Origin of the sequence: Sanguibacter suaedae (genome assembly GCF_016342785.1) — a bacterium.
Classification (GTDB): Bacteria; Actinomycetota; Actinomycetes; order Actinomycetales; family Cellulomonadaceae; genus Sanguibacter; species Sanguibacter suaedae.
Genome location: NZ_JAEINH010000008.1, coordinates 1 through 113,483, shown reverse-complemented (window position 1 = coordinate 113,483; position 113,483 = coordinate 1). Strand labels below are relative to the sequence as shown.

Here is a 113,483-nt window from a genome sequence, read left to right as displayed (position 1 = left end):
TGGGGCCGGACGAGCGCGAGGGTGCGCACGTCGGGCAGCTGGAGATTGGTGTCGTTGAGGAAGAGGGTGGTCCCGGCGGACGCGGTGCGGACGGCGACGAGCCCCTCGAGGGACCCGCAGAACGCGGTCTCGGTGGCACCGGTCTCCTGGACGGTGCGCAGGGCGGCCATGCTCGTCGTCGCGTGCTTCTGGTCGAGGACGAGGGGGACGCCACGCTCGACCGAGAGGTCGAGCGCCTCGGCGAGCCTCGGGACCCGCACCTCACCCTCGCCGAGGGTGCGGACCTGGTCCCAGGTGGTGGCCGCGACGGGACGGGGGTCGCCCCACAGGCGCTCGAACGTGTCGTCGTGGACGAGCACGGGGACGCCGTCCGCGGTGAGCTGCACGTCCACCTCGATGGCGTCCGCACCGGCGGTCATCGCGGCGTCGAGAGCGAGGAGGGTGTTCTCCCTGTGGGTGGGGTGGTCTCCACGGTGCGAGACGGCGAGAGGCCTCGCAGGGCGGACGTGACTGTCGGTCACGGCACTCTCCAGGGATGGTCGAAGGTTTGTCCGGGGGTTCACGGCTGAGATCGTGGCACGCGTGTCCGCAGGTCACGCAGGGTTTCGCCGTGATGCCCGGGAGTGTTCACCGAGCGTTCGCCGTCACGTCGGACGTTCGTCGCGCTGCCGACGGGTGACACACCTGTTCGTCACCGCGCGGTAGTTTGGGCCCATGGTGCCTTCTCCCGCACAGACGCCCCCGTTCGGAACGCTCCTCACGGCGATGGTCACGCCGTTCGCCGAGGACGGCTCCGTCGACCTCGGCGCCGCCGTCGCCCTCGCGGAGCATCTCGTCGACTCCGGCCACGACGGGATCGTCCTCAACGGCACGACGGGGGAGTCGCCGACCACCCACGCTCCGGAGAAGGCGGACCTCGTGCGTGCGGTCGTCGACGCGGTGGGGGACAGGGCCGTGGTCGTCGCCGGCGCCGGGTCCAACGACACGGACCACTCGATCCGCATGGCGCAGCAGGCGGCGGAGGCCGGCGCGCACGGGCTCCTCGTGGTCAACCCGTACTACTCGCGACCGTCGCAGGAGGGCATCGTCCGGCACACGACGGCCGTGGCGGACTCGACCGACCTCCCGGTGATGCTCTACGACATCCCCGGCCGCTCCGGGGTGCGGCTCGAGCCGTCGACGTACGTCCGCCTGTCCGCCCACGAGAGGATCGTCGCCGTCAAGGACGCGACGGGGGACGTGTACTCGGCCGTCCGCAGCATGCGGCGGACCGACCTCGCCTGGTACTCGGGGGACGACGCCCTCTACCTCGCGTTCCTCGCCCACGGTGCGGTGGGCCTCGTGAGCGTCGTCGGGCACGTCGTGGGCCGCGAGCTCGCCGCTGTCGCGGCCGCCTTCCGCACCGGTGACCACGCACGCGCGGCAGCCCTGTTCTCCGACCTGGTTCCCGTGATCGACGCGGTCATGGGCAACGGGTTCGGTGTGGTCATGGTCAAGGCTGCCCTCGTGGAGCTCGGGCTGATCCCCTCAGGGCGTCTGCGACTGCCCCAGGTCCCGGCCACGGCGGACGAGGTGGCGGCTCTCCGGGCGACGCTCGTCGCTGCAGGCCTCCTCGACGGGTCACGTCGTCCGGCGTGACCCGTGAGGGGCACCGTACGGGGCCCCGGGTGAAGAACGCCGCGCATTATCCATGGTGATGGGTACCTCTGCCCATCCGGAACCGTGGTGAGAGCGTGTGCATGCTGTGGACGTCCGTGTAGCCTGAGCGCGGATCGGCTGGGAGACGCCGAGAAGATACCCAGGAAGCACCAGGATCCCGACGACGCTGGGGGCTCGCGCGTCGGTCTGGCCGAGGAGAAGGAACCGTCATGGCTGCACGTTTCAACCCACCGCCCGGATGGCCGCCCGCGCCCGAGGGGTGGACGCCTCCGCCGGGATGGAACCCTGACCCGTCGTGGCCCGCGCCCCCGGCCGGGTGGCAGCTGTGGATCGACGACTCCGTGCCGCCCGGTGACGCCGGCGCTGCGACGCCGCCTGCTCCGGCAGGGCCCGACGTGGCGCGCTTCGCGGGTCCGGGAGGAGACGCCCCGATCCAGGTGATCTCCGGGCAGGGCGGGGTCGCCCCGGGCGACCCCTCCAAGACCGCGGTCTTCCCCGCGCCGGCGGGCGTGCCAGGTGGGCCGACGGCCCCGGTGCCCGGACAGGCCCCCGCCTTCGGTCAGGGCCCCGGCGGACCGGGCTTCGCCCCGCAGCAGCAGTGGCAGCAGCCGGGTGCGCCCGGCGGCTCGAGCAGCAAGAGCTGGCTGGTGCCCGTCATCATCGGCGTCGTCGCCCTCCTCGCGATCTTCGGCATCCTCTTCGCCACGGGTGTCATCGGCGGCGGGGACGAGCCCGAGGACAAGGAGACCAGCACCACCGAGCCCACGGAGGAGCCCACCGAGGAGCCCACCGAGGACGACCCGACGGACGAGCCCACGGAGGAGCCGACCGAGGAGGACCCCACCGAGGAGCCCACGGGGTCCGCGTCGGGCAACGGGACGCGCAACGCACCGCTCGCCCCCGGCGAGACCGCGTCGTACGAGAACTGGACCGTCTCGATGAGCGCCTCCAACCTCGACGCCTGGGGCGAGATCTCCAAGGCTCTCGAGGACTGGGACCGTGACTACTACACCCCGGAGGACGGGACCGCGTACGTCATGGCACCCACCACGGTCACGTACACGGGGAGCGGCAGCGAGTCGCTCTTCATGCTCGACTGGGTCTACGTCGGTGGAGACGGCAAGACCTACTCGGACTCGTGCATGTTCAGCAGCCTGCCCGACGGCCTCGACACCTACGGCGAGCTCTACACCGACGCCGAGGACACGGGCAACGTGTGCGTCAAGGTGCCCAGCGAGCAGACTGCCGGTGGCGTGTGGCGCGTGCAGGAGCTCTCCGGCGACGAGGGCTACTTCGCGACCGAGTGACACCGGTGAGTCAGTGGCGGGACACCCCGAGGGTGCCCCGCCACTGCTGACCGGACGACGAGGACACGCGACCAGCGTCCGGGGGGACGTCTGCCCGACCGGCTAGATTGGCCTCATGGCTACGCGTGCGTCCTCCACCACCCGTTCCCGCACCGCGGGCCGTGGCGCGCAGGCCTCCCGCACGACGAAGAAGGCGCCCCCGGCACCGCGGTCGCCATGGATCGTCCGCCTGCTGCGCGGACTGTGGATGGGAGGGGCGCACCTCGTGGGAGGCACGGCCCGGCGGATCGGGCACGACGCTCGGGAGCTCGACCCGGCGCACCGTCGGGACGGCGTGGCCTTCTTGCTCCTCGGGCTCGCGTTCGTCGTCGCGGCACGCGAGTGGTGGGGCGTCGAGGGCTCGGCGGGCGAGGCGATCCACGTGGTCGCGGCAGGCACCTTCGGCGTGATGGCGCTCGCGCTCCCGCTCGTCCTCCTCTGGCTCGCCGTGCGCCTCATGCGCCACCCGGAGCGGACCCAGGCGAACTCCCGGGTCACGATCGGGCTCGGGGCGATCACGGTCGCTGTCTGCGGCATCGCCCATATCGCCGATGGACGGCCGAGTCCCTCGGAGGGCTACGAGGGACTGCGTGATGCCGGAGGGATCGTCGGGTACCTCGTCGGCAACCCGTTGGCCCTCGGCCTGAGCGTGTGGGTGGCGGTGCCGCTCCTCGTCCTGCTCGGGTTCTTCGGGGTTCTCGTGGTCACGCGGACCCCGGTCAATGCGATCCCGGAGCGGCTCGGCGCCGTGTACTCGCGGCTGACCGGCCACGAACCGACCGTCCGCGACGCCCAGGAGCCGACCGACGAGGACCTCGACCTCGCCGAGGGGGTGCTGCGCCACGACGGCACGGACGCCCCGCCGAGCAAGCGTCGCGTGAAGAACGGCCGCAAGACGCGCGCCGAGCGTGCCGAGGAAGCCGCTCGGCTCGAGGGGTACGCGGGGGACGAGGCGTTCGAGCGTGCTGCGGAGCTCGAGCGCGAGCTCCACGAGGCCGGGCGAGATCGAGTGCCGGGACCGGTGGACGACCCGGTACCCCCGGACGCGCCCACCGAGGTGCTCCCCGAGGCGGCCGCGACAGATGCCGTCCTTCTTCCGGACGTCCCGGACGCCCCGCCGCCGCCCGCACCGCCCAAGACCCGTACGCTCGACGCCCCACCGACGTCCCCCATCCCGCGCGGTGAGCAGCCGATGCTCGACGGTGACACCGTCTACCTCCTCCCGGACGAGGACGTGCTCGTCAAGGGAGCCCCCCACAAGGTGCGGTCCGCCGCCAACGACCGGGTGGTCGAGGCGCTCACGGGCGTCTTCGACCAGTTCGGCATCGCCGCCAAGGTCACGGGCTTCACCCGGGGACCGACCGTCACCCGGTACGAGGTCGAGGTGGGCCCCGGCCTCAAGGTCGAGCGCGTCACAGCGCTGAGCAAGAACATCTCCTACGCGGTCGCGAGCGCGGACGTGCGTATCCTGTCGCCCATCCCCGGGAAGTCCGCCATCGGGATCGAGATCCCCAACACGGACCGCGAGACCGTCGTCCTCGGTGACGTCCTGCGCTCGGCCGTCGCGCGGCGCAGCGAGCACCCCATGGTCATGGGGGTCGGTAAGGACGTCGAGGGCGGGTACGTCGTCGCGAACCTCGCGAAGATGCCGCACATCCTCGTCGCGGGCGCGACCGGCGCGGGGAAGTCGAGCTTCGTGAACTCGATGATCACCTCGATCCTCATGCGTGCCACCCCCGACGAGGTGCGCATGGTGCTCGTCGACCCCAAGCGGGTCGAGCTCACCATCTACGAGGGCATCCCGCACCTCATCACCCCGATCATCACCAACCCCAAGAAGGCCGCGGAGGCCCTCGAGTGGGTGGTCCGCGAGATGGACGCGCGGTACGACGACCTCGCGATGTTCGGCTTCAAGCACATCGACGACTTCAATGCTGCGGTCCGTTCCGGCAAGGTCAAGCCGCTCCCCGGCTCCGAGCGCAAGATCGCGCCCTACCCGTACCTGCTCGTGGTCGTCGACGAGCTCGCGGACCTCATGATGGTGGCCCCGCGAGACGTCGAGGCCTCGATCCAACGCATCACGCAGCTCGCGCGTGCCGCGGGCATCCACCTGGTGCTCGCCACCCAGCGCCCCAGCGTGGACGTCGTCACCGGACTCATCAAGGCCAACGTCCCGTCCCGCCTGGCGTTCGCGACCTCGTCGCTCGCCGACTCCCGCGTGGTCCTCGACCAGCCGGGTGCGGAGAAGCTCGTCGGGCAGGGTGACGCCCTGTTCCTGCCGATGGGGGCGTCCAAGCCGATCCGTGTCCAGGGAGCGTGGGTCAACGAGAGCGAGGTCCACGCCGTCGTCGAGCACGTCAAGGCTCAGCTCAAGCCCGTGTACCGGCCCGACGTGGTCCCGACCGCCGCGAAGAAGCAGGTCGACGAGGACATCGGCGACGACCTCGACCTCCTGCTCCAGGCGGCCGAGCTCGTCGTGACCACGCAGTTCGGCTCGACGTCCATGCTCCAGCGCAAGCTCCGTGTGGGGTTCGCCAAGGCCGGCCGCCTCATGGACCTCCTGGAGTCGAGGGAGATCGTCGGGCCCTCCGAGGGGTCCAAGGCGCGTGACGTCATGGTGCAGCCGGACGACCTTCCGGCGACGCTGGCCATGCTGCGCGGCGAGAGCGCGCCGGGGCACGGCGGCGGCACGGACGACGGAGGTCCCACGGCTTCGGGCCCGCAGGAACCGTACGAGGACCTCACGGCGAACATGCCGCCCGAGGCCGTCGACTATCACGACTCGGCGGACACCGTCGACGACGGCTTCTCGGGCCCGGTCCGCTAGGACGTCCTCGCCGACGGGCCCCAGCGCATACCCTTGAGGTGTGACTTCTTCGCAGGGTTCTGTCTGGAACGCCCCGAACATCATCACGATGGCCCGGATCGCGATCGTGCCCGTGTTCGCCTGGGCGCTCCTCGCCGAGGACGGTGAGAGCGTCACCTGGCGGCTCGCGGCGCTCGCCGTGTTCGGCGTCGCGGCGGCGTCCGACCGGTTGGACGGGTACCTCGCCCGCAAGAACGACCTCGTCACCGACCTGGGGAAGATCCTCGACCCGATCGCCGACAAGGTCCTCATCGGGACGGCGCTCGTGCTCCTGTCGGTGCTGGGTGACCTCTGGTGGTGGGTGACCGTCACGATCCTCTTCCGAGAGCTGGCGATCACGGCCATGCGCTTCCTCGTCCTGCGCTACGCGGTGATGCCCGCCTCCCGGGGCGGCAAGCTCAAGACGGTCCTGCAGTCCGTCGGGATCGCCGTCATGCTCCTTCCGCTCGACCACCTGCCGGACGTCGTCACCTGGCTCGCTGCCGCGATCATGGGTGCCGCCCTCGTGGTCACCGTCGTGACCGGTGTGGACTACGCCGCGCAGGGCTGGCGGGTCCGGGTGGCGGGACGTGCGTCGACGGTGCCTACCGAGCGGTGACCGCCGCACGGGTGATCGAGACGTTCCGCGCCCGAGGTGCGACGCTCGCCGTCGCCGAGTCCCTCACCGGTGGGTTGCTCGCAGCACGCCTGGTGGACGTCAGCGGTGCGTCGGCGGTCCTCCGCGGCGGTGTCGTCGCCTACGCGACGGACCTCAAGGTCGGGCTGCTCGGTGTGGACGCTGACCTCCTCGACCGCCGCGGACCCGTCGACCCCGAGGTCGCGACGTCCATGGCGGCGGGGGTGCGGGTGCGTCTCGCCGCGGACGTCGGCGCTGCCACCACCGGCGTCGCAGGCCCGGGAGCGCAGGGCGGGTGCCCGGCCGGCACCTTCTTCGTCGCCGTGTCGCTGGCCGGGGGCGACGAGGTCGAGGAGCATCACGTCGACGGTGATCGTCCGGAGGTCCGGGCGGCGGCGGTCGAGGCGGCGCTCGCCCTTCTCCTGCGGGTGACGGGCTGAGGTGCCGGGAACAAGCCCACCCGGGCGTGCGTTGCACACTTCGTGACAGCACATCGCGCGTCCGAACGGTTCGACAAGGTGAAGAACCGGTCCAGATCGGCGCAAGCGATGGTTCCGGAGGGCAAGTGGTAGGTCAAGCAGGGTACGGTAGGACGCACCCCGTCCAGTCGGGTCGCGGGTCGGACCAGCGGTCGGTGAGACCACCGGACCGACGCGCAGGTGAACGACGGACGAGCACGACACAGACGGATCACGGGACACAGGACACGAGAGGGGGTCGCCACATGGTTGTACTTCGCCGAGAGATCGGAGACGTCCTTCGGGACGCTCGACAGCGGCAGGGGCGCACGCTCCGCGAGGTGTCGTCCGCGGCGCGGGTCTCGCTCGGGTACCTGAGCGAGGTCGAGCGCGGACAGAAGGAGGCGTCGTCGGAGCTCTTGGGCTCCATCTGCGAGGCGCTGGACCTGCCGTTGTCGCTCATCCTCCGAGAGGTGAGCGACCGGGTGGCCGTCGCCGAGGGGCTCCTCATCCCGGACACCGTGCCGGTGGACCTCGCGGCGCTCGGACGGGCGCGGCCGGAGCGTGGCATGCGCCGCGCGGAGAAGGACCTCCAGCCGGTCGGCTGACCGCAGCCAGAGCTTCGTCGCGAACCCCGCACCGTGTCACGGTGCGGGGTTCGTCGCGTCCTGACGTTCCGCACCGGAGGACGGCACCTGGCAGCGGGGGCAGTAGAACATCGGCCGGTCGCGCGGTGGTATGCCCGACGTGCCCCGTTCCAGTGGCGTCCCGCATCGGACGCACGGCCTGCCCCGTCGTGCGTGGACGTGCACCCGGCGTCCGTCCACGGGCCGGACGACCCCGCGGACCAGGTTGCGCCGGATCGCGGTGAGGAGGGACGCCAGGTCGCAGCTGTCGACCGGGTCCCACGGCCACACCTGGAGCTCGAACAACCCCTCCGCCGCGAAGAGCGTCCCGATTCCGGCGACCACCTGCTGGTCGAGCAGGACGTCGCCGATCGGCCGACCGGGGTCGGACGACGCACGTCGGACGGCCTCGGCGAGCCCCGCACCGGCATCCTCGGCGCCGGGGTCGGGAAGGAACGAGTCGGCGAGGATGTCCGGGCCGAGGTGGCCCAGGAGCGTGTGGAGATCGCGTGTCCGGACGAGGTCGAGCATCCCGAGCTGGTCCCCGACGCAGGTCCACGTCGTGTTGGCGAGGACCGCGCGGACGCGCGATCCTGCTGCCCGCGCCCCGGCGGTGCCGGTCCGGGCCACCCGCCAGCTGCCGTCCATGCGCAGGTGGGTGCGGAGGGTCCGGCCGTCCGCCAGCTCGGTGAGGATGTGCTTCCCGTACGCCCACGTCCGCAGGACCTGGGTCCCGGTGAGGTCGTCCACGGGGACCCGCGGCCATCGGAGCTCGGCCCGCTCGAGGGCCCTCCCGGACAGCGCGGCGTCGAGGCGTCGTGCGGTGAGCAGGACGGTGTCGCCCTCAGGCATGTCGGCTCCCGGTGGTGGCCCGGGGCGGGTGCGGTCCGTCCGGGCGGGCACCGGCCGTCTGGCCGGGTCGCACCCCGGAGGGCGTCACGGAGAAGCCCGCTGCGCGCAGCGCGGCGAGCGGCGCCGGGGTGGCGTCGCCCGCTGCTCCGTCGAGGGCAGGGCGCCCGTCGATCTTCTGCACCGTGGTCCTGCCGACGCGCCCGTCACGGACGGCGTCACCGAGGGTCGTCGCGGCTCTCACGAGGGCTTCCGGGTCGTCCGTGAAGGTCAACAGGCTGCGCCCGCCACGTTCCAGGTAGAGGGTGAGAGCGCCGTCGACGAGCACGACGTGCGCGCCGGCCTTCCGGCCCGGGCGATGGGTTGCTCGGGGCGTCGCGTCGGGCTCGCTCGCTGCGGCCTCGCGCGGCGTGTCGCCCACCGTCCTGACCGTGGGGGTCGTCCCGGGCCAGCCGACGGACGCGCCGTACGGGTTCGCCGGGTCCGTCGCGGCGAGGCACAGGCTCGTCGGGCTCGCTCCGCGCCGGCGTTCGGAGTCGACGGTCCGCAGCTCGTCGACCGCGCCGGGCAGCGCGAACTGGGCCCCGCCGAGGTGCTCGACGAAGTAGCCTCGCCGGACGTGCCCGGCTGTCTCGAGAGCGGCGAGCACCCGGTAGACGTCGCCGAACCCGCCCGCGAGGTTCTCCGCGGGGCCCAGCGCCCGGGTGACGACGCCGTGCCTGTCGAGGAGACCCGCGGCGAGCGCGTGCGCGCGACGCGTCGGATCGAGGTCTCGGCCGGGCAGCGCGGACCACCGTCCTCCACCGTGGTCGACCGATGCTCCGGGAACGCCGCCCAGCCCGAGGCCTGGGCGCGGGGGGCGCATGGAACGGACGGAGCGTGCGCGTCCGCCGGTGCGCCCGCGGGGGGTGGAGCGTCCCCCGAGGAGGACCCTGAGCGGCCCGAGACCGTCGTTGGTGACGAGGCCCGCCCAGACGAGGCCCCAGAGTCCCTCGAGCGCGACGGCGGGCGTCACGCCCGCTGCAGCGGCGATCTGGTGGAGGAAGTAGCCCCCGGAGCCCTCGAGCGTCTCGAGGAGCGTCGCCTGCAGGGCGTCGTCGGGCACGGCGCCCGACGGGGGCAGCGTCATGGCTGCGCTCTCGGAGAGGTGGAGGCTCACGACCCCGTCCTTGGCGCCGCGCGAGCCCGGCAGCACGTGGTGCCCGCACCACAGCACCTCGCCCGACGTCGTGAGCTCGTCGAGCATGGCGGGCGAGTAGTCGACCACGCGTGCGGGGAGGATGCTCGACTCGAGGGCGGACAGGGGCACCTGAGCCCCTGCGAGCTGTTCGACCGCCCGGTAGAGGCCGCCGGTGCCACGGAGCGTGCCCACGCCCTGCCAGCGGGGGAGGAAGGCTCCGAGCGCGACCTGCTCCACGGGCTCGACCTCGGCACGCAGCGCGGCGAGCGACCTGCGGCGGAGGGTCCGCAGGACGTCGATGTCGCAGAAGTCGACGCCGGTCCCCCCGAGGCTCTCGGGGCGGAGGCGCCCGGTGACGAGGGTGCCCGCGGCCGTGAGCCGGCGCAGGACCTCCGACACCACCGCGGTGCCGAGTCCGTAGCGCTCCGCGACCGCGTTCGCGGTGAACGGTCCGTGGGTCCTCGCGTACCGTCGCACGAGGTCGCCGAGCGGGTCGGGAACGGGCTCGGTGTAGGTCTCGGGGACGCCTGTCGGGAGCGCGACCCCCAGCGCGTCGCGCAGCCGTCCCGCGTCCTCGATCGCTGCCCACCTGTGGCCGTCGGGGACACCGGCGAGCCGTACCTGGACGACACGGCGCTCCCGCTCCAGGTCGGTGAGCCATGCGAGCACGTCCGCTCCCGGGCGGGAGCGCTCGCGGATCTCGTCGGACGTCAGGGGGCCGGTGCGTCGGAGCGCCTCCCACACGTCCTCCCCGTGCCGGGCCGCGCGTTCCTCCGTCAGCCCGGCGAGCTCGCGCTCGGTGCGCAGGACCGCGTCGGGGTCGAGGAGGTCCGCGATCTGCGACGCCCCCTCCTGGCCGAGCAGCTCGGCGAGGAGCTCCGGGTCGAGAGTGAGCGCGGCAGCGCGCCGCTCGGCGAGCGGCGCGTCGCCGTCGTAGATGAACTGGGCCGTGTAGCCGAGGAGGAGGGACTGCGCGAAGGGCGACGGCGTCCCCGTGACGACCTCGACGATCCTTGTGCGCCCGGCGTCGAGGTCCTCCATGAGGGTGGTCAGCGAGTCGACGTCGAAGTCGTCCTGCAGGCACTCCCGGACGGCCTCGAGGACGATGGGGAAGTCCGGGTACCCGGAGGCGACCGACAGCAGCTGCGCGGACCTCTGGCGCTGCTGCCACAGCGGCTGGCGGCGATCGGGCCTGCGGCGTGGCAGGAGGAGGGCGCGGGAGGCGGCCTCCCGGAACCGGGCCCCGAAGAGCGCCGACCCCCCGAGCTCGTCCTGGACGGCAGCACGCACCGACTGCGGGTCGACGAGGAGGTCGCCGAGGTCCAGCCCGTCGGCGCCGTCCGTCGTCGTGCCCGGCGCGTCGCCGAGGTCGGGGAGACGCAGCACGATGCCGTCGTCGGAGTGCATGGTCGCTGCGTCGATGCCGAACCGCTCCCGGACGCGGGCGGCGAGGACGAGCGCCCACGGGGCGTGGACCTTCGCGCCGTAGGGGGAGTGGATCACCACCCGCCAGTCCCCGAGCTCGTCCCTGAAGCGTTCGACGACGAGGGTGCGGTCGTCGGGGACGACGCCCGTCGAGTCGAGCTGCTCGGCGAGGTACGCGCGGAGGTTGTCGGCGGCCCACGGGTCGAGACCGTCCCAGAGTGCGGCCCCCTTCCCCGTCGGCGCGGGCCCGGGGGTGGTCGACGACGGCCGCGCGCGCCGCCGGGTCTCCTCGACGTCCTGGGCCGCGGCGCGCAGCCACGCGCCGACCGCACGGCCGAGCTCTGCTGGGCGACCTGGGGAATCCCCCTTCCAGAAGGGCAGACGCCCTGGGACGCCAGGGGCGGGGGACACGAGAACCCGGTCGTGGGTGATGTCCTCGATGCGCCAGGTGCTCGACCCGAGCGTGAACGTGTCACCGATCCGTGACTCGTAGACCATCTCCTCGTCGAGCTCACCCACGCGGCGCCCGCCACGCTGCGCGGGCGCGTCCGTCTCCGCGGCGGAGGAGAGGAACACCCCGTAGAGGCCGCGGTCGGGGATGGTCCCACCGCTCGTGACCGCCAGGCGCAGCGCGCCCGGGCGCGCCGAGAGGCGATCGGTGACACGGTCCCACACGATGCGGGCCCGCAGCTCTCCGAAGTCCTCGCTGGGGTAGCGGCCGGCGAGCATGTCGAGGACGGCGCGCAGCGTCCCGTCGCCCAGCGTCGTGAAGGGCTGGGAGCGACGGAGCACGGTGGCGAGCTCCGTGAGGTCCCAGTCGTCCACGGCCACCATCGCGACGATCTGCTGGGCGAGGACGTCGAGGGGGTTGCGCAGCGGGCGCAGCGCCTCGATCTCGCCGGTACGCATGCGGGCGGCGATCACCGTCGAGGGGGCGAGGTCACCCCGGTGCAGAGGGAAGACGACGCCGTGCGAGACCGCGCCCACCTGGTGGCCGGCGCGACCGATGCGCTGCAGCCCGCTCGCCACCGACGGTGGGGCGCCGATCTGGACGACGAGGTCGATGGCACCCATGTCGATCCCGAGCTCGAGCGACGACGTGGACACGACCGCCGGCAGACGTCCTTCCTTGAGCTCGGTCTCGGTGCGGGTGCGCTCGGCCCTGCTCATCGACCCGTGGTGGGCGCGGGCGAGGACCGCCGGGACCCCGGCGCTCGCGCCCGACTGGGCCTGGATCTCCGCGGCACGACGATCCCCGGGGTCGCTCACCTCGTCCCCCTGCCGCTCCGCCCAGACCTCGTTGACCCGTGACGTGAGGCGTTCCGCACCACGGCGGGAGTTCGTGAAGACGAGCGTGGACCGGTGGCTCGAGACGAGGTCGACCACGCGCTCCTCGACGTGCGGCCAGACCGACGGCCGCGCCTGGCGCCCCCCGCCCTGACCGGTGAGGTCGACGTCCGTGGCGTCCGCCGCCGACGAGCTCTCGCCGTGGGCGTTCCGCAGGTCACCGAGGTCGGGTACGGGCACGACGACGTCCACGTCGATCCGCTTGGCGGAGGGTGGCTGGACCACCGTCACCTCACGGCCGCCGTCCTGGGGCGCTCGGGCGCCCGCGAGGAACTCCGCGACCGCGTCGACCGGGGTCACGGTCGCCGAGAGCCCGATCCGCTGGACGGGGCGCTCCACGAGCGCATCGAGGCGCTCGAGCGAGACGGCCAGGTGCGCGCCCCGCTTGGTGCCCGCGACCGCGTGGATCTCGTCGACGATGACGGTCTCCACGCCGGTGAGGCCGGCGCGGGCGGCGGACGTCAGGACGAGGAACAGCGACTCCGGGGTGGTGATGAGGATGTCGGGCGGGGCGGTGGCGAACCGGCGCCGCTCGGACGTCGGGGTGTCGCCGGTCCGCGTGCCGACCGTGACGTCGCGGAGCGGGAGGCCGAGGCGGCCGGCCGCCTGGCGGATCCCGACGAGGGGGGACCGGAGGTTGCGCTCGACGTCCGCCGCGAGGGCCTTGAGCGGTGAGACGTAGACCACGCGGCAGCGACGGCCGTCGGTGGTGCCGGGCGTGTCCGGGAGGAGCAGACGGTCGAGGGCCCAGAGGAAGGCCGCGAGGGTCTTCCCGGAGCCGGTCGGCGCGACGACGAGCGCGTGCCGCCCGGCGCCCACGGCCTCCCACGCGCCCGACTGCGCCGGCGTGGGTGCGTCGAAGGCTCCGGTGAACCACGCGCGGGTGGCGTCACCGAGCCGGTCGAGGGGGGCGGCGGCGTCGCCGGGGTCGCTGGGCTGGGGCACGCTGCCATTCTCACCGGAGCGGCCGACATCCGCGTGGCGTGGCACCCTGGACGGGTGCGATACAGGGAGTTCTGGCAGCTCGTCGACGAGGTCTTCGGCCGTGCCTACGGGAGGACCCTCGCGTCGGACCAGGTCCTCGACGCGCTCGGGAGCCGCACGGCCGCGCAGGCCGTCGAGGACGGGGTCGAGCCGCGGGTCGTGTGGCACGCGCTGTGCGACGCGATGGACGTGCCGGAGCCTGAGCGCTGGGGCACGGACGCGCACCGGCAGGCGCCGCCCGCACGCTGACGGCGGCACGGAGCATCGCGTGCGCCACGCCGTGGCGGTGCCGGTCGATCGAACAGATGTTCGGGTACTGTCGTCCACAGGGCGCGCTTCCCGCAGCCGTTCCACAGGAGTGCGAGGCGGCGCGTGGGATGTCGGTGGGTCGACGTAGCGTCGGCGTACCGACCAGAGACATGCAGCAGGACCGCAGGACCGAGCGGACGTCCGCTCCCGACACCAGAGGTGACAGACATGGCCGCACCGGCAGACCGCGAGAAGGCCCTCGAGGCGGCGCTCGCACAGATCGACCGCAACTTCGGCAAGGGCTCGGTCATGCGCCTGGGCGAGGAGACGAGGGCTCCCGTCGAGGTCATCCCCACCGGCTCGATCGCGCTGGACGTCGCGCTCGGCATCGGGGGGTTCCCCCGGGGGAGGGTCGTCGAGATCTACGGCCCGGAGTCGAGCGGTAAGACGACCGTCGCCCTGCACGCGGTGGCGAACGCCCAGCGGGCCGGGGGGATCGCGGCGTTCATCGACGCCGAGCACGCCCTCGACCCCGAGTACGCCAAGAAGCTCGGCGTCGACACCGACGCGCTCCTCGTGTCCCAGCCGGACACCGGTGAGCAGGCCCTCGAGATCATGGACATGCTCATCCGGTCCGGGGCCATCGACGTGGTCGTCATCGACTCCGTGGCGGCGCTCGTGCCCAAGGCCGAGATCGAGGGGGAGATGGGGGACAGCCACGTCGGTCTCCAGGCGCGGCTCATGTCGCAGGCCCTGCGGAAGATCACGGGAGCGCTGAGCTCGTCCGGCACCACGGCCATCTTCATCAACCAGCTCCGCGAGAAGATCGGCGTCTTCTTCGGGTCGCCCGAGACGACGACTGGTGGCAAGGCGCTGAAGTTCTACGCGTCCGTCCGGCTCGACATCCGGCGCATCGAGACCCTCAAGGAGGGCACCGAGCCCGTCGGGAACCGCACCCGCGTGAAGGTCGTGAAGAACAAGGTGGCACCGCCCTTCAAGCAGGCGGAGTTCGACATCCTCTACGGCGTCGGCATCTCCCGGGAGGGTGGGCTCATCGACATGGGCGTCGAGCACGGTTTCGTCCGGAAGTCGGGCTCGTGGTTCACCTACGACGGCGACCAGCTGGGGCAGGGCAAGGAGAACGCCCGCAGCTTCCTGCGCGACAACCCCGACCTCGCGAACGAGCTCGAGAAGCGCATCAAGGAGAAGCTCGGTGTCGGTGCCCGTCTCGACGCCCCGGCCGAGGACGCGGCCGCGACCGCTGCGGTCGCACCCGTCGCGGCAGCTGCTCCCGCAGGCAAGGCGGGTGCTGCCGCCAAGGGCAAGAAGGTCGACTTCTGACCGTGGCACCGCACGAGCCGCGCCCGACCGCACGTCCTGGGGAAGAGGACGGGCGGTCGGGCGCTCCGTCGCCCCGCGAGCCGACCGAGCTCGAGCAGGAGGAGGCCGCACGGGCAGTCGCGCTCCGTGCGCTCGCCGCCGCACCGCGATCACGCGCACAGCTCGAGGAGACGCTCCTGCGGCGGGGGACGGACGCGGACCTCGCGGCACGGCTCCTCGACAGGTTCGAGGAGGTCGGGCTCGTCGACGACGCGGAGCTCGCCGCCATGATCGTGCGGACGCGATTCGCCGAGAAGAAGCAGGCGCGGCGGGCCATCGCCCACGAGCTCGCCCGCAAGGGCATCGCGCCCCACCTCGCCCAGGACGCCCTCGAGCAGCTCGACGGCGACGACGAGGAGGAGGCTGCGGTCGAGCTCGCAGCATCCCGGCTCCGGCGGACGTCCGGCCTGCCCGAGGAGGTCCGCGTCCGGAGGGCCCTCGGTGCGCTCGGTCGCAAGGGGTACTCCGGCGACGTCGCGATGCGGGCCGTCCGGGCGGCGCTCGACGCAGAGTCATCAGCGGTCGGAGTGTTGCCAGAGCCCTGAGCGCGGCACAGGGGATGATGGGCGAGGTACCCCGGGCCGTGGGTTCCGTCAGCCCCGACCTGAGCAGGTGACGAGTGACAGCAGGCGAGTTCCTCATCCTGCTCGGGCTGCTCGGAGCGTCTCTCGTCGCTCTGCTCCTCGTCCAGGTGGCTCGACGCGAGGCCGACGCCGTCCGCGCGCAGGCAGCCCAGGACGTCGCCGAGCAGCGAGCCGACCTCCGGCGGCGCACCGACGAGCTGAGGGACGCGGAACGCGCGGTCGCGGACGAGCGGCGGCGCGCCGAGGCCCTCATGGTCAGGGCCGAGTCGGCTGCTGCCGAGCTCGCCACGACCACCGAGGCCCAGCGCGCGGAGACGTCCGCACTCCGTGACGAGGCCCTCGCCGAGCTCGAGCGTGTCGCAGGACTCACCACGGACGAGGCCGCCACCCGGCTGACCGAACGGTTGCGCACGGAGGCGGAGAAGGCGGCCGCGTCGTCCGTGCGTCGCGCGGAGGCGGCGGCCCGGGCCAAGGCCGACGCGCGTGCCCGTGACATCGTCACCACCGCCGTCCAGAGGCTCGCCGTCCCCACGAGCTCCGCGGTCGCCGTCGACGTGCTGCCGCTGCCGTCCGAGGACATGCGGGGCCGGATCATCGGCAAGGAAGGTCGGAACATCCGTACCTTCGAGGCCGTCACCGGGGTGAACGTCCTCCTCGAGGACGACTCCACCAGCGTGCAGCTGTCGAGCTTCGACCCGGAACGCAGGGAGGTCGCCGCCGTCACCCTCAAGGCCCTCATGGACGACGGGCGCATCCACCCCCAGCGCATCGAGAGCGCCTATGCCGAGGCCGTCGCGGGTGCGCAGGAGCGAGCGGTCGACGCCGGGCGGTCGGCGGCCCACGAGGCCGGGGTCGGCGACCTCGCCGACGACCTCGTCGCCGCGATGGGAGCGCTGCGGTTGCGTGCGTCCTTCTCGCAGGACGTCCTCCGGCACAGCATCGAGGCTGCCCTCGTCGCAGCCGCCATGGCTGCCGAGGTCGGCGCCGACGTCGAGACGGCGCGGCGCGCCGCGTTCCTCCACGACATCGGCAAGGGGCTCAGCGGGTCACGAGCCGGGACGCACGCCGCGATCGGTGCAGCGCTGGTCCGCCGGGCAGGGGAGCCTCCGGTCGTCGTCAACGCCGTCGCGGCCCACCACGGGGAGGTGCCCGCGGAGTCCGTGGAGGCGGTCCTCGTCCAGGCGGCCGACGCCTGCTCCGCCGCGCGACCGGGAGCGCGGAGGGACGACGCAGACCGCTTCGCGGAACGCATGCTCCAGCTCGAGCAGCTCGTCGCGAGCCACCCCGGCGTCCGTAGAGCGCTCGCGATGTCCGCCGGTCACGAGGTCCGGGTCGTCGTCGAGCCCGGCGAGGTCTCGGACGCAGAGCTCCCCGGGCTCGCCACCGCGATCGCCGCGCACGTCGAGACCGACCTCAGCTACCCGGGGGAGATCTCGATCACCGTCGTGCGTGAGCTCCGCGCCACGGCCACGGCCGGTTGACCTGCGCGGTCCGCGCAGCAGCGTCCGGGGAGACGCACACCGGGAGCTCGATGACCGCCCGGGCGGCACGGCTCACGGGCGCGGGGCGGTCGCCTTCGGGTCGGCAGCGAGCTCGTCGGCGTGCACGGTCTTCTGCCCGCGCGTCGACAGGCGACGTTCCACGAGGACGGCCACGCGTGACAGGGTGATGTTCACGACGAGGTAGACGAGGACGACGGCGAGGAACAGGGGCAGGCGCGAGTCGCTGCCGAAGAAGCTGTAGTTGGTCTTCATGACGTTGAGCAGCTCGTTGTAGCCGACGATGAACCCCAGCGAGCTGTCCTTGAGCAGCACCACGAACTGGCTGATGAGGCTCGGGAGCATGAGCCGGACCACCTGCGGGAGCTGGACGAGCCGCAGGGTCTGCCACCGGGTCAGACCGATGGCGATCCCCGCCTCAGCCTGGCCCTTCGGGAGGGCGGCGAGGCCCGCACGGAGGATCTCGGCGACGATCGCCGCGTTGTAGAGGGCCAGACCGAAGACGACGGCCTGGAACGCCGAGAGCCCGAACCCGAGCAGCGCGAAGAACATCATGAGGAGGACCGGGATGCCGCGGAGCAGCTCGATCACCGCTGTGGTGGTCACCCGCACGACCGTGACCTTCGAGGTGCGCAGGACGGCGAGGACGAACGCGAGGACGAGAGCGAGCGGGGCGGCGACGACCGCTGCGCGCAGAGTCGCACCCAGCCCTGTGACGAGGAGCGACGTCCACACGTCCTCGGCGCTCTGACCCTTGGGCGGGTCGGTGAGCACCGCCCACCGGTCGTCGAACACTCCGCGCCCGGCGAGGCTGCTCACCAACCATGCGCCGAGCGCGAGGATCACGACACCGAAGATCACTGAACCGATGCGTTCCAGCCGTCGCGTGCGCGGCCCCGGTGCGTCGTAGAGGACGTTGCCGCTCATCGGCTGAACACCACCTTTCGCTCGATGCGGCCTGCGAGGAGACCGGCAGGGATCGTGATGAGCAGGTAGCACACTGCGACACCTGCGAGGAGGGCCAGCACGTCGGCCGGGTTGTCGCGTGCCAGGCCTCGGCTCGTCGACGTGAGCTCGACGACCGTGAACCCTGCTGCGACCGACGTGTTCTTGGTCAGCGCGATGAGGACGTTGATGAGGGGCGGAACGACCGTGCGCAATGCCTGGGGGAGGACCACGAGCCGGAGCGTGGCGACCGTCCCGAGCCCGATGGCGCGCGCCGCCTCGGCCTGGCCGACGCCGACGGAGTTGATCCCTGAGCGGACCGCCTCGCAGACGAACGCGGAGGTGTACGCGGTGAGGGCGATGATCGCCGGTGTGGTCCCGAGCGGCAGGATCAGACCGAGGGTGGGGAGGACGAAGACGACGAAGACGAAGACGAGCGTCAGGGGCGTGTTGCGGGCGACCTCGACGTACGCCGCGGCGAAGACGCGCAGCGACTTCAGGGGGGCGACGCGCAGCGCGGCGAGCACCGTGCCGAGGACGAGCGACAGGGCGCCCGAGACGACCGCGAGGAACAGGGTGAGCTGGAAGCCCTCCCAGAGCCTCGGCAGCTCTTCGATCAGTGCGGACACGTCACCCTCCTCGGGTCGTGGTCAGGCGCCACGGGCGTGCCCGCTCCGAGGAGCAGGCACGCCCGTGGGCGGTGCGGTCAGTAGCGGTCGACGGCCGGGGGCTCGGGCGTGTCGAGGACCTCACCGGCGGTGGACTCCCACGCGTCGGTCCAGCGGCCGTCCTCGTAGGCCTCCTCGAGGACGTCGTTCACCCAGGTACGGAACTCCTCGTCGTCCTTCTTCAGGCCGATGCCGTAGGGCTCCTCGGTGAACTGGTCACCGGCGATGACGAAGTCGTCGGGGCTCTCGGCGACATACCCGGCGAGGATGACGTTGTCCGTCGTCACCGCGTCGACGCGCCCGTCGCGCAGCGGGTCGAGGCAGTCCGTGTACTGCCCGAACTGCACGAGCTCGGCCTCGGGGTAGTTCTCCTCGATGTTCCCGGCGGGGGTGGACCCCTCAGCCGAGCAGACCGTCTTGCCCGCGAGGTCGTCCGGTCCGCTGATCGAGTCGTCGTCCGCGCGGACCATGAGCGACTGACCGGCGAGGTAGTAGGGGCCGGCGAAGTCGACGACCTCCTTGCGGGTGTCGTTGATCGTGTAGGTCGCGACGACGATGTCGACGCGCTCCTCCTCGATGAAGGACTCGCGGTTGGCGGACACGGTCTCGGTCCACTCGATGTCGTCGGGCTCGATCCCGAGCTCGCCGGCGATGATCTTCGCGATCTCGATGTCGAAGCCGACCGGGGTGCCGTCGGGCCCCTGGAGACCGAAGAGCGGCTGGTCGAACTTGGTGCCGACGGTCATGGTCTCGGCTTCGGCGAGCCGCTCCATGGTGCTGCCCGCGGGGAACTCCGAGGCGTCCACGTCCTCGACGGGCGGCTCGTCGGACTCGTCGCTGCCGCAGGCCGAGAGGAACAGGGCGGAGGCCGCCGTGAGGGCGACGAACGCTGTGGTCCGGTTGCGCATGTGCATCTCCTTCGTGACGAGGCGCGGTGTGCGCCGAGGTCGTGCAGGTCGTGACGGTGCGGGTGCGTCAGTGGGTGAGGATCTTGGACAGGAAGTCCTGGGCGCGCTCCGAGCGCGGGTTCGTGAAGAAGGTCTCGGGGTCCGCCTCCTCGACGATCTGGCCGTCGGCCATGAACACGACGCGGTCGGCCGCACGACGGGCGAAGCCCATCTCGTGGGTGACGACGATCATGGTCATGCCGTCCTTGGCGAGCGCCACCATGACGTCGAGGACCTCATTGATCATCTCCGGGTCGAGGGCCGACGTGGGTTCGTCGAAGAGCATGACCTTGGGCTTCATGGCCAGGGCGCGGGCGATCGCGACGCGCTGCTGCTGGCCGCCCGAGAGCTGGGCGGGCATCTTGCCGGCCTGGGAGTCGACCCCGACACGCTCGAGGAGCGACATCGCGAGCTCCTTGGCCTCCGCGGCCCTGGTGCCCTTGACCCTCACCGGCCCGAGGGTGACGTTCTCCAGGACGGTCTTGTGCGCGAAGAGGTTGAACGACTGGAAGACCATGCCGACGTCCGCGCGGAGCGTCGCCAGCGCCTTTCCCTCCTCGGGAAGGCGTCGGCCGTCGAGCTCGATGGTCCCGGAGTCGATGGTCTCGAGCCGGTTGATCGCGCGGCAGAGCGTGGACTTCCCGGACCCTGACGGGCCGATGACGACGACGACCTCGCCGCGGGCCACCTCGAGGTCGATGTCCTTGAGCACGTGGAGGGCGCCGAAGTGCTTGTTCACCTTCGTGAGCCTGACCAGGGCAGATGCGTCCGCTCCGGCGTCGGAGCGCGACAGGGGGGTGTCGTCCATCCCCTGAAGGTAGGGGACATTTGTTTCGTACGCCATCGAAGTTCGTAACGGTCCGGCAACGAGTCCGTCATGCGCCCGTAGCCGTCGGGCCCCGCGGCGGGCTCGACGTCGGGCCGCCGTATCCTTGAGCACGATGTCTGCGAACCCGTCCCTGAACCCCCCTGTCGTCCCCGCGTCGGCCGCTCTCCTCGACGATCCCGGCCCTGCCCGCCCGACCTACGTCGTGCGGACCCTGGGGTGCCAGATGAACGTCCACGACTCCGAGCACATGGCCGGCATGCTCGAAGGAGCCGGCTACGTGCGGGCGAGCGCCGAGGCCGAGGCGCGCGACGACGCCGACGTCGTCGTCATCAACACGTGCGCGGTGCGCGAGAACGCGGCGACGCGCCTCTACGGGAACCTCGGGCAGCTCGCCTCGGTGAAGGCCCGGCGCGACGGCATGCAGATCGCGGTGGGCGGGTGCCTGGCCCAGAAGGACCGCGAGGTCATCGTCGAGAAGGCGCCGTGGGTGGACGTCGTCTTCGGCACCCACAACCTCGACGCCCTCCCCGTGCTCCTCGAGCGGGCGCGGCACAACGAGCGGGCCCAGGTCGAGATCGCCGAGTCGTTGCAGGTCTTCCCGTCCACGCTCCCGACGCGGCGCGAGTCCGTCTACGCCGGGTGGGTGTCCATCAGCGTCGGGTGCAACAACACGTGCACGTTCTGCATCGTGCCGCACCTGCGGGGCAAGGAGCGCGACCGGCGCCCCGGGCAGGTCCTCGCCGAGGTCGAGGCTCTCGTCGCGCAGGGCGCGGTCGAGGTCACGCTCCTGGGCCAGAACGTCAACAGCTACGGCGTCGAGTTCGGTGACCGCGGCGCGTTCGCGAAGCTCCTGCGCGCGTGCGGGTCCGTCGCCGGGCTCGAGCGCGTCCGCTTCACGTCACCGCACCCGGCCGCCTTCACGGACGACGTCATCGACGCCATGGCGCAGACGCCGAACGTCATGCCGCAGCTCCACATGCCCCTGCAGTCGGGGTCGGACCGCGTCCTCCGTGCGATGCGGCGCTCCTACCGGTCCGACCGGTTCCTCGGGATCCTCGACCGGGTGCGCGCGGCCATGCCCGACGCGGCGATCACCACCGACCTCATCGTCGGCTTCCCCGGTGAGACCGAGGAGGACTTCGCGGAGACGCTCCGCGTCGTCGAGGCGTCGCGCTTCGCGTCGGCCTTCACGTTCCAGTACTCACCCCGCCCAGGGACGCCCGCGGCGACCCTGCCCGACCAGCTCCCCAAGGACGTCGTCCAGGAGCGCTACGAGCGCCTCACCGCCCTGCAGGACCGGATCTCCGCCGAGGAGAGCGCCGCCCAGGTGGGCAGGACCGTCGAGGTCCTCGTCACGGACGGGACCGGACGCAAGGACGAGGTCTCGAGGCGCGTCACGGGGCGCGCCGCCGACAACCGCCTGGTCCACCTCGCGCTGCCCGCGACGTCCCCGTCGCTCGCCGACCCGGCGACGGACCCTCGCCTCGCGGACGTCGTCCACCCGGACGTCCCCCGCCCGGGGGACCTCGTGACGGTCACGGTCACGCGCTCGGCGCCGTACCACCTGGTGGCGGACTCGGCGCTCGACGCAGGGGGGACCTACGCCGTCCGCCGCACCCCTGCGGGCGACGCGTGGGTCGCCCGGGAACGCGCCCGGCTCGGGCTCGGTGGTGACGAGCACTCCCACGGGGCGCCGGCCGTCGCGGGGGCACCCGTGAGCCTCGGGATGCCCGTGCTGCGAGGCCGCTGAGTCGGACATCGCGCGGACGTCAGGCCCGTGGGTCCTCGTCGTCCGGGACGTCGTCCGTGTCCGGCACGGGCGGCAGCATCGCCGTCACCGACGCGAAGAGCTGGACCGAGGTCCCCAGGCCGCACGCCACCATCTGGTGGAGCTGCTCGTCGGTGGCGCCGTGCGCGAAGTCCACGGACACCTCCGTGTAGAGGGACAGCCCGGCCGCCTCCTCGCGCACGTACGCCTTGGGCCAGATCCGCTCCCGGTTCCAGTCGTTCATGGCCTGCAGGGTCGCCACGCGGGCCGACGGAGGCAGGGGACGGTGCCACCGACCGCGGACCTGGACGATCTCCTCCCGGTCCCCCAGGAGCAGGAACCAGAAGCGGTTCCCGTCCCACGTGCCCGTGATGTCGCCGTCGTCGTCCAACCGGTACGTGTAGCCGCGACGGTTGAGGTACTCCCCGACGCGCTCGCGGCTCACGGGCGTCGGGAGGTCCTCCCGGTCCGCGTCCACGGGGGGAGGTGCGGCTGCGGTGCGTGCGGCGAGGACCCGTCGGACCCAGGACGGGCGGGGACCGGTCACGGTGCCACCTTCGCCGGGTCGGGGTAGAGCTCGTCGAGCGCGTCGAAGAGCATCGCTCCCGTGCTCAGGCCGCAGGAGAGGACCTGGTCGAGCTGGTCGTCGTCGGCGCCGTTCTCGAAGTCGACCGCGACCTCGCCGTACACCTGGATCATCCCGTCGTCCCGCACCCGGAAGTACGCCTTGGGCCAGATCCTCTCCGTGTTCCAGTCGTTGCAGAACTCGAGGACCTCCTCGACCCGGTCGATGGTGATCTCCCTGTTCCACTGGCCGCGGACCTGGAGGATCTCTCGGTCGCTCCCGAAGAGCAGGAAGTAGAACGGGCGCGAGTGCCACAGGCCCCCGACGTCCCCGTCGGAGTCGATGAAGTAGGAGAAGCCGTAGTCGGTGATCCACCGGACGAGGCGCGCCGTCGACAGCGGCGAGGGGGCCTGCGGCGTGGCGCTGTCCGTGAGGACCGACGCGCCGAGCTCCCTCGCGAGGATCCTCTCGACGTCGCTCCGCAGCTCGTCGTCGGTGCCGCCGTCGGTGCCCGGCGCCCGCCCGGTCCGGTCCGGTGCCCCGCTCGGCCCGTCGGGCCGATGACGCCGTCGATCCCTGAAGAACCCCATGGGTCAACCCTACCTGCCGCGTCCCTCCCGGTCGGGGGGCGTCGGCTACCGTGGGCCGGTGACCGATCGTGCGGCAGCCGTGGTGGTGAGCCCGTCCCTCGTGCCCGGCGCCACGGGGCGGGCGGACCTCCGTGCCGGCCGGCGGACGGCCGTCTGCGCGGTCCTCGCGTCCGCCGTCGCGGGCGGCCTCGGCACGGCGAGGCCGCCGGAGCAGGTGGTCGTCGTCGCCCCGACGCGCAGGTGGCGGGGCCGAACCACCGACGCCGGACCGGACGTCGGCGCCCTCGGCCTCCCCGTGCCCGGCGCGGACCTGGACCCCTCGCCGGACAGGGAGCCGCTGCTCGACGTCACCGCGTCCGTGGCGTCCGTCCTGCTGCGCGAGTCGGGGTGGCACGGGCCGGTGACCACCGTCGAGGTGTCCTCCCACGAGGGACCGGCCGTCCAGGACGTCCTCGACACGCTCACCGGCCACCTCGGTGCAGGGCACGTCGTCGTCGTGGCGAGCGCGTCGCCGGACGGACGGCTCGGCGAGGGGGCGCCGACCGCCCTGCGCGAGGCCGAGCAGATCGTCCACGACATCGCCCGGGCGCTCATCCCTCCGGGATGCCCAACCGGGCCGCGAGGGACTCGAAGGCCCGCAGGCTCGTGAACAGCCCGCAGGACAGGAGCTGCCCCAGCTGGTCGTCGCTCACGCCGTGCTCGAGGTCGGTCGACACCTCGCTGTAGATGCCCAGCTCGCCCGTCTCCTCGGCGCGCGCGTAGAGCTTGGGCCAGATGACGTCCCGGTTGAACTCGTTGAGCAGGACCGCGAACTCGACGGCGCGCGACGACGGGAACGAGTGCTTCCACCGCCCCCGCACCTGGAGGACCTCCTCCGCGTCGCCCATGACGAAGAAGTAGAAGAGGTTGTCGTCCCACTGGCCACCGATGTCGCCGTCCGGGTCGATCCCGTACGACCAGTCGTTCGCGGTGAGGAACTCCTCGATACGGTCGCGGGTGAGGGGGGTGAGCGCGACGACGGTCTGCGGCTGTGCGGGCGTCAGGGCGGGGGATCCCATGGGTGCGAGCCTCTCGGTGTCGGGGCCCTCGGGCGAGGGCCGGCGGTCGTGGCGGGCACGTCGAGGGTAGGTCACCCCGCGACGCAGGTCACGCCCACCGATGCCGGGGGGCGCCCGACCAGGAGGTAGCGTCGTGCCGTGCTCATCGTCGCCGTCGTCGGCCCCACCGCCACGGGCAAGTCGGACCTCGCGCTCGATCTCGCCGAGGCCTCCGCGGCATCCGGGGTCCCCGCGGAGATCGTCAACTCCGACGCGTTCCAGCTGTACCGCGGGATGGACGTCGGCACCGCCAAGGTTCCCGTGACGGACAGGCGGGGGATCCCGCACCACCAGGTCGACGTCCTCGACGTCACCGAGGACGCCTCCGTCGCCCGGTACCAGGAGACCGCGCGCCGTGACCTCGACGACATCGCCGGACGCGGGGCGCGTGCCGTGGTCGTCGGCGGATCAGGGCTCTACGTCCGTGCGCTGCTCGACGACATGACGTTCCCCGGGACCGACCCGGCGGTGCGCGCCGCGCTCGAGGACCGCGCCGAACGGCTCGGGACGCGCGCGCTCCACGACGAGCTCGTGGAGCGCGACCCCGCAGCCGCCGAGTCGATCGGGCCCCGCAACACCCGGCGCATCGTGCGGGCGCTCGAGGTCATCGAGATCACCGGTCTTCCGTACACCGCGAACCTGCCCCGGCAGCGCTACGTGCGCCCCGCCGTGCAGATCGGCCTCGACTGCGACCGCGACGTCCTCGACCGTCGCGTCGAGCTGCGCGTGGGCGCCATGTGGGCCGCAGGGCTCGTCGACGAGGTCGACCGCCTGAGATCGGCCGGTCTCGGACGGACGGCGGCCCGCGCGGTCGGGTACGCCGAGGTCCTCGCCCACCTCGACGGCCGCACCACGCAGGACGAGGCACGCGCGGCGGTCGTCGCCAACACGCGGCGCCTCGCCCGCAAGCAGATGGGCTGGTTCGGCCGTGACCCGCGGGTCCGCTGGCTCGACGCAGGCTCGAAGGACCTCCTCGACCAGGCGCAGGCCGTCGTTGCGGCCGCCGAGGTGGGCGACCTCCCGGACCACGACGGGCGCCCCGTCCGCCGTAGTCTGGGCTCATGACGAGCCCCGCCGCCCAGCCGCAGCCCGCCCGCCTCGCCTTCACCAAGGGGCACGGCACGCAGAACGACTTCGTGCTGCTCGACGACCGGCACGACGAGCTCGACCTCACCCCGACGCTCGTGCGCGCGCTCACCGACCGCAGGGCCGGCCTCGGCGGCGACGGCGTCGTGCGCGTGGCGCGCACGGCCACGTTCCCCGAGGGGGCCGCGATCCTCGCCGAGGAGCCGGCGGCCGAGTGGTTCATGGACTACCGCAACGCCGACGGCACCGTCGCCCAGATGTGCGGCAACGGGGTGCGGGTCTTCGCCGCCTACCTCGAGCACCTCGGTCTCGCCGACCTCGCCGACGGCGCGGGTCTCGCCCTGGGGACCCGTGCGGGGGTGCGGCGGGTCCGCAAGGAGGACACGGGCTGGTACGCCGTCGACATGGGCCGCTGGAGCTTCCCCGGGGGCGAGGGGGCCGTCTCCGACGGGTTCGACGCGGAGGTCGTCGTCCACGGGATGGAGGGCGCGGGCCAGGACGTCGCGCGGCCCGCGCTGAGCGTCGACCTCGGGAACCCGCACACCGTCGTCGCCGTCCCGAGCGACACGGACCTCGCGCGCGCCGACCTGACCCGTGCCCCGGACGTCCTCCCCCTGCCGCCGCAGGGGACCAACGTCGAGGTCGTGGTGCCCCTCGGGGAGGAGACGAGCGTCGACGGCACGGTCGTCGGGCGCGTCCGCATGCGCGTCCACGAGCGGGGCGTGGGGGAGACGCGGTCGTGCGGGACGGGTGCGTGCGCCGCCGCGCTCGCGGTCCGTGCGTGGGCCGGTGCAGGTTCCCCGGACGTGTGGATGGTCGAGGTCCCGGGCGGGACCGTGCGGGTCCGGCTCCTCGACGACGGTCACGTGGAGCTCGCCGGCCCCGCGGCCCTCGTGGCGCACGGCGAGGTCGACCTCGACGCCCTCGCCGCGCTCTCCTGACGGCGGCAGGGCTCAGCGGACCCCGGCCCGCACCTCGAGCACACGGAAGCCCTTGGCGCTCGCGGCCTTCGTCACCGTGTCCTCGGGGAACCGCTCCGCGAGCCAACGCAGCAACGAGTCCGCGCCGAGGTTGCGCTGGACGACGAGATAGGCCGCTGCGCCCGGGACCAGGCGCGGCAACCATGCGTCCATCATCTCGTGCAGGACGCCCTTGCCGACCCGGATCGGCGGGTTGGACCAGATCTCGGCGAGGCGCACGTCCTGAGGGACGTCCTCGGGGAGGCACGCGCGGACGTTCGACAGCCCGAGGATCTCGGCGTTGCGGCGCACGAGGTCGAGCGCACGCTCGTTGACGTCGACCGCCCAGACAGTCGCCCCCGGTGTGAGCGTCGCCATCGTCAGCGCGACGGGCCCCCACCCGCACCCGAGGTCGAGCAGGTCGCCGGGTGGAGGTGCGTCGAGCGTCCGGAGCAGGACCTCGGTACCGAGGTCGAGCCGGCCCGGCGAGAAGACCCCGCCGGCCGTCTCGAGATCCCTCTCGACGCCAGCGATCCGCACGCGCAGCGTGCGCCGCTCACCGGCCGAGGCCGGTCGCGCGGTGAAGTAGTGGTCCCCGGTCTCGTCGCTCACAACGGACCATCGTAGGGGAGCAGGACCGCGCCGCCGTTACTCCCTGCGCAAAATCCGTGCGCGTCCGGCGGGTCCTCGTGGGACGCTAGGCCGAGGATCACAGGACGACGAAGAGGACTGCATGACGAACCACGACCCGCACGACGACCGCACCGGGGACGACGCCACGAGCCACGACGCGCAGACGACGGCGAGCCCCGCACCCGCGGTGAGCGCCCGCGACATCGCGAGCGACGTCGTCGCCCGGGTCCTCGCCCGCGCAGGGACCGCTCGGGCCGAGGGCGCCACCCAGCACACGGTGCGCGACGGCGAGCAGCTCGACCTCGAGGAGCGCACCGCGCTGCGCCGCGTCGCCGGGCTGTCCACCGAGCTCGAGGACGTCACCGAGGTCGAGTACCGCCAGCTGCGCCTCGAGCGCGTCGTGCTCGTCGGCGTCTGGTACCGCGACGCGACCGAGGCCGAGGTGTCCCTCCGTGAGCTCGCCGCCCTCGCCGAGACCGCGGGCTCGCTCGTCCTCGACGGGGTCCTCCAACGCCGGCAGACCCCCGACCCCGGCACCTACCTCGGGTCCGGGAAGGCTGCCGAGCTGGCCGCCGTGGTGGCTGCCACCGGGGCGGACACCGTCATCGTCGACGGAGAGCTCGCGCCCTCGCAGCGCCGCGCTCTCGAGGACATCATCAAGGTCAAGGTCGTGGACCGCACCGCCCTCATCCTCGACATCTTCGCGCAGCACGCGAAGTCGCGGGAGGGCAAGGCGCAGGTCGAGCTCGCCCAGCTCGAGTACCTCCTCCCGCGCCTCCGCGGGTGGGGCGAGTCCATGTCCCGCCAGGCCGGTGGCCAGGTCGGCGGGGCCGGGGCAGGCATGGGGTCGCGCGGTCCCGGTGAGACGAAGATCGAGCTCGACCGGCGCCGGATCCGTAACCGGATGGCGAAGCTCAAGCGGGAGATCGCCGCCATGGCACCGTCCCGGGCGACCATGCGTTCGTCGCGTCGGCGCAACGCCGTCCCGGCGGTCGCTATCGCCGGGTACACGAACGCGGGCAAGTCGAGCCTCCTCAACGCGCTCACCGGCGCCGGGGTCCTCGTCGAGAACGCGTTGTTCGCGACCCTCGACCCCACGGTGCGCCGGACCAAGACCCCGGACGGGCGGGTCTACACCCTCGCCGACACCGTTGGGTTCGTCCGGGCGCTGCCGCACCAGCTGGTCGAGGCGTTCCGCTCCACCCTCGAGGAGGTGGGCGACGCCGACCTCCTGCTCCACGTGGTCGACGCGTCGCACCCCGACCCGGAGGGGCAGATAGCGGCCGTGCGCGAGGTCCTCGCCGGCATCCCCGGCGTCGAGGACGTCCCCGAGGTCGTCGTCCTCAACAAGGCCGACCTCGCAGACCCGGCGACCATCACGCGGCTGCGCTCGCGGGAGCGCAACACCATCGTCGTCTCGGCGCACACGGGAGAGGGCATCGACGAGCTCCTCGAGTTCGTCGCGGCCTCCCTGCCGCACCCCGGGGTGCCGATCGACGTCGTGGTCCCCTACGAGCGGGGTGACCTCGTCAACCGGGTGCACCTCGAGGGTGAGATCGACCACCTCGAGCACACGGAGACCGGCACTCTCCTGCGGGGGCGCGTCGAGGACGAGCTCGCCGCGGAGCTCGCTGCCGTCGCGGTGCGGGGTCCGGCGTCCTGACCGCCCGTAGAATCTCGGGGTGACCGACTCGACGCCCTCCCACGACGAGGTCGGACGCCTCCTGGACCTCGCCGTGGGGCACCTCGGCGGGGCACGGCGCGAGGGCCAGCACTCGATGGCGGTCGAGGTCGCGACGGCGATGGACGAAGGGCGTCACCTCCTCGTCCAGGCCGGCACGGGGACGGGGAAGTCGCTGGGCTACCTGGTCCCTGCCGTGCACCACGCCGTCCACAGCGGTGAGCGCGTGATCGTCTCCACGGCCACCCTCGCGCTGCAGCGGCAGATCATGACGCGCGACCTGCCGCTCGTCGCCGAGACGCTCGGCCCGCACCTGCCGCGCGAGCCACGGATCGCCCTCCTCAAGGGGTGGCACAACTACGCGTGCCTCCACAAGCTGGCCGGGGGGTACCCGCCGGACGACGCGGGCACGCTCTTCTCCATGCCCACCTCGGAGGGCCCGACGGAGCCGATCCCGACGGACGGGTCCGCGCCGTCGGGACGCGACTCGGCAGCTGGCCTCGGGGCGCAGGTGGTGCGCCTGCGCGAGTGGTCCGAGGAGACGACGACGGGTGACCGCGACGACCTGGTCCCCGGTGTGTCCGACCGTGCCTGGCGTCAGGTGTCGGTCACGGCGCTCGAGTGCCTCGGGCAGCGGTGCCCCCTCATCGAGGAGTGCTTCCCCGAGCGGGCCCGGGGGCTCGCGCGCGAGTCCGACGTCGTCGTGACGAACCACGCCATGCTCGGGATCGCGGCCACCGGATCGCCGAACGTCCTCCCCGAGCACGCGGTCGTGGTGGCCGACGAGGCCCACGAGCTCGCCGACCGCGTCACCGCCGCCGCCACGGCCGAGCTCTCCGTCGCGTCCGTGGAGCACGCGGCGCGCCAGGCGCGCAGGCACGGCGGGATCGCGACGACCGACCTCGACACGGCGGTCGCGGACCTCGGCACGGTGCTCGCGGGCCTGCCCGCGGAGCGGTTCCCCGACGGTCTGCCGGAGGCCGCCCGTCTCGTCGTCGCCTCGGTCCGCGACGCGGCACGGTCCGTCCTCAGCGCGCTCAAGCCCGAGGGCGGCTCCGGGGCAGGTCCGGGCACCGACGGCGGCGGACAGCCCAGCAGCGGTCTGAAGATGGCGTCGTCGAGCATGCTCTCGGTCTTCGACGTCGCCGAACGGATGGCGGCCGAGCCGACCGGGCACGACGTCCTGTGGTGCTCCCGCGGCGCCGACGGCGCGCTGGGAGCCGGGATGTCGACGCTCCACGCCGCGCCCCTCGGCGTGGCCGGGCTGATGCGCAGCAACCTGTGGGAGGAACGTACGGCGATCCTCACCTCGGCCACCCTCTCCCTGGGGGAGTCCTTCACGCCTGTCGCCAGGTCCGTGGGAATCGAGCAGCGGGCGGTCGACGACGACGGCGAGGCGGGAAAGGGGGACGCGGCAGGGAAGCGGGACGCCGCGACGTGGCGCGGAGTCGACGTCGGGAGCCCCTTCGACTACCCCCGGCAGGGCATCCTCTACATCGCGCGCTCCTTGCCGGCCCCGGGGCCGCAGGGGGCCTCCGACGCGCAGCTGGACGAGATGGCCGGGCTCATCGAGGCCGCAGGTGGCAGGACCCTGGGTCTCTTCTCCTCCCGTCGGGCGGCGGAGCGGGCCGCCGAGGAGCTGCGCGGCCGCCTCGACGTCCCGATCCTCTGCCAGGGGGACGACCAGCTCCCGACCCTCGTCCGTCGGTTCGCGGAGGACGAGGCGACCTGCCTGTTCGGGACGCTCTCGCTCTGGCAGGGGGTCGACGTCCCGGGGCCGTCGTGCTCCCTCGTCCTCATCGACCGGATCCCCTTCCCGCGACCGGACGACCCGGTCCGGTCGGCTCGTGCCCGCTCCATCGAGAGCACCGGTGGCAACGGGTTCATGCAGGTGGCCGCGACGCACGCAGCGCTGCTCCTCGCCCAGGGCGCCGGTCGGCTCGTCCGGTCCACCACGGACCGCGGGGTGGTCGCGGTTCTCGACCCGCGACTCGTCACGGCCCGGTACGGGCAGTTCCTCGTCAAGACGCTCCCGGACTTCTGGCGGACCACCGACCCCGCCGTGGCACGAGCGGCGCTCACCCGTCTCGCGGCCCTAGGCTGAGGTGACGACGCCCCTGACCAGTGGAGGAAGAATGAACGACGTGGAGCAGCTCGATACGGCCCGGCCCGAGATCCGACCGGCCGGAGGTCGACGGACCACCAAGGTCGCGGTGGTCGGCGCCGGCGCCGTCGGCTCCACGATGGCCTACGCGGCGCTCATGCGCGGGTCCGCTCGCACCGTAGCGCTCTACGACATCAACAAGGCGAAGGTCGAGGCCGAGGCGCTCGACCTCGCGCACGGCATCCAGTTCATGCCGATGGCCGAGGTGGTCGGGTCGGACGACGTCGCCGTATGCACCGACGCGGACGTCATCATGATCACCGCCGGGGCCAAGCAGAAGCCGGGGCAGACCCGCATCGACCTGGCCGAGGCGACGATCGGGCTCGTCTCGAAGATCCTCCCGGAGCTCCTCGCGGTCGCGCCCGACGCCACCTACGTCATGGTGACGAACCCCGTCGACATCGTCACCTACGCAGCACTGAAGATCTCCGGTCTCCCTCCGACCCAGCTCTTCGGGTCGGGGACCGTCCTCGACTCCTCACGGCTCCGGTACCTCATCGCCGAGCACTGCGGTGTGGCCGTGCAGAACGTCCACGCCTACATGGCCGGCGAGCACGGCGACAGCGAGATCCCGCTGTGGAGCTCCGCGTCGATCGGCGGGGTGCCGCTCCTCGACTGGACCGGTATCGAGGGCCGTGGGCCGCTCACGTCGGCGGACCGCGACGAGATCGCCCACGAGGTCGTGAACTCCGCCTACCGGATCATCGAGGGCAAGGGCGCCACGAACTACGCGGTCGCACTTGCCGGCTCGAGGATCATCGAGGCGGTCCTCAACGACGAGAACCGGGTGCTGCCCGTCTCGACCCTCCTCGACGACTACTACGGGATCAGCGACATCTGCCTGTCCGTCCCGTCGATCGTCGGGCGTCACGGGTGCACCGACCGCCTCGCGGTCCCGCTCTCCCCGGTCGAGATCAAGGGCCTCCAGCACTCCGCGAACTCGCTGAGGAGCGTCGCCCGCAAGTTCGGCTACTGAGGTCTCGGTCGCGAGACACGGAGGGCCCCGGCGCAGCGCGCCGGGGCCCTCCGTGTCCTGAGGCCTTCGCACGGACCATCCGTCCGACGGGTCGGTTGCGCGGAGCGTGGGTCAGAGGCTCCGGAGCACGCTCACCACACGCCCGAGGATCGTCGAACGATCCCCGTCGATCGGGTCGAACGCGGGGTTGTGGGGGACGAGCCAGACGTGCCCGTCCGTACGCCTGAAGGTCTTCACGGTCGCCTCGCCGTCGATCATCGCTGCCACGATCTCGCCGTTCTCGGCGACGGGCTGGCGCCTGACGACCACCCAGTCCCCGTCACAGATGGCTGCATCGATCATCGACTCGCCGGTGACCTTGAGCATGAAGAGCTCGCCGTCACCCACGAGCTGGCGGGGGAGCGGGAAGACGTCCTCCACGACCTGCTCGGCGAGGACGGGGCCTCCGGCCGCGATCCGTCCGACGACCGGGACGTAGGACGGTGCCGGGTGCAGCCCCTCGTCGCCCTGGCTCCCGTCGGGCGAGGTGTTCGTCCCGTCGCTGGTGGTGTCGTCCCGAGCGGGGTGGACGAGCTCCATCGCGCGCGGGCGGTTGGGGTCGCGCCGGAGGTAGCCCTTCCGCTCGAGAGCGGCGAGCTGGTGCTTGACGCTGGACGGGCTGGTGAGCCCGACCGACTGGCCGATCTCCCGCATGCTCGGCGCGTAGCCCCGCGCCTCGAGCGAGCCCCGGATGGTCTCGAGGACGTCGCGCTGGCGTGAGGTGAGCCCGTCGGACGTGGCGCGTGCAGCAGCGAGGGTGATGGTGCCGTCCCCTGTCTGCGGGTTGTCCTTGGGTGCCACGGTGTCCTCCGCTGGTCGGTCCTGGTCGGTCCTGCTCGTCTCGGCCCTGCTCATCTGGCTCGTCGGGCACGTCTTGCCCGTCGTGCCCGCCGCCGTGGCTCTCCCGGCCCGACACACCGGTGTCGGTGGCTCGTGGTCGAGTGGTCGCGACGCGCTGACCACACACTATGGCGAATCGGGCGCATCTTCAAACATCTGTTCGAGCGCGTCGCGCCGCGGTGCTTGCCATCGAGCACCTCGTTCGTACACTTGTATGACGAACACACGTTCGAGAGGCCTGTCGGAACGGGCCTCCGCCGAGCTCGTGAGGAGTTGTCATGGCAGTCGTCATCGAAGGGCCCTGGGTCGCCGGAGGTCCCACCCGCACGCGGTCGACGTCCCGCACCGTCGCGGGGCGTGCGGTCTCCCCGCAGGTCGGTGCGGTCCAGGACGAGGGGCGTCTCTCCGACCTCCGGCTCACCCGCCGAGGGCGCGTGGTCCTGTGGCTCGCCGCCGTCGTGGTCCTCGGGGCGGTCCTCCTCGCCGGGGGCCGGGCGGTCGCGGGGGCGCCCGTGGCAGGGACCGAGGTGGTCCCGCACACCGTCGCGGCGGGCGAGACGCTGTGGGCTCTCGCCCGGGACGTCGCCGAACCCGGTGAGGACGTCCGTGACGTCGTCGTGATGATCACCTCCCTCAACGGCCGTAGCTCGGCGGACCTCCGCGTGGGTGAGCAGATCCTCCTCCCGGTGCGCTGACGGGCAGGACGAGCCGCTCGGCGGTCGGTGGGAGTGGTGCGGTGCGGGTTGCCCGGCGCGTATTGTTGCCAGGGGTCCGGACCCAGGACTCGTCACGCTCGTCCGTCCTGGAGGCTCTGTGCACTGCCCGTTCTGCCGACACTCCGACTCGCGGGTCGTCGACTCGAGGACGTCCGACGACGGGGCGTCGATCCGCCGCCGTAGGCAGTGCCCCAAGTGCCAGCGACGCTTCACCACCCTCGAGACGGCGAGCCTCTCCGTCGTCAAGCGCTCCGGTGTCACCGAGCCGTTCAGCCGCGAGAAGGTCGTCACGGGCGTCCGCAAGGCCTGCCAGGGGCGGCCTGTGAGCGAGGACGATCTCGCGCTCCTCGCGCAGAGGGTCGAGGAGACCGTCCGGGCGACAGGGTCCGCGGAGCTCGACGCCTACGAGATCGGGCTGACGATCCTCGGTCCCCTTCGCGAGCTGGACGAGGTCGCCTACCTGCGGTTCGCGAGCGTGTACCAGGCGTTCGACTCCCTCGAGGACTTCGAGGCGGCCATCAACCTCCTGCGCGCGGAGCACGAGAGCCGGGCTGCCGCGGGTGAGGGGACCGTGCAGGACACCTGACCGAGCGGCCTCGCGTCAGAGGTCGCTCGACCTCGGGCCCCAGAGGTTGACGCCCGCGTCGACGGCCACGGAGTCGATCGTGGCGATCTCGGCGGCCGAGAGGGGCCGGCTCTCGAGAGCCGCGAGACTGTCGTCCAGCTGCTCGACCGTTCGCGCCCCGACCACCACACCGGTGACGCGAGCGTCCCGCAGGCACCACGTGAGCGCGAGCTGGGGGAGTGTCTGGCCTCGTTCCGCCGCGATCCGCGCGAGCTCGCGGACGCTCGTGAGCGTCCGGTCCGTGAGGAGCTCGCGTGAGAACGAGCCTCCGGCGGCGGCACGGGACGTCGGGGGGACCCCGTCGAGGTACTTCTCGCTCAGCAGCCCCTGGGCGAGGGGCGAGAACGCGAGCACCCCCAGCCCTGCGTCGGCCGTGACATCGAGCAGCGACCCGTCGCCGTCGTCCTGCTCGATCCACCGGTTGACCATGGAGTACGAGGGTTGGTGCACGGCGAGGCGCACCCCGATCCGGTCGGCGACCTCGAGCGCCTCGCGCGTCCGGGCGGCCGAGTAGGACGAGATGCCGGCGTGGAGCGCCCGACCCGACTCGACGGCTGCACCGAGGGCGCCGATGGTCTCCTCGAGGTGCGTGGTCGGGTCGTACCGGTGGGAGTAGAAGATGTCGACGTGGTCGAGGCCCAGCCTCCGCAACGAGGTGTCGAGCGATGGCAGGAGATAGGCCCGCGAGCCTCCCTCGCCGTGTGGGCCTGGGCGCATCCGGTATCCCGCCTTGGTCGCCACGACCAGCTCGTCACGGTGTGCGGCCAGGTCCGAGCGCAGGATGCGACCGACGCTCTCCTCGGCCGATCCTGGAGGGGGGCCGTAGTTGTTGGCGAGGTCGAGGTGGGTCACTCCACGGTCGAAGGCATGGAGGATGATCTCGCGCTGCGCGGCGAAGGGCGTCGCTGTCCCGAAGTTCTGCCACAGGCCCAGGCTCACGGCGGGGACGGACAGTCCCGAACGTCCGGCCCGTCGGTACGGCATGGTGTCGTAACGTCCGGGTGCGGGGGAGTGCATGGCCGACACGCTACCGTGAGCCTGCCGCGGGTGTCGTCCGTCCGTGGTGCCGGCGGACGGGGACCTACCCGGTGGGCGCTCGACGCGCCGCGCGGGGCCACGGACGCACGAATCGACACGAGGAGGTCCGCACATGACGCAGGACGAGGACAAGAGCGCGACGGTGAGCGAGGACACGAAGGAGAAGTTCCGCCAGGCGCTCGAGAAGAAGAGGTCCGCAAGGCAGCGGACCTCGGAGGGCACGGGGAACACCGGCCAGGTCCACGGGTCGGAGACGGCCGGTCCGATGCAGCGGAACTTCCGCCGCAAGTCAGGCTGACGTACACATCGGGCGAGGCCCGCGGGGGATCCCGCGGCCTCACCCGTCAGCGGTGGGTGTGCTCGCTGCCCATCACACGGAGCTTGATCGTCGCCTCCATGGAACGCAGCGCCTCCACGACCGGGCCCTCGAGCGCAGACCCGGCGTCCGTCACGACGTAGCCGATCTCGCCGCGGGTCGCGAGGAGCTGGCCCTCGATGTTCGTGCCGTGCTCGGCGAGGACGTGGTTCACGGCGGCCAGGACTCCCGGCGTGTTGCGGTGGAGGTGGGCCACCCGCGCCACACCCGTGGTGTTCTCGAGCGCGAGGTTGGGGAGGTTCACGCTGAGCGTCGTCGTCCCGGTCGTCACGAAGTCGGTGATCTTCTGGGCGACGAACCGCCCGATGGCCTCCTGGGCCTCGAGCGTCGACCCGCCGATGTGCGGCGTGAGGATGACGTTGGGGAGGCCGCGGAGCTCCGACTCGAACTGGTCCCCGCGCTTCTTCGGTTCGTGGGGGAAGACGTCGATGGCCGCACCGGCGAGGTGTCCCGAGAGGATGTTCTCGCGGAGCGCACCGGTGTCCACGACGAATCCTCGGGACAGGTTGAGGAAGATCGCCCCGGGCTTCATGAGCGCGAACTGCTTCGGGCCGAAGAGGCCGGCGTTGCCGCTCCTGCCGTCGACGTGCAGGGTGACGATGTCCGCGACCTCGAGGAGCTCCTCGAGGGACGTGACGCGCCGCGCGTTCCCGAGGGCGAGCTTCTCCGCGGTGTCGTAGAACACGACGGACATCCCGAGGTTCTCGGCGAGCACGGACAGCTGGGTGCCGATGTTGCCGTAGCCGATGATGCCGAGCGTCCGGCCGCGCACCTCGTGGGACCCCTCGGCCGACTTGTCCCAGACCCCCGCGTGCAGCGCCTTGTCCCGCTCCGTCATCCGCCGGGTGAGGGAGATGATCTCCGCGAGGGCGATCTCCACCACCGAGCGGGTGTTCGAGAAGGGGGCGTTGAACGCCGCGACGCCGTGGTTGGCCGCGGAGCGCAGGTCGATCTGGTTCGTGCCGATGCAGAAGGCTCCGACGGTGAGCAGCTCCGGGGAGGCAGCGATCACGGCGTCGGTCACCTGGGTCTTGGAGCGGATCCCGAGGATGTGGACGCCGTCGAGGGCGTCGACGAGCTCCTTCTCGTCCAGAGCGCCGGACCGGGAGTCTACCTCGATCCCCTGGTCGGCGAGGATCTCGACGGACAACGGGTGGACGTTTTCGAGCAGGAGGGCCTTGAGCACACGGTCATCGTCCTCTGCGGGGCGTGACGGTGCCAAACGGGTCTTGGCACGTGGACGCCCGGTCAGTCGGCGATCCCTCCCGGCAGGGGCTGGGTGTGGACGACGTGGAGGAGCTTCGTCGGGCGGGTCATCGCCACGTAGAGGTCGGACGCACCGCCGGGGCCGTCCACGAGGTCTCCAGGCTCGACGAGCACGACCGCGTCGAACTCGAGCCCCTTGGACTCCCGTGCGCTGAGCACCACCACTGGGTCGTCCGATCCGCTCGACCGGCCGTCGACGTCCGGGAGGCCCACGGCTCGCCGCAGCGCCCCGAGGAGGCGTTCGGGGGCGATGACCGCGACCTGGCCGGCGCCGTCCTGCCGTACCTCGTCGAGGGCGCCCGCGGCGTTCCGCGCGGCGGCCTCGACGAGGTCGTCCTCCGCGGTGGGGTGGACGCGCAGCGCGTCGGGCACCACCCGTGCGGACGTCAGCGGTGACACCGGCAGCCCGGCCTCGAGGGCCATCGAGCGCGCGCTCGACGCGACGGCCTCCGGGGTCCGGTAGTTCACCGTGAGCTCTGCCGAGCGCCACGAGTCGCGCAGGAGCGGGGTGAGCATCGCGGACCACGACCGCGCGCCTGCGGGGGACGAGGTCTGGGCGACGTCCCCGACGATGGTCATCGAGCGCGTGGGGCACCGCCGCAGCAGCATCCGCCAGGCCATGGCAGAGAGCTCCTGCGCCTCGTCGACGACGAGGTGCGCGTACGTCCAGGTACGGTCCTGGGCGGCCCGCTCCGCGGTGGTCTGGTGGGAGCCGCCGCCGGAGAACCGGTCGGCGAGGGTCTCGGCGTCGACGAGCCCGCCGGCCGCGCCGGACGACTCGAGGACCTGTCGTGCGTAGTCGAGCGACTCGGTCCGTTGCTCGGCGTCCCTGCGGGCCTGTGCCCGCGCGGCCTGGTCGTCCTCGCCGAGGAGCTCGGCGGCCTCGTCGAGGAGCGGGATGTCGGCCTCCGTCCAGGGGGATCCCGGCTCGCGGCGCAGGAGGCGGCGGTCGGCGGCGGACGTGCGGGGCGCTGCCTCGGCGAGCCGGTGCGGCTTCGCGTAGAGGTCCTCGACGAGCTTCTGCGGGGTGAGCGGCATCCATGCGAGGTTGAGAGCGACGCGGATCTCCCGGGTGGTGCGGAGCTCCTCGACCACCTCGGCGCGCTCGTCGGACGGGAGCGAGTAGGTGAGCTGCTCGGCGTACTGCTGGGCGAGGCGGTTGAGCATCTCCCGCACGAAGGTCACGCGGGCCAGGTTGTGCGGCTTGTGCAGGCGCCGTGCCCTGGCGATGGCGTCGCGGACGTCCCGTCGCCGCACGACCACGTCGTAGCCGTCGACGCGCACGTGGACGTCCTCCGCGGGGACGCGCTGGCGAGCCCGCACGGCTCGCGCCACGACCTCGGCCATCTCGGGCCGGCCCTTGACCTCCGCGACGGCGGGGTCCTCCTGAGCGCGGCCGGCCACGCCCGGCAGGAGGTCGGAGATGGTGGTGCTCACCACACCGGTCTCGCCGAGCGACGGCAGGACCTGGTCGATGTAGCGCAGGAAGGACCTGCTGGGACCCACGAGGAGCACGCCCGAGCGCTCGAGGAGCCGACGGTGCGCGTAGAGGAGGTAGGCCGCCCGGTGGAGGGCGACGGCGGTCTTGCCCGTCCCCGGCCCTCCCTGGACGACGAGGGCGCCCTGGAGGTCCGACCGGATGATCGCGTCCTGCTCGGCCTGGATCGTCGCGACGATGTCCCCCATCCGACCCGTGCGGGCCGCGGCGAGCGAGGCGAGCAGCGCACCCTCGCCCGAGAGCACCAGGTCACCCTCGCCACCGGGCCCCGTGGTGCGGCCGAGGTCGAGGACGTCGTCCTCGAGGGCGGTCACCGTCCGGCCACGGGTGACGAGGTGCCGCCGGCGGTAGACCCCGTCCCGCTGCGCCGCGGTCGCCCGGTAGAAGGCCTGCGCGGCGGGCGCTCGCCAGTCCGTGAGGATGGACGTGTGGTGCTCGTCGGTGAGCCCGATGCGGCCGATGTACCGGGTCGGGTCCTCGTCGAAGTCGAGACGGCCGAAGCACAGCCGGTCCTCCACCGCCTCCAGCAGCGCGGCACGGTCCTCGTACAGGGTCGCGAAGGCGTCACGCTCGCTCCGGTTCTGGGGCGAGCCGCTCGGTCCGCTGCGCCGCACCTGCGCGAGGCGGGCCCGCGTGGTGCGCCGGAGCTCGTCGAGACGTGCGTACAGAAGGTCCACGGTCAGCTGCTCGAGCCTGACCTCGTCGGACTGAACGGTCACGCTTCTCCTTCCGGGGGGCGACGGCCCGCCCGGGACGTGCTGCCCCGGGCGGTCGCGGCCGTCCATTATGGCCGACGACGGTCCACCGCCGCACCGGCGGACGGGTCGGCATCCCCGAACGTCTAGGATCGACGGACGCCGAGGGAAGGACCAGGGTGAGCCCGATGAGCCAGGACGCAGGTCTCCGCGTCCTCCTCGTGGAGGACGACGACGGGGACGCGCTGCTCGTGGACGAGCTCTTCGAGGACTCCGGGCTCCTCGTCGAGCTGCGGCGCGCGCGGTCCGTCGACGAGGCGCTCACCATGCTCGACGTCGACTGCGTCCTCCTCGACCTCGGTCTGCCGGACTCGGTCGGTCTCTCGGGGGTCGAGCGGGTTCAGGGGACTCCCGGCGCGCCGGCGCTCGTGGTCCTCACCGGGCTGAGCGACGGCGCCGCGGCCCTGCCCGCCGTCGCGGCCGGCGCCCAGGACTACCTCGTCAAGGACGACGTCGACGGGCGGCTCCTCGCTCGCTCGGTGCTCTACGCCGTGGAGCGTCGCCGCTCGGAGGTGCAGGAGCGCGCGCTCTACCGCAACGCGGTCCGTGCGGAGGAGACGGCGCGCCTCGAGCGCGCGCTCCTTCCGTCGCCGGCCGTGGTCGACGACCGGCTCGCGGTCCACGTCGGCTATCTCCCCGGAGGCAACGGACTCCTCGGTGGCGACTTCTACGACGTGGTCGAGCGTCCTGACGGTTCGGTGCTGTGCGTCGTCGGGGACGTCGCAGGGCACGGACCGGACGAGGCCGCCCTGGGTGCGACGCTCAGGACGGCCTGGCGCACCCTGGTGCTCGCGGGGACGGAACCGTCCGACATCCTCGGGCTGGTGGAGCGGGTGCTCGTCCACGAGCGCTCGCGGCAGGAGACCTTCACGACGCTGTGCCAGGTGGTCGTCCACCCGGCACGGGCCACCGCCGACATCTATCTCGCCGGGCACCCCGCCCCGATCCTCCTCGGGACGCCGAGCACGCTCGTCGAGCCCACCGCCCGGGGCAAGGCCCTGGGCATACCGGTGGAGTCCGCCTGGAACCCGCAGCGTGTCGGGCTGGGCGACGAGTGGTGGCTGATGATCTACACGGACGGCCTCGTGGAGGCCACCGTGGACGCACCGACCGAGGTCCCGGCCGTGCGTGGGCGGACCCCGCGCCCGAGGCTCGGGACCGCAGGGCTCCTGGAGGCCTCGGCGTCGGCGTTCCGCGGAGGGACCACCGATCTCGTCGGACGGCTCCTGCGGGAGGTGCGAGGGGCGCACGGCGGTCGTCTCGAGGACGATGCTGCCGTCCTCGTCCTGGGATGGCCGGGTACGGTGCACGACGGTGCGGGCGAACGTTCCGCGACGCTGGCGGACTCGGAGGAGTGGACGTGACGGAGACCAGCGGGACGCCCGCGCCGGAGACGCTGAGGCACAGGCTTGGTGTGATGCTCGGCGTCGCCGGCGGGGTGCTCCTCGTCGTCGTCGGGGGCGCCGCGTACTCGCTCGTCGAGGTCGTGAGGCACCAGTCCGACGTCACCGACGTGTACTTCGACGCCATCGTGCGCGCCGAGAGGCTGTCCACGGACCTCGAGGACGCCGGCACGTCCGTCGAGGCCTTCGTGGCGAGCGGCTACGACGGCGCCCTCACCGGGCTCGAGACGTGGGACCTCCGGCCGGCCGAGGCGTCGCGGACCCGGCTGTCCGAGGCCTTCGGCGAGGACTCCGCCCAGGTGGTGCGGGCGGACGAGGCTCTCGACGCCGTCCGGGCATGGCGCGACGGCTTCGCACTCCCAGCGGTCGAGCACACCGCGGCCACGGGAGAGAGCACGCTCCCCGTGGAGCTCCGCAGGACGGGAGGGGACCTGCGCGCCGAGGCCGACGTCGCGGTCGACGGGCTCGTCGACCGCCTCGCCGCCGACCGAGAGCAGTCCGCCGACGAGCTCGCGACGTGGACCCGGACGCTCTTCCTGGCCGTCGTCGCGCTCGCCGTCGCCTCGCTCGCAGGAGCCGGTCTCGTCTGGTCGACCCTGCGCCGCCGGGTCCTCGGCCCGCTGGCCGCCCTCTCGGAGAAGGCGCAGGCGGTGAGCCGGGGCGCTCTCCACCAGGAGGTCTCCGTGGCAGGGCCCGGGGAGATCGCAGCCCTCTCGGCCGCGGTCGAGTCGATGAGGGTGTCCCTCGTCGAGGAGATGGCGACCGTCTCGGCGTCCCGGGCGGAGATCGCGGAGGCGCACAGGCAGGTGACCGAGCAGGCCGAGGAGCTGCGCAGGTCGAACCGGGACCTCGAGCAGTTCGCCTACGTCGCGTCCCACGACCTCCAGGAGCCGCTCCGCAAGGTCGCGAGCTTCACGCAGCTGCTCCAGAAGCGGTACGGAGGACAGCTCGACGACCGGGCCGACCAGTACATCGAGTTCGCCGTCGACGGCGCCAAGCGCATGCAGCGTCTCATCCAGGACCTGCTCGGTTTTTCCCGCGTCGGTCGGTCGCTGGAGGACCCCGCGCCCGTCGATCTCGACGAGGCGGGCTCGGCGGCGCTGTCCAACCTCGAGTCCACCGTCGAGGCGACCGGGGCGGTGGTCCGGATGGGTGGGCTCCCGACCGTGGTCGGTCACCGGAGCCTCCTGGTGCAGCTGTTCCAGAACCTCGTCGGCAACGCCATCAAGTTCCGCGACCCGGACCGCGACCCGGAGGTCGTGGTCGGTGCGGCGCGCTACGACGGTGGGTGGGAGCTGTGGTGCCGCGACAACGGGATCGGCGTGGACCCGCAGTACGCGGAGCGGGTCTTCGTCATCTTCCAGCGGCTCCATCCGAAGGACGTGTACGAGGGCACGGGGATCGGTCTGGCCCTGTGCAAGAAGATCGTCGAGTTCCACGGCGGGACCATCGGGATCGACCCGCCCGACCCGGACCACCCGGGCACGACGGTGCGCTGGACGATCCCTGACGTCATCGACACGACCAGGGAGGACGCTGAGCCCGCGGGGTGGGACGTCGTCGGCCCCAGCGGCACGGGTGTGGCGCTATCCTCGACGACGGACACAGCACGTGTCGAGGACCGGGAGGCTTCCCGGAGCAGCGGTCCCGCCGCGGACCACAAGGAGCGCCAGTGAACGACCCCACGACGATCATCGAAGTCCTCCTGGTCGAGGACGACCCGGGTGACGTGCTCATGACGCAGGAGGCCTTCGAGCACAACAAGGTCGCGAACCGGCTCTCCGTCGTCAACGACGGCGTGAGCGCCCTCGAGTACCTCCGCAAGGAGGGGCAGTACGCGGACGTCCCCACCCCGGACCTCGTGCTCCTCGACCTCAACCTCCCGCGGATGGACGGCCGCGAGGTCCTCGCGGCCCTCAAGGCCGACGAGGAGCTGCGCAAGATCCCCGTGGTCGTCCTCACGACCTCGGAGGCGGAGGAGGACGTGGTCCGGAGCTACTCCCTGTACGCCAACGCGTTCGTCACCAAGCCGGTCGACTTCGACCGCTTCATCGACGTCGTGCGCCAGATCGACGACTTCTTCGTGTCGGTCGTCCGGCTGCCCTCCCGCTGACCACGGGAAGATAATCGGGGGCCACGACGTTCATCTGACCATCGGCCGACGTGGGCACGGGCACGGTCCCGTCCCACCGACAGGAGGTATCAGGTGCTTGACCCTCGCGACATCTACGAGATCGACCCACAGGTGGAGGCAGAGCTGGTCGCCGCGGCGACCGAGGGTGCCACCGGGCCGGTCCTCATCAACGCGCTGCGGGGGTTCGTCGATGCCGGGAACGTCGGACAGGTCGCCGTCGAGCACGTCCTCGGCACGGCGGAGCCTCGCCGCCTCGTGACCTTCGACGTCGACCAGCTGGTCGACTACCGGTCCAAGCGCCCCACGATGGTCTTCGACGCGAGCACCTGGGCGGAGTACAACGCTCCGGTGCTCGCGGTCGACCTCGCGAGGGACGGCGAGGGTACGGCATTCCTCGTCCTGCACGGCAGCGAGCCCGACGTCCAGTGGGAGCGGTTCGTCCTCGCCGTCGCGTCGCTGGTCGAGAGGTTCCGTGTGTCCCTCACCGTGGGGACCTACGGCATCCCGATGGGCGTCCCGCACACGCGCGGGCTGTCGGTGACGTCCCACGCGACCACCGACTCGCTCCTCGGGGTGACCGCACCGTGGTTCGGCCGGGTCACCGTGCCTGCGAGCGTCGCGAACCTCCTGGAGTTTCGGCTCGGTGAGCGTGGGCACGACGCGCTCGGCTTCGCGGTCCACGTGCCGCACTACCTGGCGCAGTCCTCGTACCCGCCCGCAGCAGTCGTGGCGCTCACGCAGGTCGAGAGCGTCACCGGCCTCGACCTCCGGACCGGGGGCCTCGAGGGAGCCGCGGAGGAGGCGCGCGACGAGGTGGCCCGCCAGGTCCGGGAGTCCGTCGAGGTCGCCGAGGTGGTCCGAGGGCTGGAGGAGCAGTACGACGCGTTCGTCAGGTCCTCGGAGCGGGAGAACCTCCTCGCGGACGCTGTGCCCATCCCGACGGCCGAGGAGCTCGGCGCGGAGTTCGAGCGCTTCCTCTCGCAGCGTGGCGACGGTCAGCCCGGCTGACCGTCGCGCCGGCCGGACGGTGTCGTCCCGACGTCGTGGAGCACCGGTGCCTGCCCGACGAACCGCGCGAGCTCGTCGTCCTGCAGGAGGCTGGCAGGAACTGCGAGGCTCCTGAGGGCCCGCGCGAGAGAGCTCGACGTGAGGTCGGCGCTCCGGGCGCTCCCCGCGTCCGTGGAGGGAGCGACCGCGGCGAGGACGAGGTTGCCGTAGCGGCGACCCTTGAGGAGCGCGGGCTCGGAGATCACCGCGATCTGCCCGGGGTGCGTCGGCGCCCGGTCCGTGACGTGGGTCAGGGCGGTTCGCAGGGTGGCCACCTCCGCCCGAGCAGAGGTGAGCGGTGGGCGGTCGGCGCAGTTCACGAGGTAGAGGCCGCCGGGACGCAGGACACGCAGCACGTCGGCGGTGAACTCCGCGGTCACGAGGTGCCCGGGTGTCGTGTCCCCGGCGAAGACGTCCCGGACGACGACGTCCTGGCTGCCGCTGGGCAGGGTCGCGAGCTGTGTCCGGGCGTCGCCGGCCCGCAGGCGCAGCCGTGGTGAGCGGGGGAGGTCGAACCACCGCCGTACGAGCTCGAGGAGGCTCCCGTCGACGTCCACGCCGATCTGCCGGGAGCCGGGGCGCAGGGCCTCGAGGGCGCGGGCCATGCCGCAGCCGGCCGCCCCGAGGTGGACCACGTCGAGAGGACCGGGAGGCACGGTCGCGATGACGGCGCACATGATCTCCATGTACTCGAACCCGACGTTCGTCGGGTCGCCGAGGTCGACGAACGAGCTGGGGACGCCGTTCACCATGAGGGTGAACGCGTCGGGATCGTCCCGGTCCGGCACGAGCTCGACGCGCCCGGAGTCCGTGGTCAGCTCACCGGTCGGGAGCGTCTGCCGGCCGGCGAGAGAGGGTGTCGGTGGCTCGGAGGAGGATCGTCGTGATCGGCGGGACATGGGCCAAGCCTAGGCGCCGTCGACGAGGAATCGCTTGACAGTGATCGAACACCTGTTCGAGACTTGTGGGGAGGAGGTGGCGAGATGACGACAGCGACGGCCGTGCGAACGGTTCACCTGGTGCTGGGTCCGGACGTGAGGATCCTCCTCGAGCGCGCGGATCGCGAGCTCGATCTCGCCCGTGCCGCGTCCGAGCCGGGGGAGGGGTTCCTCCACGCGCACCTCGCCGCGCTGCGGTTGGCCGGGGCGGTCCTCGCCGCGACGGGTTCGCCTGCGCCTCGGGGGCGTCCCCGGAGCGCCTGGGAGAGGTTGTCGGCAGCGGTTCCCGAGCTTGCGTCGTCCGCCGCGTACTTCGCGTCGGGTGCGTCCACGCGCAGCGCCGTCGAGACCGGCCGCGGCCACGACGTCGACGTCGCGCTCGCCAGAGCGTGGGAGTCGGCCGCGGAGCGCTTCCGGGACGAGGTCGTCGAGCTGCTCGGGACCGGTGCCGGCCGGCTGTCGCCCGGTCGGTCGTGGGTCTCGTGAGCCGTGGACCACGGTCGGGTGCGGCCCGGCGATCCTGGGGCGAGGACGACTCGGGCTGCCCGATCCTGCACGTCGACATGGACGCGTTCTTCGCGTCGGTCGAGGTGGCACGTCGTCCTCACCTCGCAGGGAGACCGGTGGTCGTGGCGGGCTCGGACCGGGCGGTCGTCCTCGCGGCCACCTACGAGGCCCGGGCCTTCGGTGTGCGGTCGGCGATGCCGGTGGCCGTCGCGAGGAGGCTCTGCCCGCAGGCGGTCTACGTGCCTCCGGACCAGGCGACGTACCGCGCCGTCTCCGCCGAGGTCATGGGGATCCTCCGCGAGGTGACGACGCTCGTGGAGCCGATCAGCGTCGACGAGGCCTTCCTGGACGTCGCGGGAGCACGACGTCGCCTCGGGCGCCCGGTGGAGATCGCGGAGAAGATCCGGGACCGCGTCCGGCGCCAGCTCGGCCTCTCGTGCTCCGTCGGCGTAGCGTCCTCGAAGTTCGTCGCCAAGCTCGCGTCCACGCACGCCAAGCCTGACGGGATGATGCTCGTCCCCCGGGACGCGACCGTCCCGTTCCTGCACTCGCTCCCGGTGGGGGCCCTGTGGGGTGTGGGCGAGAAGACCGAGGCGAACCTCGCCCGGTGGGGCATCGAGACCGTCGCGCAGCTGTCGGCCACCGATCCGGCGGTGCTGCGTCAGGCGGTCGGTGCGGCGGCCGGAGCGCACCTCATGGACCTCGCGTGGGGTCGCGACGCGAGGCCCGTGGAGCCCGTTCGGCGGGAGAAGAGCGTGGGCGCCGAGACGACGTTCGCCACGGACGAGCGCGACCCGTCCGTGGTGGAGGGAAAGGTCCTCGAGCTCTCGGACCGTTGTGCCGGTCGCCTGCGCGAGCAGGGGCACCTTGCGCTGACCGTGAGCGTCAAGGTGCGGACGAGCGACTTCCGCACGCTGTCCCGGTCGAGGTCGCTCGTCTCGCCCACCGACAGCGGGCGCGAGATCTTCCTGGTCGCCCGCGAGCTCGTCGCGGGCGCCGACCTGAGGGGCCTGCCCGTGCGTCTCGTCGGTGTCCGGGCCGAGGGGCTGGTCGCGCGGGAGGTCGCTGTCCTGCAGCCCACCCTCGAGGACGCGGTGAGCGGCGGCAGCGAGCAGCAACGTCTGGCGGAGGCGGCCATGGACCAGGTCCGGAGACGTTTCGGGCGGTCTGCCATAGTCTCCGCGCGGACGGTCGTCCCGTCGACTACCGCCGCACGAGATCTAGAACTATCCTGACTAGTGACATGGTCCGACTGACGAGAGTGCGGGGGTAGAGATGCCTCTGTCCGAATACGAACAGCGTGTTCTGGAACAGATGGAGCGAGAGCTCACGTCTGACGACCCGCGCCTCGCCACGACGCTGAAGTCGACGGCTCCGAGGTCCGGTACCCGATACGTCGTCGCCGGCGTCGGTCTGGTCGTCGGTCTGCTCGCGCTCGTCGTGGGAGTGGCACAATCCGTTCCCTGGGTGGGCGTGGTGGGCTTCGTCATCATGTTCTCCGCGGTGACGTACGCCCTGGCGCAGCCGGCTCGACGCCAGGTCGTGACGGGCCCGATCGGGACCGTCTCCGCGGACGGGGCGATCCGTCGTCCGACGGGGCGACGGGGAGGCGGCGGACAGGGCCCGCGCCGGGGAGCGGCCTCGTCCCGGGGGAGCTTCATGGAACGCCTCGAGGAACGCTGGGACAGGCGTCGGCGAGGCGAGTAGCCGAACACAGCGAGACATCACGACGAGAGGGCCGGACGACGACGTCCGGCCCTCTCGTCGTACCCGGTTGTGGTCCCGCGGTCGCGAGCGCGGGACAAGTCATCCTCCACTTCCCTCCACCGATGCTCCGTCGGGCGCCTGAGCGACCTCCGCAGCGGCCCTGAGCACCGCCGGCGCGCACGGTTCGTCCCGTCGCGCGGCCTCTGTGCGCCCCTGTCGGTGGAGCCCGCCCCCCGCGACCCGTGAGCGCGCCTACACGCGTCGGAGAACCCTCCACGACGCTCCACCGGTATGACCTGCGGGTTTGCGGGTCTCTGGGTGAAGTTTCTGTGTTTTGCCAGGCCAGGTGGAGGGAAGTGGAGTAGCGTGGAGCCACCTGGAGCAAGAAGGAGAGGTGCCGACAGTGAGCGAGCTGTTCGGTGGATCTCCGAGCCTGCTGCTGGGTACGTACACCCCCCGCCTCGACGAGAAAGGTCGTCTCATCCTCCCCGCCAAGTTCCGGTCGCAGCTCGCGCCGGGACTCGTCATGACCCGGGGCCAGGAGAGGTGCCTGTTCCTCCTGCCGATGGACGAGTTCCGTCGGATGTACGAGCAGATCCGCCAGGCGCCGGTGACGAGCAAGCAGGCGCGCGACTACCTGCGGGTGTTCCTCTCCGGTGCGAGCGACGAGGTGCCCGACAAGCAGGGGAGAGTCTCCATCCCTGGCCCGCTGCGCGAGTACGCGGGGCTCGACCGTGACGTCGCGGTGATCGGGGCCGGGACCCGCGTGGAGATCTGGGACGCCCAGGCCTGGAGCACCTACCTCGCGGAGCAGGAGTCCGGCTACGCCGACACGGCGGAGGAGGTCCTCCCGAACCTCAGGTTCTGACCGGCGGCCGCACGATGAGGCCTCCTCCCGCCCGTTCTGACGCACTTCCCCGGCGTCAGAGGGTCGCGGAGGGAGACCTGATCTGGTGGCCACCGGTCCCGCTCCCCGAGCTCGAGAGGCCCTGAAGCACCCGCGCAGCACCCGCGACGACCGTCGCACCGAGAACGACGAGAAGGAAGGAGGGACGCGATGGACCACGACCAGCGGACGGAGCAGCAGGCCGCCGACCGTCACGTCCCCGTCCTGCGGGACCGTTGCGTGGACCTGCTCGCCCCGGCGCTCGAGCGTCCCGGTGCCGTCTACCTCGACTGCACGCTCGGTATGGGCGGGCACACCGAGGCGGTCCTCGCACGCTTCCCCGAGGTGCGGGCGATCGGTATCGACCGCGACCCGGAGGCGTTGCGCCTCGCCGGTGAGCGCCTGGCGCCCTTCGGTGCTCGTTTCACGGGGGTCCACGCCGTCTACGACGAGATCCCCGAGGTGCTGGTCGAGCTCGGGCTCGAGGGCGTCGACGGGATCCTCATGGACCTCGGGGTGTCCTCCTTGCAGATCGACGAGCGCGAGCGGGGCTTCTCCTACGCGCACGACGCGCCGCTGGACATGCGGATGGACCCGACCGCGGACCTCACGGCCGCGGTCGTCCTCAACACGTACGACGAGCGCGCCATCTCGCGGATCCTGCGCGAGTACGGCGAGGAGCGCTTCGCGTCGAAGATCGCCCGGTCCGTCGTCGCCCGTCGCGCCGAGCGTCCGTGGACCAGGTCCGCGGAGCTCGTCGACCTGGTCCGCGCCTGCATCCCGGCGGCGACTCGCAAGACCGGTGGCAATCCTGCGAAGCGCACCTTCCAGGCGCTGCGGATCGAGGTCAACGGGGAGCTCGAGGTCCTCGAGCGCGCCCTCCCCGCCGCCGTGGAGGCGTTGTCCGTGGGCGGACGGATCGTCGTGGAGTCGTACCACTCCCTCGAGGACCGCCTCACGAAGCGCGAGCTCGCCCGTGGCGCGACCTCCAGCGCACCGCCCGATCTCCCGGTCGAGCCCGAGACCCATCGTCCCTACCTGCGGCTCCTCACACGAGGGGCCGAGGAGGCCGACGAGCGCGAGCTCGAGCTCAATCCCCGTTCTGCCTCGGTCCGTCTCCGCGCGGCCGAGCGTCTTCGACCCACACCACACCACATGAAGAATCGGATGGAGCGCTGATCATGAGTTCTGCACAGTCCAGTGCTGCACGTGTTCTTCCCGTCCCCGGGGGGACGCTGCCGGCAGGGCGACCCACCACGGCACCGCCGCGCCTCCGGCTCGTCCAGGCACCGGAGCAGGCGCGGAGCCGTGCCCCCTTCGTGCTCCTGTGCATGGCCATCCTCGGGGCGGCCCTCCTCGGGACCCTCGTGCTCAACACCGCCATGGCCGACGGCTCCTACGAGGCGGCGAGCCTGCAGCGTGAGCTCGCCCAGCAGGCCGAGGTGTCCGACAACCTCAAGGCCCAGCTCGACGAGCGGACATCACCTCAGGCGCTCGCCGGCCGCGCCCAGGAGCTCGGGATGGTGCAGTTCGCAAACCCGGGCATCCTCAGCCTGTCCGACCAGACGATCCACGGCGGTGCGGGTGGTGCAGGAGCAGCAGGATGACGGCGCGTCCACCTCGGGACGGGGCGCCGTCCGACGGCGCGTCGGGCCGGGGTCGCTCGCCCCGCTCGGGTCGCTCGCCCCGCCCGGGTCGACCGACCGGCACGGACGGTGGACGCGGGTCGACCGGCCGTACGGCTGACACCGGCCGGGGTGAGCGTCCACGGAGCAGTGGTTCCGCAGCGAAGAGCCCTGCGCCGCGTTCCGGTGCGACGGCACGTGGAGGAGACCCGTCGCGGCGGGCCCCACGCGCGAAGGGTTCGACGAGCGCGGCCGGGAGCACCGGGGCGACCGGGCAGCGGCAGACGCGAGGAGCGGCCCGGCAGACCGCTCCCGAGCCCGCTCGGAACCCGAGGTCCCGTGCCGGAGCGGACCGGCCCCGCACCTCGGCCTCGACGTCGTCGACCAGGCAGGGGTCCGCGCGGTCCCCGCGCCCCGCCACGGACCGGGCAGTCGTGAGACGCGGGGCACCCAGCGCTCCCGCACGAACGCGGCTACGCACCCCGCGAACCGTCGACGGCACGCCCCGTGGGCGTCGTCGTCCGACCCGGCCCCGGCGTACCGCCGCCCTGCCGGACTCGTCCCGCCGCATGCAGGTGCTGTCGGTCATCGCGCTGCTGGTCCTCACCCTCTTTTCCGGGCGCCTCGTGTACGTCCAGGGTTTCGAGGCCGAGGCCCTGGCTGCGGACGCCCGCACCATGCGCACGGACACGGTCGAGATCCCCGCCGTGCGCGGGGAGATCGTCGACGTCAACGGTGAGGTCCTCGCGACCTCGGTGACGCGGCACCACATCATCGCGGACCCGGTGGCCATCGCCACCTGGAAGCACTCGGTCGACGGCACCGTCCTGGGCGGTCCGACGGAGGCCGCGCGCCTCCTCGCGCCGGTCCTCGGGATCCCGGAGGCGGAGCTCGCGGCGATGATGGACGGGGAACGGCGGTACAAGCGTCTCAAGCTCGACGTCCCACCCGAGACCTGGGACGCGGTCCGCGCCCTGAACATTGGCGGGATCAGCGCGGAGACGTTCCTCAAGCGCACCTACCCGGCAGGCACGACGGGGGGCAACCTCGTGGGATTCGTCGGGAACGAGGGGTCCGGTCAGGCCGGGCTCGAAGCCTCTCTCGACGACCTCCTCGCGGGTTCCGCGGGCAGCACGACGTACGAGCGGGGAAAGAAGGGGCACGTGATCCCGTCCGGGGAGCAGTCGACGGTCCCTGCCGTCCCGGGGAGCGACGTGCAGGTCACGACCGACACGGACCTCCAGTGGATGGCGGAGGCGCGGCTCGCGGAACAGCTCGAGGCGACCGGCGGGACGGGCGGTTTCGTCGTGGTGCTGGACACCAGGACCCAGGCCGTCCTCGCTCTGGCGGACTCCGGGTCGATCGATCCCAACAACCCGTCCGGCATGGGCGGCACCAAGTCGATCTCGAACGTCTTCGACCCGGGGTCGACCGCGAAGATCATCACGATGGCAGCCGCCATCGAGACGGGACTCGCGACGCCGACCGACCAGTTCGAGGTCCCCGACCGCTACACGACGGCCAACGGTCAGACGTTCAAGGACTCCCACGACCACGACGTCGAGAACCTCACGCTCACCGGGATCCTCGCCCAGTCCTCGAACACGGGCACGCTCATGGTCGGTCAGCACATCCCGAAGCAGGTGCGCCACGACTACCTGACGAAGTTCGGCTTCGGGCAGCCCACCGGGATCGAGCTCGCCGGTGAGTCCCGTGGGATCCTCGCGGACGCGGACGACTGGGACGGCCGCACGGAGTACGCGGTGATGTTCGGGCAGAGCGTGTCGGTCACGGCGCTGCAGGCGACGAGCGTCTTCGCGACGATGGCCAACGGCGGTGTGCGGACCACGCCGCACCTCGTCGCCGGCACCACAGCACCTGACGGGGAGTTCGTCCCGTCGGAGCTGCCTGCGCCTCAGCAGGTGGTGTCCGAGGCCACCGCCGACCAGGTCCTCAAGATGATGGAGTCCGCCGTCACGGACGGCACCGGAGCCAAGGCGGCGATCTCCGGGTATCGCGTCGCAGGGAAGACAGGGACGGCGCAGACCCCCGACGCGAACGGTGATCTCACCAACCACCTCGCGTCCTTCATCGGCGTGGCCCCGGTCGACGCGCCGCGCGTCGCGGTCGGCGTCTTCATCGAGAACCCGAAGACCTCGATCTACGGGGGAGAGGTCGCAGCCCCCGTCTTCGCCGACGTCACGGCCTTCGCCCTCCAGCAGCTCGGGGTCGAGCCCACCGGGTCCGCTCCCGACCTCTACCCGACGACGTGGTGAGGATCACCACACCGCAGGTCAGGACGCTCGCGGGCGCACGGAGCGTCGCGTTCGCCAGGATAGATTGAGCCCATGACGTCCGAGCAGGGCCGCATGCGCCCGACCGTGAGGAACCCCCGCACACTCGAGTCGATCGCCTCGGCGTTCACGCTGGTGAGCGATCCGTCTGCGGCCGACGTGGAGGTCACCGGGCTCGCCGTCGGCAGCGCCGACGTCCTCCCCGGAGACCTCTTCGTCGCCCTCACCGGCCTCACGTCCCACGGTGCGCGGTACGTCGCCGCAGCGGTCGAGTCCGGCGCCGTCGCGGTCCTCACCGATCCCGCCGGGGCGCGCATCGTCGAGCAGGCCGCCGCGGACGGTGGGCCCGACCTCCCCGTCCTCGTCCTGCCCGACGCCGCCGACGCGCGGCGGACCCTCGGTGCCCTGTCCGCGTGGTTCTACGACGACCCGGCCGAGCGGCTCCTCACCGTCGGGGTGACGGGCACCAACGGCAAGACGACCACGACGTACCTCGTGGACGCCGCGCTGCGCCAGATGCACGGCACCACGGCCGTCGTGGGCACCATCGAGCTGCGGATCGGCGACCGGTCCATCGAGAGCCCGCGGACCACGGTCGAGGCCCCGGTGCTCCACGGCATCCTCGATCTCGCCCTCGAGGAAGGCACGACGGCGCTCACCATGGAGGTCTCGTCGCACGCTCTCGCGCTGCAACGGGTCGCGGGGATGCGGTTCGACGTCGTGGCCTTCACCAACCTGCAGCGCGACCACCTCGACTTCCACGGCGACATGGAGGGGTACTACCGGGACAAGGCTCGGCTCTTCTCGCCCGAGCTCGCCGCCCGGGGGGTCGTCTGCGTCGACGACGAGTGGGGGGCACGCCTCGCCCGCGAGGCGACCATCCGGGTCGACACGCTCTCCACCCGGCCCGGGACCCCGGCGTCGGCCACGGCCGACTGGCGGGTCACCTCGGCGACCGTCGGGCTCGACGGGGTCGGCTCGACCTTCGTCCTCGAGGGCCCCGACGGCCAGAGCGTCACGGGCCGCAGCCCGCTCCCCGGGGAGGTCAACGTGTCGAACGCGGCGCTGGCCCTCGTCGTCGCAGCGCGGGCCGGTGTGCCGCTCGAGGACGCGGCGCAGGGCGTCGCCGTCGCGGCGGCGGTCCCCGGACGCATGGAGCGGGTCGTCGAGCGCGAGGACGGTGGGCCGCTCGTCCTCGTCGACTACGCGCACACGCCCGACGCCCTCGAGCTCGCGCTCTCCGGCGTCCGCGCCATCACGCCCGGCAGGCTCGTGATCGTCTTCGGGTCCGACGGCGACAGGGACACCGGCAAGCGACCGATCATGGGCGAGATCGCGGCGCGCCTCGCGGACGTCCTCGTCGTCACCGACGAGAACCCGCGGTCGGAGGCGCCGGAGAGCATCCGCGCCGCGATCCTCGAGGGGGTGCGCACCGTCCGCCCGGACCTCGACAGGGTGCACGAGGTGGCGCCACGATCCGCCGCGGTGGCGTACGGTGTGTCGCTGGCAGGTGACGGCGACACCGTCATCGTCACGGGGAAGGGGCACGAGCCCACCCAGGAGGTCGCCGGGGTGTTCCACCGGTACAACGACCGCGACGCGGTCCGCGACGCCTGGGCCACCCGTGCCGGTGCGGTCGCGGGGGCGTCCGGTACGCAACGAGAGACGGAGCGCGACGAGTGATCGACCTGACAGCAGCCGAGGTGGCGCACCTCACCGGCGGGCGCCTCACGGCCGACCCCGGGCGGGTGCACGGGCCCGTCGTCATCGACTCGCGCAAGGCGGGCCCCGGCGGGCTCTTCGTGGCCCTCGCAGGGGACCGCTCCGACGGGCACGACCACGCGGTCGGCGCGGTGCGGGCCGGCGCCCAGCTGGTCCTCGCGGGGCGCGAGGTCGACGATGTGCCGTGCGTGGTCGTCGACGACGTCGCGCACGCGCTGGGGCTCCTCGCCGCCGAGCACCTGCGGAGGCTGCGGGCCGCCGGCGACCTGCGCGTGGTCGCGGTCACCGGTTCCGTCGGCAAGACGACCACGAAGGACCTTCTCGGTCAGGTCCTCGCGTCGTCGGGGGAGACCGTCATGCCCGAGGCCTCGTTCAACAACGAGATCGGTCTTCCCCTCACCGTGCTCGAGGCCTCGCCCTCCACCCGTTTCCTCGTCCTCGAGATGGGTGCGGCGGCGATCGGCGAGCTCACGTACCTCACGGGCATCGCACCGCCGGACGTGTCGATCGTCCTCGTCGTCGGCAGCGCGCACCTCGGTGGGTTCGGAGGCATCGAGTCGGTCGCCCGCGCCAAGTCCGAGATCGTCACCGGGCTGGCGCCCGGTGGCGTTGCCGTCCTCAACGCCGACGACCACCGGGTCGTGGCGATGCGTGACGTCGCACCGGGCCGCGTGGTCACCTACGGCACCGTGCGAGACGCGACCGTGCGGGCACGTGACGTCCGGACGGACGACGGCGGCCACGTGTCCTTCTCCATGCTCGTCGACGGGACGGCGACCCCGGTGTCCCTCCGCCTCGTGGGGGAGCACCACCTGACCAACGCGCTCGCGACGGCGTCCGCCGCCCTCGAGCTGGGCGTCCCCGTCGAGGAGGTGGCGCGTCGCCTCGCCTCCGCGGGTGCCGTGAGCCCGCACCGGATGGCGGTCACCGACCGTCCCGACGGTGTGACCGTCATCGACGACTCCTACAACGCCAACCCGGACTCCATGCGCGCGGCGCTCAAGGCGCTCGCCGTCATGGCGGGCCGGGAGCGCCGCTCCGTCGCGGTCCTCGGGGAGATGCTCGAGCTCGGTCCGGACGCCCGCGAGGCGCACGACGAGATCGGCCGCCTCGCGGTGCGGCTCAACGTGAAGCTCCTCGTGGTGGTCGGGGCGGGTGCGTCCGGCATCGCGGACGGGGCCACCCAGGAGGGATCGTGGGGCGACGAGGTCGTCGAGGTGGCCGACGTGGCCGCGGCGTCGGCCTTCCTCGCGGGCGAGCTGCGTGACGGGGACGTCGTCCTCGTGAAGTCGTCCAACGGCTCCGGGCTGTGGCGACTCGCCGACGAGCTCGCCGCCGGGTCGGTCGCCTCGTGATCGCCGTCCTCGTCTCGTCCGGTGTGGCGCTGCTCGTCGCACTGTTCGGGACGCCGCTGTTCATCCGGCTCCTCGTCCGGCGCAACTACGGGCAGTTCATCCGGCAGGACGGCCCCACTGCGCACTTCACCAAGCGCGGCACCCCCACCATGGGTGGGGTCGTCATCATCGGAGCCACCCTCGCAGGGTGGGCGGTGTCGAGCATCGTCAGCGGCAAGATCCCGTCCGCGTCGGCCATCCTCGTGATCTTCCTCATGACGGGGCTGGGGCTCGTCGGGTTCCTCGACGACTACATCAAGATCTCCAGGCAGCGGAGCCTCGGCCTGTCCGCCCGGTGGAAGATCGTCGGGCAGGGCGTCGTCGGGATCTCCTTCGCGGTCCTGGCGCTGCAGTTCCCCAACTCGAACTTCCGCACGCCGGCGTCCACGAAGATCTCGTTCATCCGTGACACGAACCTCGACCTCGCGTTCGCCGGCGTCACCGTGGGACTCATCCTCTTCGTGGTCTGGGCGAACCTCGTCATCACCGCGTGGTCCAACGCCGTGAACCTCACCGACGGGCTCGACGGCCTGGCGACCGGCGTGTCCCTCATCGTGTTCGGTGCCTACGTCATCATGGGCATCTGGCAGTACAACCAGAACTGCCAGTGGCTGAGCTCGGTGGGACCCCGCTGCTACGAGGTGCGCGACCCGCTCGACCTCGCGATCGTCGCCGCGGCCATCGTCGGCGCGTGCTTCGGGTTCCTCTGGTGGAACGCCTCACCTGCGCGCATCTTCATGGGAGACACCGGGTCGCTCGCGCTCGGCGGCGCGCTCGCCGGCCTCTCCATCCTCTCGAGGACGGAGCTGCTCGCGGTGATCGTCGGCGGCATGTTCGTCCTCGTCGTCCTCTCGGACGTCATCCAGATCGGGTTCTTCAAGATGACCGGCAAGCGGGTCTTCAAGATGGCCCCGCTCCACCACCACTTCGAGCTGTCCGGGTGGGGCGAGGTGACCATCGTCATCCGGTTCTGGATCATCGCCGGGCTCTTCGTCGCCCTGGGCATGGGCATCTTCTACGCGGAGTGGGTCGTCGGGTAGTGGACATCGGATCGTCGCGCGTCCTCGTCACCGGGCTCGGGGTCACCGGGCGCGCGGTCGTCGCCGCGCTGCGCGGGCGTACGAAGGCCGTGGTCACCCTCGACGCGTCCGCGGCCGACGCCGACCACCGGGAGGCGTCGACGGTGCCGTTCGACGAGGTGGACCTCGTCGTCACCTCGCCCGGGTGGCGTCCCACGGAGCCCGCCCTCGCCGAGGCCGCCGCTCGCGGGATCCCCGTGTGGAGCGAGGTCGAGCTCGCCTGGCACCTTCGGGTGCCGACCGCGGCGACAGGGGAACCGGCGCCGTGGCTCGCGCTCACGGGCACCAACGGGAAGACCACCACCGTCGAGATGCTCGCCTCGATCCTCACGGCCGACGGTCGCCGGGCGGCAGCGGTGGGGAACGTCGGACGGCCACTCGTGGAGGCCGTGCTCGACCCGGACCTCGAGGTCCTCGCGGTCGAGCTGTCGAGCTTCCAGCTGCACTTCACGCACTCCATGTCCGCGCTCGTCGGCGCGGTCCTCAACGTCGCGCCCGACCACCTCGACTGGCACGGGACGTTCGACGAGTACGCCGCCGCGAAGGGCCGCGTGTTCGCCCGCGCCCAGGTGGCCTGCGTCTACAACACGGTTGACCCCCTCACCGAGGGCCTCGTCCGCGACGCCGACGTCGTCGAGGGTGCCCTCGCCGTCGGCTTCACCCTCGGGGCTCCCGGACGGTCACAGCTCGGGGTCGTCGAGGGCGTGCTCGTCGACCGTGCGTTCCACGCCGCGCCCGACGACCCGTCCCGCTACGGCACGGCCGCCGAGCTGGGGACGCTCGACGACCTCGTTCACCTCGCCGGCCCGGACGGTCGGGTCCCGTCCCACGTGGTCGCCGACGCCCTCGCGGCGGCGGCCCTCGCCCGCGGCTACGGTGTCGGGGCGAGCGCGGTCCGCGACGGGCTGCGGGCGTTCGCTCCGGGCGGCCACCGCATCGAGACCGTCGCGACGGTCGGGGGAGTGACCTTCGTCGACGACTCGAAGGCGACCAACGCCCACGCGGCCGGTGCCTCGTTGGGCGCGTTCGCGGAGGGTTCGGTCGTCTGGATCGCGGGAGGGCTCGTCAAGGGTGCCACCTTCGACGAGCTCGTCGCCGCGCGCGCCGACCGTCTGAGGGCGGCGGTGCTCATCGGCGTCGACCGTGCGGGGCTGCGGGCGGCGCTGGACCGACACGCCCCCGATATCCCGGTCGTCGAGATCGATCCTGGTGACACTGGGACGGTGATGCGCCGTGCCGTCGACCAGGCCACCGTGCTCGCCCGTCCGGGCGACACGGTCCTCCTCGCGCCCGCGTGCGCCTCCATGGACCAGTTCCGGTCCTACGCGGAGCGGGGCGACTCCTTCGCCCAGGAGGCGCGTCGCGTCGCCGAGACCTCGTCGCACGGCGGGTAGGGCACGGTTTCATGACGCAGACGACCTCTCCGCGCCCCGCAGGCCCGCGGGACGACCAGCCGCCCACCGTGCGCGGCATCTGGTCGGTGCAGTGGCGCAGCCCGGTGATGAGCTACTACCTCATGGGCGGCTCGACGATCCTCCTGCTCGTGCTCGGGCTCGCCATGGTCCTGTCCAGCTCGTCGGTCGACGCGCTCCAGAACGGCGACTCCGCCTACTCGGTGTTCCTCAACCAGGCGAAGTTCGCCCTCATGGGCCTGCCCTTCATGATCCTGGCGATGTTCCTGCGCCCGTCGTTCTACAAGCGCATCGCCTGGCCCGCGCTGTTCGTGGCGATCGCCCTGCAGATGCTGATCTTCACGCCGTTGGCCTACGGCGCGAACGGCAACACGAACTGGGTGCGGCTCAGCAGCAGCGTCATGATCCAGCCGTCCGAGCTCGCGAAGGTGGCTCTCGCGCTGTGGCTCGGCGTGGTCCTCGGCCGCAAGCTCTCGCTGCTGACCAGCTGGAAGCACGCCTTCGTCCCGGCGGTCCCCGTGGCGGGGCTCGTCGTCCTCCTCGTGCTCGCGGGCAACGACCTGGGGACGGCGCTCATCCTCCTCCTCCTCGTCGCCGGGGCCATGTTCGTCGCCGGCGTGCCCATGCGGATGTTCGCCGTCGCGGGCCTCGCCGGGATCGCCGGTGTGGTCGCGCTCGTCCTCACCTCGCAGAACCGCGTGATGCGCATCATGGCCACCTACGGCGCCGACTGCGACAAGCAGAACGAGTGCTACCAGGCTGCTCGGGGACTCGAGGCCCTCGGGACGGGCGGGCTCACCGGAGTCGGGCTGGGTGCGGGCTTCGAGAAGTGGTCTTACCTCCCCGAGGCGCACAACGACTACATCTTCGCGGTCCTCGGGGAGGAGCTCGGCCTGCCCGGGACGCTCCTCGTGCTCCTCCTGTTCGGCCTCCTGGGCCTGTCCATGGTCCGCGTCGTCCGCCGTCACCCGGACCCCATGGTGAAGATCACCACGTCGGCCCTCGCGTGCTGGATCGTGGGTCAGGCGCTGGTGAACATCGGCGTGGTCATCGGGCTCTTCCCCGTCATCGGGGTTCCGCTCCCGCTGGTCTCGGCAGGAGGGTCTGCGCTGGTCGCGACCATGCTCGGCCTCGGGATGGCTCTATCCTTCGCACGGGACGAACCGGGCGCGCGCGAGGCGCTCTCGGCGCGACCCAGCGTGGTGCGCCGGTCGATCGCGGTCGTCGGTGGCGCCGCGCGAGGACGACGGGGCCGCGCAGGGCGCGCGGACGAGAAGACAGAACGTGAGGGATCTCGTGGTTGAGTCAGTACTCCTGGCGGGCGGCGGCACGGCCGGGCACGTCAATCCGCTGCTGGCGGTCGCGGACGAGCTGGAGCGCAGGAACCCTGGGGTGAGGATGGTCGTCCTCGGGACCCGAGAAGGGCTCGAGTCCGACCTGGTCCCGGCCCGAGGGCTACGGCTCGCGGTCGTCCCCCGGGTGCCGATGCCCCGCCGACCGACGCTCGACTGGTTCCGGCTGCCCGGACGGCTGCGGGCGGCGGTCCGGGCGGCCGGCGCGGCCATCGACGAGATCGACGCCCAGGTGGTCGTCGGCTTCGGGGGCTACGTGTCGACGCCGGCGTACCTCGCCGCACGCCGTCGGGGCGTTCCCGTCGTCGTGCAGGAGCAGAACGCCCGCCCCGGTCTTGCGAACCGCCTCGGTGCACGGTGGGCGCGCTCCGTGGCCCTGACGTTCCCGGCGGCGGCCTTCCCCGACGCCCAGGTGACGGGTCTGCCGCTGCGGACCGAGATCGCGGGCCTGCTGACGGAGCGTGCCGACGACGCCGACGGGTCGCGGCGCAAGGCGGCCGCGGAGCTCGGGCTCGACCCGGACGCACCCGTCGTGCTCGTCACCGGAGGGTCCCTCGGCGCGAAGCGCATCAATGACACCGTCGCGTCCTGCGCGGAAGAGCTGACCCGTGACGGCGTCCAGGTCCTGCACCTCACGGGCCGCGGCAAGGCGGACGACGTCCGCAGCGCCGTAGCAGGCCTGCCCGCCGACCAGGCGGCCCGTTACCACGTGCTCGAGTACCTCGCGGACATGCATCACGCCTACGCGGTGGCGGACCTGGTCGTGTGCCGCTCCGGCGCCGGGACCGTCTGCGAGCTCGCAGCCCTGGGGCTACCTGCGGTCTTCGTGCCGCTCCCCATCGGCAACGGCGAGCAGCGCCTCAACGCTGCGGCGTTCGTCGAGGCAGGGGGCGGGCTGCTGGTCGCCGACGACGACTTCACCGCCGGCTGGGTACGGTCCGAGGTCGTCCCCCTCCTCGGGGACGCCGAGGCGCTCGCGCGCATGCGGGTGGCCGCAGCGAGCGTGGGGGTCCCGGACGCCGCCGGGAAGGTGGCGCACCTCGTCGAGGAGGCCGCCGCGCACGGGCGGGGCGCCCCGTGACAGCCCGGCCGACGGTCACCGATCTCGGGACGGTCCACCTCGTCGGCATCGGGGGCGCCGGCATGTCGGTCGTCGCGCGGCTCCTCGCGGCCGACGGCGCGGCCGTCCAGGGGTCCGACGCCCGGCGGAGCGTCACCACGGACCAGCTGGTGGCGGAAGGCGTCACGGTCCACGTGGGGCACCGTGCGTCGAACCTCGGCGACGCGACGACGGTGGTCCTGTCGAGCGCGGTCCGGGACGACAACCCCGAGCTCGCCGGCGCACGGGCGCGCGGCCTGCGGATCATGCACCGGTCCGAGGCGCTCGCCGTCCTCATGGCCGGGCGCCGCTCCGTGGCGGTGGCCGGCGCCCACGGGAAGACCACCACCTCTGCCCTCACCGCGGTGACGCTCCGCGGGGCGGGCCTCGACCCGTCGTTCGCGATCGGCGGCACCGTGCTCACCGAGGACGGCCCGCTGCCCGGGGGGCACCGGGGCACGGGTGACGTCCTGGTCGCCGAGGCCGACGAGTCCGACGGGTCGTTCCTCAACTACCGTCCGACGGTCGCCGTCGTGACGAACGTGGAGCCCGACCACCTCGACCACTACGGCACCCGGGCCGCCTTCGAGCAGGCCTTCGACGACTTCGCGGCGAACGTCGTCGAGGGCGGCACCCTCGTGGCGTGCGCGGACGACGCGGGCTCGGCCGCCCTCGCCCGGCGTCGCGCGGACGCGGGTGCGCGGGTCGTGACGTACGGCACCGCGTCGGCCGCGGGCGCGACGGTGAGCGGGTACGTGGTCGACGACCTGAGCGGGGGGTGCTCCTTCGTCCTGACGCTCCACCCGGGGACGTCGCTCGTCGACGAGGACGTCCGGCTCGACGTCCGGCTGCGGGTCTCGGGCGAGCACAACGCGTCCAACGCCGCGGCCGCGGTCGTGGCCGCCGTGGTGCTCGGGGTGACACCCGACGAGGCTGCCCGCGCCGTGGGGGAGTTCCGGGGGACCGGCCGCCGCTTCGAGACGCGAGGAGAGGTCGGTGGGGTGCGTGTGGTCGACGACTACGCCCACCACCCCACCGAGGTCGCCGCGCTCCTCGCCGCAGCACGCGGCGTGGCGCGGGGCGGGCGTGTGCTGGCCCTCTTCCAGCCGCACCTGTACTCCCGGACGCGCATCTTCGCGCAGGAGTTCGCCGACGCCTTCGACGCCGCCGACCTCGTCGTCGTGTGCGACGTCTACGCGGCGCGTGAGGACGTGGACCCGTCGGTCGGACCGCACCTCGTGGTCGACCGGATGCGCTCCGGCCGTGGCCGCGTCGTCCTGGACCGGGTCGAGGCGGCGCTCACCGTCGCCTCCGAGGCGGCTCCGGGGGACGTCGTCCTCACGGTGGGCGCCGGTGACGTGACGGAGCTCGGCTCGACCGTCCTCGACGCCCTCGCGCAGCGTCTCGGCGGAAGCTCTCCGGGGGCGACGTGAAGCAGCCTGCCGCTCCGCGGCCGCGCGGGTCCGGGTCAGGGCAGGGCGCGCGCCGCCCGCCCACGCCCCGGCGCCCGTCGTCCGACCCGCGCCCGGGACGGTCCGAGGGGCGTGCCGCTCCTCGTCGGTCCGGCCACGGCGCGTCAGAGGCGGCATCGTCGGGGGCCGTGGCGCGCCGGGATGACGCCGGGCAGGACGGTGCCGTGGTCCCCGTGGTGCGGTCCTTGACGACTGCGCCCACGAACAGGGTGCCGGTCCTGTCGACCGGGATGGCCGAGCGGCTCGCGGAGCAGCGCGCGATGCGGCGGCACCGGATCGTGCGCAGGATCGGCCTGGGGGCCGTGGCCGCCCTCGTGCTCGGGGGCGCGCTCTGGGTGCTCCTCTACTCCGAGCTGCTGTCCTTCGACACGGACCATCTCGCGGTGAACGGCACCGGCAGCTCGGTGGATCCTGTCGCAATCCGTGAGGTCGTGTCCCAGGAGGCCGGGACCTCGTTGGCGCTGCTCGACACGGTGCGGCTCCGGGACCAGATCCTCGCGGTCCCGAACGTCCGCGACGTCGACATCGCCCGGCAGTGGCCGTCCGGGCTCCGTGTGGACGTGGAGGCGCGCGAGCCCGTGGTCGCGGTCCCTGTCGAGGGCGGTGCGGCGCTGCTGGACCGGGACGCGGTGGAGGTGGCGCGGGTCGACTCGGCCCCGCCCGAGCTCCCGGTGATCGACATCCCCCTGACGGGGGACGACCGTCGGACCGTCGAGGCGGCCCTCGTGGTCCTCAACTCGCTGCCCGAGGGCCTCGCTGCCGAGGTGGCGTCGATCTCGGCCGCGTCGCAGGACGCGGTGACGCTGACGCTGCGCGACGGCGTCGTGGTGGAGTGGGGGAGCTCGCAGGACTCGGCGCTCAAGGTGCGGGTCCTCGAGACGCTGCGCACGGCGGAGGTGAGCCGGGGTGCGGCGGTCTTCGACGTGTCGGCGCCGACCTTCCCGATCACCCGCTGAGCGATCTCGGGGGATGATGGGGGAGAAGTTCCCGACACGCGGCCTCGGTCGTTGATAGGGCGAGGCGTGGCGCATAGCGTCGCGCACAGCACAGCCTGACATAACTATAACCCTCTAGTTGAGGGTGAGGGTTCAGGGTTACCAGGATCGAGAGGCACGGACGTGACAACTCCGCAGAACTACCTAGCAGTGATCAAGGTGGTCGGGATCGGCGGCGGCGGGGTGAACGCCGTCAACCGGATGATCGAGGTCGGCCTCAAGGGCGTCGAGTTCATCGCCATCAACACCGACGCGCAGGCGCTGCTCATGTCCGACGCCGACGTCAAGCTCGACGTGGGCCGCGAGCTCACGCGCGGTCTCGGCGCGGGCGCGGACCCCGAGGTCGGCAAGAAGGCCGCCGAGGACCACGAGGAGGAGATCGAGGACGTCCTGCGGGGCGCCGACATGGTCTTCGTCACCGCGGGAGAGGGAGGTGGCACCGGGACCGGTGGCGCTCCCGTCGTCGCCCGCATCGCCCGGTCGCTCGGTGCGCTCACCGTCGGCGTCGTCACCCGCCCCTTCACCTTCGAGGGGCGTCGCCGTGCCACGCAGGCCGACTCCGGGATCGAGGCGCTGCGCGAGGAGGTCGACACCCTCATCGTCATCCCGAACGACCGGTTGCTGTCGATGTCCGACCGCAACGTCTCGGCCCTCGACGCCTTCCACTCGGCCGACCAGGTCCTCCTCTCCGGTGTCCAGGGCATCACGGACCTCATCACCACACCGGGGCTCATCAACCTCGACTTCGCGGACGTCAAGTCCGTCATGCAGGGTGCGGGCAGCGCTCTCATGGGCATCGGCTCCGCACGGGGCGACGACCGCGCGGTCCAGGCTGCCGAGCTCGCGATCTCTTCCCCGCTGCTCGAGGCGAGCATCGACGGCGCGCACGGCGTGCTCCTGAGCATCCAGGGCGGGTCCGACCTCGGTCTCTTCGAGATCAACGAGGCCGCCCGTCTCGTCCACGAGGCCGCCCACCCCGAGGCCAACATCATCTTCGGTGCGGTCATCGACGACGCGCTCGGTGACGAGGTGCGCGTGACCGTCATCGCTGCAGGCTTCGACGGCGGTGCTCCCCAGACCCGCAAGGACGCCCGCGGCGGTCAGGTCGGTGGCGGTGCCCCGCAGGCGCCCGTGCAGCAGACCCAGGCCGCACCGCCCCCCGTGACGCTCGCTCCTGTGCCCACGACCACGGGCGTCCACGCGCTCGCCCGCCCCGTCGTGCCGCTCGACTCCGGCTTCGACGGCGCGGACGTCGCGCCGCTCAACCCCAGCACGCGCCAGCCCGTCCAGCCCGCACCGGAGCAGCGCGAGGAGCAGCACCACCAGCACCAGCAGCCGGAGCAGGTCCCCGCGTTCCTCTCCACCGACCCGGACGCGGTGACGCGCACGGGGCAGCTCGAGGTGCCGCGGATCTTCGACGAGGAGCCCCCGCGGCGCAGGGTCGAGGAGCTCGACGTCCCCGACTTCCTCAAGTGACGCGATGACGTCGCCCTCGCGGGCCCCGATGCTCGAGGCCGACCTCGGGCCCGGGGTCCGCGGTGCGTTCACCCTGCGGCACGGCGGCGTGTCACCCGCCCCCTGGTCCTCGATGAACCTCGGTCTCGGTGTCACCGACGAGCCCGCCCGCGTCGCGGAGAACAGGCGACGGGTCGACGGGTGGGCCGGCGCGCCCGTGACGTACGCGACACAGGTCCACGGGGCGGGCGTCGCACTCGTGGCTCGCCCCCCGGCGGACTCGGCCTCGGCCGTCGGGGAGCACGACGCGCTGGTCGCGACCTCGGTGGGCGTCCCCGTCGCGGTGCTCGTGGCCGACTGCGTCCCGGTGCTCCTCGCCGACCCGGTCGCGGGAGTCGTCGCAGCCGTGCACGCAGGGAGGGCCGGTGTTCTCGCCGGCGTGGTGCCCGGTGCCGTCGCGACGATGGTCGCCTCGGGCGCGGAACCAGCGCGGGTGCGCGCCGTCGTCGGACCGGCGGTCTGCGGGAGGTGCTACGAGGTGCCTCCCGGCCTCCAGGAGGACGTGTGCCGGGTCGTGCCCGCAGCGAGGTCCACCACGTCGTGGGGGACCACCGCCCTGGACCTGCCCGCCGCGGTGGCCACCCAGCTCGGCGCGGCCGGCGTCGGTGCCGTCGAGCGCGTCGACGCGTGCACCGTCACCGACGAGAGGTTCTTCTCCCACCGCAGGGCAACTGCCCTGGGGTCGACCACGGGTCGCTTCGCGGCCGTCGTCGTGCGAGACGCCTGATCACGGCTCCACCTCAAGTCGAGGTTGAATGTTCTGCGTAGGAGTGGCGTGTCGTGAGGTGGGACCACGGCACCTGGGCTAGCGTGAAGCCACCGTCAGCGGCCGGAGCCATCCGGGCACCGCCGGACGGCCCGAGAAGAACGGAGAGATGGCGATGGCCGGAGCCCTGCGCAAGACCATGCTGTACCTAGGCCTCGCTGATGATCGAGGCGACCTCGAGCACGACACCTACGAGGACTACGACGACTACGACGAGGTAGGAACCGACGTGCCCCAGGAGTACGAGGCGCAGGTGACGCCGATCAACCGCGCCGTCGCGCGGCGCGAGACGGCTGCGCCGACGCCCGCCGCCGAGCTGCGCCGGATCACCACCGTGCACCCCCGGTCGTACAACGACGCCCGGGTGATCGGCGAGGCGTTCCGCGGCGGGACCCCGGTCATCATCAACCTCTCCGACATGGACGACGCCGACGCCAAGCGACTCGTGGACTTCTCGGCCGGGCTGATCTTCGGCCTGCGCGGTGCCATCGAGCGCGTCACCAACAAGGTGTTCCTCCTCTCGCCCGAGCACGTCGAGGTCTCCGGGGAGGAGCGCGTCGCCGAGAAGACGGGCTCGACGCGGGCCGGCTTCTACAACCAGAGCTGACGCGTGATCTGGAACCTGCTCGCCTTCCTGTGCCTGCTCTACATCATCGCCCTCTTCGGGCGGGTGATCTTTGACTGGGTCCAGGTGTTCTCCCGCGACTGGAGGCCCACGGGCTTCCTGCTCGTCCTCGCCGAGGCGTTCTACACGGTCACGGACCCGCCCGTGAAGTTGTTGCGTCGCGTGATCCCGCCCCTGACGATCGGGCAGTTCCGCCTGGACGTGGGATTCCTCATCCTCTTCGTGGGTGTGACGTTCCTCTGGCAGATCTTCGGTGCCCTGGGCAGGGGCTGAGGTTCGTCACGGCGCCGAGGGTGCTGTGACGCCGCGCACCCCCCGACGGGAATGAGCGGCCGACACGGGCCCATGGTGAGCGCGTCAGACTGAACGTCCGCTAGCGTGACCAGTGGCGGTCGGTGGATTGACCGGACTAGACCAGCGCAAGTATTCGAGGTGAAAACGATGGTGGCACTGCTCACAGCAGATGACGTCCTGACCAAGAAGTTCCCGGCGACCAAGTTCCGGGAGGGTTACGACGTCGTAGAGGTGGACGACTTCCTCGACGAGGTCCTGCACACGTTGCGGGAGCTCTACGCGGAGAACGACGACCTCAAGGCGAAGCTCGAGGCGTCCGAGCGTCGGGTCGCCGAGCTCAGCCGGGCCAACGCCCAGCAGCAGGCCGCCGACCAGCCGGTCTCCGTCGAGAAGACGCCCGAGCCTGCTCCGGCGCCGGTGGTCGAGACCCCGCAGCCCGCAGCCGCGCCCGGGATGCCGCCGCGCGAGCCGGAGATGGCGACCGGGATCATCCAGATGGCCCAGAAGCTCCACGACGACCACGTGCGGGCCGGCCAGGAGGAGGGTGACCGTCTGATCGCCGAGGCCAAGGCCGAGGGCGGGCGGATCGTCCGAGAGGCCGAGGAGACGTCGCAGCGCACGCTGTCCCAGCTCGAGCAGGAGCGAGCGCTCCTGGAACGGAAGATCGACGAGCTGCGCATCTTCGAGCGCGACTACCGGACGCGGCTCAAGAGCTACCTGCAGAACCTCCTCGGCGACCTCGACAACCGAGGGAGCGCCCTCCCGGGTTCCCGTCCCGGCGACGGTCAGGGCAAGCAGGGAATCTGAACCCCCTCGTCCCACCAGCAGGCCGAGCGCACCCGAGCCGGTGCACGCGACCCACCCGCGCACGACGCGGCGTGGTGAATTGCGTGCACCGGCTCGGGCGTTTAATGTCGGCTCACTTCGACGAAAGAGGCCGTGATGTCCACCCGTGACGCAATGAGCAGCGCCCCCGCTCGGGAGCAGTTCCCGAACCTCTCCAAGGACGCACCCGGCTTCCCCGTCCGTGAGGGCGAAGAGCCCTGGACGGTCGCCGAGGTCGAGGTCCTCGCAGACGACCTCATCGCGGAGTCGGTCCGCCTGCAGGACGAGCTCGTCGCCGCCGACCAGGAGCTCTCCGAGCTCCTGAGGAACTCCGGTGACGGCGCCGGGGACGACCAGGCCGACTCAGGATCCTCCGCGCTCGAGCGCGAGCAGGAGCTGACCCTCGTGAACAACACGCGCGACATGCTCGCGCAGGACGCGCGCGCCCTCGCGCGCATCGGTGCCGGGACCTACGGGACCTGCGAGTCCTGCGGGGACGCGATCGGCAAGGCGCGCGTGCAGGCGTTCCCTCGGGCGACGCTCTGCGTGACCTGCAAGCAGCGCGAGGAACGTCGCTGAGCATCTCGATCCAGGGCGCGCGGGCGTGGTCGGTCGGCCGTGCGAGACTTCTCCGTGATGTCTGAGCCTGACGAGACCCCAGAGACCGACACTGCCCCCGCCGTGGAGCGAGGTGAGCCCCGTGGTGGTGCCGACGACCGTCGTACCGGGACCCGCGGGCGCACGCTCGCCGTGCTCCTCGGGCTGGCGGCGCTGGTGCTCGTCGCCGACCAGCTGACGAAGATCTGGGCGGAGTCCGCGCTCGTCGCGGGAGGCGCCGCCGAGCCTCTCCTCGGCGAGCTCGTGCAGCTGCGCCTGGTCTACAACCCGGGCGCGGCGCTCTCGATCGCGAGCGGGATGACCTGGGTCCTGACGCTCCTGTCCGCCGTGGTGGTCGTGATCATCCTGGTGACGGCACGCAGGGTCCGGACCATGTCGTGGGCTGTCGCTCTCGGGATGGTGCTCGGTGGTGCGGTCGGCAACCTCCTCGACCGCCTCTTCCGCGACCCGGGGTTCCCCACCGGGCACGTGGTGGACTTCATCGACTACGGGCCGTTCGTGGGGAACGTCGCGGACATCGCGATCGTGGGAGCCGCCGTGCTCATCACCGTGCTCGCGTTCGTCGGTGTGGGCCCCGAGGGCCGCACGGACGAGACGGACGAGGAGGCGGACGCCTGATGGCTGCACCACGGACGCTCCCCGTCCCGGACGGTCTCGTCGGCGAGAGGGTCGACGCCGCGCTGTCCCGCATGCTCGGGCTGTCCCGGACCGTCGCCGCGCAGATCGCCACCGACGGTGGTGTCCTCCTCGACGGGCGCGTGGTGGGCAAGTCCGACCGTCTGCACCCCGACGGATGGTTGGAGGTGACCCTCCCGGAGGTCGAGGAGGCCCGTGGGCTCGAGGTGGTCGCCGAGCCGGTGCCCGGGATGCGGATCGTGCACGACGACGACGACGTCGTGGTCGTCGACAAGCCGGTCGGGGTAGCCGCGCACCCGTCGGTCGGCTGGACGGGCCCGACGGTCGTCGGGGCGCTCGTCGCCGCCGGGTACCGCATCTCCACGTCGGGGGCCGCGGAGAGGCAGGGGATCGTCCACCGGCTCGACGTGGGCACGTCGGGACTCATGGTGGTCGCGAAGAGCGAGCACGCGTACACGGTGCTCAAGCGGGCCTTCAAGGAGCGCACGGTGGACAAGGTCTACCACGCGCTCGTCCAGGGCCATCCGGAGCCCACGACCGGCACGATCGACGCGCCCATCGGCAGGCACCCGGGTTCCGACTACCGGTTCGCCGTCACGGCCGAGGGGAAGCCGTCCGTGACCCACTACGAGGTGCTCGAGATGCTGTCCGCGGCGTCCCTCGTCGAGGTGCACCTCGAGACGGGACGCACCCACCAGATCCGCGTGCACTTCTCCGCGCTGCGCCACCCGTGCGTGGGGGACCTCACCTACGGTGCGGACCCGACCCTCGCGAAGAAGGTCGGCCTGTCCCGGCAGTGGCTCCATGCGATGCGCCTGGGCTTCGAGCACCCCTCCACGGGCGAGCACCTCGAGGTCCGGAGCGAGTACCCGGCGGACCTCGCCGCGGCGCTCGAGGTGGTTCGCGGGGCGTACCGGTGACCTCGTCCGGGCCCGGCCCGCTCGTCGTGGTGCACGTCACCACGCGTGAGCAGCTCGAGGCGGCCTGGGCCGTGCGGCTCGCCGTCTTCGTCGACGAGCAGGGCGTCCCCGTCGAGGAGGAGATCGACGACGCCGACACCGCGGCGACCACCACCCACCTGCTCCTCGTGTCCCCGGGCACAGGGCCGTCGGGCGCGGACGAGGTGATCGCCACCGGGCGCGTGCTCAGCGATCCGACGCACCCCGGGGAGGTCCACGTCGGCCGCGTCGCGGTCCTCGCCGAGCGGCGGTCCGGCGGGGTCGGCGCGCGGCTCATGGCGGAGCTCGAGGCGGTGGCGCTCTCCCGGCACGGTGTCGGCGGGTCGGTGACCGTGCTGCTGAGCGCGCAGGAGAGCGCCACCGGGTTCTACGAACGTCTCGGGTACGTCGTCACCGGTGAGGCGTACCTCGACGCCGGGATCCGCCACCGGGACGCGTCGAAGGTCGTCCGAGCACCGCGCACGGGGTCCTAGACTCGACGCATGCCGTCTGCCGTCGCCCCTGCGTCCGATGACTTCGTCCACCTGCACGTGCACACCGAGTACTCCATGCTCGACGGGGCGGCGCGTCTGGGTGACCTCTTCGAGGAGACCCAGCGGCTGGGACAGCGCGCGATCGCGACCACGGACCACGGGTACCTCTTCGGTGCCTACGACTTCTGGAAGCAGGCCACCTCTGCCGGTGTGAAGCCCATCATCGGCGTCGAGGCGTATGTCACACCCGGCACGAGCCGGTTCGACCAGACCCGCGTGCGGTTCGGGGAGAAGGGGCAGGAGTCCGACGACGTCTCCGCACGGGGCGCGTACACCCACCTGACGATGTGGGCGAAGAACAACGACGGCCTGCACAACCTCTTCCGGATGAGCTCGTACGCGTCCCTCGAGGGTCAGATGGGCAAGTGGCCCCGCATGGACCGCGAGCTCCTCGAGCGGTACAGCCCGGGGATGATCGCGTCGACGGGGTGCCCGTCGAGCGAGGTCCAGACCAGGCTGCGGCTCGGCCAGTACGACGAGGCGGTCCGGGCGGCCGGCGAGCTCCAGGACATCTTCGGCAAGGACAGCCTGTACGTGGAGCTCATGGACCACGGGCTCGACATCGAGCGCCGCGTGTTCAAGGACCTCCTGAGCGTGGCGCAGGACATCGGCGCGCCCCTGGTGGCGACCAACGACCTCCACTACGTCAAGCAGGAGGACAGCCACTCGCAGGAGGCTCTCCTGTGCATCAACTCGGGCTCGACGCTCGCGGACCCGGACCGCTTCAAGTTCGACGGCGACGGCTACTACGTGAAGTCCGCCGCGGAGATGCGGCGCCTGTGGTCGGAGCTGCCGGAGGCGTGCGACAACACGCTGCTCATCGCGGAGCAGTGCGACGTGAGCTTCAACACCGCGGCCAACTACATGCCGAACTTCCCTGCGCCGCCCGGTGAGGACGAGACGTCGTGGTTCATCAAGGAGGTCGAGAGCGGCCTGCGCTACCGGTACCCCGACGGGATCCCCGACGCAGTGCGCAAGCAGGCGGACTACGAGGTCCAGGTGATCACCCAGATGGGGTTCCCCGGGTACTTCCTCGTGGTCGCGGACTTCATCAACTGGTCCAAGGACAACGGGATCCGCGTGGGACCGGGACGTGGGTCGGGTGCGGGGTCGATGGTGGCGTACGCGATGCGCATCACGGACCTCGACCCTCTCCAGCACGGGCTCATCTTCGAGCGGTTCCTCAACCCGGACCGTGTGTCCATGCCCGACTTCGACGTCGACTTCGACGAGCGTCGTCGTGGGGAGGTCATCCGGTACGTCACGGAGAAGTACGGCGAGGACCGTGTCGCCCAGATCGTCACCTACGGGACGATCAAGGCGAAGCAGGCCCTCAAGGACTCCAGCCGCCTCCTCGGCCTGCCGTTCGCGATGGGGGAGAAGCTCACCAAGGCGATGCCGCCCGCCATCATGGGCAAGGACATCAGCCTCACGGGGATCTTCGACCCGGAGGACAAGCGCTACAACGAGGCCGAGGAGTTCCGGCAGGTCCACGCCGCGGACCCCGAGGCCCAGCGCGTGGTGGAGCTCGCCAAGGGCATCGAGGGCCTGAAGCGGCAGTGGGGCGTGCACGCGGCGGGCGTGATCATGTCGAGCGACCCGCTCATCGACATCATCCCGATCATGCGCAGGCCGCAGGACGGCGCCGTCATCACGCAGTTCGACTACCCGAAGTGCGAAGAGCTCGGCCTCATCAAGATGGACTTCCTCGGGCTGAGGAACCTCACGATCCTCGACGACGCTCTCGAGAACATCGTCATGAACGGCAAGGAGCCCGTCGAGCTCGAGACGCTCACGCTCGACGACCCTGCGACGTACGCACTCCTCGGGCGCGGCGAGACGCTCGGCGTGTTCCAGCTCGACGGTGGCGGTATGCGTACGCTCCTCAAGCTCATGCGCCCCGACAACTTCGAGGACATCTCCGCGGTGGGCGCGCTCTACCGCCCGGGCCCGATGGGCGCCAACTCCCACACGAACTACGCGCTCCGCAAGAACGGCATGCAGGAGGTCACCCCGATCCACCCGGAGCTCGAGGAACCGCTCGCGGAGATCCTCGGCACCACGCACGGCCTGATCGTCTACCAGGAGCAGGTCATGGCGATCGCCCAGCGCGTCGCCGGGTACAGCCTCGGCCAGGCCGACATCCTCCGCCGCGCGATGGGCAAGAAGAAGAAGTCGGAGCTCGACAAGCAGTTCGAGGGCTTCTCCAACGGGATGACGGAGCGCGGCTACTCGATGGCCGCGGTGAAGACCCTGTGGGACATCCTCCTACCGTTCTCGGACTACGCGTTCAACAAGGCGCACTCCGCCGCGTACGGGGTGGTGTCCTACTGGACGGCGTACCTCAAGGCGAACTACCCGACGGAGTACATGGCGGCGCTCCTCACCTCGGTGCGGGACGACAAGGACAAGTCGGCCCTCTACCTCAACGAGTGCCGCCGCATGCACATCACGGTCCTGCCCCCGGACGTCAACTCCTCGTCCGCGAACTTCACGGCCGTCGGCAGCGACATCCGGTTCGGGCTCACCGCCGTGCGCAACGTCGGCGCGAACGTCGTGGACGCGATCGTCACGACCCGAGAGGCGAAGGGCGAGTTCACGTCCTTCACGGACTTCCTCGACAAGGTGCCCGCCGTCGTGTGCAACAAGCGGACGATCGAGTCGCTCGTCAAGGCCGGGGCGTTCGACTCGCTCGGCCACGGGCGGCGGGCGCTGCAGGTCGTGCACGAGCAGGCCGTCGACTCCGTCATCGGGGTCAAGCGGGAGGAGGCCAAGGGGCAGTTCGACCTGTTCGCCGACTTCGGGGGCGACGGGGACGACGCCGTGTCGTTCAGCATCGACATCCCCGACCTGCCCGAGTGGGACAAGAAGCAGCTGCTCGCCTTCGAGCGCGACATGCTCGGGCTGTACGTGTCCGACCACCCGTTGTCCGGGCTCGAGCACGTCCTCGCCCAGGCGGCGGAGACCTCCGTGGCGGCGCTCCTCGCGGACGAGACGAGGCCCGACGGCTCCACGGTGGTCATCGCGGGTCTCATCACGTCGTTGCAGCGCAAGATGTCCAAGCAGGGGAACCCGTGGGCCGCGGTGACCATCGAGGACCTCGACGGGGGTGTCGAGGTGATGTTCTTCGGTGAGACCTACCTGGCGTACTCGACGATCCTCGCCGAGGACCAGGTCGTGGTCCTGCGTGGACGGGTCCGCCGTCGTGACGACACGATGCAGCTGCAGGCCATGGAGGTCTCGCTCCCCGACATCTCCGCGGTCGCGGACGCACCCATCCTCGTGACGCTCGCCGAGTCACGCTGCACGCAGCCGGTCGTGGAGCGGCTCCGGGAGATCCTGCGCACGCACCCGGGTGTCACCGAGGTGCACCTGCGGCTGACCACCCCGGGGCGCACCAAGGTGATGCGGCTCGACGACGCGCTGCGCGTCGAGCGCACCCCGGCGCTCTTCGGCGACCTCAAGGCGCTCCTCGGGCCCAGCTGCCTCGGATGAGCACCGCCGCCGTCGATCGCTTCCGCGTCGTCCCCGCGGCGTACGTCGTGCTCCTGCGCGAGGGTGAGCAGGGACCCGAGGTGCTCCTCCAGCTGCGCCGGGGCACCGGGTACATGGACGACCACTGGGCGTGCGCGGCGGCCGGTTATGTCGAGCAGGGCGAGTCCGTGCTCGACGCCGCGGTCCGGGAGGCGCGTGAGGAGCTCGGGATCGTCGTGGACCCGGCCGAGCTCGACCCCGTGACGGTCATGCACCGCACCACCCCGGGAGGCGGTCCCGTCGAGGAGCGCGTCGACTTCTTCTTCCGGTGCCGGACGTGGTCCGGCTCACCCGTCCTCCAGGAGGCCGACAAGGCGGCGGACCTGAGGTGGGTTCCGCTGGCCTGCCTCCCGGAACCGGTGGTCCCGCACGAACGGGCCGTGCTCGACGGCATGGTGAGCTCGAGCGTGACGCCGGTCACGACCTTCGGTTTTCCGGTCGCCCCGAGGGGCCGGGCCTTCCGCGCGACCTAGACTCGGGGAGTGATCCACCTGACCCCGGAGCAGCACGTCTTCGTCACCGAGCGCCACCTCGCCACCCTCTCGACGCTGCGGGCGGACGGTTCGCCGCACGTCGTGCCGGTGGGGTTCACCTGGGACCCCGAGACCGGGCTCGTGCGCATCATGACGAGCGGGACCTCGGTCAAGGCGCGCAACGCGGGCCGTCCGGCCCCTGACGGGGCCCTGCCCCGCGCAGCGGTCTGCCAGGTCGACGGCGGCCGGTGGCTCACCCTCGAGGGGCCCGTGCGCGTGTCGCAGGACCCGGACGTCGTCGCCGACGCCGTGGACCGGTACACCCGTCGCTACCGCGTCCCGAGGGAGAACCCGGCGCGTGTCATCCTCCTCGTCGAGGCGGACAGGGTCATGAGCTCGTCCTACATGCAGCGCTGACGCGCACCGCTCATCCCACGGTGGCGCCGCGGCGTCCGGTCGGGGCGTCGACCTCCACCACGTCGCCCCGGTGCAGCTGACGCCCTCGACGCGTGTCCACCTCACCGTTGACGCTGACCTCGCCGTCGGCGACGAGGTCGCGTGCCTGCGCGCCGGACTCCGCGAGGTTCGCGAGCTTGAGGAACTGGCCCAGCCGGATGACGTCGTCGCTGATCTCCACCGTGTCCATGCGCCCATTCTCCCCGACCCCGCCGGTGCGGTGCTCCGCACTAGGATGGCGGGGTGATCAACCGACTCGACCTCCGTGGTCGTTCCCTGTCCGCCCGTGAGCTCGTCGACGCGCTCCCGCGTGCGCAGCTGCGCGTCGAGGACGCCGCCGAGCGCGTCGCACCGATCATCGAGGCGGTCCGCCACCGGGGCGCCGACGAGCTGCGTGACCTCGCGGAGCGGTTCGACGGGGTCCGGCCGGTCCACCTCCGCGTCCCCGCCGAGGCGTTCGAGGACGCTCTGCGGGGCCTTGCCCCGGACGTCCGGGCCGCGATCGAGGAGTCCATCGCCCGAGTGCGGAAGGTCCACGCAGCGCAGCTCCCTCAGCCGTTCACCGTCGACCTCGCGCCCGGGGCGCAGGTCCGGCAGCGGTGGGTCCCCGTGGCCCGTGTGGGGCTGTACGTCCCGGGAGGCCTCGCCGTCTACCCGTCGTCCGTGATCATGAACGTGGTCGCCGCGCAGGAGGCTGGCGTGCGGTCGCTCGCCGTCGCGTCACCGCCGCAGGCCGACCAGGGCGGGCTGCCCCACCCCACCATCCTCGCCGCGTGCGCCCTGCTGGGCGTCGACGAGGTGTACGCGGTGGGCGGCGCCCAGGCCGTGGCCATGTTCGCCTACGGGGCGCGGGGGACCGAGGAGCAGGACGGTGACGTGCTCTGCGAGCCGGTGGCCGTCGTCACCGGACCCGGGAACGTGTACGTCGCGGCCGCCAAGCGCCTGGTCCGTGGCGTCGTCGGCATCGACGCCGAGGCCGGCACGACGGAGATCGCCGTGCTCGCCGACGCGGGGGCGGACCCGGTCCACGTCGCGGCCGACCTCATCAGCCAGGCCGAGCACGACCCGGCCGCCGCCTCGGTGCTCGTGACGCCAAGCGTCGAGCTCGCCGGAGCCGTCGAGGCACGCCTCAAGGACCGGGTCGAGGGCACGCGGCACGCCGCACGCGTCGCCGAGGCGCTCGGCGGGCCGCAGTCCGCGATCGTCGTCGTCGACAGCATCGAGCACGGCATCGAGGTGGTCGACGCCTACGGTGCGGAGCACCTGGAGATCCAGACCGCCGACGCCGCGGACGTCGCGGAGCGCATCAGCAACGCCGGCGCGATCTTCGTCGGGCCGTACTCGCCCGTCCCGCTCGGCGACTACATGGCGGGCTCCAACCACGTCCTGCCGACCGGCGGGTGCGCCCACTTCGCGAGCGGGCTCGGCGTGCACAGCTTCGTCAAGGCCGTGCAGGTCGTCGAGTACTCCGCGGACGCGCTCGCTGAGGTCGCCGACCGGCTCGTCGCGTTCGCCGAGGCCGAGGACCTGCCGGCGCACGGTGAAGCGGTGCGCGCGCGCTTCTCCTGAGCGTTCAGCCCGGTGTCGCGTCGTCCGCGACGGCAGCGAGGCTCTCCCCGAGCTCGCTCGTGAGGTACAGGGTGGACCGGCCGTGCCGCGCGCGGGTGAGCAGCCCGGCGTCGTGCATGGCCCGCAGGTGCTGGTTCACGGCGCTGGTGCTCACGCCGTGCCGTGCCGCGAGCTCCGTGGACGAGCCGGGTCGGCGCAGCTCGAGGAGCAGCCCCGCGCGGGTGGCCCCGAGGAGGTTGCGGAGTGCTCCGCTGCCACGGGGTCGCACCGGTTCCCAGAGGGTCGCCGAGCCGCGGGCGGGGTAGATCACCGACGGCGGGCCGTCGTCCGTGACCGGTGACGACACGCGCAGGGTGAAGAGGCTCGGGATGAGCGTGAGGCCCGCCCCGCCGGTGTCGATCGTGCGGTCCCGCGGGTCCCGCAGGGCCAGGGAGACGGTCCGGCCGCCGAAGCTCACGGCCGGGGCCAGGTCGGCGAACATGCCGACCAGTCCTGACCTCCCGACGGTGCGACCTCGGTGCACGATGTCGGCGTCCAGGACGCCGCGCATCCGCGCCCACGTGGTGCGGAACGAGGCGTCCCAGTAGGTGGCGACGGCGTCGAGCACGCGGTCACGGACGGTCTCCGCAGGGCCGCGCAGCGGGGCGGGCCGGACCCGGTGCACGGCGTCGAGGTCACGATCGACCCGCGACCCGGGGAGGGCCGCCACGGCGTCGAGCTCGTCGTCGAAGCGGGTGAGCGGGGTGGTGGGGACCGGGTTGAGGAAGTCCGGCACCCAGTGCCTCTCGTCGACGAGCGCGCGGAGGATCTCGAGCGCGTGCGCGGGGAGGTCGTCGGTGACCCGTCGGACCCACCTGAGGTGCGTCGGGAACCGGGCCGGGTCGCTCAGCGCTCGCAGGGACAGCCCGAGCTCGTTGAGGGGTGAGATCGCGAAGCGGACCTCGCTGAGGTCGGAGTCCGAGAGGCGATAGCGCAACATGAAGCCAGAGTCTTCATCATTAGGGCGCGCGGGTCGAGCGGTGTGTGATTCGAGCATGCCCGTCACCGAGGCCAGCCGCGTCGTACGCGGCGGTCGTTCCCGCCTCCGCACCGAGATCTCCGCCACCTTCCGCCCTGCCGACCCTGTCGCCCGCGCCCTCACCGCCGCGTCCCTGTCCCTCACCGTGGCGAACGGCATGTTCTACGCCGTGTCCGCGCTCCTGTTCACGCGGGCCATGGGCATCCCGGCGGTCACCGTCGGCGTCGGCCTGACGGTCGCCGGTGCGGTCGGCGTGGCCACGTCGCTCGGCGCGGGCTTCCTCGCGGACAAGGTCGGGGCGCTGCGGCTGCTCACGCTGTGCGTCCTCGCGCAGGGGATCTCCCTCGCGGTGTTCTCCGTCGTCGACGGGGTCGCGGCGTTCGTCGTCGTCGCGTGCCTCGCGACGGGGACGCGGCAGGCGGGCGCGTCGGCGCGGTCCGCGCTCGTCGCGCGGTCCTTCACGGGACCGTCCCGCGTCGAGATGCGAGCGAGGCTGCACGTGGTCGTCAACGTGGGGATCGGCATCGGCACGTGCGTCGCCGCGCTCGCGCTGCTCGTCGACACCCCGACCGCGTACCGGGTGAGCGTCCTCCTCGTGGGACTGCTCGCCGCCACGGGTGCCGTGCCGCTCGCCCTGCTCGCCCGACGCACGGACGCCTCCCGCCGTCTCGCGGGGCCGCCGGAGGAACGTCCCACGGTCCCGGAGCAGGCCGTGGCAGCCGGGCGGTCCCCCTTCCGCGACCCCCAGTACCTCACCGTCGTCGCGCTCACGAGCGTCTTCGCGGTGCACTTCGGCCTGCAGACCGTCGGGCTCCCGCTGTGGATCGCCGGTCACACCGAGGCGCCCACCGTCATGATCTCGGTCCTCCTCGTCCTCAACACCGTCCTCGTGGCGCTTTTCCAGGTGCGCTTCGCCCGGGGTGCGACGACCGTCCCGGGTGCCGCGAGGACGATGACCCGGGCGTGCGTGGTCCTCGCCGTCGCGTGCGGGATCTATGCCGCCGCAGCGGCCGGGGACGTCGTGCTCGCCGTCGTGCTCCTCGTCCTGGCCGGTCTCGTCCACGCGGCCGCGGAGCTCTGGGGGGAGGCCGGGTCGTGGACCCTGGCCTTCGACCTCGCCGACGAGCGCACCGCGGGCGCCTACCAGGGAGTCAGCGCCATGGGGTACGCGGTCGCGATGATGATCGCCCCGCTCCTCGTGACCGTCACGGCGATCAGCCACGGCGCCGTCGGGTGGGCGGTCCTCGCCGGGTTGTTCCTGCTCGTCGGCCTCGGTTTCCGGCTCGGCGAGCGGCGTTGGGCCCCCCGGCGTCCGGAGCACCTCGCGTAGGTTGGGAGCCTCGCCCGCCCTCGCCGTCCCGCGCCCGCTCGCACCACGACAGGAGGACCCGATGGCCTTCGTGCCCCCCTCGGCCTTCACCACCCGCCCGACCCTCCAGGGCACCTTCGGGATGTCCGCATCCACCCATTGGTCGGCGACCGGCACGGCCCAGTCGGTCCTCGAGCGCGGCGGCAACGCGTTCGACGCGGCCGTCGCCGCCGGGTTCGTCCTGCACGTCGTCGAGCCCCACCTCAACGGCCCGGGTGGCGACCTCGTGGGGATCTTCGCGACGGCGTCCGACCCGACCCCGCGTGTCCTCGCCGGGCAGGGCCCCGCGCCCGACGGGGCGAGCATCGCCCACCTGCGGGGAGAGGGCCTCGACCTCGTGCCCGGTGCGGGCGCGCTCGCCGCCGCCGTCCCCGGCGCGGTCGACGCCTGGTTGCTCATGCTCCTCGAGCACGGCACGTGGGAGCTCGCCGACGTCCTCGCCTACACGATCACCATGGCGCGCGACGGTCACCCGGTCCTGCCGCGCGTCGCGGCCACCGTGGCGACGGTCGCCCGGCTCTTCCAGGACCACTGGACCACCTCGGCGGACCTGTGGATGCCGCACGGGCGCCCGCCGCACCCGGGGGAGATCATCCGCAACCACGCGTACGCCGACACCCTCGGACGGCTCGTGTCGGCAGGCCGCGGAGCGCGGACCCGGGAGGCGCGCATCCAGGCCGCCCGCGCCGAGTGGAAGCACGGCCACGTGGCACGGCAGCTCGAGGCTGCGGCGCGCCGGCCGCACCGCCACTCCAGCGGGACCGTCCACGCCGGGGTCCTCACGGCCGCCGACGTCGCGTCCTTCGCGGCCACCGTCGAGCCGGCCGTGACGCTCGACTTCCGCGGCTCCACCATCGCCAAGGCGGGTCCCTGGACGCAGGGACCCGCCCTCCTGCAGGCGCTGGCGATCCTCGAGGGCCTCCCCGACGAGGCCCTCGACCCGTCGACGGAGCTCGGTGCCCACACGGTCCTCGAGGTGCAGAAGCTGGCGCTCGCCGACCGCGAGGCCTACTACGGGCACGACGTGGCGCCCGACCTCCTCGCGGTGCTGCTCTCCCCGGACCATGCCGCACGTCGACGCGCGCTCCTCGGCGACGAGGTCTCCCACCGGATACGGCCGAGCGACGTGCCGGGCCACGAGCCATTCGCTCCGCCCCTCGTCGAGGAGGGACCCCACGGCGTCGTCGAAGGCGCGGGGGAGCCGACCGTCGCCCGGGACGGCGAGACGCGGGGCGACACGTGCCACGTGGACGTCGTCGACCGGTGGGGCAACATGGTCGCCGTGACCCCGTCCGGGGGGTGGCTCCAGTCGTCGCCGACCGTGCCCGGGCTCGGTTTCTGCCTGGGCACGAGGCTCCAGATGACGTGGCTCACGGAGGGCGCCCCGTCGAGCCTGCGCCCGGGGCGCCGCCCGCGGACCACGCTCACGCCGACGCTCGTGCTCCGTGACGGGCTGCCGGTGAGCGCGCTCGGGTCGCCGGGTGGTGACCAGCAGGACCAGTGGCAGCTCCTCTACCTCCTGCGTACCATCGTCGGCGGCTACAGCCCCCAGCAGGCCATCGACGCCCCGGCCCTCCACACCACCTCCGTCCCGTCGTCGTTTTGGCCCCGGACCTGGACACCGGGGGGTGCCGTCGTCGAGGACCGGCTCGGGTCCGACGTGGTCGACGGGCTCCGGCGGCGCGGGCACCACGTGACGCTCGCGGGAGAGTGGTCGCTCGGGCGCCTGTCGAGCGTCAGCCGTGACCCGCGGACGGGCCGGCTGAGCGCCGCGGCGAACCCGCGCGGCGCTCAGGGGTACGCAGCCGGGCGCTGAGCACTGCCGGACCGCCGCGGTTCCCGTCAGCGCTGGGCGAGGACGAAGGGCTGCACTCCCGTCGCCCCGTGCTCCGTGAGGAGTCGCGTCGCGACGGCGAGGGTCCACCCGGAGGCCGTGAGGTCGTCGACGAGGAGGATGGAGCGACCGGCGAGCCCTGTGCGCGCGGCGGGCGACAGCTCGAGCGTGAGCCGCTGGGCGACGCCGGCGAGCCGCATGGCGGAGTTCACGTCGTGGCGTCCGGGCGCCTCGTGCTCGGGCGAGGGCCCGACGGTGCCGACGAACGGCTTGCCCAGGTACCGGGCCAGGCCCTGCGCCAGGTGGGAGACGAGCTCGGGACGCGTGGTGGACCGGATCGCCACCACCCCGTCGACCGTTGTGCCCTCGGGCCACGCGTCAAGGACCTGCACCGCCGCCTTGCGCAGGTGCACCGGCACCTCCCCGTCAGGGGTGCCGGGCGCGAAGAGCTCGCGCAGGGGTTGCGACCAGCCGAGCCCGTCGAGCCGGGCGACCGCCCTCCCGGGGCGGGCCTGCTCGGCGGGCGGGATCTTCCCCTTGAGCTCCACGCCCAGTCCCGGCATCCCCGAGGGCCACATCCTCCGGGGCTCGACGACCACGCCGGGGACGTCCATGGCCTTCCGTGCCTGGGCGACGTGCTCTCGTGTGGGGGCCGACGGCAGGGTCACACCGCCGCAGTTGTCGCACCGCCCGCACCGGGTCCCCGCCTCGAGCTCGGGGTCGTCGAGCGTCGCACGGAGGAAGGCCATGCGGCACCCGTCCGTGGAGACGTAATCGACCATCGTCCGCTGCTCCGCGAGGCGCGCCTGCTCCACTCGGGCGTACCGCTCGGCGTCGTACGTCCACCCCGCGCCGGTGGACTCCCAGCCACCCTTGACGCGCTTCACGGCACCGTCGACGTCGAGGACCTTGAGCATCATCTCCAGCCGCGAGCGCGTGAGGTCCACCTGCGTCTCCAGGAGCTGGGCGGACTGGGTGCCGCCGCGTTCGAGGGCGTCGAGCGTCGCCCGCACCTGCCGTTCCTCCGGGAACGCGAGGGACCCGAAGTACTCCCAGATCCGGGCGTCCTCCTCACCGGGGAGCAGCACGACGACGGCCTCGTCGACCCCGCGCCCTGCACGGCCCACCTGCTGGTAGTAGGCGATCGGCGAGCTCGGGGCGCCCATGTGGACCACGAAGGCGAGGTCGGGCTTGTCGAAGCCCATGCCCAGGGCGGACGTCGCGACGAGCGCCTTGACGCGGTTCTCCTTGAGGTCCGCCTCGAGGGACTCCCGCTCCGTGGGGTCCGTCCGGCCGGTGTACGCGGCCACCGCGACACCGGCCTCCCTGAGCTGTGCGGCGACCTGCTCCGCGACGGAGACCGTGAGGCAGTACACGATGCCGGAGCCGTCCGTGGCGGCGAGGAACTCGAGCAGCCACGCGACGCGCGTCGGTTGGTCTCCGAGGCGCAGGACCCCGAGGTGCAGCGACTCGCGGTCGAGGCCGCCACGGAGCACGAGCACGTCGCTGCGGGCGTCCTCGTGCCCGGTCGTCTCGAGCTGCTCGGCGACGTCCGCGGTGACGCGGGCGTTGGCCGTCGCGGTCGTCGCCAGGACCGGGATCCCGACGGGCAGCTCGGCGAGGAGCGTGCGGATGCGGCGGTAGTCGGGCCGGAAGTCGTGGCCCCAGTCGGAGACGCAGTGCGCCTCGTCGACCACCACGAGACCGGCGTCGGCCGCAAGGCGCGGCAGCACCTCGTCCCTGAAACCCGGGTTGTTGAGGCGTTCCGGCGAGCAGAGCAGCACGTCGACCTCCCCGGCCGAGATGCGGGCGTGGATCTCGTCCCACTCGGTGACGTTCGCGGAGTTGATCGTCGCGGCCCGGATGCCCGCCCGTCCGGCGGCGGCGATCTGGTCGCGCATGAGCGCGAGGAGGGGCGACACGATGATCGTCGGCCCGGCACCCCGGGCCCGCAGGAGCGCCGTCGACACGAAGTACACGGCCGACTTGCCCCATCCCGTGCGCTGCACGACGAGGGCCCGCCGATGCTCGCTCACCAGCGCGTCGATCGCCCGCCACTGGTCGTCCCGCAGCCGTGCGTCGTCCCGCCCGACGAGGCGCCGCAGCGCGGCCTCGGCCTCCTCGCGCAGGTCCTCCTCGTCGCCCACGACGGGGCGCGCCGTGCCGCGCGGCAGGGGTGGCGCGCTCGCTCCGACCCCGGGACCCGGGGCGGTCTCCGTTCGGGGGTCGTGGTCCTGCTCCGGCGGTCCGACCATCCCGTCGCCGTCGAAGTCGACCGGCTCGTCGAAGAACGGCACGTCGGCGTACGGGTCCTCGGGTGCGCTGACGGGCCTGGCCGGACGCTCCGGCCGGGGAGCGGGCGCAGGAGCTGGAGCCGGCACAGGGGCGTCCGGTCGAGCCGCAGGCGCGGGCGAAGGTGCAGGAGCCGGTGCGGGGTCCGGCTCGGGGGGGCTCACCATCTGACGGGCGTCGAAGGACGACGCACCCCACTCCGGGACGTCCGCCACGACACGCCGGCGCGGCGTGCTCGGGAGCTTCGACCAGTCGGGCTCGACGCCCCACCGCTTGGGCCCCTTGGGCCGTTCCCGGGGGGCGGGCGTACCGTCCGTGGCGGGTGCGGCGTCGGGCACGGTGGGGTCGGGCTCGCCGGGTGTGGTCATGTGCCCAGCCTAGAGACCCGGACCGCAGGACCACGCACCGGCGCAGGTCCTGTGGACGGAGTCGGCGCGCCGGGCCCTGTCGCCAGGTGGACGGCGCACGATCCGCCTCGACAGGCTCCCTAGACTGGTCCCGTGACGTCACCCGCCAGCGCCCCCGGGCGCTCCCTCCGCCTGCCCGTGCGTCCCGGCATCGTCGGGACCGAGCCCTACGGTGCCCCCCAGCTCGACGTCCCGCACCTGCTCAACGTCAACGAGAACCCGTACCCGCCCGACGCGGACGTCGTCGCGAGCATCGCCGCCGACGTCGCCGCCGCGGCCGGGACGCTCAACCGCTACCCGGACCGCGAGTTCCTCGGCCTGCGGGCGGACCTCGCCGACTACCTCGCGTCCGAGTCGGGCGTGCGGGTCGCGCCGGAGCAGGTCTGGGCCGCGAACGGCTCCAACGAGGTGATGCTGCACCTCCTGCAGGCCTTCGGTGGCCCCGGGCGTCGCGTCCTGTCCTTCGCGCCCACCTACTCGATGTACCCCGAGTACGCCCGTGACACCCTTACCGAGTGGGTCGCCGGACGCCGGGCGGAGGACTTCACGGTGGACGTCGACGCGGCGCGTGCCGCGGTGGCGACCCACCAGCCGTCCGTGATCCTCCTCACCAGCCCGAACAACCCGACCGGCACGACGCTCCCGCTCGCCACGGTTCGGGCCGTCTGCGACGCGGCGCTCGAGGTGGACGTCGACGGGGCGCCCGCCGTCGTCGTCGTCGACGAGGCGTACGGCGAGTTCCGGCGCATCGGCGTGCCGTCCGCGCTCGAGCTCCTCGAGGAGTACCCGAACCTCGCGGTGAGCCGCACCATGTCCAAGGCGTTCGCGCTCGCCGGCGCCCGCGTCGGGTACCTCGCGGCGTCCAGGGACCTCGTGGACGTGCTGCGCGTCGTCCGTCTCCCGTACCACCTGTCCGCCGTCACCCAGGCGGTCGCCCGAGCCGCCCTGCGGCACTCGACGGCGCTCCTCGCGCAGGTCGACGCGCTGCGGACCGAGCGCGACGCGACCGTCGCGTGGCTCCGTGCTCGCACGCGGGACGGCGTCCCGCTCGACGTCGCCGACACCGACGCGAACTTCGTGCTCTTCGGCACGTTCGACGACCGCCACGCCGTGTGGCAGGGTCTTCTCGACCGAGGGGTCCTCGTCCGGGAGACCGGCCCCGACGGGTGGTTGCGGGTATCCATCGGTACCCCGCAGGACATGACAGCGTTCAAGGACGCACTTGTGGAGGTGGCAGGGCTGTGAGCGCAGACCGGACGACCAGGACGGGCCGCATCGAGCGCACGACGAGCGAGTCGAGCGTGCTCGTCGAGATCGACCTCGACGGCTCGGGACGGACCGACGTGTCCACGACCGTGCCGTTCTACGACCACATGCTCACGGCCCTCGGCAAGCACTCGCTCGTCGACCTCACCGTGAAGGCCACAGGCGACACCCACATCGACGCCCACCACACCGTCGAGGACGTCGCGATCGCGCTGGGCGAGGCCCTGCGGGTGGCGCTCGGGGACAAGGCGGGCATCGCCCGGTTCGGCGACGCACTCGTGCCCCTCGACGAGGCGCTCGCCCAGGCCGTCGTCGACGTCTCGGGACGGCCCTACCTCGTGCACACCGGCGAGCCCGCCGGTCAGGAGTACCACCTCATCGGCGGCCACTTCACCGGGTCGCTCACCCGGCACGTCCTCGAGTCGATCGCCCACCACGCGGGGATCTGCATCCACATGCGGGTGCTCGCCGGACGGGACCCGCACCACATCGTCGAGGCGCAGTTCAAGGCGCTCGCACGCGCGCTGCGGGCCGCCGTGGAGCCCGACGCCCGGGTCGAGGGCATCCCGTCCACCAAGGGCGCCCTGTGACCGCGCAGGCACCGAAGGTCGCGGTCGTCCTCACCCAGATCGCCACGGCCGACGCGCTCGCCGCCGCGTGCGCCATGAGCCGCATCGCGGTGGACGCCGTCACCTCACCCGTCGGCTCCTACGCGGTGTGCCGTGACGCCTCCGGCGACGCCCCCCAGGAGCTCGCCAAGGCCGTCTCCGCCCTCGTGCGCAGCGTCCCGCTCATCCTCTTCGAGGCGCAGGACGGTCAGGTGTCCGCGTCCCAGTGGCAGGCGGGGGAGCGGACTGGGTCGCTCGCGCCGGCGCTCGTGCTCGACGGCGCGCCCCACGAGCTCGAGGACATCCTCCTGGGCGCCCGCCAGGTCGGCGACGTCGAGGGCGTCGTCTCGAGCGTCGGCATGTCGCGCTGGAAGGCGGCACGCCGGCTCGCGGCGACGGCCCGGGCGGCGCGTCCGCCACGCTCCGCCCGCGCACCACGAACCACACCTCCCGGGAGCTGACATGACCACCCACCCGTCCGTCGTCGTCCTCGACTACGGTTTCGGCAACGTCCGGTCGGCGGTGCGGTCGCTCGAGCGCGCCGGTGCCCGCGTGGAGCTCACCGCCGACGCGCGCGCCGCCGCGGAGGCCGACGGCCTCGTCGTCCCGGGCGTCGGAGCCTTCGCGGCCGTCATGGACGGGCTGCGGTCCGTGCGGGGGGACCAGATCGTCGAGCGTCGCCTCGCCGGCGGTCGCCCCGTGCTCGGCATCTGCGTCGGCATGCAGGTCATGTTCGACGAGGGCGACGAGCACGGCGTGCGCGCCGACGGCCTGGGCCAGTGGCCCGGCCTGGTCGACCGCCTCGAGGCCCCGGTGGTGCCCCACATGGGATGGGACACCGTCGACGTCCCCGAGGGCTCGACGCTGTTCGCCGGGCTCGAGGACGAGCGCTTCTACTTCGTCCACTCCTACGCGGCCCGCAGCTTCCGGCTCGGGACGGCCGAGGACCCGACGGGGCGGTTCGCCGCGCCGTTGGTCACCTGGTCCGACCACGGGGGCCGCTTCGTGGCCGCCGTCGAGAACGGCCCGCTGTCCGCGACGCAGTTCCACCCGGAGAAGTCGGGTGACGCCGGCGCACAGCTGCTGCGCAACTGGTTGGCGACGCTCTGACGGTCCGTCCACGGGCCCGTCGCCCACAGCTTCCCTGAGCCGTCGTGCTCGCCCCGCACCTCCGAGAGGATCCATCCATGTCCGACCGTCTCATCCTCCTGCCCGCCGTCGACGTCGCGGACGGTCAGGCCGTGCGCCTCGTCCAGGGCGAGGCGGGCTCCGAGACGTCCTACGGCGACCCGCTCGCGGCCGCCCTCGACTGGCAGAGCGGTGGGGCCGAGTGGATCCACCTCGTCGACCTCGACGCGGCCTTCGGGCGCGGCTCGAACGCCGATCTGCTCGCGGAGGTCGTCGGTCGCCTCGACGTCAAGGTCGAGCTCTCGGGCGGGATCCGCGACGACGAGTCCCTGGCGCGCGCGCTCGCCACCGGGTGCGCTCGTGTGAACCTCGGGACCGCCGCGCTGGAGAACCCGGCGTGGACGGCCGAGGTCATCGCCGAGCACGGCGACGCCGTGGCTGTGGGGCTCGACGTGCGCGGCACGACCCTCGCCGCCCGCGGCTGGACGGAGGAGGGCGGTGACCTCTGGGAGGTCCTCGCACGCCTCGAGGACGCGGGCTGCTCCCGCTACGTCGTGACCGACGTCACCAAGGACGGCACGCTGCGCGGCCCCAACGTCGATCTCCTGAGGGACGTCTGCGCGCGCACCGACGCCCCCGTCGTCGCCTCCGGGGGCATCTCGAGCCTCGACGACCTCGCGGCGCTCCGTGAGCTGGTGCCCTCCGGGGTCGAGGGGACCATCGTGGGCAAGGCCCTCTACGCGGGGGCCTTCACGCTCCCGCAGGCGCTCGACGTCGCCGGCCGCGCGTGACGTCGGAGCCGACCGGCAGGGAGCTCCCCGGGGCGTCCCCGTTCGCGGGGGACGACGGCTCGGCCGACGAGGAGCTCGCGCGGCTCCTCGCCGATCACGCGGCAGGCCACGGGTCGCTGGTGGACGTCGTGGCCCGCCTCGCAGAGGTGCGGGTCCTCGTGCCGGTCCTCGCCCAGCTGGAGAGCGCCGGGGAGGGGGAGCACGGTCTCACGGTCGACAAGGAGGCCTCGGCCGGTGTCGTGGCGCTGGAGGCCCCGGACGGGCGTCGCGCCCTCCCGGTCTTCACGAGCGTCGCAGCGATGACGGCGTGGCGGCCCGATGCCCGGCCGGTCCCGACCGACGCGGTGCGGGCCGCGCTGTCGGCGGTGAGCGAGGGCTGGGCCCTCCTCGTCGTGGACCCGGCGGGTCCGGCGACCGCGCTCGTCCCGAGACCGGCCGTGTGGTCCGTCGCGCAGGGCCGCACCTGGGTCCCGGCGGTGTCGGGCGGCGTCGTCGACCCTGCTGTCGAGGAGGCGATCGTCTCCGCGGTCTCGCCGGTGCCCTCCGTGGCGAAGGTCCGGGCGGAACCCGGACGCACGGCCGAGGTCGCCGTCGTGCTCGCCATCGATCCCGGTCTCACCCGGGCCCGGCTCGACGTGGTCCTGGCGGAGGTGAACGCCGCGCTGGCGGGCAGCGACGTGGTGAGCGAACGGGTCGACGGGCTCGAGCTCCGCATCGGTCGCGCCTCCTGACCTCTGCGCTTCCTGACCCGTCGCATCGAAAGATCGAGATCGGTCGATACGCTGGGGTCAGCAGGCGGGCACCTCCTGCGGGACGAATCCCGCGTCGTCGGCGAGGAGGTCACGCAGGGTGCTCACGGGGACCAGGTAGCTGTGCCCCGTCGAGCTCTTCGCGTAGACCACGCCGATGACGCGACCCTCCGAGTCGAGGGCCGCTGATCCCGAGCTCCCGGGTTCCACGGGTGCGTCCGTGAGGAGGACCTGGCCGAGGTTCGCGTTGAGCGGGTCCGAGCCGTACTCGAGGACCGTGCCGTCCGTCACCGTGAGCCGTCCACCGTTGGGGTAACCCACCACGGTGACGGGGTCTCCGGGTGCCGGGTCGGTCGGGGCCAGCTCGGGGAAGGCGTCGAGGTCCTCGGCGGTGCGCACCACGGCGAGGTCCGCGAGCGACGACGCCCCGGAGTTCGTGACGCTCACGTCGCGGCCGTCGTAGGTGCTCAGCTGGATCTCCGTGGTCCCGTCGACGACGTGCTTGTTCGTGATGAGTGTCCTCTCGTCGATCGCGAACCCGGTCCCACGGACCACGTCCGCGCAGCTGACGTTGCGGATGCGGACCGCCATCCGCTGGGCGGCGTCGAAGCCGTCGGGGGAGAGGTGCCCGTCGGGCCCCGCCACGGCGCCTGCAGGCTCGGAGGGCACCACGGAGTCGGGCATGGGACCGGGTGCGTCGGGGACGACGCCGCACCCGCCGACGAGGAACCCTGCTGCGAGGACGAGCAGGACCCCTCGGGGTGCGCGTGGGCCGCGCCGCGCGTCGGCCGGTGTCATCGTGCCGCCAGGTCGTCGCGGAGCGAGTTGTACGCGTCGACCGCGGACGTGCACACGGTGTTCGCCTGGTCGATGGCGGACTGCGTCTCCTCGGGTGTGGTGGTCTCGGGTGTCGCGAGGTGGTTGATGACCGTGCCCTGGGCGGTCGAGCAGTCACCGAGGGACTGCGCGACGTCGAGCGCGGTCTGTGCGACCTCCTGCACGTCGTCCGCGATGATCCGCTGGTTCTCGCGGTCGTCCCCGACCTGCGCCTTCTCGTCGGCGAGCTCGGTGATCCGGGTCTGCGCGGTCGCGAGCTGGTCCCGGACGGTCGCGAGCTCGCTCGTCATCCCTGCGAGGTCGGCGGTGAGCTCCGCGACGTCGCCCCCGAGCGTGCGGGACTCGGCCTCCCACTCGTCGCTGCGCTCCTTCCACTTGTTCGACAGGACGGCGAGGTATGCCCCGGCCCCGAGCGCGAGGACGAGGAGGAGACCCAGGACCACGACCGGCAGCCCACCGGACCGGCGGCCGGTGCCGCCCGACCCGAGTGCACCGATGGCGGTGCCCTCGCCGCGGGACCGTCGTGCCCGACGCCCGACGCCGGGGGACGGTACGCCCCTGGGCGATGCCGTGTGCTGGGCGCCGTGGTCCGGCCCGGAGGTCGTCGTGCCGGTCGGCGCGGACACGGTGTCGGTGAACTGGGGGATCGCCGGGGTGGACAGCGGGACGTCGAAGGTCGGACGCACCGCGGCCGGATACGGGTCGGCGACCCGGCCCGCGGCCTCGTGCCCGGCCGTCCGGACGCCCTCCGGCGGGGCGTGCCGCGCCGGGGGCGGAGGAGCCGAGGGAGGGATCGACGGAGGCGGCCCGTCGGTGCGCGCCGGCCCGTCCTCCGGCACCCAGGACCGGGGCTGGCGGGGGGCCTCGGTCAACTGACGGCCCCGGTGAACTTCTCGCCCGGTCCCTCACCGGGAGCGTCCGGGTAGAGGGAGGCCTCGCGGAAGGCGAGCTGCAGCGAGCGCAGCCCGTCGCGGAGGGACCGCGCGTGCTGGTTGCCGATGTCGGGTGCCGCGGTGGTGACGAGCGCGGCGAGGGCGGTGATGAGCTTGCGTGCCTCGTCGAGATCGAGGTGGTCCGCCGCCCCGGGCTCGTCGGCGAGCCCGCACTTGACGGCCGCGGCGCTCATGAGGTGCACGGCGGCGGTCGTGATGACCTCGACCGCCGCGACGTCGGCGATGTCCCGGACGGCCTGGGAGGCCGAGGGATCGGTGGGGGTGGCGTCGGTGCTCGGGTCAACGGTCATGCGCCTATTGTCACAAAGTCGGAGCACCCACGGCGACCCTCCGCACCGGGGAGGTGCGGAGGGTCGCCGAGGGCTCGGTGGAAGGGTCGGTCAGTCGGCGACGCCGACGTACTCCGCCGCGGCGTCGGCGCTCTCGCCGGGCGCCTCGAGGTTGGCCCGGAGCCTCGCGCCGAGGTCGGCGTCGACCTGGGTCCAGTACCAGATCGCGCGCTCGCGGATCTCGAGCGAGGTCACGCCACCGACGGCGCCGGTGACGGTCTCGAGGAACCGTGCCTTCGCGGCGTCGTCGTACACGTCCCGGTAGAGCGTGCCGGCCTGGCCGAAGTCGGAGTCGTCGGAGCGGAGCGTCGCGGCGGCCCGCACGAGCTCGCCGTCCGTCTCCCAGCCGCCCTCGCCCGCGAGGGCGGGGTCCGCGGCGGGCCCGCCGAAGGAGTTGGGTGCGTAGACGGGAGCCGTCGACGGGTTGAAGTGGTGGCGCTGCGAGCCGTCCTGGGAGTAGTTGTGGACGGCTGCCTTGGGGGCGTTGACGGGGAGCTGGTTGTAGTTGGTCCCCACGCGGTACCGCTGGGCGTCCGGGTAGGAGAAGATGCGGGCCATGAGCATCTTGTCCGGGCTCGCGTCGATGCCGGGGACGAGGTTCGCGGGGGAGAAGGCCGCCTGCTCGATCTCGGCGAAGAAGTTCTCGGGGTTCCGGTTGAGGGTGTGCGTGCCGACCTTGATGAGCGGGTAGTCGGCGTGCGGCCAGACCTTGGTGAGGTCGAACGGGTTGAAGCGGTAGGTCTTCGCGTCCTCGTAGGGCATGACCTGGACGTAGAGGTCCCACGCGGGGAAGTCGCCCTCGGCGATGGCCTCGTACAGGTCGCGACGGTAGTGGTCGGCGTCGGCCCCGGCGATGGCCTCCGCCGCGGACCCGGTCATCTCGCTGTTCCCCCGGAGGGACTTGAAGTGGTACTTGACCCAGAAGCGCTCGCCCTCGGCGTTGATCCACTGGTACGTGTGCGACCCGTACCCGGGCATCTCGCGCCAGGACGTGGGGAGGCCGCGGTCACCCATGAGGTAGGTGACCTGGTGGGCCGACTCGGGGGAGAGGGTCCAGAAGTCCCACTGCATGTCGGCGTCGCGCAGGCCGGAGCCGGGAAGGCGCTTCTGGGAGTGGATGAAGTCCGGGAACTTGATGCCGTCGCGGATGAAGAACACCGGGGTGTTGTTCCCGACGATGTCGTAGTTGCCCTCGGACGTGTAGAACTTCACGGAGAACCCGCGGACGTCCCGCCACGTGTCGGGGCTGCCCATCTCGCCCGCGACGCTCGAGAAGCGCTGCAGGGTCTCGGTCGTGGCGCCGGGCTGGAAGACCGCTGCTCGCGTGTAGCGCGAGACGTCCTCGGTGACCTCGAACGTGCCGAACGCCCCGCCACCCTTGGCGTGGACGACGCGCTCGGGGACGCGCTCGCGGTTGAACTGCGCGAGCTTCTCGACGAGGTAGCGGTCGTGGAGCGCGGTGACGCCGTCCTGCCCGGTCGTCAGCGAGTGCGCGTCGCTGGCGACGGGGGTTCCCGTCTGGGTGGTGGTCGCGGGGCGTTCTGTCATGGGTGTTCTCCTCGGTGTGACGTGGTGCTGGTGCTGGTGCTGGTGCTGGTGCTGGTGGTCGTGGTGCCGGACGGCGTCCGGGTGCTCCGGCATCGGGGGCACAGCCCCCAGAAGGTCACCTCGGCCTCGTCGATGGTGAATCCGTGGTCCGACGGTGGGGCGAGGCAGGGTGCGTGCCCGACGGGGCAGTCGACGTCGTCGAGGGCGCCGCAGTCCCGGCACACCACGTGGTGGTGGTTGTCGCCGACCCTCCGCTCGTAGCGCGCCGGGTGTCCTGCTGGTTCGATGCGCCGCAGGAGGCCTGCGCCGGTGAGCGCGGCGAGACCGTCGTAGACGGCCTGCACCGAGGCTGTCCCGAGCGTCTCCCTCACGAGCGTGCGGATCGCGTCCGCGTCGGCGTGCGGGGTGCGCTCGACGGCGCCGAGCACCGCCAGCCGGATGGCGGTGACGCGCAGGCCGTGCTCACGGAGCACGGTGTCGGTCGACGGGGTGGGCATGGCAGCAGTGAAGCACATATTTGGAATCGTTCCAAGGAGTGATTCGATCCAGGGTGCGGGTGCTGGCTGGTGGCGCCGGACCCGAGAGGCGGGGCGTGTGATTGCGGACGGGCCCGTGCTAGTCTGTCCTCGACCGATCGTCGCTCTCGCATGCCCGGCACCCCGGGTCGTGACGGAACGACGGTGCACAAGTGGAGCTCTTCCCACCCGAGTCTCGACCGCCCGTCCTCGGACGGCAGCAGAGTCCGGGTCCCGGTCCGTGAGTCGTGGGGCACCGGCGTGCCCCGAGGCTCGTGTCGTGCACGGTGGGCGTCGATGCGCCCCCGCTCGTGACCGTCGGACGTGAAGGCCCTCCTCCTGTGCTCAGGCTGGGGGCCTTTCCCATGTCTGACGGACCACCCACGAGTCACAAGGAGCATCACATCAGCGAGCCTCGCATCAACGATCGGATCCGCGTCCCCGAGGTCCGGCTCGTCGGCCCAGGTGGGGAGCAGGTCGGCGTCGTCCGCATTGAGGTCGCCCTGAGCCTTGCCCAGGACGCGGACCTGGACCTCGTGGAGGTCGCGCCCGACGCACGTCCCCCCGTCTGCAAGCTCATGGACTACGGGAAGTTCAAGTACGAGTCCGACATGAAGGCCCGTGAGGCTCGCCGGAACCAGGCGAACACGGTCCTCAAGGAGATTCGTTTCCGCCTGAAGATCGACCCGCACGACTACGGCACCAAGAAGGGCCACGTCGAGCGCTTCCTCAGCGCGGGCGACAAGGTCAAGGTCATGATCATGTTCCGTGGGCGTGAGCAGTCGCGCCCCGAGATGGGCATCCGACTCCTGCAGCGTCTCGCCGAGGACGTCGCAGAGCTCGGCTTCATCGAGAGCTCGCCCAAGCAGGACGGGCGAAACATGATCATGGTGCTCGGCCCGACCAAGAAGAAGGTCGACGCCAAGAACGAGCAGCGCCGCAAGGCCCAGGAGTCGCAGCCCTCGAAGCCGGCACGGGAGCGTCCCGCCCCCGACACCGACGAGACCGTGGACCCCCAGGTCGACGAGGCTGTCCGCGACGAGGCCGTGACCACGCCCGCTGCGACACCCGAGCCCCAGGAGTCGGCACCCGCCGCAACGCCTGAGCCCGAGGAAGCCGCGCCCGTCGCCGAGACCTCCCCGGTCGAGCAGCAGACGGTCACCGAGGCACCCGCGGAACCAGCGGCAGCACCTGCCGTGAAGCCGGCGGTCAAGGCTGCGTCGAAGCCCGCTGCGGCCTCGAAGCCCGCGCCGACGGAGCAGCCCGCCCCGCGGCCGGCCGCGACCCCGAGGCCCACGGCGAAGCCGAGCGCCACCCCGCGGCCCCCGGCCAAGCCCGGAGCCCGACCGGCGCCGAAGAAGTCCGAGTAACAGACCACCTGGCTAGGTCCTTGACCTACCGTGCTGGAGTCCACCGGCTCCAGCCCGAACACGTCGTGCGCTGAACGTGGCGCACGACCAGACCCGAGGAGACACGGCAGCCATGCCGAAGAACAAGACGCACTCCGGCGCCAAGAAGCGGTTCCGCATCACCGGCAGCGGGAAGGTCATGCGCGAGCAGGCCAACAAGCGCCACCTGCTCGAGCACAAGTCGAGCAAGCGGACCCGCCGACTGTCCGTCGACCAGGTCGTCAGCGCCGCCGACGTCAAGAAGATCAAGAAGCTGCTCGGAAAGTGACCCGGCACGGCGGGGCGACCCCTCGCTGACCGAACGCACATCCGGACCCGAACTGCAAGGAGCATCACGTGGCACGCGTGAAGCGGGCGGTCAACGCCCAGAAGAAGCGTCGTACAACTCTCGAGCGCGCCAGCGGTTACCGCGGCCAGCGCTCGCGCCTCTACCGTAAGGCGAAGGAGCAGGTCACCCACTCCCTCGTCTACGCGTACCGCGACCGCAAGGCGCGCAAGGGCGACTTCCGCAAGCTGTGGATCCAGCGCATCAACGCCGCGGCGCGCGCCGAGGGCCTCACCTACAACCGCTTCATCCAGGGCCTCAAGGCCGCGGGTGTCGAGGTCGACCGTCGCGTGCTCGCCGAGCTCGCGGTGAGCGACGTCGTCGCGTTCAACGCGCTCGTCAAGGTCGCGAAGGAAGCACTCCCCGCGGACGTCAACGCTCCCCGGGACGCGGCCTGATCAAGTCGCGGCCGAGGTGCGCACCCCGTGCGCACCGACCCCGTCCGACCTCAGGACACGTACCCACAGGACGCCCGGACCATGACTGACCTGACCAGCCCCCGCAGCGAGCGGGTGAAGTCGGTGCGGTCGTTGGCCGGGCGTCCTGCGCGTTCCCGCACCGGGACGTTCCTCGTCGAGGGCCCCCAGGGGGTCCGCGAGGTGGTGCGGCACGCCCCCGCGCGTGTCGTGGACCTCTACGTCACCCCGGTCGCCGCGTCCCGCTACGAGGAGATCCTCCACGAAGCGGGGAACCACCCGATCCGTGTCCACACCGGGACGCCGGAGGTCCTCGACGCGATGAGCGCCGACGCCCAGGGCATCCTCGCCGTCGCCACCACGGCCCCCGCCGGTCCCGCCGCCCTCGGACAGGCGCTGCGGCAAGGAGCGTCTCTCGTCGCCGTGCTCGCCACGGTGCGCGACCCCGGCAACGCGGGCACCATCGTCCGCGCCGCGGACGCCGCCGGCGCGGACCTCGTGGTGCTCGCCGGCCAGAGCGTCGACCTGCACAACCCGAAGCTCGTCCGGTCGACGGTCGGGTCCCTGTTCCACCTGCCCGTCGTGGCGGGAGTGACGTTGGAGGAGGCGGAGGTGGCACTCCGCTCGGCGGGGATCCAGGTGCTCGCGGCGGACGGCACCGGGACGGCGGACCTGGACGACCTCCTCGACGTCGCAGGCACCGGCCCCGAGGGCAGCCCGGACCTCGCTGCGCCGACCGCCTGGGTGTTCGGCAACGAGGCGTGGGGCCTGCCGGACGTCGACCGTGCGCGCGCCGACCACGTCGTGCGCGTCCCCCTACGAGGCCTCGCCGAGTCGCTCAACGTGGCCACGGCGGCGACGGTCTGCCTCTACGCCAGCTCGCGCGCACAACGCTAGGAGAACGATGGAACCCGAACGGCTCACCGGCGGGCTGAAGGTCCGCCACCTCACCATGATGGGCCTCGGGTCGGCGATCGGTGCAGGGCTGTTCCTCGGGACCGGTCAGGGCATCAACACGGCCGGTCCGGCGGTCCTCGTGTCCTACCTGATCGCCGGTCTGCTCGTCGTGCTGCTCATGCGCATGCTCGCCGAGATGGCGGCAGCGGTTCCCTCGAGCGGGTCGTTCTCCGTGTACGCGGAGGTCGCGATCGGCCGTTGGGCCGGCTTCACCATGGGTTGGCTCTACTGGTTCATGCTCATCATGGTGCTCGGCGTCGAGATCACGGGGGCGTCGCAGATCGTCCACGGCTGGCTCCCCGCCGTTCCCCAGTGGCTCGTCGCGCTCGTCTTCGTCGTCGCGTTCGCGGCCGTGAACCTCTCCGGGGTGCGCAGCTTCGGGGAGTTCGAGTTCTGGTTCGCGGCCCTCAAGGTCGCGGCCATCCTCGCGTTCCTCGTCGTCGGTGCGCTCCTGCTCACCGGCGTCGTCGGGGTCGGTTCGCCGGTGGGGATCGGTCCCATGCTCGACGACGGCGGGTTCGCGCCCAACGGGTTGAGCGGCATCGCCGCAGGCCTGCTCGTGGTCGTCTTCGCGTTCGGCGGCATCGAGATCGTCACCATCGCGGCGGCGGAGGCCGAGGACCCCCAGCGGAGCATCAGCAGGGCCGCCGCGAGCATCGTGTGGCGGATCCTCTTCTTCTACATCGGGTCCGTCACCGTCATGGTGCTCGTCCTGCCGTGGAGCTCGCCGGCGCTCCTCCAGGGTCCGTTCGTCGCGGTCCTCGAGGTCGCCGGGCTCCCCGGCGCCGCGACGGTCATGGAGCTCGTCGTCGTGATCGCCCTGCTGTCCGCCTTCAACGCGAACGTGTACGCGACCTCACGGATGGTGTTCTCCCTCTCGCAGCGCGGTGACGGCTCCCGGGCGTTCCTCAGGGTGTCGCGCACCGGTGTGCCCTACGTCGCGGTCTGGATCTCGGTGTTCTTCGGGGTGGTCTCCGTGGGTCTCAACGCGTGGCTGCCCCAGCAGATCCTCGGGATCCTCCTCAACGCCGTGGGCTCCACGCTCATCGTCCTCTGGGTCTTCATCGCCGTCTCACAGCTGCGCCTGCGACCGCGCCTCGAGGCGGAGGGCACGCTCACCGTGCGGACCTGGGCGTACCCGTACCTCACCTGGGCGACGCTCGCCGCGCTCGGCGGGATCGTGGTGCTCATGCTCCTCGACGGGACCGCCCGCACGCAGCTCGCCTCGACGGCGGTCCTCGTCCTCGTCGTCGTGGCCTGCTACCACCTGCGACGGGTGGTCGTCACGCGTCGTGAGGCCCACGTCTAGAATCCTTGGTGGCCGCCCCGGCCCCCCGCACCTCGCCCGGAAGGCACGTATGTCCACCCCTGCACCGGAAGACCGGTCCTCGTCGTTGTCCCCGCTCGATGCCGCAGCCGTCGAGGGGGCGGTCGCCGCCGCTCTCCGCGAGATCGCCGCTGCCGAGGACCTCGACGCCCTCAAGGTCGTGAGGACCGCGGTGACGGGCGACCGCAGCCCGCTCGCCCTCGCCAACCGTGCCATCGGTGCGCTCGCGCCGGCGGACAAGGCCGTCGCCGGCAAGCTCCTCGGACCAGCCCGCGGTCGGGTCTCGAAGGCGCTCGCCACGCGGCAGACCGAGCTGGAGGCCGACCGCGACGCGCGCGTCCTCGTCGAGGAGTCCGTCGACGTGACGCTCCCCGTCGCCCGGCGGGCCCCCGGGGCGCGGCACCCCCTCGAGACGCTCCAGGAACGCGTCGCCGACTTCTTCGTGTCGATGGGCTGGGACATCGCGGAAGGCCCCGAGGTCGAGGCGGAGTGGTTCAACTTCGACGCCCTGAACTTCGGGCCCGACCACCCGGCACGGCAGATGCAGGACACGTTCTTCGTCGGCGGTGCGGCAGGCGACGAGGACGCCGCCTCGGTCGATCCCCACCTCGTGCTGCGCACGCACACGTCCCCGGTCCAGGCGCGCACGCTCCTCGAGCGGGACCTCCCGGTCTACGTGGCGTGCCCCGGGAAGGTGTTCCGCACCGACGAGCTCGACGCGACGCACACCCCCGTGTTCCACCAGGTCGAAGGGCTGGCGGTGGACAAGGGCCTGACCATGGCGCACCTCCTCGGCACCCTCGACCACTTCGCGAGGGCCATGTTCGGCCCGGAGGCACGGACCAGGCTGCGGCCGTCGTTCTTCCCGTTCACCGAGCCCAGCGCGGAGATGGACCTGTGGTTCCCGCAGAAGAAGGGCGGCGCCGGCTGGATCGAGTGGGGAGGCTGCGGGATGGTCAACCCGAACGTCCTGCGGGCGGCGGGCATCGACCCCGACGAGTACTCGGGCTTCGCCTTCGGGATGGGCATCGAGCGCACGCTCATGCTGCGCCACGGGATCACGGACATGCACGACATGGTGGAGGGCGACGTCCGCTTCTCCCAGCACTTCGGAATGGGGCTCTGATGCCGAACATCGTCCTGGGCTGGCTCGGCGAGCACGTCGAGATCCCGTCGGACCTCACCGCGGAGCGCCTCGCGGCCGACCTCGTGAGGGTCGGCCTCGAGGAGGAGGCCGTGCACGGTGCCGGCGTCACCGGTCCACTGGTGGCCGGGGAGGTCGTCTCCCTCGTCGCCGAGCCGCAGAAGAACGGCAAGGTGATCAACTGGTGCCAGGTGGACGTCGGGTCGCACAACACCCTCGACGAGGCGGGATCGCCCACCGTCCCGCGGGGCATCGTGTGCGGGGCCCACAACTTCGGGGTCGGTGACCGGGTCGTCGTCGCGCTGCCCGGGGCGGTCCTGCCCGGACCGTTCGCGATCGCCTCGCGCAAGACCTACGGTCACGTCTCCGACGGCATGATCTGCTCGCAGAGCGAGCTCGGGCTCGGCGACGACCACGACGGCATCATCGTCCTCGAGCGACTCGGCTACTCCGAGGCGCTCGGTCACGACACGACGCCGGGGGCCGACGCCCTCGCCCTCCTGGGGCTGGGCGAGGAGGTCCTCGAGATCAACGTCACCCCGGACCGCGGGTACTGCTTCTCCGTCCGCGGTGTCGCGCGGGAGTACGCCCACTCCACGGGCGCGGTCTTCACCGACCGAGGGCTCGACACCGGGTCGGTTCCCGCGCCGACCGCCTCGGGGTTCGTCGTGGAGGTCGACGATGCCACGCCCGTGCACGGCCGACCGGGGTGTGACCGCTTCGTCACCCGCATCGTCCGCGGCATCGACGCGTCCGCGGCCTCGCCGGCGTGGATGCAGCGGCGGCTCACGCAGGCGGGGATGCGTCCGGTCTCCCTGCCCGTGGACGTCACCAACTACGTCATGCTCGACCTGGGGCAGCCGCTGCACGCCTACGACCTGGCGACCCTCGCCGCACCGGTCGTCGTGCGCCGTGCGGCACCGGGCGAGCGTCTGACGACGCTCGACGGCCAGGACAGGTCGCTCGACCCGGAGGACCTCCTCATCACCGACAGCCCCGACGGCGCCCGGGGGAGCAGGATCCTCGGGCTCGCGGGAGTGATGGGGGGTGCGGAGACCGAGGTCGTCCCGTCGACCACCGACGTCCTCGTCGAGGCCGCGCACTTCGACGCGGTGTCCGTGGCACGGACGGCGCGTCGGCACAAGCTCCCGAGCGAGGCGGCCAAGCGCTTCGAGCGGGGGGTCGACCCGCGGCTCGCGGGCGTCGCCGCCCAGCGCGTCGTCGAGCTGCTCGTCGAGCTCGGGGGCGGCACGACCGACGAGGCTGTGAGCGACCTCGACGCCGTCCCCGCGCCGGTGGAGATCCGGTTCTCGCTGTCCGAGCCGGAGCGGCTCGTGGGAGTGCCCTACCCGGCGGACCGTGTCGTGTCCGTGCTCCGGGAGGTGGGCTGCGAGGTCCTCGACGCGGAGCCCGGCGCCGTCCGGGTGGTGCCGCCGTCCTGGCGCCCTGACCTCACCGGGTCGGCGGACCTCGTCGAGGAGGTGGCACGGATCGTCGGGTACGACGCGATCCCGTCGGTCCTCCCGGCAGCTCCTGCCGGGCGCGGGCTCACCGCCGCCCAGGTGGTCCGTCGGTCCGTCGCGCGCGCCCTCGCCGAGGACGGTCTCGTCGAGACCCTGAGCTACCCGTTCGTGGGCAGCGACCAGCACGACGCCCTCGGCCTCCCTGCGGACGACGCGCGACGCCACGGTCTCGTCCTGCGCAACCCGATGTCCGCGGAGCGCGGGCAGATGCGCACGACGCTCCTCGTCACGCTGCTCGACACGGCACGCCGCAACGTCGCTCGCGGTCACGCGGACCTCGCGCTGTTCGAGATCGGTCTGGTCACCCTGCCCGTGCCCGGCACCGCGCCCGCGCCGCTCCTCCCCGGGGGCGCACGTCCGTCGGACGAGGACCTCGAGGCGCTGCGCGCCGCCGTCCCGCACCAGCCTCGGCGCGTCGCCGGGGTGCTCGCCGGTCAGCGGGACCGTGCCGGGTGGTGGGGACCCGCCAGGGACGCCGACTGGACGGACGCCCTCGCGGCGGCCCGTCTCGTGGCGGACCGCACCGGCGCGGAGATCGTCGTCGAGCGCGATGCGGACACCGCTCCGTGGCACCCCGGGCGCTGCGCTCGCCTGACCCTGGTGGACGGCACGCTCGTCGGGCACGCCGGCGAGCTCCACCCGAAGGTCGTCGAGTCGCTCTCCCTGCCGGCGCGGACAGTCGCCTTCGAGGTCGACCTCGACGTGCTGCTCGGGGCGGCGCCCGGCGGGCCGCGTCAGGCCGTCCCGGTCTCGACCTTCCCGCTGGCCAAGGAGGACATCGCGCTCGTGGTCGACGCGGCGGTTCCCGCCGAGGACGTGTTCGCCGCGGTGCGGGACGGGGCCGGGGACCTCCTCGAGGAGCTGAGCCTCTTCGACGTGTTCACGGGCGAGCAGCTCGGGGACGGCATGAAGTCCTTGGCGTTCTCCCTCCGCCTTCGCGGCCGGGACCGCACGCTCACGGGCGAGGACGCGGCCCGCGTCCGTGCGGACGCGGTCGCGGAGGCTCAGCGCCGGACGGGGGCCACCCTGCGCAGCTGACCGCCTGTAGGGTCGTCCACGACACGGGGTGCCGTGCGCCATCGGGCGCAGGGCTGAGAGCACACCCGTCGAACCTGATCTAGCTCGTACTAGCGAAGGGATGTCGTGAGATGACTCCACCCTGCACCGCCCAGGACGCGCCTCCGGGATCCCGCCCCCGGGTGCTGAGCATCGCGGGCACGGACCCCACCGGCGGGGCGGGCATCCACGCGGACCTCAAGTCGTTCTCCGCCCACGGCGCCTACGGCATGGCTGTGGTCACGGCGGTCGTCGCCCAGAACACCCGCGGTGTGCGGTCCGTGCACGTGCCGCCGCCCGACGTGCTCGCCGCACAGCTCGACACCGTGAGCGACGACGTGGCGCTCGATGCGGTGAAGATCGGGATGGTCGGGTCCGCGGAGAACGGTGACGTCGTTCGGGCCTGGCTCGACCGGGTGGACGCACCGTTGGTGGTCCTGGACCCCGTCATGGTGTCCACCTCCGGGCACAGTCTGCTGCAGCCGGACGCCGGACCATCGCTCGAGGCCCTCGTGCACCGGGTGCACCTCGTGACTCCCAACCTCCCGGAGCTCGCGGCCCTGGTAGGGCGCCCGGAGGCACGAGACCTCGACGAGGCGGTGGCGCAGGGGGAGGAGCTGCAGGGGCGCAGCGGGACGGACGTGCTCGTCACGGGCGGGCACCTCGACGGTGCGTCGTGCACGGATGTCCTGGTCACCGCGGCAGGGACGTCCGTCGTCCCGGGACCTCGCGTGGCCACGACGAGCACGCACGGCACGGGATGCTCGCTGTCGGCGGCGCTCGCCGCTCTGCGCCCTCGCTGCGGCTCCTGGGGGGCGGCGCTCGCGGTGGCCCGGCCGTGGCTGCGCGGCGCGCTCGAGGCCGCCGACGCGCTCCGCGTGGGTCAGGGGCGTGGCCCGGTCGATCATCTCCACGCGTGCGTCCCGTCCTCGACCCTGACGGGCTGGCCGGTCCGCCGTGACGCGCGGGTCGCTGAGGGCGGGCGGCCTGGAGCCGTCCTCGCCGAGGCGGTTCAGGAGTAGGAGCAGTCGTACCCGGGGGGCAGCCAGCGGAACGTCGCGGTGACGTCCGCGGCCGTCGTCCCGGCGGGTGCCTCCGTGTAGCAGCGTGTCTCCATCTGGTCGAGCCCCATCTTCGCGTACGCGGCTGCTGCGGTGGCCGTGGCGAGCACCACGAGGACCGTGACCGCTGTGCGTGCTGCTCTCGAGGGGCCGGGTCCCTGGTTCTCGTACCCGCCGTCCGCCCAGGAGTGGTTCATGGACCGAGCCTAGCGCGGTCGCCTCGGGGTCAGGGGACGAGGAGGACCTTGCCGGTGGTGCGCCGCGACTCGAGCGCCTCGTGGGCCCGTGCCGCGTCCGCGAGGGGGTAGGTCGCTCCGACTCGGACGTGGAGGGTGCCGTCGGACACGGCCCGGAAGAGGTCGTCCGACCTGCTCAGGAGCTCCTCGCGGGTGGCGACGTGGTGGGCGAGGCTGGGGCGGGCGACGGCGAGCGACCCGGCGGCGTTGAGGCGTTGGAGGTCGAAGGGGGGAACCTGGCCCGAGGACCCGCCGAAGAGGACGAGCGTCCCTCGGGTGCGCACGGAGGCCAGCGACGCGTCGAAGGTGTCCTTGCCGACGGAGTCGTAGGCGACGTGCACCCCGCGGTCGTCCGTGAGACCGCGGACGACCGCGGGGAGGTCGCGGGTGAGGTCGTCGAGCTCCGTGTAGAGGACGACGTCGTGGGCGCCGGCGGCGCGCGACAGGTCAGCCTTGTCGGACGTGGAGACCGTGGTGATCACCCGTGCGCCGCGCCGGACCGCCAGCTGGGTGAGGAGGAGCCCGACCCCGCCGGCCCCGGCGTGGACGAGGACGTCCTGCCCCGGCCCGACGGCGAAGGTCGAGGTGACGAGGTAGTGGGCGGTGAGCCCTTGGAGAGGGAGCGCCGCCGCGGTGAGGAGGTCGACGTCGTCGGGCACGGGGACGGCCCGCTCCGCTGGGAGGAGGACCTGGCTCGCGTACGAGTCCGGGGCGTCGCACCACGCGACGCGGTCTCCTGGCCGCACCGTCTCGACCCCGTCGCCCACCGCCGTCACGGTCCCTGCTCCCTCGGAGCCGAGGACCCCGGGGTATGTCATGGGGTAGACGCCGGAGCGGCGGTACGTGTCGATGAAGTTCACGCCTGCGGCGGCGACGTCCACCACGACCTCGCCGGGTCCGGGCCGGAGGGCGGGCACCGTGCGGACGGCGAGCACCTCGGGGCCGCCCGGTGCGGTGGCGACGACGGTCGTGGTGCCGGTCGTCACGGTCCGACCTCCGGCGCGTGAGCGGGCGGCTCGCCCGGAGCGTGCACCTGCCGCGGGCCGACACCCTGCTCGTCGAGCCACCGCAGGCAGGCGTCGGGCCACCCGGCGGGTGCTCCGGTGCCACGGGCCAGGCCGAGCCCGTGGGACCCGGACGGGTACACGTGGAGCTCGGTCGGTACGCCGTGGCGTGCCAGCGCAGCGGTCAGCCGGAGGCTGTGGTCGACGTCGACCACGGCGTCGTCCGCGGTGTGCCACAGGAACGTCGGCGCGGTGGCGGCGTCCACGCGCTGCTCCACGGAGAGGGACTTGGCGGTGGCGGTGTCGGCGGTGAGCTCGCCGAGGAGGTTGTTCCGCGACCCGAGGTGGGGAAGGTGCGTCATGGAAACGACGGGGTAGCAGAGCACCGCGGCGTCGGGTCGGGCGTACTCGTCGACGCCCGACCCGTGCCGGGACGCGGCGAGCTCGCGCTCCGCGCGCGTCGCGGTGAGCGCGAGCCCGGCGAGGTGGGCGCCTGCGCTGAACCCGAGGACGACGAGCGGGCCGTGGACGGCCCCGTACGTGCCGGCGCGCAGCTCGCGCAGCGCGGCGAGGACCTGCACGAGGGGCGTGGGGTAGGTCTCCGGGGCCACCGCGTAGTCGAGGTAGCCGCAGGGGAGACCTGCGTCGGCGAGCCAGCGGGTCACGGGAAGGTACTCGTGCTCGCTCCGGAAGCCGTACCCGCCGCCCGCGAGGACGAGGACGAACCCGGCGCTCGAGGGGGCGCCCGCACGGACGACGACGATCGGGGGAGGGGCCATGCCCCGAGGATAGTCCCTGGATGTATCTTCTCCCGCCACTGTGTATGGTTATGCATATGACGATCACCGTTGCTGTCGCCGGGGCGAGCGGCTACGCCGGCGGGGAGGCCCTGCGCATCCTCGCCGACCACCCCGAGGTCGAGGTCGGGGCCCTCACCGCCCACTCGAACGCCGGGGCCGCCCTCGGGACGCACCAGCCCCACATCCGTGCGCTCGCGGACCGGGTCCTGCTCCCGACCACGGTCGAGAACCTCCTCGGCCACGACGTCGTCGTCCTCGCGCTGCCGCACGGCGCCTCGGCGGAGATCGCCGCCCAGCTGCCCGACGACGTGCTCGTGATCGACCTCGGGGCGGACCACAGGCTGACCGACCCGGACGCCTGGACGCAGTTCTACGGCACGGAGCACGCAGGCGCCTGGCCCTACGGCCTGCCCGAGCTCCTCCTGGCGCCGACCGACGGGACGGGCACCCTCACCAAGCAGCGCGAGCACCTCGTCGGAGCGCGCCGCATCGCGGTCCCGGGGTGCAACGTCACGGCCGTGACGCTCGGCCTGCAGCCCGGGGTGTCGGCCGGGCTCGTCGACACCGACGACCTCGTCGCTGTCCTCGCCGTCGGCTACTCCGGGGCGGGCAAGAGCCTCAAGCCGCACCTCCTCGCGTCGGAGGGGCTCGGGTCGGCCCAGCCCTACGCCGTCGGTGGCACCCACCGGCACGTCCCCGAGGTCGAGCAGAACCTCGTCGCCGCCGGCGCCGGCTCGGTGCGCCTGTCCTTCACCCCGGTCCTCGTCCCGATGTCCCGCGGCATCCTCGCGACCGCCACCGGGCGCCTCACGGCACCCGGCACGACGCTCGAGGAGGTCCGCCGCGCGTGGGAGCAGGCCTACGACGGAGAGCCCTTCGTCGAGCTCCTCCCCGAGGGGCAGTGGCCCACGACGGCCATGACGGTCGGCGCCAACACGGCGCTCGTCCAGGTCGCCGTCGACCGCCGGGCGGGTCGTGTCGTCACCGTGACCGCGCTCGACAACCTCGTCAAGGGCACCGCCGGTGCCGCAGTCCAGTCCATGAACATCGCGCTCGGTCTCCCGCAGACCCTGGGCCTGACCACCGGAGGAGTGGCCCCGTGAGCGTCACCGCAGCCCGAGGTTTCCGCGCGGCCGGCGTCGCCGCCGGCCTGAAGTCGACGGGGGAGCGCGACGTCGCACTCGTCGTCAACGACGGTCCCGACGACGTCGCCGCCGCCGTCTTCACGACGAACCGTGTCTTCGCGGCGCCCGTCGCGTGGTCGCGCCAGGCCGTCGCCGACGGTCGGGCGAGCGCCGTCGTCCTCAACTCCGGGGGCGCCAACGCCTGCACCGGTCCCGAGGGCTTCGCCGACACCCACCGCACCGCCGAGCACACCGCCGACGCCCTGGGTGTCTCCGCGGGGGACACCCTCGTCTGCTCCACGGGGCTCATCGGCACCCGGCTGCCCATGACGGAGCTCCTCGCCGGCGTCGACGACGCGTCGGGCCGTTTGTCGGACGACGGTGGTGAGGACGCGGCCCGCGCGATCATGACGACGGACACCGTCCCCAAGACCGTGGTCGTCACCGTCCGCTCCGAGGACCACCCGGACGACGAGGGCTGGACGGTCGGGGGCATGGCCAAGGGTGCGGGCATGCTCGCCCCGGGGCTCGCGACGATGCTCTGCGTGCTGACCACGGACGCCCGGGTCGACGCAGCCACCGCGGACGCCGCGCTGCGCGCCGCGACCGCCGCGACGTTCGACCGGGTCGACTCCGACGGCTGCATGTCCACCAACGACACCGTCGTCCTCCTCGCGTCGGGCGCGAGCGGCACCACCGTCGACGTGGACGCCCTCACCGACGCGCTCACCGAGGCGTGCGCGAGCCTCGCCCGCCAGCTCGTCGCCGACGCCGAGGGAGCCAGCCACGACATCGCGGTGCGCGTCGTCGGCGCCACGACGGTCGACGCGGCCGTCGCCGTCGCCCGCTCCGTGACCCGGTCCAACCTCTTCAAGGCGGCCGTCTTCGGCAACGACCCCAACTGGGGACGCGTCCTCTCCGCGGTGGGCACCGTCCCCGAGAGCGTCGCGCCGTTCGACGCCGCACGCCTCGACGTGTCCGTCAACGGTGTGCAGGTCTGCCGCGCCGGGGGCGTCGGGGACGACCGCGACCTCGTGGACCTCGCCGCCTCGCGGGAGGTCCACGTCCTCGTCGACCTCCACGCGGGCGACGCCGAGGCCACCGTCTGGACCAACGACCTCACGCACGACTACGTCCACGAGAACAGCGCGTACTCCTCATGAGCGACACCGCAGCAGGGACCCACGGGGACGCCGACGGCGTCGAGCCGTTCGACATCACGCAGATCGACGTCACCGCCGACCTCGCGCCGTCGCAGAAGGCGGAGGTGCTCCTCGAGGCGCTCCCGTGGCTCCGACAGTTCCACGGGGCGCTCGTCGTGGTGAAGTACGGCGGCAACGCGATGGTCGACGAGACCCTCAAGGCCGCGTTCGCCGAGGACATGGTGTTCCTCCGCCAGGTGGGTCTGCGTCCCGTCATCGTGCACGGCGGCGGACCGCAGATCACCGAGATGCTCGCCCGCCTCGGCATCGAGTCCGAGTTCCGGGGCGGTCTGCGGGTGACCACCCCTGAGGCCATGGACGTCGTCCGCATGGTGCTCACGGGCAAGGTCTCCCGGGAGCTCGTCGGCCTCCTCAACGCGCACGGCCCGCACGCCGTAGGTCTCTCCGGCGAGGACGGCGGGCTCCTGCGCGCCAGGCGTCGGCACGCGACCGTCGACGGGGAGCCCGTGGACGTCGGGCTCGTCGGCGACGTCGTCGAGGTCGACCCGCGGGCGGTCCAGGACCTCCTGGACGCAGGACGCATCCCTGTCGTCTCGACGATCGCCCCGGACGTCGCGGATCCCACGCAGGTGCTCAACGTCAACGCGGACACCGCTGCCGCGGCGCTCGCGGTCGCCCTCGGTGCGCGCAAGCTCATCGTCCTCACCGACGTCGAGGGCCTGTACACGGACTGGCCGGACCGGTCGTCGCTGGCCAGCCGCATCACGGTGAGCGCCCTCGCGGAGCTCCTGCCGTCCCTGGAGTCCGGGATGGTCCCCAAGATGGAGGCGTGCTTGCGTGCGGTCAGGGGCGGGGTGCGCGAGGCGCACGTCATCGACGGCCGGGCGGCGCACTCGGTCCTCATGGAGGTCTTCACCACCCGCGGCATCGGGACGATGGTGGTGCCGGACAGCGACGGGCGTCTCGCGACGTCGCCGCCGACGAGCCCCGTCCCCGTGGTGCGGGCCGAGCAGCGTGGGGAGGCCTCGTCATGAGCGACCTCACGAGCCCGCCGACGACCGTCGGCCAGGCACCCGGATCGGGTGCCGCCTGGACGGACCGCTACCGGTCCGCCGTCATGGACACGTTCGGTCCGCCGCAGCGCGTCCTCGTCCGCGGCGAGGGCGCCTACGTGTGGGACGCCGACGGCCGCCGCTACCTCGACCTCCTCGGTGGCATCGCGGTGAACGCCCTGGGCCACGCCCACCCGACGCTGACGGCTGCCGTCAGCGCGCAGCTGGGCACGCTGGGGCACGTCTCGAACTTCTTCGGCAGCCCCACGCAGATCGCGCTCGCCGAGCGGCTCCTCGAGCTCTCCAGCGCGCCGGAGGGGTCGCGGGTCTTCTTCACGAACTCGGGGACCGAGGCCAACGAGGCGGCACTGAAGATGACGCGCCGTACCGGCCGGTCCCGGGTGCTCGCGCTCGAGGGCGGCTTCCACGGCAGGACGATGGGTGCGCTGTCCCTCACGTCCAAGGCCGCGTACCGCGAACCCTTCGAGCCGCTGCCCGGAGGTGTGTCGTTCCTGCCCTTCGGGGACGTCGACGCGCTCGAGGCGGCCTTCGCGGACGACCCCGGGAGCGTCGCCGCCGTCTTCCTCGAGCCGCTCCAGGGCGAGGCGGGCGTGCGGCACCTCCCCGCGGGCTACCTCACCCGGGTGCGTGAGCTCACGACGGAGCACGGAGCGCTCCTCGTCCTCGACGAGGTGCAGACGGGCATGGGTCGCACGGGGAGCTGGTTCGCCCACCAGGACCCGACCATCGGCGAAGGCGTCGTGCCCGACGTGGTGACGCTCGCCAAGGGGCTCGGCGGCGGCTTCCCGGTCGGTGCGGTCCTCGCGCTCGGCGAGCGCGCGGCATCCCTCCTCGGGCGGGGGCAGCACGGCACGACGTTCGGCGGCAACCCCGTCGCGGCGGCCGCCGCGCTCGCGACCATCGGTGTGATCGAGCGCGACGGGATCCTCGCGGACGTCATGGACGTCGGCGCGCACCTGCGGTCCGCGGTCGAGGCGCTCGGGCACCCGCTCGTCGCGTCGGTGCGCGGCGCGGGGCTCCTCGTCGCCGTCGAGCTCACCGCCCCCGTCGCCGCGGAGGTCGCGTCCCGGGCCCTCGACGCGGGGTTCATCGTCAACCCGGTGAGCCCCACGGCACTGCGCCTCGCCCCACCGCTGATCCTCACGCGCGAGCAGGCCGACACGTTCGTCGCGTTCCTCGCGGACCTGCCCACCACCACCGGACCCATCGAGGAGGACCGATGACCCGCCACTTCCTGCGGGACGACGACCTGAGCCCCGAGGAGCAGGCCGCCGTGCTCGAGCTCGGGCTGCGCTTCGCCGCGGACCGGACACACCGGACGCCCCTCGCCGGGCCGCGCGCGGTCGCCGTGCTCTTCGACAAGCCGTCCACCCGCACCCGGGTCTCCTTCTCGGTCGGTGTCGCCGAGCTCGGCGGGTACCCCCTCGTCATCGACGGGTCCAGCTCCCAGCTCGGTCGCGGCGAACCCGTCGCCGACACGGCCCGGGTCCTCGACCGCCAGGTGGCCGCCATCGTGTGGCGAACCTTCGGTCAGGACCGGATCGAGGAGATGGCCGCTGCGAGCCGGGTCCCCGTCGTCAACGCCCTCACCGACGCCTTCCACCCGTGCCAGATCCTCGCGGACCTCCTCACGGTCGCCCAGCACCGCGGGGGCGTCGCCGCGCTCAAGGGATCGACGATCGCCTATCTCGGGGACGGCGCCAACAACATGGCGCACTCCTACCTCCTCGGCGGGGCCGTGGCAGGCATGCACGTGCGCATCGGGACACCCGCCGAGTTCCAGCCGGCCCCGGAGATCCTCGCCGACGCGCAGCGCGTCGCACGGACCACCGGGGGGTCCGTCGTCGTCACCGACGACCCCGTCGTCGCAGCGGCGGGCGCGCACGCCCTGGCCACCGACACCTGGATCTCCATGGGGGACGAGGACGAGGCCGACGAGCGCTCCCGCCCGTTCGTCCCGTTCCAGGTGAACGCCGACCTCCTCGCCCGCTGCGCACCCGGCGCCGTCGTCCTGCACTGCCTGCCCGCCTACCGGGGCAAGGAGATCACCGCGGAGGTGATCGACGGTCCTCAGTCGGTCGTCTGGGACGAGGCCGAGAACCGGCTGCACGCCCAGAAGGCCCTCCTCACGTGGCTCCTGGAGCAGTCGTGAGCGTCGGCCCCGCCCTCGGGTCCGTGCCCGCGACGAAGGCGGCCCGCCACGCCCGCATCGTCCAGCTCCTCGTCCGTGAGGAGATCCACTCGCAGGCCGAGCTCGCCCGGGCGCTCGCGGCCGACGGGCTCCACGTCACCCAGGCCACCCTCTCGCGCGACCTCATCGAGCTCCGGGCGGAGAAGGTGCGCACAGCGGCCGGGGTTCTCGTGTACGCCGTACCGGGGGAGGGCGGGGACCGCAGCGTCCAGGCGACGGCGGACGCCGAGTACCTCGCGGCGCGGCTCTCGCGCCTGTGCGGCGAGCTGCTCGTCTCCGCGGAGAGCTCGGGCAACCTCGTGGTCCTCCGCACGCCGCCCGGCGCCGCGCAGTACCTCGCGTCGGCGATCGACCACTCGGTCCTCGGCGGGGTGCTCGGCACCATCGCGGGCGACGACACGGTCCTCGTGATCGCCCGGGGCGTCGACGGCGGCGACGAGCTCGCCGCACGGTTCGTCGCGATCGCCAGCGACGCTCTCTGACGCCCGCACGCGCATCCTCCGGCAGGGGCGCGATGACACACTTGACACACAACCCACTGAGAAAGAGAAGTGCCATGACTGAACGCGTCGTGCTCGCCTACTCCGGCGGCCTGGACACCTCCGTCGCCATCGGCTGGATCGCCGAACGCACCGGTGCCGAGGTCATCGCCGTGGCCGTCGACGTCGGCCAGGGTGGTGAGGACCTCGAGGTCATCCGCCGTCGTGCCCTGGACTGCGGCGCCGTCGAGGCCTACGTCGCCGACGCCCGTGACGAGTTTGCCGAGGAGTACTGCATGCCGGCGCTTCGCGCCAACGCCCTCTACCTCGACCGGTACCCCCTCGTCTCCGCGCTCTCGCGCCCGACGATCGTCAAGCACCTCGTGCGCGCAGCCCGCCAGTTCGACGCGCAGACCGTCGCCCACGGGTGCACGGGCAAGGGGAACGACCAGGTCCGCTTCGAGGTCGGCATCACGTCTCTGGCCCCGGACCTCAAGTGCCTCGCACCGGTCCGCGACCTCGCGCTGACGCGCGAGAAGGCCATCGCCTACGCGGAGCAGAACGACCTGCCCATCGCCACGACCAAGCACAACCCGTTCTCGATCGACCAGAACGTGTGGGGCCGGGCCGTCGAGACGGGGTTCCTCGAGGACATCTGGAACGCGCCCACCAAGGACGTCTACAGCTACACGGACGACCCCACGTTCCCGCCGGTCGCGGACGAGGTCGTCGTGACCTTCGAGCGCGGTGTGCCCGTCGCTCTCGACGGCGTGGCGGTCACCCCGCTCCAGGCGATCCAGGAGATGAACCGCCGGGCCGGCGCCCAGGGTGTGGGCCGGATCGACATCGTGGAGGACCGTCTCGTTGGTATCAAGTCCCGCGAGATCTACGAGGCGCCGGGCGCCATGGCCCTCATCGCGGCGCACCAGGAGCTCGAGAACGTCACGGTGGAGCGCGAGCAGGCTCGTTTCAAGCGGACGGTCGAGCAGCGCTGGACCGAGCTCGTCTACGACGGCATGTGGTTCTCGCCCCTGAAGCGTTCGCTGGAGACGTTCATCGACGACACCCAGAAGTACGTCACGGGCGAGGTTCGCCTGGTGCTGCACGGTGGCCGCGCCACCGTGACGGGTCGCCGCAGCGAGGCCAGCCTCTACGACTTCAACCTCGCGACGTACGACGAGGGCGACACGTTCGACCAGTCCCAGGCACGCGGCTTCATCGAGATCTACGGGCTCACCGCGAAGCTCTCCGCCGCCCGTGACGTGAAGTTCGGCAACGGCGTGGACCTCTCGGGATCGACCCTGCCCGGCGCGGGTGCCTGAGATGACGGGGGACGCAGGCGCATCACCCGACGAGGTGGCCGTGGAGCCGTCGGCGGTCGCGGGGGCGGCCACGCCGGTGAGCCTGTGGGGAGGCCGATTCGCGGGCGGACCCGCGCAGGCCCTGCAGGCGCTGTCGCAGTCGACCCAGTTCGACTGGCGGCTCGCGCAGCAGGACATCGCCGGGTCTCGCGCCCATGCACGGGTGCTGCGGACCGCGGGACTGCTCAGCGACGACGAGCTCACCGGCATGCTCGAGGCCCTCGACGTCCTCGCGGAGGACGTGGCCGACGGCACGTTCCTGCCGGTCCTCGCCGACGAGGACGTCCACACCGCGCTCGAGCGCGGACTCATCGAGCGCGCCGGCCCCGAGCTCGGGGGCAAGCTCCGGGCCGGGCGGTCGCGCAACGACCAGATCGCGACGCTCGTGCGCATGTACCTGCGCGACGAGGCGAAGGTCGTCGCCGGGCTCGTCCTCGACGTCACCGACGCCCTCGTCGCGCAGGCCGAGGCCCACCCCGGTGCGGCGATGCCGGGACGTACGCACCTCCAGCACGCGCAGCCCGTCCTGCTCGCCCACCACCTCCTCGCCCACGTGTGGCCTCTCCTCAGGGACGTCGACCGTTACGTCGACTGGGACGTGCGTGCAGCACGGTCGCCGTACGGGTCCGGGGCGCTCGCTGGGTCGTCGCTCGGTCTCGACCCGGAGGCCGTGGCGTCGGAGCTGGGTTTCGACGGCGCGGTGGAGAACTCGATCGACGGGACGGCGAGCCGGGACGTGGTGGCCGAGTTCGCCTTCGTGTCGGCGATGCTCGGCATCGACCTCTCCCGCCTCGCGGAGGAGGTCGTCGTGTGGAACACGAAGGAGTTCGGCTTCGTGCGCCTCGACGACGCCTACTCCACGGGGTCGAGCATCATGCCGCAGAAGAAGAACCCTGACGTCGCGGAGCTCGCCCGGGGCAAGGCCGGACGGCTCATCGGTGACCTCACCGGGCTCCTGGCGACCCTCAAGGGTCTTCCGCTGGCGTACAACCGTGACCTCCAGGAGGACAAGGAGCCGGTGTTCGACCAGGTGGACACCCTCACAGTGCTGCTGCCGGCGTTCGCGGGGATGGTCTCCACCATGACCTTCGACACGGACCGGATGGCGGAGCTGGCACCGCAGGGCTTCTCGCTCGCGACCGACGTCGCGGAGTGGCTCGTCCGCGAGGGCGTCCCGTTCCGCGTGGCGCACGAGGTCGCGGGCGCGTGCGTGCAGGAGTGCGAGTCCCGGGGGATCGAGCTGTGGGACCTCACCGACGAGGATCTCGCGACGATCTCGGAGCACCTGACGCCACAGGTCCGAGAGGTGCTCACGGTCGGCGGGTCGATGGCGTCGAGGGACGCGGTGGGCGGCACGGCCCCGGTGCGTGTGGCGGAGCAGCTCGAGGCGGCGAAGGAGAAGATCGCTGAGTTCCGGTTCTGGGTGAACGGCTGACGACGGTGGCACGAGAGGACGGGGTGGACGTGTGACGGTGCCGGACGACGTCCTGCTCCGGCTCGTGGCGGCGGCGCGTTCGCACCCGGTCGGTCTGGGACGGACGCGCCTGGTCGTGGTCGACGGCCCTGCCGGGTCGGGGAAGACCACCCTCGCCTCCCAGCTCGAGGCGGCCCTGGCCGTACGGGTCGTCCACATGGACGACCTGTACGACGGGTGGACCGGGTTGCGCGCCGGCGTGCGCACGCTCGTCGAGGACGTCCTCGCCCCTCTCTCGATCGGGCTGCCCGGCTCGTACCGGCGGTTCGACTGGGAGCGGGGCGAGTACGCGGAGACCCGTGAGGTCCCGGTGTGCGCCACCCTGCTGGTGGAGGGCTGCGGTTCGGCTCCTCCAGAGGTCGACGAGCACGACGCGTTCGTCGTCTGGGTCGAGGCCGACGACGAGGTGCGCCTCGCGAGAGGTCTCGCGCGGGACGGGGCGGCCAGCCGCCCGGAGTGGGAGAGGTTCATGCGTGACGAGCGGGAGCTGTACGGGGAGCACCGCACGGCGGAGCGGGCGCACGTGCGTCTCGACGGCGTCGGACGCTGGGTCGGGGCGGGTGCTGCACGGGTGCGGCGATGAGCGGTGACGACGTGCCCGCGTTCGACCGGGCGTTCTTCGACCGTGATCCGCTCGAGGTCGCGCGTGACCTGCTCGGTGCGAGGATCGTGCACCGTTCGGACGAGGGGACGGTCGCGGTCCGTCTCACCGAGGTGGAGGCCTACCACGGTGCGCAGGACCCGGGGTCGCACGCGTTCCGGGGGAGGACGGCACGCAACGCGGTCATGTTCGAGGGGCCGGGCCTGCTCTACGTCTACCGCCACATGGGGCTCCACACGTGCGTGAACGTCGTGTGCGGTCCCCCGGGCGAGGCGGCCGCTGTGCTCCTCCGTGCCGGCGAGGTCGTCCTCGGTCGGGATCTCGCCCGACGACGCAGGCTCGCCGCAGGGGTCGTCCGCCGGGAGGAGGACCTCGCGAGCGGTCCTGCCCGTCTCACGGTCGCGCTCGGCTTGTCGATGGCGCACGCCGGGACGGACCTCCTGGCCGAGTGCTCGGCTGTCGGTCTCGAGCGCGGCGACGGGGTGCCGGACGTCCGGACCGGTCCGCGCGTGGGTGTGGGTGGCGCGGGTGGGGACGGGGAGGTCTTCCCCTGGCGGTTCTGGATCGCGGGGGAGCCGACGGTCTCGACGTACCGACCGGCGTCGGTGCGTCGTCCGAGGACAGGGCAGACTAAGAGCCCGGAACCTTTGTGAGGAGCACGTAGTGAGCAACGTCCTTGATGAGCTGGTCTGGCGTGGACTGGTGAGCCAGACCACCGATATCGACGCCCTCCGGGAGGCGTTCGACAGCGGACCCGTCACCTACTACTGCGGCTTCGACCCCACAGCGCCCAGCCTGCACCACGGGCACCTCGTCCAGCTCGTCCTCCTCCGCCACCTGCAGCTCGCCGGGCACCGCCCGCTCGCTCTCGTCGGTGGCGCGACCGGTCTCATCGGTGACCCGAGGATGTCGGGGGAGCGGGTCCTCAACTCGAAGGACACGGTGGCCGAGTGGGTCGAGCGCCTGCGCGAGCAGATCTCCCGCTTCCTGTCGTTCGAGGGCGAGAACGCCGCGACGATGGTCAACAACCTCGACTGGACGGGGGAGCTGTCGGCGATCGACTTCCTCCGGGACGTCGGCAAGCACTTCCGCCTCGGGACCATGCTCGCCAAGGAGACGGTCGCTCGCCGCCTGAACAGCGAGCAGGGGATCTCCTTCACCGAGTTCAGCTACCAGATCCTCCAGGGCATGGACTTCCTCGAGCTCAACCGGCGCCACGGGTGCACCTTGCAGACAGGGGGCAACGACCAGTGGGGGAACCTGCTCGCCGGCGTCGAGCTCGTCCGCAAGGAGGAGCGCAAGGCGGTGCACGCCCTGACCACCCCGCTCATCACGAAGGCCGACGGCACGAAGTTCGGCAAGTCGGAGGGGGGCGCGGTGTGGCTCGACCCGGAGATGATGAGCCCGTACGCCTTCTACCAGTTCTGGGTGAACGCCGACGACGCCGACGTCGTCGGGTGGTTGCGGACCTTCACCTTCCGGACGCGCGAGGAGATCGCGGCCCTCGAGCTGTCCGTCGCCGAGCGCCCTCAGCTCCGTGAGGCGCAGCGTGCGCTCGCGGAGGACGTGACCACGATGGTCCACGGCGAACGGGCTACGCAGCAGGCCGTCGCGGCCAGCCAGGCGCTCTTCGGTCGTGGGGACCTCGCGGACCTCGACCCCGAGACCGTCGCTGCAGCCATGGCCGAGCTGCCGGGCGCGGACGCCGCCGTGGGGGACGCCTGGGTCGACGTCATCGTGGCGACCGGCCTCGTCGCGGGCAAGGGTGCCGCGCGTCGGGCGATCGCCGAGGGCGGCGTCTACGTGAACAACGTGAAGGTGGCCGGCGAGGACCAGGTCGTCTCCGGGGATCAGCTCCTCTCGGGCGGCTTCGCCGTCGTCCGTCGCGGGAAGCGGACTCTCGCAGTGGCCCGGGTCCGGTCCGCCTGACGTCGCGTCCCGCGCCTCCGTGACCGCGGTCACGGAGGCGCGGGTTGACGTGGTGTTCACGTCCGCGTAATGTTCTGGATGTCAGCCCGACAGGGAGGCACAGACACCACTGCGAGGCCCGTGAGGGCTGGCGCGAAGTGGCTGGTCCCGGGGTTGGTTTCCTCACTTGAGAGCGTGGCTGGGTTCTG

General features: G+C 72.4%; 106 protein-coding genes and 1 riboswitch (1 of these 107 running past the window's edge). Of the genes, 79 read left to right on the top strand and 27 right to left on the bottom strand.

What is annotated here, in order from left to right; all coding sequences use genetic code 11:
• Positions 1 to 521, bottom strand: partial view of a glycerophosphodiester phosphodiesterase gene (locus JAV76_RS10890; protein ID WP_198734079.1) — the 5' portion only. It extends 193 nt beyond the left edge of the window; the window shows 521 of its 714 coding nt (coding positions 1-521); it begins with the start codon at positions 519 to 521; its stop codon lies off the left edge, out of view.
• A 193-nt stretch (positions 522 to 714) separates the two neighbouring features.
• Here JAV76_RS10890 and dapA point away from each other — a divergent pair, with 193 nt between their 5' ends.
• The 6 genes from dapA (at position 715) to JAV76_RS10860 (ending at position 7,553) form a co-directional block, all read left to right on the top strand.
• Entirely contained in the window at positions 715 to 1,638 is a 924-nt protein-coding gene (gene dapA, locus JAV76_RS10885; RefSeq protein ID WP_198734078.1) for a 4-hydroxy-tetrahydrodipicolinate synthase, read from the top strand.
• A gap of 230 nt (positions 1,639 to 1,868) precedes the next feature.
• Positions 1,869 to 2,966, top strand: a complete 1,098-nt coding sequence (locus tag JAV76_RS10880; protein WP_198734077.1) for a hypothetical protein — start codon at positions 1,869 to 1,871, stop codon at positions 2,964 to 2,966.
• Positions 2,967 to 3,081: 115 nt separating this feature from the next.
• The gene (locus JAV76_RS10875) at positions 3,082 to 5,832 is read left to right on the top strand and encodes an FtsK/SpoIIIE family DNA translocase (protein ID WP_198734076.1); all 2,751 of its coding nucleotides are present in this window, start codon (positions 3,082 to 3,084) and stop codon (positions 5,830 to 5,832) included.
• 40 nt (positions 5,833 to 5,872) lie between these two features.
• Positions 5,873 to 6,469 carry a CDP-diacylglycerol--glycerol-3-phosphate 3-phosphatidyltransferase gene (pgsA, locus tag JAV76_RS10870; RefSeq protein ID WP_198734075.1) on the top strand — a complete coding sequence of 199 codons (597 nt, stop codon included), beginning with the start codon at positions 5,873 to 5,875 and terminating at the stop codon, positions 6,467 to 6,469.
• The gene (locus JAV76_RS10865) at positions 6,466 to 6,927 is read left to right on the top strand and encodes a CinA family protein (RefSeq protein WP_198734074.1); all 462 of its coding nucleotides are present in this window, start codon (positions 6,466 to 6,468) and stop codon (positions 6,925 to 6,927) included. Before pgsA ends, JAV76_RS10865 begins: the two co-directional genes overlap by 4 nt.
• Before the next feature lie 284 nt (positions 6,928 to 7,211).
• Complete coding sequence (locus JAV76_RS10860; protein WP_198734073.1) at positions 7,212 to 7,553, top strand: helix-turn-helix domain-containing protein; 342 nt, start codon at positions 7,212 to 7,214, stop codon at positions 7,551 to 7,553.
• 36 nt (positions 7,554 to 7,589) lie between these two features.
• Here JAV76_RS10860 and JAV76_RS10855 read toward each other — a convergent pair whose 3' ends face one another.
• Both JAV76_RS10855 and JAV76_RS10850 read right to left on the bottom strand, forming a co-directional pair.
• Entirely contained in the window at positions 7,590 to 8,423 is an 834-nt protein-coding gene (locus tag JAV76_RS10855; RefSeq protein ID WP_198734072.1) for a DNA-formamidopyrimidine glycosylase family protein, read from the bottom strand.
• Positions 8,416 to 13,317 carry an ATP-dependent helicase gene (locus tag JAV76_RS10850; protein WP_198734071.1) on the bottom strand — a complete coding sequence of 1,634 codons (4,902 nt, stop codon included), beginning with the start codon at positions 13,315 to 13,317 and terminating at the stop codon, positions 8,416 to 8,418. Before JAV76_RS10850 ends, JAV76_RS10855 begins: the two co-directional genes overlap by 8 nt.
• 54 nt (positions 13,318 to 13,371) lie before the next feature.
• Between JAV76_RS10850 and JAV76_RS10845 the strand changes: the two genes are divergently transcribed.
• The 4 genes from JAV76_RS10845 (at position 13,372) to rny (ending at position 17,050) form a co-directional block, all read left to right on the top strand.
• Entirely contained in the window at positions 13,372 to 13,605 is a 234-nt protein-coding gene (locus tag JAV76_RS10845; RefSeq protein WP_198734070.1) for a DUF3046 domain-containing protein, read from the top strand.
• A gap of 228 nt (positions 13,606 to 13,833) precedes the next feature.
• Positions 13,834 to 14,946 carry a recombinase RecA gene (recA, locus tag JAV76_RS10840; protein WP_198734069.1) on the top strand — a complete coding sequence of 371 codons (1,113 nt, stop codon included), beginning with the start codon at positions 13,834 to 13,836 and terminating at the stop codon, positions 14,944 to 14,946.
• Positions 14,947 to 14,948: 2 nt separating this feature from the next.
• A complete protein-coding gene (locus JAV76_RS10835; RefSeq protein WP_198734068.1) occupies positions 14,949 to 15,530 on the top strand; it encodes a regulatory protein RecX in 582 nt (193 codons plus the stop codon).
• A 74-nt stretch (positions 15,531 to 15,604) separates the two neighbouring features.
• Positions 15,605 to 17,050, top strand: coding sequence for a ribonuclease Y (gene rny / locus JAV76_RS10830; RefSeq protein ID WP_198734067.1), 1,446 nt, complete (start codon positions 15,605 to 15,607; stop codon positions 17,048 to 17,050).
• 72 nt (positions 17,051 to 17,122) lie between these two features.
• Here the strand turns inward: rny and JAV76_RS10825 are convergent, their stop codons facing one another.
• The 4 genes from JAV76_RS10825 to JAV76_RS10810 all read right to left on the bottom strand — a co-directional run bounded on the left by JAV76_RS10825 (position 17,123) and on the right by JAV76_RS10810 (position 20,436).
• Positions 17,123 to 17,995 (bottom strand): amino acid ABC transporter permease, encoded by an 873-nt coding sequence (locus JAV76_RS10825; protein WP_198734066.1) that lies wholly within the window; start codon positions 17,993 to 17,995, stop codon positions 17,123 to 17,125.
• Positions 17,992 to 18,642: an amino acid ABC transporter permease gene (locus JAV76_RS10820; RefSeq protein ID WP_198734065.1), complete on the bottom strand. Its 651-nt coding sequence runs from the start codon at positions 18,640 to 18,642 to the stop codon at positions 17,992 to 17,994. The genes JAV76_RS10825 and JAV76_RS10820 overlap by 4 nt, the downstream gene beginning before the upstream one ends.
• 77 nt (positions 18,643 to 18,719) lie before the next feature.
• Positions 18,720 to 19,589 carry a glutamate ABC transporter substrate-binding protein gene (locus JAV76_RS10815; protein ID WP_198734064.1) on the bottom strand — a complete coding sequence of 290 codons (870 nt, stop codon included), beginning with the start codon at positions 19,587 to 19,589 and terminating at the stop codon, positions 18,720 to 18,722.
• Between the two features lie 67 nt (positions 19,590 to 19,656).
• The gene (locus JAV76_RS10810) at positions 19,657 to 20,436 is read right to left on the bottom strand and encodes an amino acid ABC transporter ATP-binding protein (RefSeq protein ID WP_372403493.1); all 780 of its coding nucleotides are present in this window, start codon (positions 20,434 to 20,436) and stop codon (positions 19,657 to 19,659) included.
• 133 nt (positions 20,437 to 20,569) lie between these two features.
• On the opposite strand from JAV76_RS10810, the gene miaB reads away from it, so the two are divergent.
• Positions 20,570 to 22,207, top strand: coding sequence for a tRNA (N6-isopentenyl adenosine(37)-C2)-methylthiotransferase MiaB (miaB, locus tag JAV76_RS10805; RefSeq protein WP_198734063.1), 1,638 nt, complete (start codon positions 20,570 to 20,572; stop codon positions 22,205 to 22,207).
• Positions 22,208 to 22,226: 19 nt separating this feature from the next.
• Here miaB and JAV76_RS10800 read toward each other — a convergent pair whose 3' ends face one another.
• The gene (locus JAV76_RS10800; RefSeq protein ID WP_198734062.1) at positions 22,227 to 22,772 is read right to left on the bottom strand and encodes a type III secretion system chaperone family protein; all 546 of its coding nucleotides are present in this window, start codon (positions 22,770 to 22,772) and stop codon (positions 22,227 to 22,229) included.
• Positions 22,769 to 23,380 (bottom strand): type III secretion system chaperone family protein, encoded by a 612-nt coding sequence (locus tag JAV76_RS10795; protein WP_198734061.1) that lies wholly within the window; start codon positions 23,378 to 23,380, stop codon positions 22,769 to 22,771. The genes JAV76_RS10800 and JAV76_RS10795 overlap by 4 nt, the downstream gene beginning before the upstream one ends.
• A 58-nt stretch (positions 23,381 to 23,438) precedes the next feature.
• Between JAV76_RS10795 and JAV76_RS10790 the strand changes: the two genes are divergently transcribed.
• Positions 23,439 to 24,029 (top strand): hypothetical protein, encoded by a 591-nt coding sequence (locus tag JAV76_RS10790; protein WP_198734060.1) that lies wholly within the window; start codon positions 23,439 to 23,441, stop codon positions 24,027 to 24,029.
• Here JAV76_RS10790 and JAV76_RS10785 read toward each other — a convergent pair.
• The gene (locus tag JAV76_RS10785) at positions 23,971 to 24,438 is read right to left on the bottom strand and encodes a type III secretion system chaperone family protein (RefSeq protein ID WP_198734059.1); all 468 of its coding nucleotides are present in this window, start codon (positions 24,436 to 24,438) and stop codon (positions 23,971 to 23,973) included. The genes JAV76_RS10790 and JAV76_RS10785 overlap by 59 nt on opposite strands.
• A gap of 138 nt (positions 24,439 to 24,576) precedes the next feature.
• Between JAV76_RS10785 and miaA the strand changes: the two genes are divergently transcribed.
• Positions 24,577 to 25,542 carry a tRNA (adenosine(37)-N6)-dimethylallyltransferase MiaA gene (gene miaA, locus JAV76_RS10780; protein ID WP_198734058.1) on the top strand — a complete coding sequence of 322 codons (966 nt, stop codon included), beginning with the start codon at positions 24,577 to 24,579 and terminating at the stop codon, positions 25,540 to 25,542.
• Positions 25,539 to 26,504 carry a diaminopimelate epimerase gene (gene dapF, locus JAV76_RS10775; protein WP_198734057.1) on the top strand — a complete coding sequence of 322 codons (966 nt, stop codon included), beginning with the start codon at positions 25,539 to 25,541 and terminating at the stop codon, positions 26,502 to 26,504. Before miaA ends, dapF begins: the two co-directional genes overlap by 4 nt.
• A 12-nt stretch (positions 26,505 to 26,516) precedes the next feature.
• On the opposite strand, the gene JAV76_RS10770 is transcribed toward dapF, so the two are convergent.
• On the bottom strand, positions 26,517 to 27,134 hold the full coding sequence (locus JAV76_RS10770; RefSeq protein WP_198734056.1) for a class I SAM-dependent methyltransferase: 618 nt from the start codon (positions 27,132 to 27,134) through the stop codon (positions 26,517 to 26,519).
• A gap of 121 nt (positions 27,135 to 27,255) precedes the next feature.
• Between JAV76_RS10770 and hflX the strand changes: the two genes are divergently transcribed.
• Genes hflX through JAV76_RS10755 form a run of 3 tightly spaced genes read left to right on the top strand, consistent with a single transcriptional unit; the run spans position 27,256 to position 31,976 of the window.
• Complete coding sequence (hflX, locus tag JAV76_RS10765) at positions 27,256 to 28,818, top strand: GTPase HflX (protein ID WP_198734055.1); 1,563 nt, start codon at positions 27,256 to 27,258, stop codon at positions 28,816 to 28,818.
• A gap of 19 nt (positions 28,819 to 28,837) precedes the next feature.
• Positions 28,838 to 30,940, top strand: a complete 2,103-nt coding sequence (locus JAV76_RS10760; RefSeq protein WP_307844162.1) for an ATP-dependent DNA helicase — start codon at positions 28,838 to 28,840, stop codon at positions 30,938 to 30,940.
• 31 nt (positions 30,941 to 30,971) lie between these two features.
• Positions 30,972 to 31,976, top strand: coding sequence for an L-lactate dehydrogenase (locus JAV76_RS10755; protein WP_198734054.1), 1,005 nt, complete (start codon positions 30,972 to 30,974; stop codon positions 31,974 to 31,976).
• Between the two features lie 111 nt (positions 31,977 to 32,087).
• Here JAV76_RS10755 and lexA read toward each other — a convergent pair whose 3' ends face one another.
• Entirely contained in the window at positions 32,088 to 32,870 is a 783-nt protein-coding gene (gene lexA, locus JAV76_RS10750) for a transcriptional repressor LexA (RefSeq protein ID WP_198734053.1), read from the bottom strand.
• 263 nt (positions 32,871 to 33,133) lie between these two features.
• Between lexA and JAV76_RS10745 the strand changes: the two genes are divergently transcribed.
• Both JAV76_RS10745 and nrdR read left to right on the top strand, forming a co-directional pair.
• Entirely contained in the window at positions 33,134 to 33,550 is a 417-nt protein-coding gene (locus JAV76_RS10745; protein ID WP_198734052.1) for a LysM peptidoglycan-binding domain-containing protein, read from the top strand.
• A 118-nt stretch (positions 33,551 to 33,668) separates the two neighbouring features.
• The gene (gene nrdR, locus JAV76_RS10740) at positions 33,669 to 34,157 is read left to right on the top strand and encodes a transcriptional regulator NrdR (RefSeq protein ID WP_198734051.1); all 489 of its coding nucleotides are present in this window, start codon (positions 33,669 to 33,671) and stop codon (positions 34,155 to 34,157) included.
• Positions 34,158 to 34,172: 15 nt separating this feature from the next.
• Here nrdR and JAV76_RS10735 read toward each other — a convergent pair whose 3' ends face one another.
• Positions 34,173 to 35,213 carry an aldo/keto reductase gene (locus tag JAV76_RS10735; protein ID WP_198734050.1) on the bottom strand — a complete coding sequence of 347 codons (1,041 nt, stop codon included), beginning with the start codon at positions 35,211 to 35,213 and terminating at the stop codon, positions 34,173 to 34,175.
• Positions 35,214 to 35,346: 133 nt separating this feature from the next.
• On the opposite strand from JAV76_RS10735, the gene JAV76_RS10730 reads away from it, so the two are divergent.
• On the top strand, positions 35,347 to 35,532 hold the full coding sequence (locus tag JAV76_RS10730; RefSeq protein WP_198734049.1) for a DUF5302 domain-containing protein: 186 nt from the start codon (positions 35,347 to 35,349) through the stop codon (positions 35,530 to 35,532).
• Positions 35,533 to 35,578: 46 nt separating this feature from the next.
• Here JAV76_RS10730 and serA read toward each other — a convergent pair whose 3' ends face one another.
• Together serA and JAV76_RS10720 are read right to left on the bottom strand one after the other, a co-directional pair.
• Entirely contained in the window at positions 35,579 to 36,796 is a 1,218-nt protein-coding gene (serA, locus tag JAV76_RS10725) for a phosphoglycerate dehydrogenase (RefSeq protein ID WP_198734048.1), read from the bottom strand.
• A 62-nt stretch (positions 36,797 to 36,858) separates the two neighbouring features.
• Positions 36,859 to 39,093 (bottom strand): HelD family protein, encoded by a 2,235-nt coding sequence (locus tag JAV76_RS10720; RefSeq protein ID WP_307844161.1) that lies wholly within the window; start codon positions 39,091 to 39,093, stop codon positions 36,859 to 36,861.
• 164 nt (positions 39,094 to 39,257) lie between these two features.
• On the opposite strand from JAV76_RS10720, the gene JAV76_RS10715 reads away from it, so the two are divergent.
• From JAV76_RS10715 to JAV76_RS10700, 4 genes are all read left to right on the top strand, one after another.
• Positions 39,258 to 40,493, top strand: a complete 1,236-nt coding sequence (locus JAV76_RS10715) for a PP2C family protein-serine/threonine phosphatase (protein ID WP_198734046.1) — start codon at positions 39,258 to 39,260, stop codon at positions 40,491 to 40,493.
• On the top strand, positions 40,490 to 42,208 hold the full coding sequence (locus JAV76_RS10710) for a sensor histidine kinase (protein ID WP_307844160.1): 1,719 nt from the start codon (positions 40,490 to 40,492) through the stop codon (positions 42,206 to 42,208). The genes JAV76_RS10715 and JAV76_RS10710 overlap by 4 nt, the downstream gene beginning before the upstream one ends.
• Complete coding sequence (locus JAV76_RS10705) at positions 42,205 to 42,645, top strand: response regulator (protein WP_307844159.1); 441 nt, start codon at positions 42,205 to 42,207, stop codon at positions 42,643 to 42,645. Before JAV76_RS10710 ends, JAV76_RS10705 begins: the two co-directional genes overlap by 4 nt.
• A gap of 93 nt (positions 42,646 to 42,738) precedes the next feature.
• Positions 42,739 to 43,674 carry a PAC2 family protein gene (locus JAV76_RS10700; protein ID WP_198734045.1) on the top strand — a complete coding sequence of 312 codons (936 nt, stop codon included), beginning with the start codon at positions 42,739 to 42,741 and terminating at the stop codon, positions 43,672 to 43,674.
• Here JAV76_RS10700 and JAV76_RS10695 read toward each other — a convergent pair.
• Complete coding sequence (locus tag JAV76_RS10695) at positions 43,662 to 44,612, bottom strand: spermidine synthase (protein ID WP_198734044.1); 951 nt, start codon at positions 44,610 to 44,612, stop codon at positions 43,662 to 43,664. The two genes, JAV76_RS10700 and JAV76_RS10695, sit on opposite strands and share 13 nt — an antisense overlap.
• 84 nt (positions 44,613 to 44,696) lie before the next feature.
• Between JAV76_RS10695 and JAV76_RS10690 the strand changes: the two genes are divergently transcribed.
• From JAV76_RS10690 to JAV76_RS10560, 27 genes are all read left to right on the top strand, one after another.
• Entirely contained in the window at positions 44,697 to 45,137 is a 441-nt protein-coding gene (locus JAV76_RS10690; protein ID WP_198734043.1) for an SAV_6107 family HEPN domain-containing protein, read from the top strand.
• Positions 45,134 to 46,393 (top strand): DNA polymerase IV, encoded by a 1,260-nt coding sequence (gene dinB, locus JAV76_RS10685; protein WP_198734042.1) that lies wholly within the window; start codon positions 45,134 to 45,136, stop codon positions 46,391 to 46,393. Before JAV76_RS10690 ends, dinB begins: the two co-directional genes overlap by 4 nt.
• Before the next feature lie 40 nt (positions 46,394 to 46,433).
• Complete coding sequence (locus tag JAV76_RS10680; protein WP_198734041.1) at positions 46,434 to 46,865, top strand: SCO2097 family morphological protein; 432 nt, start codon at positions 46,434 to 46,436, stop codon at positions 46,863 to 46,865.
• Positions 46,866 to 47,298: 433 nt separating this feature from the next.
• Complete coding sequence (gene mraZ / locus JAV76_RS10675; RefSeq protein WP_198734129.1) at positions 47,299 to 47,733, top strand: division/cell wall cluster transcriptional repressor MraZ; 435 nt, start codon at positions 47,299 to 47,301, stop codon at positions 47,731 to 47,733.
• 189 nt (positions 47,734 to 47,922) lie between these two features.
• Entirely contained in the window at positions 47,923 to 48,930 is a 1,008-nt protein-coding gene (rsmH, locus tag JAV76_RS10670; RefSeq protein WP_198734040.1) for a 16S rRNA (cytosine(1402)-N(4))-methyltransferase RsmH, read from the top strand.
• Positions 48,931 to 48,932: 2 nt separating this feature from the next.
• On the top strand, positions 48,933 to 49,358 hold the full coding sequence (ftsL, locus tag JAV76_RS10665; protein ID WP_198734039.1) for a cell division protein FtsL: 426 nt from the start codon (positions 48,933 to 48,935) through the stop codon (positions 49,356 to 49,358).
• Between the two features lie 587 nt (positions 49,359 to 49,945).
• The gene (locus tag JAV76_RS10660) at positions 49,946 to 51,652 is read left to right on the top strand and encodes a peptidoglycan D,D-transpeptidase FtsI family protein (protein WP_230402166.1); all 1,707 of its coding nucleotides are present in this window, start codon (positions 49,946 to 49,948) and stop codon (positions 51,650 to 51,652) included.
• Between the two features lie 72 nt (positions 51,653 to 51,724).
• On the top strand, positions 51,725 to 53,353 hold the full coding sequence (locus JAV76_RS10655) for a UDP-N-acetylmuramoyl-L-alanyl-D-glutamate--2,6-diaminopimelate ligase (RefSeq protein ID WP_198734037.1): 1,629 nt from the start codon (positions 51,725 to 51,727) through the stop codon (positions 53,351 to 53,353).
• Complete coding sequence (locus JAV76_RS10650; protein ID WP_198734036.1) at positions 53,350 to 54,747, top strand: UDP-N-acetylmuramoyl-tripeptide--D-alanyl-D-alanine ligase; 1,398 nt, start codon at positions 53,350 to 53,352, stop codon at positions 54,745 to 54,747. The genes JAV76_RS10655 and JAV76_RS10650 overlap by 4 nt, the downstream gene beginning before the upstream one ends.
• On the top strand, positions 54,744 to 55,826 hold the full coding sequence (mraY, locus tag JAV76_RS10645) for a phospho-N-acetylmuramoyl-pentapeptide-transferase (protein ID WP_198734035.1): 1,083 nt from the start codon (positions 54,744 to 54,746) through the stop codon (positions 55,824 to 55,826). Before JAV76_RS10650 ends, mraY begins: the two co-directional genes overlap by 4 nt.
• A complete protein-coding gene (gene murD / locus JAV76_RS10640; RefSeq protein WP_307844158.1) occupies positions 55,826 to 57,259 on the top strand; it encodes a UDP-N-acetylmuramoyl-L-alanine--D-glutamate ligase in 1,434 nt (477 codons plus the stop codon). Before mraY ends, murD begins: the two co-directional genes overlap by 1 nt.
• An 11-nt stretch (positions 57,260 to 57,270) precedes the next feature.
• Positions 57,271 to 58,581, top strand: coding sequence for a peptidoglycan glycosyltransferase FtsW (locus JAV76_RS10635; RefSeq protein ID WP_198734033.1), 1,311 nt, complete (start codon positions 57,271 to 57,273; stop codon positions 58,579 to 58,581).
• Complete coding sequence (murG, locus tag JAV76_RS10630) at positions 58,574 to 59,710, top strand: undecaprenyldiphospho-muramoylpentapeptide beta-N-acetylglucosaminyltransferase (RefSeq protein ID WP_307844157.1); 1,137 nt, start codon at positions 58,574 to 58,576, stop codon at positions 59,708 to 59,710. The genes JAV76_RS10635 and murG overlap by 8 nt, the downstream gene beginning before the upstream one ends.
• Positions 59,707 to 61,161 carry a UDP-N-acetylmuramate--L-alanine ligase gene (gene murC / locus JAV76_RS10625; protein ID WP_198734031.1) on the top strand — a complete coding sequence of 485 codons (1,455 nt, stop codon included), beginning with the start codon at positions 59,707 to 59,709 and terminating at the stop codon, positions 61,159 to 61,161. The genes murG and murC overlap by 4 nt, the downstream gene beginning before the upstream one ends.
• Before the next feature lie 167 nt (positions 61,162 to 61,328).
• Entirely contained in the window at positions 61,329 to 62,156 is an 828-nt protein-coding gene (locus JAV76_RS10620; RefSeq protein ID WP_198734030.1) for a cell division protein FtsQ/DivIB, read from the top strand.
• Between the two features lie 162 nt (positions 62,157 to 62,318).
• On the top strand, positions 62,319 to 63,671 hold the full coding sequence (ftsZ, locus tag JAV76_RS10615; RefSeq protein ID WP_198734029.1) for a cell division protein FtsZ: 1,353 nt from the start codon (positions 62,319 to 62,321) through the stop codon (positions 63,669 to 63,671).
• Positions 63,672 to 63,675: 4 nt separating this feature from the next.
• A complete protein-coding gene (pgeF, locus tag JAV76_RS10610; RefSeq protein ID WP_198734028.1) occupies positions 63,676 to 64,437 on the top strand; it encodes a peptidoglycan editing factor PgeF in 762 nt (253 codons plus the stop codon).
• A gap of 154 nt (positions 64,438 to 64,591) precedes the next feature.
• Positions 64,592 to 65,083, top strand: a complete 492-nt coding sequence (locus tag JAV76_RS10605) for a cell division protein SepF (protein WP_198734128.1) — start codon at positions 64,592 to 64,594, stop codon at positions 65,081 to 65,083.
• Positions 65,084 to 65,086: 3 nt separating this feature from the next.
• A complete protein-coding gene (locus tag JAV76_RS10600) occupies positions 65,087 to 65,374 on the top strand; it encodes a YggT family protein (RefSeq protein ID WP_198734027.1) in 288 nt (95 codons plus the stop codon).
• Between the two features lie 171 nt (positions 65,375 to 65,545).
• Complete coding sequence (locus JAV76_RS10595; RefSeq protein WP_198734127.1) at positions 65,546 to 66,202, top strand: DivIVA domain-containing protein; 657 nt, start codon at positions 65,546 to 65,548, stop codon at positions 66,200 to 66,202.
• Positions 66,203 to 66,337: 135 nt separating this feature from the next.
• Positions 66,338 to 66,799: a TraR/DksA family transcriptional regulator gene (locus JAV76_RS10590; RefSeq protein ID WP_198734026.1), complete on the top strand. Its 462-nt coding sequence runs from the start codon at positions 66,338 to 66,340 to the stop codon at positions 66,797 to 66,799.
• A gap of 57 nt (positions 66,800 to 66,856) precedes the next feature.
• Positions 66,857 to 67,456: a signal peptidase II gene (gene lspA / locus JAV76_RS10585; RefSeq protein ID WP_198734025.1), complete on the top strand. Its 600-nt coding sequence runs from the start codon at positions 66,857 to 66,859 to the stop codon at positions 67,454 to 67,456.
• Positions 67,456 to 68,394, top strand: coding sequence for an RluA family pseudouridine synthase (locus JAV76_RS10580; RefSeq protein ID WP_198734024.1), 939 nt, complete (start codon positions 67,456 to 67,458; stop codon positions 68,392 to 68,394). Before lspA ends, JAV76_RS10580 begins: the two co-directional genes overlap by 1 nt.
• Positions 68,391 to 68,906 (top strand): GNAT family N-acetyltransferase, encoded by a 516-nt coding sequence (locus tag JAV76_RS10575; protein ID WP_198734023.1) that lies wholly within the window; start codon positions 68,391 to 68,393, stop codon positions 68,904 to 68,906. Before JAV76_RS10580 ends, JAV76_RS10575 begins: the two co-directional genes overlap by 4 nt.
• 9 nt (positions 68,907 to 68,915) lie before the next feature.
• On the top strand, positions 68,916 to 72,461 hold the full coding sequence (gene dnaE / locus JAV76_RS10570) for a DNA polymerase III subunit alpha (protein WP_198734022.1): 3,546 nt from the start codon (positions 68,916 to 68,918) through the stop codon (positions 72,459 to 72,461).
• A complete protein-coding gene (locus tag JAV76_RS10565; RefSeq protein WP_198734021.1) occupies positions 72,458 to 72,973 on the top strand; it encodes an NUDIX hydrolase in 516 nt (171 codons plus the stop codon). Before dnaE ends, JAV76_RS10565 begins: the two co-directional genes overlap by 4 nt.
• Positions 72,974 to 72,982: 9 nt before the next feature.
• Positions 72,983 to 73,390, top strand: coding sequence for a PPOX class F420-dependent oxidoreductase (locus tag JAV76_RS10560; RefSeq protein ID WP_198734020.1), 408 nt, complete (start codon positions 72,983 to 72,985; stop codon positions 73,388 to 73,390).
• A gap of 10 nt (positions 73,391 to 73,400) precedes the next feature.
• On the opposite strand, the gene JAV76_RS10555 is transcribed toward JAV76_RS10560, so the two are convergent.
• Positions 73,401 to 73,619, bottom strand: a complete 219-nt coding sequence (locus JAV76_RS10555; RefSeq protein ID WP_198734019.1) for an RNA-binding S4 domain-containing protein — start codon at positions 73,617 to 73,619, stop codon at positions 73,401 to 73,403.
• 53 nt (positions 73,620 to 73,672) lie between these two features.
• Between JAV76_RS10555 and hisD the strand changes: the two genes are divergently transcribed.
• Complete coding sequence (gene hisD / locus JAV76_RS10550) at positions 73,673 to 74,998, top strand: histidinol dehydrogenase (RefSeq protein WP_198734018.1); 1,326 nt, start codon at positions 73,673 to 73,675, stop codon at positions 74,996 to 74,998.
• A gap of 4 nt (positions 74,999 to 75,002) precedes the next feature.
• Here hisD and JAV76_RS10545 read toward each other — a convergent pair whose 3' ends face one another.
• Positions 75,003 to 75,977 (bottom strand): ArsR/SmtB family transcription factor, encoded by a 975-nt coding sequence (locus JAV76_RS10545; RefSeq protein WP_198734017.1) that lies wholly within the window; start codon positions 75,975 to 75,977, stop codon positions 75,003 to 75,005.
• Between the two features lie 55 nt (positions 75,978 to 76,032).
• Here JAV76_RS10545 and JAV76_RS10540 point away from each other — a divergent pair, with 55 nt between their 5' ends.
• The gene (locus JAV76_RS10540) at positions 76,033 to 77,346 is read left to right on the top strand and encodes an MFS transporter (protein WP_198734016.1); all 1,314 of its coding nucleotides are present in this window, start codon (positions 76,033 to 76,035) and stop codon (positions 77,344 to 77,346) included.
• A 61-nt stretch (positions 77,347 to 77,407) separates the two neighbouring features.
• Positions 77,408 to 79,201, top strand: a complete 1,794-nt coding sequence (locus JAV76_RS10535; protein ID WP_198734015.1) for a gamma-glutamyltransferase family protein — start codon at positions 77,408 to 77,410, stop codon at positions 79,199 to 79,201.
• A gap of 26 nt (positions 79,202 to 79,227) precedes the next feature.
• Here JAV76_RS10535 and JAV76_RS10530 read toward each other — a convergent pair whose 3' ends face one another.
• Positions 79,228 to 81,879 carry a RecQ family ATP-dependent DNA helicase gene (locus JAV76_RS10530; RefSeq protein WP_230402164.1) on the bottom strand — a complete coding sequence of 884 codons (2,652 nt, stop codon included), beginning with the start codon at positions 81,877 to 81,879 and terminating at the stop codon, positions 79,228 to 79,230.
• A 132-nt stretch (positions 81,880 to 82,011) separates the two neighbouring features.
• On the opposite strand from JAV76_RS10530, the gene JAV76_RS10525 reads away from it, so the two are divergent.
• From JAV76_RS10525 to JAV76_RS10500, 6 genes are all read left to right on the top strand, one after another.
• Positions 82,012 to 83,163 (top strand): histidinol-phosphate transaminase, encoded by a 1,152-nt coding sequence (locus tag JAV76_RS10525; RefSeq protein WP_198734014.1) that lies wholly within the window; start codon positions 82,012 to 82,014, stop codon positions 83,161 to 83,163.
• A complete protein-coding gene (gene hisB, locus JAV76_RS10520; RefSeq protein ID WP_198734013.1) occupies positions 83,160 to 83,774 on the top strand; it encodes an imidazoleglycerol-phosphate dehydratase HisB in 615 nt (204 codons plus the stop codon). The genes JAV76_RS10525 and hisB overlap by 4 nt, the downstream gene beginning before the upstream one ends.
• Entirely contained in the window at positions 83,771 to 84,253 is a 483-nt protein-coding gene (locus JAV76_RS10515) for a hypothetical protein (RefSeq protein ID WP_198734012.1), read from the top strand. Before hisB ends, JAV76_RS10515 begins: the two co-directional genes overlap by 4 nt.
• Before the next feature lies 1 nt (position 84,254).
• Positions 84,255 to 84,902 (top strand): imidazole glycerol phosphate synthase subunit HisH, encoded by a 648-nt coding sequence (hisH, locus tag JAV76_RS10510; protein ID WP_198734011.1) that lies wholly within the window; start codon positions 84,255 to 84,257, stop codon positions 84,900 to 84,902.
• Positions 84,903 to 84,979: 77 nt separating this feature from the next.
• Positions 84,980 to 85,711 carry a bifunctional 1-(5-phosphoribosyl)-5-((5-phosphoribosylamino)methylideneamino)imidazole-4-carboxamide isomerase/phosphoribosylanthranilate isomerase PriA gene (priA, locus tag JAV76_RS10505; RefSeq protein WP_198734010.1) on the top strand — a complete coding sequence of 244 codons (732 nt, stop codon included), beginning with the start codon at positions 84,980 to 84,982 and terminating at the stop codon, positions 85,709 to 85,711.
• Positions 85,708 to 86,442, top strand: coding sequence for an SseB family protein (locus JAV76_RS10500; protein WP_198734009.1), 735 nt, complete (start codon positions 85,708 to 85,710; stop codon positions 86,440 to 86,442). Before priA ends, JAV76_RS10500 begins: the two co-directional genes overlap by 4 nt.
• Positions 86,443 to 86,499: 57 nt before the next feature.
• On the opposite strand, the gene JAV76_RS10495 is transcribed toward JAV76_RS10500, so the two are convergent.
• The 5 genes from JAV76_RS10495 to JAV76_RS10475 all read right to left on the bottom strand — a co-directional run bounded on the left by JAV76_RS10495 (position 86,500) and on the right by JAV76_RS10475 (position 90,624).
• Complete coding sequence (locus JAV76_RS10495) at positions 86,500 to 87,258, bottom strand: S1C family serine protease (RefSeq protein ID WP_198734008.1); 759 nt, start codon at positions 87,256 to 87,258, stop codon at positions 86,500 to 86,502.
• Positions 87,255 to 87,983: a hypothetical protein gene (locus JAV76_RS10490; RefSeq protein WP_198734007.1), complete on the bottom strand. Its 729-nt coding sequence runs from the start codon at positions 87,981 to 87,983 to the stop codon at positions 87,255 to 87,257. The genes JAV76_RS10495 and JAV76_RS10490 overlap by 4 nt, the downstream gene beginning before the upstream one ends.
• A gap of 182 nt (positions 87,984 to 88,165) precedes the next feature.
• Positions 88,166 to 88,540, bottom strand: a complete 375-nt coding sequence (locus JAV76_RS10485) for a DUF1844 domain-containing protein (RefSeq protein WP_198734006.1) — start codon at positions 88,538 to 88,540, stop codon at positions 88,166 to 88,168.
• Positions 88,541 to 88,630: 90 nt separating this feature from the next.
• The gene (locus JAV76_RS10480; protein WP_198734005.1) at positions 88,631 to 90,127 is read right to left on the bottom strand and encodes a catalase; all 1,497 of its coding nucleotides are present in this window, start codon (positions 90,125 to 90,127) and stop codon (positions 88,631 to 88,633) included.
• Complete coding sequence (locus JAV76_RS10475) at positions 90,124 to 90,624, bottom strand: Fur family transcriptional regulator (protein ID WP_198734004.1); 501 nt, start codon at positions 90,622 to 90,624, stop codon at positions 90,124 to 90,126. Before JAV76_RS10475 ends, JAV76_RS10480 begins: the two co-directional genes overlap by 4 nt.
• Before the next feature lie 383 nt (positions 90,625 to 91,007).
• Between JAV76_RS10475 and infC the strand changes: the two genes are divergently transcribed.
• The 8 genes from infC to thiD all read left to right on the top strand — a co-directional run bounded on the left by infC (position 91,008) and on the right by thiD (position 99,821).
• On the top strand, positions 91,008 to 92,012 hold the full coding sequence (gene infC / locus JAV76_RS10470; protein WP_198734003.1) for a translation initiation factor IF-3: 1,005 nt from the start codon (positions 91,008 to 91,010) through the stop codon (positions 92,010 to 92,012).
• Positions 92,013 to 92,124: 112 nt separating this feature from the next.
• Positions 92,125 to 92,319 carry a 50S ribosomal protein L35 gene (gene rpmI, locus JAV76_RS10465; protein WP_198734002.1) on the top strand — a complete coding sequence of 65 codons (195 nt, stop codon included), beginning with the start codon at positions 92,125 to 92,127 and terminating at the stop codon, positions 92,317 to 92,319.
• Positions 92,320 to 92,387: 68 nt separating this feature from the next.
• Complete coding sequence (gene rplT / locus JAV76_RS10460; RefSeq protein ID WP_198734001.1) at positions 92,388 to 92,774, top strand: 50S ribosomal protein L20; 387 nt, start codon at positions 92,388 to 92,390, stop codon at positions 92,772 to 92,774.
• A gap of 81 nt (positions 92,775 to 92,855) precedes the next feature.
• On the top strand, positions 92,856 to 93,689 hold the full coding sequence (locus JAV76_RS10455) for a TrmH family RNA methyltransferase (RefSeq protein ID WP_198734000.1): 834 nt from the start codon (positions 92,856 to 92,858) through the stop codon (positions 93,687 to 93,689).
• Between the two features lie 7 nt (positions 93,690 to 93,696).
• Positions 93,697 to 95,058: an amino acid permease gene (locus tag JAV76_RS10450; RefSeq protein ID WP_198733999.1), complete on the top strand. Its 1,362-nt coding sequence runs from the start codon at positions 93,697 to 93,699 to the stop codon at positions 95,056 to 95,058.
• A 49-nt stretch (positions 95,059 to 95,107) separates the two neighbouring features.
• Positions 95,108 to 96,202, top strand: coding sequence for a phenylalanine--tRNA ligase subunit alpha (gene pheS / locus JAV76_RS10445; protein WP_198733998.1), 1,095 nt, complete (start codon positions 95,108 to 95,110; stop codon positions 96,200 to 96,202).
• Positions 96,202 to 98,781: a phenylalanine--tRNA ligase subunit beta gene (gene pheT / locus JAV76_RS10440; RefSeq protein ID WP_198733997.1), complete on the top strand. Its 2,580-nt coding sequence runs from the start codon at positions 96,202 to 96,204 to the stop codon at positions 98,779 to 98,781. The genes pheS and pheT overlap by 1 nt, the downstream gene beginning before the upstream one ends.
• Before the next feature lie 14 nt (positions 98,782 to 98,795).
• Positions 98,796 to 98,899, top strand: a riboswitch (TPP riboswitch).
• Complete coding sequence (gene thiD, locus JAV76_RS10435) at positions 98,892 to 99,821, top strand: bifunctional hydroxymethylpyrimidine kinase/phosphomethylpyrimidine kinase (RefSeq protein ID WP_198733996.1); 930 nt, start codon at positions 98,892 to 98,894, stop codon at positions 99,819 to 99,821. (Overlaps the previous riboswitch by 8 nt.)
• Here the strand turns inward: thiD and JAV76_RS10430 are convergent.
• The 3 genes from JAV76_RS10430 to JAV76_RS10420 are packed head-to-tail and all read right to left on the bottom strand — an operon-like array spanning position 99,812 to position 101,879.
• A complete protein-coding gene (locus JAV76_RS10430; protein WP_198733995.1) occupies positions 99,812 to 100,057 on the bottom strand; it encodes a hypothetical protein in 246 nt (81 codons plus the stop codon). The two genes, thiD and JAV76_RS10430, sit on opposite strands and share 10 nt — an antisense overlap.
• 29 nt (positions 100,058 to 100,086) lie before the next feature.
• Positions 100,087 to 101,082, bottom strand: coding sequence for a quinone oxidoreductase family protein (locus JAV76_RS10425; protein ID WP_198733994.1), 996 nt, complete (start codon positions 101,080 to 101,082; stop codon positions 100,087 to 100,089).
• A complete protein-coding gene (locus tag JAV76_RS10420; protein ID WP_198733993.1) occupies positions 101,079 to 101,879 on the bottom strand; it encodes an alpha/beta hydrolase in 801 nt (266 codons plus the stop codon). The genes JAV76_RS10425 and JAV76_RS10420 overlap by 4 nt, the downstream gene beginning before the upstream one ends.
• A gap of 50 nt (positions 101,880 to 101,929) precedes the next feature.
• Between JAV76_RS10420 and argC the strand changes: the two genes are divergently transcribed.
• The 11 genes from argC to tyrS all read left to right on the top strand — a co-directional run bounded on the left by argC (position 101,930) and on the right by tyrS (position 113,295).
• A complete protein-coding gene (gene argC, locus JAV76_RS10415) occupies positions 101,930 to 103,003 on the top strand; it encodes an N-acetyl-gamma-glutamyl-phosphate reductase (RefSeq protein ID WP_230402163.1) in 1,074 nt (357 codons plus the stop codon).
• The gene (gene argJ, locus JAV76_RS10410) at positions 103,000 to 104,187 is read left to right on the top strand and encodes a bifunctional glutamate N-acetyltransferase/amino-acid acetyltransferase ArgJ (RefSeq protein ID WP_198733991.1); all 1,188 of its coding nucleotides are present in this window, start codon (positions 103,000 to 103,002) and stop codon (positions 104,185 to 104,187) included. Before argC ends, argJ begins: the two co-directional genes overlap by 4 nt.
• Complete coding sequence (gene argB / locus JAV76_RS10405) at positions 104,184 to 105,221, top strand: acetylglutamate kinase (RefSeq protein WP_198733990.1); 1,038 nt, start codon at positions 104,184 to 104,186, stop codon at positions 105,219 to 105,221. The genes argJ and argB overlap by 4 nt, the downstream gene beginning before the upstream one ends.
• Positions 105,218 to 106,483, top strand: coding sequence for an acetylornithine transaminase (locus tag JAV76_RS10400; RefSeq protein ID WP_198733989.1), 1,266 nt, complete (start codon positions 105,218 to 105,220; stop codon positions 106,481 to 106,483). Before argB ends, JAV76_RS10400 begins: the two co-directional genes overlap by 4 nt.
• Entirely contained in the window at positions 106,480 to 107,412 is a 933-nt protein-coding gene (gene argF, locus JAV76_RS10395; protein ID WP_198733988.1) for an ornithine carbamoyltransferase, read from the top strand. The genes JAV76_RS10400 and argF overlap by 4 nt, the downstream gene beginning before the upstream one ends.
• Positions 107,409 to 107,933, top strand: coding sequence for an arginine repressor (locus JAV76_RS10390; protein ID WP_198733987.1), 525 nt, complete (start codon positions 107,409 to 107,411; stop codon positions 107,931 to 107,933). Before argF ends, JAV76_RS10390 begins: the two co-directional genes overlap by 4 nt.
• A 74-nt stretch (positions 107,934 to 108,007) precedes the next feature.
• Complete coding sequence (locus tag JAV76_RS10385) at positions 108,008 to 109,252, top strand: argininosuccinate synthase (protein WP_198733986.1); 1,245 nt, start codon at positions 108,008 to 108,010, stop codon at positions 109,250 to 109,252.
• A gap of 1 nt (position 109,253) precedes the next feature.
• A complete protein-coding gene (gene argH / locus JAV76_RS10380) occupies positions 109,254 to 110,726 on the top strand; it encodes an argininosuccinate lyase (RefSeq protein ID WP_198733985.1) in 1,473 nt (490 codons plus the stop codon).
• A 31-nt stretch (positions 110,727 to 110,757) separates the two neighbouring features.
• Positions 110,758 to 111,348, top strand: a complete 591-nt coding sequence (locus JAV76_RS10375; protein ID WP_198733984.1) for a uridine kinase family protein — start codon at positions 110,758 to 110,760, stop codon at positions 111,346 to 111,348.
• On the top strand, positions 111,345 to 112,019 hold the full coding sequence (locus tag JAV76_RS10370) for a DNA-3-methyladenine glycosylase (protein WP_198733983.1): 675 nt from the start codon (positions 111,345 to 111,347) through the stop codon (positions 112,017 to 112,019). The genes JAV76_RS10375 and JAV76_RS10370 overlap by 4 nt, the downstream gene beginning before the upstream one ends.
• A gap of 10 nt (positions 112,020 to 112,029) precedes the next feature.
• Complete coding sequence (gene tyrS, locus JAV76_RS10365; RefSeq protein WP_198733982.1) at positions 112,030 to 113,295, top strand: tyrosine--tRNA ligase; 1,266 nt, start codon at positions 112,030 to 112,032, stop codon at positions 113,293 to 113,295.
• Positions 113,296 to 113,483: the final 188 nt, after the last annotated feature.

What these genes read in the sequence shown, in the direction of transcription:
- JAV76_RS10605 (WP_198734128.1), top strand. Translation starts at nt 64,592, where the DNA reads ATGGCCGGAGCCCTGCGCAAGACCATGCTGTACCTAGGCCTCGCTGAT.
- miaB (WP_198734063.1), top strand. Translation starts at nt 20,570, where the DNA reads ATGTCTGCGAACCCGTCCCTGAACCCCCCTGTCGTCCCCGCGTCGGCC.
- lspA (WP_198734025.1), top strand. Translation starts at nt 66,857, where the DNA reads ATGTCTGAGCCTGACGAGACCCCAGAGACCGACACTGCCCCCGCCGTG.
- JAV76_RS10370 (WP_198733983.1), top strand. Translation starts at nt 111,345, where the DNA reads ATGAGCGGTGACGACGTGCCCGCGTTCGACCGGGCGTTCTTCGACCGT.
- JAV76_RS10480 (WP_198734005.1), bottom strand. Translation starts at nt 90,127, where the DNA reads ATGACAGAACGCCCCGCGACCACCACCCAGACGGGAACCCCCGTCGCC.
- JAV76_RS10660 (WP_230402166.1), top strand. Translation starts at nt 49,946, where the DNA reads ATGCAGGTGCTGTCGGTCATCGCGCTGCTGGTCCTCACCCTCTTTTCC.
- JAV76_RS10690 (WP_198734043.1), top strand. Translation starts at nt 44,697, where the DNA reads ATGACGACAGCGACGGCCGTGCGAACGGTTCACCTGGTGCTGGGTCCG.
- JAV76_RS10785 (WP_198734059.1), bottom strand. Translation starts at nt 24,438, where the DNA reads ATGGGATCCCCCGCCCTGACGCCCGCACAGCCGCAGACCGTCGTCGCG.
- JAV76_RS10715 (WP_198734046.1), top strand. Translation starts at nt 39,258, where the DNA reads ATGAGCCAGGACGCAGGTCTCCGCGTCCTCCTCGTGGAGGACGACGAC.
- ftsL (WP_198734039.1), top strand. Translation starts at nt 48,933, where the DNA reads ATGAGTTCTGCACAGTCCAGTGCTGCACGTGTTCTTCCCGTCCCCGGG.
- JAV76_RS10565 (WP_198734021.1), top strand. Translation starts at nt 72,458, where the DNA reads ATGAGCACCGCCGCCGTCGATCGCTTCCGCGTCGTCCCCGCGGCGTAC.
- lexA (WP_198734053.1), bottom strand. Translation starts at nt 32,870, where the DNA reads ATGAGCAGGGCCGAGACGAGCAGGACCGACCAGGACCGACCAGCGGAG.
- JAV76_RS10400 (WP_198733989.1), top strand. Translation starts at nt 105,218, where the DNA reads ATGAGCGACCTCACGAGCCCGCCGACGACCGTCGGCCAGGCACCCGGA.
- argH (WP_198733985.1), top strand. Translation starts at nt 109,254, where the DNA reads ATGACGGGGGACGCAGGCGCATCACCCGACGAGGTGGCCGTGGAGCCG.
- JAV76_RS10810 (WP_372403493.1), bottom strand. Translation starts at nt 20,436, where the DNA reads ATGGACGACACCCCCCTGTCGCGCTCCGACGCCGGAGCGGACGCATCT.
- JAV76_RS10755 (WP_198734054.1), top strand. Translation starts at nt 30,972, where the DNA reads ATGAACGACGTGGAGCAGCTCGATACGGCCCGGCCCGAGATCCGACCG.
- JAV76_RS10475 (WP_198734004.1), bottom strand. Translation starts at nt 90,624, where the DNA reads ATGCCCACCCCGTCGACCGACACCGTGCTCCGTGAGCACGGCCTGCGC.
- pheT (WP_198733997.1), top strand. Translation starts at nt 96,202, where the DNA reads ATGCCGAACATCGTCCTGGGCTGGCTCGGCGAGCACGTCGAGATCCCG.
- JAV76_RS10735 (WP_198734050.1), bottom strand. Translation starts at nt 35,213, where the DNA reads ATGCACTCCCCCGCACCCGGACGTTACGACACCATGCCGTACCGACGG.
- dnaE (WP_198734022.1), top strand. Translation starts at nt 68,916, where the DNA reads ATGCCGTCTGCCGTCGCCCCTGCGTCCGATGACTTCGTCCACCTGCAC.
- JAV76_RS10880 (WP_198734077.1), top strand. Translation starts at nt 1,869, where the DNA reads ATGGCTGCACGTTTCAACCCACCGCCCGGATGGCCGCCCGCGCCCGAG.
- JAV76_RS10745 (WP_198734052.1), top strand. Translation starts at nt 33,134, where the DNA reads ATGGCAGTCGTCATCGAAGGGCCCTGGGTCGCCGGAGGTCCCACCCGC.
- JAV76_RS10495 (WP_198734008.1), bottom strand. Translation starts at nt 87,258, where the DNA reads ATGACACCGGCCGACGCGCGGCGCGGCCCACGCGCACCCCGAGGGGTC.
- JAV76_RS10825 (WP_198734066.1), bottom strand. Translation starts at nt 17,995, where the DNA reads ATGAGCGGCAACGTCCTCTACGACGCACCGGGGCCGCGCACGCGACGG.
- rsmH (WP_198734040.1), top strand. Translation starts at nt 47,923, where the DNA reads ATGGACCACGACCAGCGGACGGAGCAGCAGGCCGCCGACCGTCACGTC.
- JAV76_RS10485 (WP_198734006.1), bottom strand. Translation starts at nt 88,540, where the DNA reads ATGACCGTTGACCCGAGCACCGACGCCACCCCCACCGATCCCTCGGCC.
- rpmI (WP_198734002.1), top strand. Translation starts at nt 92,125, where the DNA reads ATGCCGAAGAACAAGACGCACTCCGGCGCCAAGAAGCGGTTCCGCATC.
- JAV76_RS10455 (WP_198734000.1), top strand. Translation starts at nt 92,856, where the DNA reads ATGACTGACCTGACCAGCCCCCGCAGCGAGCGGGTGAAGTCGGTGCGG.
- JAV76_RS10860 (WP_198734073.1), top strand. Translation starts at nt 7,212, where the DNA reads ATGGTTGTACTTCGCCGAGAGATCGGAGACGTCCTTCGGGACGCTCGA.
- JAV76_RS10680 (WP_198734041.1), top strand. Translation starts at nt 46,434, where the DNA reads ATGCCTCTGTCCGAATACGAACAGCGTGTTCTGGAACAGATGGAGCGA.
- argF (WP_198733988.1), top strand. Translation starts at nt 106,480, where the DNA reads ATGACCCGCCACTTCCTGCGGGACGACGACCTGAGCCCCGAGGAGCAG.
- JAV76_RS10430 (WP_198733995.1), bottom strand. Translation starts at nt 100,057, where the DNA reads ATGAACCACTCCTGGGCGGACGGCGGGTACGAGAACCAGGGACCCGGC.
- priA (WP_198734010.1), top strand. Translation starts at nt 84,980, where the DNA reads ATGTCCGACCGTCTCATCCTCCTGCCCGCCGTCGACGTCGCGGACGGT.
- pheS (WP_198733998.1), top strand. Translation starts at nt 95,108, where the DNA reads ATGTCCACCCCTGCACCGGAAGACCGGTCCTCGTCGTTGTCCCCGCTC.
- JAV76_RS10420 (WP_198733993.1), bottom strand. Translation starts at nt 101,879, where the DNA reads ATGGCCCCTCCCCCGATCGTCGTCGTCCGTGCGGGCGCCCCCTCGAGC.
- JAV76_RS10875 (WP_198734076.1), top strand. Translation starts at nt 3,082, where the DNA reads ATGGCTACGCGTGCGTCCTCCACCACCCGTTCCCGCACCGCGGGCCGT.
- JAV76_RS10545 (WP_198734017.1), bottom strand. Translation starts at nt 75,977, where the DNA reads ATGTTGCGCTATCGCCTCTCGGACTCCGACCTCAGCGAGGTCCGCTTC.
- dapA (WP_198734078.1), top strand. Translation starts at nt 715, where the DNA reads ATGGTGCCTTCTCCCGCACAGACGCCCCCGTTCGGAACGCTCCTCACG.
- JAV76_RS10655 (WP_198734037.1), top strand. Translation starts at nt 51,725, where the DNA reads ATGACGTCCGAGCAGGGCCGCATGCGCCCGACCGTGAGGAACCCCCGC.
- infC (WP_198734003.1), top strand. Translation starts at nt 91,008, where the DNA reads ATGTCTGACGGACCACCCACGAGTCACAAGGAGCATCACATCAGCGAG.
- JAV76_RS10855 (WP_198734072.1), bottom strand. Translation starts at nt 8,423, where the DNA reads ATGCCTGAGGGCGACACCGTCCTGCTCACCGCACGACGCCTCGACGCC.
- JAV76_RS10795 (WP_198734061.1), bottom strand. Translation starts at nt 23,380, where the DNA reads ATGGGGTTCTTCAGGGATCGACGGCGTCATCGGCCCGACGGGCCGAGC.
- recA (WP_198734069.1), top strand. Translation starts at nt 13,834, where the DNA reads ATGGCCGCACCGGCAGACCGCGAGAAGGCCCTCGAGGCGGCGCTCGCA.
- JAV76_RS10450 (WP_198733999.1), top strand. Translation starts at nt 93,697, where the DNA reads ATGGAACCCGAACGGCTCACCGGCGGGCTGAAGGTCCGCCACCTCACC.
- hflX (WP_198734055.1), top strand. Translation starts at nt 27,256, where the DNA reads ATGACGAACCACGACCCGCACGACGACCGCACCGGGGACGACGCCACG.
- thiD (WP_198733996.1), top strand. Translation starts at nt 98,892, where the DNA reads ATGACTCCACCCTGCACCGCCCAGGACGCGCCTCCGGGATCCCGCCCC.
- JAV76_RS10535 (WP_198734015.1), top strand. Translation starts at nt 77,408, where the DNA reads ATGGCCTTCGTGCCCCCCTCGGCCTTCACCACCCGCCCGACCCTCCAG.
- JAV76_RS10635 (WP_198734033.1), top strand. Translation starts at nt 57,271, where the DNA reads ATGACGCAGACGACCTCTCCGCGCCCCGCAGGCCCGCGGGACGACCAG.
- JAV76_RS10530 (WP_230402164.1), bottom strand. Translation starts at nt 81,879, where the DNA reads ATGACCACACCCGGCGAGCCCGACCCCACCGTGCCCGACGCCGCACCC.
- dapF (WP_198734057.1), top strand. Translation starts at nt 25,539, where the DNA reads ATGACGAGCCCCGCCGCCCAGCCGCAGCCCGCCCGCCTCGCCTTCACC.
- JAV76_RS10815 (WP_198734064.1), bottom strand. Translation starts at nt 19,589, where the DNA reads ATGCGCAACCGGACCACAGCGTTCGTCGCCCTCACGGCGGCCTCCGCC.
- pgeF (WP_198734028.1), top strand. Translation starts at nt 63,676, where the DNA reads ATGACGTCGCCCTCGCGGGCCCCGATGCTCGAGGCCGACCTCGGGCCC.
- JAV76_RS10590 (WP_198734026.1), top strand. Translation starts at nt 66,338, where the DNA reads ATGTCCACCCGTGACGCAATGAGCAGCGCCCCCGCTCGGGAGCAGTTC.
- JAV76_RS10695 (WP_198734044.1), bottom strand. Translation starts at nt 44,612, where the DNA reads ATGTCCCGCCGATCACGACGATCCTCCTCCGAGCCACCGACACCCTCT.
- argC (WP_230402163.1), top strand. Translation starts at nt 101,930, where the DNA reads ATGCATATGACGATCACCGTTGCTGTCGCCGGGGCGAGCGGCTACGCC.
- JAV76_RS10385 (WP_198733986.1), top strand. Translation starts at nt 108,008, where the DNA reads ATGACTGAACGCGTCGTGCTCGCCTACTCCGGCGGCCTGGACACCTCC.
- JAV76_RS10730 (WP_198734049.1), top strand. Translation starts at nt 35,347, where the DNA reads ATGACGCAGGACGAGGACAAGAGCGCGACGGTGAGCGAGGACACGAAG.
- JAV76_RS10580 (WP_198734024.1), top strand. Translation starts at nt 67,456, where the DNA reads ATGGCTGCACCACGGACGCTCCCCGTCCCGGACGGTCTCGTCGGCGAG.
- hisH (WP_198734011.1), top strand. Translation starts at nt 84,255, where the DNA reads ATGACCACCCACCCGTCCGTCGTCGTCCTCGACTACGGTTTCGGCAAC.
- JAV76_RS10555 (WP_198734019.1), bottom strand. Translation starts at nt 73,619, where the DNA reads ATGGACACGGTGGAGATCAGCGACGACGTCATCCGGCTGGGCCAGTTC.
- argB (WP_198733990.1), top strand. Translation starts at nt 104,184, where the DNA reads ATGAGCGACACCGCAGCAGGGACCCACGGGGACGCCGACGGCGTCGAG.
- JAV76_RS10540 (WP_198734016.1), top strand. Translation starts at nt 76,033, where the DNA reads ATGCCCGTCACCGAGGCCAGCCGCGTCGTACGCGGCGGTCGTTCCCGC.